At 45.4% G+C, this 100,862-nt stretch carries 106 protein-coding genes and 1 rRNA gene (1 of these 107 only partly in view); 40 read left to right on the forward strand and 67 right to left on the reverse strand.

Going from position 1 to position 100,862, the window contains the following annotated elements; translation table 11 throughout:
- The 7 genes from D1Z90_RS05790 to hpf form a co-directional block, all read left to right on the forward strand.
- A protein-coding gene (locus D1Z90_RS05790; protein WP_119909802.1) for an XrtA system polysaccharide chain length determinant crosses the window boundary here: on the forward strand, positions 1-541 show its final stretch. The gene continues 1,070 nt to the left of window position 1, outside the view; the window shows 541 of its 1,611 coding nt (coding positions 1,071-1,611); its start codon lies off the left edge, out of view; it ends in the stop codon at positions 539-541.
- Positions 538-1,536, forward strand: coding sequence for an XrtA-associated tyrosine autokinase (locus D1Z90_RS05795; protein ID WP_119909803.1), 999 nt, complete (start codon positions 538-540; stop codon positions 1,534-1,536). Before D1Z90_RS05790 ends, D1Z90_RS05795 begins: the two co-directional genes overlap by 4 nt.
- Positions 1,523-3,091, forward strand: a complete 1,569-nt coding sequence (locus D1Z90_RS05800; protein WP_158587063.1) for a TIGR03016 family PEP-CTERM system-associated outer membrane protein — start codon at positions 1,523-1,525, stop codon at positions 3,089-3,091. The genes D1Z90_RS05795 and D1Z90_RS05800 overlap by 14 nt, the downstream gene beginning before the upstream one ends.
- Positions 3,092-3,101: 10 nt before the next feature.
- Entirely contained in the window at positions 3,102-4,127 is a 1,026-nt protein-coding gene (locus D1Z90_RS05805) for an XrtA/PEP-CTERM system-associated ATPase (protein WP_119909805.1), read from the forward strand.
- A 140-nt stretch (positions 4,128-4,267) separates the two neighbouring features.
- Complete coding sequence (locus D1Z90_RS05810) at positions 4,268-5,272, forward strand: LacI family DNA-binding transcriptional regulator (protein ID WP_119909806.1); 1,005 nt, start codon at positions 4,268-4,270, stop codon at positions 5,270-5,272.
- A 65-nt stretch (positions 5,273-5,337) separates the two neighbouring features.
- Complete coding sequence (locus D1Z90_RS05815; RefSeq protein ID WP_119909807.1) at positions 5,338-5,706, forward strand: hypothetical protein; 369 nt, start codon at positions 5,338-5,340, stop codon at positions 5,704-5,706.
- Positions 5,707-5,882: 176 nt separating this feature from the next.
- Entirely contained in the window at positions 5,883-6,239 is a 357-nt protein-coding gene (gene hpf / locus D1Z90_RS05820; RefSeq protein WP_119909808.1) for a ribosome hibernation-promoting factor, HPF/YfiA family, read from the forward strand.
- A gap of 78 nt (positions 6,240-6,317) precedes the next feature.
- On the opposite strand, the gene prsR is transcribed toward hpf, so the two are convergent.
- The 6 genes from prsR to D1Z90_RS05845 are packed head-to-tail and all read right to left on the reverse strand — an operon-like array spanning position 6,318 to position 12,761.
- On the reverse strand, positions 6,318-7,688 hold the full coding sequence (gene prsR, locus D1Z90_RS05825) for a PEP-CTERM-box response regulator transcription factor (protein WP_119909809.1): 1,371 nt from the start codon (positions 7,686-7,688) through the stop codon (positions 6,318-6,320).
- Positions 7,685-9,736: an XrtA/PEP-CTERM system histidine kinase PrsK gene (prsK, locus tag D1Z90_RS05830; RefSeq protein WP_119909810.1), complete on the reverse strand. Its 2,052-nt coding sequence runs from the start codon at positions 9,734-9,736 to the stop codon at positions 7,685-7,687. Before prsK ends, prsR begins: the two co-directional genes overlap by 4 nt.
- Positions 9,737-10,771, reverse strand: a complete 1,035-nt coding sequence (locus D1Z90_RS05835) for a nucleotidyltransferase family protein (protein WP_119909811.1) — start codon at positions 10,769-10,771, stop codon at positions 9,737-9,739.
- Positions 10,764-11,681 carry an HprK-related kinase A gene (locus D1Z90_RS05840; protein WP_158587064.1) on the reverse strand — a complete coding sequence of 306 codons (918 nt, stop codon included), beginning with the start codon at positions 11,679-11,681 and terminating at the stop codon, positions 10,764-10,766. Before D1Z90_RS05840 ends, D1Z90_RS05835 begins: the two co-directional genes overlap by 8 nt.
- A 31-nt stretch (positions 11,682-11,712) precedes the next feature.
- Positions 11,713-11,982: a hypothetical protein gene (locus D1Z90_RS21265; RefSeq protein ID WP_158587065.1), complete on the reverse strand. Its 270-nt coding sequence runs from the start codon at positions 11,980-11,982 to the stop codon at positions 11,713-11,715.
- An 11-nt stretch (positions 11,983-11,993) separates the two neighbouring features.
- The gene (locus tag D1Z90_RS05845) at positions 11,994-12,761 is read right to left on the reverse strand and encodes a hypothetical protein (RefSeq protein ID WP_119909813.1); all 768 of its coding nucleotides are present in this window, start codon (positions 12,759-12,761) and stop codon (positions 11,994-11,996) included.
- A 321-nt stretch (positions 12,762-13,082) separates the two neighbouring features.
- Here D1Z90_RS05845 and rraA point away from each other — a divergent pair, with 321 nt between their 5' ends.
- Complete coding sequence (gene rraA / locus D1Z90_RS05850; RefSeq protein WP_119909814.1) at positions 13,083-13,568, forward strand: ribonuclease E activity regulator RraA; 486 nt, start codon at positions 13,083-13,085, stop codon at positions 13,566-13,568.
- Positions 13,569-13,643: 75 nt separating this feature from the next.
- On the opposite strand, the gene zapB is transcribed toward rraA, so the two are convergent.
- On the reverse strand, positions 13,644-13,895 hold the full coding sequence (gene zapB / locus D1Z90_RS05855; RefSeq protein WP_119909815.1) for a cell division protein ZapB: 252 nt from the start codon (positions 13,893-13,895) through the stop codon (positions 13,644-13,646).
- 158 nt (positions 13,896-14,053) lie between these two features.
- Here zapB and D1Z90_RS05860 point away from each other — a divergent pair, with 158 nt between their 5' ends.
- Positions 14,054-14,278, forward strand: a complete 225-nt coding sequence (locus D1Z90_RS05860) for a DUF1653 domain-containing protein (RefSeq protein ID WP_119909816.1) — start codon at positions 14,054-14,056, stop codon at positions 14,276-14,278.
- A gap of 51 nt (positions 14,279-14,329) precedes the next feature.
- Here D1Z90_RS05860 and cysE read toward each other — a convergent pair whose 3' ends face one another.
- The 3 genes from cysE to D1Z90_RS05875 are packed head-to-tail and all read right to left on the reverse strand — an operon-like array spanning position 14,330 to position 16,544.
- Positions 14,330-15,109, reverse strand: coding sequence for a serine O-acetyltransferase (gene cysE / locus D1Z90_RS05865; protein ID WP_119909817.1), 780 nt, complete (start codon positions 15,107-15,109; stop codon positions 14,330-14,332).
- A 34-nt stretch (positions 15,110-15,143) separates the two neighbouring features.
- Complete coding sequence (locus D1Z90_RS05870; RefSeq protein WP_119909818.1) at positions 15,144-16,055, reverse strand: cation diffusion facilitator family transporter; 912 nt, start codon at positions 16,053-16,055, stop codon at positions 15,144-15,146.
- Between the two features lie 54 nt (positions 16,056-16,109).
- Positions 16,110-16,544, reverse strand: coding sequence for a Spy/CpxP family protein refolding chaperone (locus D1Z90_RS05875; protein WP_119909819.1), 435 nt, complete (start codon positions 16,542-16,544; stop codon positions 16,110-16,112).
- 130 nt (positions 16,545-16,674) lie between these two features.
- Between D1Z90_RS05875 and D1Z90_RS05880 the strand changes: the two genes are divergently transcribed.
- Positions 16,675-17,367: a response regulator gene (locus D1Z90_RS05880; protein WP_119909906.1), complete on the forward strand. Its 693-nt coding sequence runs from the start codon at positions 16,675-16,677 to the stop codon at positions 17,365-17,367.
- A gap of 3 nt (positions 17,368-17,370) precedes the next feature.
- Positions 17,371-18,711: an ATP-binding protein gene (locus D1Z90_RS05885; RefSeq protein WP_119909820.1), complete on the forward strand. Its 1,341-nt coding sequence runs from the start codon at positions 17,371-17,373 to the stop codon at positions 18,709-18,711.
- A gap of 54 nt (positions 18,712-18,765) precedes the next feature.
- Here D1Z90_RS05885 and D1Z90_RS05890 read toward each other — a convergent pair whose 3' ends face one another.
- Positions 18,766-19,023, reverse strand: coding sequence for a hypothetical protein (locus D1Z90_RS05890; protein WP_119909821.1), 258 nt, complete (start codon positions 19,021-19,023; stop codon positions 18,766-18,768).
- Between the two features lie 96 nt (positions 19,024-19,119).
- Here D1Z90_RS05890 and trmL point away from each other — a divergent pair, with 96 nt between their 5' ends.
- Positions 19,120-19,584 carry a tRNA (uridine(34)/cytosine(34)/5-carboxymethylaminomethyluridine(34)-2'-O)-methyltransferase TrmL gene (gene trmL / locus D1Z90_RS05895; RefSeq protein ID WP_119909822.1) on the forward strand — a complete coding sequence of 155 codons (465 nt, stop codon included), beginning with the start codon at positions 19,120-19,122 and terminating at the stop codon, positions 19,582-19,584.
- Between the two features lie 84 nt (positions 19,585-19,668).
- Here the strand turns inward: trmL and D1Z90_RS05900 are convergent, their stop codons facing one another.
- Together D1Z90_RS05900 and dinF are read right to left on the reverse strand one after the other, a co-directional pair.
- The gene (locus D1Z90_RS05900) at positions 19,669-20,382 is read right to left on the reverse strand and encodes a hypothetical protein (protein WP_119909823.1); all 714 of its coding nucleotides are present in this window, start codon (positions 20,380-20,382) and stop codon (positions 19,669-19,671) included.
- Between the two features lie 72 nt (positions 20,383-20,454).
- Entirely contained in the window at positions 20,455-21,813 is a 1,359-nt protein-coding gene (gene dinF, locus D1Z90_RS05905; protein WP_119909824.1) for an MATE family efflux transporter DinF, read from the reverse strand.
- Positions 21,814-22,081: 268 nt separating this feature from the next.
- Here dinF and D1Z90_RS05910 point away from each other — a divergent pair, with 268 nt between their 5' ends.
- Together D1Z90_RS05910 and D1Z90_RS05915 are read left to right on the forward strand one after the other, a co-directional pair.
- Entirely contained in the window at positions 22,082-23,071 is a 990-nt protein-coding gene (locus D1Z90_RS05910) for a DUF6929 family protein (RefSeq protein WP_119909825.1), read from the forward strand.
- A gap of 151 nt (positions 23,072-23,222) precedes the next feature.
- On the forward strand, positions 23,223-24,407 hold the full coding sequence (locus D1Z90_RS05915; RefSeq protein ID WP_119909826.1) for an NnrS family protein: 1,185 nt from the start codon (positions 23,223-23,225) through the stop codon (positions 24,405-24,407).
- Between the two features lie 48 nt (positions 24,408-24,455).
- Here D1Z90_RS05915 and D1Z90_RS05920 read toward each other — a convergent pair whose 3' ends face one another.
- Genes D1Z90_RS05920 through D1Z90_RS05940 form a run of 5 tightly spaced genes read right to left on the reverse strand, consistent with a single transcriptional unit; the run spans position 24,456 to position 28,188 of the window.
- Positions 24,456-25,109 (reverse strand): SCO family protein, encoded by a 654-nt coding sequence (locus D1Z90_RS05920; RefSeq protein WP_119909827.1) that lies wholly within the window; start codon positions 25,107-25,109, stop codon positions 24,456-24,458.
- On the reverse strand, positions 25,106-26,008 hold the full coding sequence (gene cyoE / locus D1Z90_RS05925) for a heme o synthase (RefSeq protein WP_119909828.1): 903 nt from the start codon (positions 26,006-26,008) through the stop codon (positions 25,106-25,108). Before cyoE ends, D1Z90_RS05920 begins: the two co-directional genes overlap by 4 nt.
- Complete coding sequence (locus tag D1Z90_RS05930) at positions 26,008-27,000, reverse strand: COX15/CtaA family protein (protein ID WP_119909829.1); 993 nt, start codon at positions 26,998-27,000, stop codon at positions 26,008-26,010. Before D1Z90_RS05930 ends, cyoE begins: the two co-directional genes overlap by 1 nt.
- A gap of 13 nt (positions 27,001-27,013) precedes the next feature.
- On the reverse strand, positions 27,014-27,472 hold the full coding sequence (locus tag D1Z90_RS05935) for a DNA polymerase III subunit psi (protein WP_158587066.1): 459 nt from the start codon (positions 27,470-27,472) through the stop codon (positions 27,014-27,016).
- The gene (locus D1Z90_RS05940) at positions 27,451-28,188 is read right to left on the reverse strand and encodes an SURF1 family protein (protein WP_158587067.1); all 738 of its coding nucleotides are present in this window, start codon (positions 28,186-28,188) and stop codon (positions 27,451-27,453) included. Before D1Z90_RS05940 ends, D1Z90_RS05935 begins: the two co-directional genes overlap by 22 nt.
- A gap of 21 nt (positions 28,189-28,209) precedes the next feature.
- Here D1Z90_RS05940 and D1Z90_RS05945 point away from each other — a divergent pair, with 21 nt between their 5' ends.
- Positions 28,210-28,431 (forward strand): DUF2909 family protein, encoded by a 222-nt coding sequence (locus tag D1Z90_RS05945; protein WP_119909832.1) that lies wholly within the window; start codon positions 28,210-28,212, stop codon positions 28,429-28,431.
- 2 nt (positions 28,432-28,433) lie between these two features.
- Here D1Z90_RS05945 and D1Z90_RS05950 read toward each other — a convergent pair whose 3' ends face one another.
- The 5 genes from D1Z90_RS05950 to D1Z90_RS05970 form a co-directional block, all read right to left on the reverse strand.
- Complete coding sequence (locus D1Z90_RS05950) at positions 28,434-29,297, reverse strand: cytochrome c oxidase subunit 3 (RefSeq protein WP_119909833.1); 864 nt, start codon at positions 29,295-29,297, stop codon at positions 28,434-28,436.
- Between the two features lie 15 nt (positions 29,298-29,312).
- Positions 29,313-29,843: a cytochrome c oxidase assembly protein gene (locus D1Z90_RS05955; RefSeq protein ID WP_119909834.1), complete on the reverse strand. Its 531-nt coding sequence runs from the start codon at positions 29,841-29,843 to the stop codon at positions 29,313-29,315.
- A 1-nt stretch (position 29,844) separates the two neighbouring features.
- Complete coding sequence (gene ctaD / locus D1Z90_RS05960; protein WP_198419060.1) at positions 29,845-31,446, reverse strand: cytochrome c oxidase subunit I; 1,602 nt, start codon at positions 31,444-31,446, stop codon at positions 29,845-29,847.
- An 8-nt stretch (positions 31,447-31,454) separates the two neighbouring features.
- Positions 31,455-32,525 (reverse strand): cytochrome c oxidase subunit II, encoded by a 1,071-nt coding sequence (gene coxB / locus D1Z90_RS05965; protein WP_119909908.1) that lies wholly within the window; start codon positions 32,523-32,525, stop codon positions 31,455-31,457.
- 276 nt (positions 32,526-32,801) lie between these two features.
- Entirely contained in the window at positions 32,802-33,902 is a 1,101-nt protein-coding gene (locus D1Z90_RS05970; protein WP_119909835.1) for a glycoside hydrolase family 183 protein, read from the reverse strand.
- Positions 33,903-33,980: 78 nt separating this feature from the next.
- On the opposite strand from D1Z90_RS05970, the gene coaD reads away from it, so the two are divergent.
- On the forward strand, positions 33,981-34,466 hold the full coding sequence (gene coaD, locus D1Z90_RS05975; protein ID WP_119909836.1) for a pantetheine-phosphate adenylyltransferase: 486 nt from the start codon (positions 33,981-33,983) through the stop codon (positions 34,464-34,466).
- Between the two features lie 18 nt (positions 34,467-34,484).
- Here the strand turns inward: coaD and mutM are convergent, their stop codons facing one another.
- The 5 genes from mutM to radC form a co-directional block, all read right to left on the reverse strand.
- Positions 34,485-35,297 carry a bifunctional DNA-formamidopyrimidine glycosylase/DNA-(apurinic or apyrimidinic site) lyase gene (mutM, locus tag D1Z90_RS05980; RefSeq protein ID WP_119909837.1) on the reverse strand — a complete coding sequence of 271 codons (813 nt, stop codon included), beginning with the start codon at positions 35,295-35,297 and terminating at the stop codon, positions 34,485-34,487.
- 8 nt (positions 35,298-35,305) lie between these two features.
- Positions 35,306-35,776 carry a hypothetical protein gene (locus tag D1Z90_RS05985; protein WP_119909838.1) on the reverse strand — a complete coding sequence of 157 codons (471 nt, stop codon included), beginning with the start codon at positions 35,774-35,776 and terminating at the stop codon, positions 35,306-35,308.
- Positions 35,777-35,901: 125 nt separating this feature from the next.
- Complete coding sequence (rpmG, locus tag D1Z90_RS05990; RefSeq protein WP_119909839.1) at positions 35,902-36,072, reverse strand: 50S ribosomal protein L33; 171 nt, start codon at positions 36,070-36,072, stop codon at positions 35,902-35,904.
- An 11-nt stretch (positions 36,073-36,083) separates the two neighbouring features.
- Positions 36,084-36,320, reverse strand: a complete 237-nt coding sequence (gene rpmB, locus D1Z90_RS05995) for a 50S ribosomal protein L28 (RefSeq protein WP_119909840.1) — start codon at positions 36,318-36,320, stop codon at positions 36,084-36,086.
- Positions 36,321-36,464: 144 nt separating this feature from the next.
- Entirely contained in the window at positions 36,465-37,139 is a 675-nt protein-coding gene (gene radC, locus D1Z90_RS06000; RefSeq protein ID WP_119909841.1) for a RadC family protein, read from the reverse strand.
- A 127-nt stretch (positions 37,140-37,266) separates the two neighbouring features.
- Here radC and coaBC point away from each other — a divergent pair, with 127 nt between their 5' ends.
- The 4 genes from coaBC to mscS all read left to right on the forward strand — a co-directional run bounded on the left by coaBC (position 37,267) and on the right by mscS (position 40,549).
- Positions 37,267-38,463: a bifunctional phosphopantothenoylcysteine decarboxylase/phosphopantothenate--cysteine ligase CoaBC gene (gene coaBC, locus D1Z90_RS06005; protein ID WP_119909842.1), complete on the forward strand. Its 1,197-nt coding sequence runs from the start codon at positions 37,267-37,269 to the stop codon at positions 38,461-38,463.
- Between the two features lie 17 nt (positions 38,464-38,480).
- A complete protein-coding gene (dut, locus tag D1Z90_RS06010) occupies positions 38,481-38,936 on the forward strand; it encodes a dUTP diphosphatase (RefSeq protein WP_119909843.1) in 456 nt (151 codons plus the stop codon).
- A gap of 23 nt (positions 38,937-38,959) precedes the next feature.
- Positions 38,960-39,553 carry a nucleoid occlusion factor SlmA gene (slmA, locus tag D1Z90_RS06015; RefSeq protein WP_119909844.1) on the forward strand — a complete coding sequence of 198 codons (594 nt, stop codon included), beginning with the start codon at positions 38,960-38,962 and terminating at the stop codon, positions 39,551-39,553.
- Positions 39,554-39,718: 165 nt separating this feature from the next.
- Positions 39,719-40,549 (forward strand): small-conductance mechanosensitive channel MscS, encoded by an 831-nt coding sequence (gene mscS, locus D1Z90_RS06020; RefSeq protein WP_119909845.1) that lies wholly within the window; start codon positions 39,719-39,721, stop codon positions 40,547-40,549.
- 37 nt (positions 40,550-40,586) lie between these two features.
- Here mscS and D1Z90_RS06025 read toward each other — a convergent pair whose 3' ends face one another.
- The 9 genes from D1Z90_RS06025 to ilvG all read right to left on the reverse strand — a co-directional run bounded on the left by D1Z90_RS06025 (position 40,587) and on the right by ilvG (position 51,113).
- Complete coding sequence (locus D1Z90_RS06025; protein WP_119909846.1) at positions 40,587-41,771, reverse strand: AGE family epimerase/isomerase; 1,185 nt, start codon at positions 41,769-41,771, stop codon at positions 40,587-40,589.
- 12 nt (positions 41,772-41,783) lie between these two features.
- A complete protein-coding gene (locus D1Z90_RS06030; RefSeq protein WP_119909847.1) occupies positions 41,784-42,767 on the reverse strand; it encodes a carbohydrate kinase family protein in 984 nt (327 codons plus the stop codon).
- A gap of 443 nt (positions 42,768-43,210) precedes the next feature.
- On the reverse strand, positions 43,211-44,053 hold the full coding sequence (glpG, locus tag D1Z90_RS06035; RefSeq protein ID WP_119909848.1) for a rhomboid family intramembrane serine protease GlpG: 843 nt from the start codon (positions 44,051-44,053) through the stop codon (positions 43,211-43,213).
- 41 nt (positions 44,054-44,094) lie between these two features.
- Complete coding sequence (glpE, locus tag D1Z90_RS06040; protein WP_119909849.1) at positions 44,095-44,403, reverse strand: thiosulfate sulfurtransferase GlpE; 309 nt, start codon at positions 44,401-44,403, stop codon at positions 44,095-44,097.
- A 16-nt stretch (positions 44,404-44,419) separates the two neighbouring features.
- Positions 44,420-45,487 carry a potassium channel family protein gene (locus D1Z90_RS06045; RefSeq protein ID WP_119909850.1) on the reverse strand — a complete coding sequence of 356 codons (1,068 nt, stop codon included), beginning with the start codon at positions 45,485-45,487 and terminating at the stop codon, positions 44,420-44,422.
- 2 nt (positions 45,488-45,489) lie between these two features.
- Entirely contained in the window at positions 45,490-47,028 is a 1,539-nt protein-coding gene (gene ilvA, locus D1Z90_RS06050; protein WP_119909851.1) for a threonine ammonia-lyase, biosynthetic, read from the reverse strand.
- A gap of 136 nt (positions 47,029-47,164) precedes the next feature.
- On the reverse strand, positions 47,165-49,012 hold the full coding sequence (gene ilvD, locus D1Z90_RS06055) for a dihydroxy-acid dehydratase (RefSeq protein WP_119909852.1): 1,848 nt from the start codon (positions 49,010-49,012) through the stop codon (positions 47,165-47,167).
- 197 nt (positions 49,013-49,209) lie between these two features.
- Positions 49,210-49,467, reverse strand: a complete 258-nt coding sequence (gene ilvM, locus D1Z90_RS06060) for an acetolactate synthase 2 small subunit (protein WP_119909853.1) — start codon at positions 49,465-49,467, stop codon at positions 49,210-49,212.
- Positions 49,464-51,113, reverse strand: a complete 1,650-nt coding sequence (ilvG, locus tag D1Z90_RS06065; RefSeq protein ID WP_119909854.1) for an acetolactate synthase 2 catalytic subunit — start codon at positions 51,111-51,113, stop codon at positions 49,464-49,466. The genes ilvM and ilvG overlap by 4 nt, the downstream gene beginning before the upstream one ends.
- 558 nt (positions 51,114-51,671) lie before the next feature.
- Between ilvG and D1Z90_RS06070 the strand changes: the two genes are divergently transcribed.
- Complete coding sequence (locus D1Z90_RS06070) at positions 51,672-53,183, forward strand: YifB family Mg chelatase-like AAA ATPase (protein ID WP_119909855.1); 1,512 nt, start codon at positions 51,672-51,674, stop codon at positions 53,181-53,183.
- 7 nt (positions 53,184-53,190) lie between these two features.
- Here the strand turns inward: D1Z90_RS06070 and D1Z90_RS06075 are convergent, their stop codons facing one another.
- Both D1Z90_RS06075 and D1Z90_RS06080 read right to left on the reverse strand, forming a co-directional pair.
- Positions 53,191-54,123 (reverse strand): ChbG/HpnK family deacetylase, encoded by a 933-nt coding sequence (locus tag D1Z90_RS06075; RefSeq protein ID WP_119909856.1) that lies wholly within the window; start codon positions 54,121-54,123, stop codon positions 53,191-53,193.
- Positions 54,124-54,307: 184 nt separating this feature from the next.
- The gene (locus D1Z90_RS06080; RefSeq protein WP_119909857.1) at positions 54,308-55,261 is read right to left on the reverse strand and encodes an alpha/beta hydrolase-fold protein; all 954 of its coding nucleotides are present in this window, start codon (positions 55,259-55,261) and stop codon (positions 54,308-54,310) included.
- Between the two features lie 260 nt (positions 55,262-55,521).
- Here D1Z90_RS06080 and D1Z90_RS06085 point away from each other — a divergent pair, with 260 nt between their 5' ends.
- Positions 55,522-56,025 carry a glycine cleavage system transcriptional repressor gene (locus tag D1Z90_RS06085; RefSeq protein ID WP_119909858.1) on the forward strand — a complete coding sequence of 168 codons (504 nt, stop codon included), beginning with the start codon at positions 55,522-55,524 and terminating at the stop codon, positions 56,023-56,025.
- 90 nt (positions 56,026-56,115) lie between these two features.
- Here D1Z90_RS06085 and D1Z90_RS06090 read toward each other — a convergent pair whose 3' ends face one another.
- Positions 56,116-56,568 carry an Hsp20 family protein gene (locus D1Z90_RS06090; RefSeq protein ID WP_119909859.1) on the reverse strand — a complete coding sequence of 151 codons (453 nt, stop codon included), beginning with the start codon at positions 56,566-56,568 and terminating at the stop codon, positions 56,116-56,118.
- Positions 56,569-56,734: 166 nt separating this feature from the next.
- Here D1Z90_RS06090 and D1Z90_RS06095 point away from each other — a divergent pair, with 166 nt between their 5' ends.
- Entirely contained in the window at positions 56,735-57,676 is a 942-nt protein-coding gene (locus D1Z90_RS06095; protein ID WP_119909860.1) for a hypothetical protein, read from the forward strand.
- Between the two features lie 23 nt (positions 57,677-57,699).
- Here the strand turns inward: D1Z90_RS06095 and D1Z90_RS06100 are convergent, their stop codons facing one another.
- The 14 genes from D1Z90_RS06100 to D1Z90_RS06165 form a co-directional block, all read right to left on the reverse strand.
- A complete protein-coding gene (locus D1Z90_RS06100) occupies positions 57,700-59,169 on the reverse strand; it encodes a nucleoside hydrolase (RefSeq protein ID WP_119909861.1) in 1,470 nt (489 codons plus the stop codon).
- The gene (locus D1Z90_RS06105; RefSeq protein WP_158587068.1) at positions 59,166-60,605 is read right to left on the reverse strand and encodes a sensor domain-containing diguanylate cyclase; all 1,440 of its coding nucleotides are present in this window, start codon (positions 60,603-60,605) and stop codon (positions 59,166-59,168) included. The genes D1Z90_RS06100 and D1Z90_RS06105 overlap by 4 nt, the downstream gene beginning before the upstream one ends.
- A 60-nt stretch (positions 60,606-60,665) precedes the next feature.
- Positions 60,666-61,181, reverse strand: a complete 516-nt coding sequence (locus D1Z90_RS06110; RefSeq protein WP_119909863.1) for a hypothetical protein — start codon at positions 61,179-61,181, stop codon at positions 60,666-60,668.
- 211 nt (positions 61,182-61,392) lie between these two features.
- The gene (locus tag D1Z90_RS06115) at positions 61,393-62,583 is read right to left on the reverse strand and encodes a potassium/proton antiporter (RefSeq protein ID WP_119909864.1); all 1,191 of its coding nucleotides are present in this window, start codon (positions 62,581-62,583) and stop codon (positions 61,393-61,395) included.
- 131 nt (positions 62,584-62,714) lie between these two features.
- Positions 62,715-64,016, reverse strand: a complete 1,302-nt coding sequence (locus tag D1Z90_RS06120; RefSeq protein ID WP_119909865.1) for a peptidoglycan DD-metalloendopeptidase family protein — start codon at positions 64,014-64,016, stop codon at positions 62,715-62,717.
- Positions 64,017-64,217: 201 nt separating this feature from the next.
- Complete coding sequence (locus tag D1Z90_RS06125; protein WP_119909866.1) at positions 64,218-64,601, reverse strand: hypothetical protein; 384 nt, start codon at positions 64,599-64,601, stop codon at positions 64,218-64,220.
- A 59-nt stretch (positions 64,602-64,660) separates the two neighbouring features.
- Positions 64,661-66,232, reverse strand: a complete 1,572-nt coding sequence (locus D1Z90_RS06130) for a GGDEF domain-containing protein (protein WP_158587069.1) — start codon at positions 66,230-66,232, stop codon at positions 64,661-64,663.
- Positions 66,229-67,680 carry a tetratricopeptide repeat protein gene (locus D1Z90_RS06135; protein ID WP_119909868.1) on the reverse strand — a complete coding sequence of 484 codons (1,452 nt, stop codon included), beginning with the start codon at positions 67,678-67,680 and terminating at the stop codon, positions 66,229-66,231. Before D1Z90_RS06135 ends, D1Z90_RS06130 begins: the two co-directional genes overlap by 4 nt.
- A 193-nt stretch (positions 67,681-67,873) precedes the next feature.
- Positions 67,874-68,578 carry an ABC transporter ATP-binding protein gene (locus D1Z90_RS06140; RefSeq protein WP_119909869.1) on the reverse strand — a complete coding sequence of 235 codons (705 nt, stop codon included), beginning with the start codon at positions 68,576-68,578 and terminating at the stop codon, positions 67,874-67,876.
- On the reverse strand, positions 68,578-69,342 hold the full coding sequence (gene livG / locus D1Z90_RS06145; RefSeq protein ID WP_119909870.1) for a high-affinity branched-chain amino acid ABC transporter ATP-binding protein LivG: 765 nt from the start codon (positions 69,340-69,342) through the stop codon (positions 68,578-68,580). Before livG ends, D1Z90_RS06140 begins: the two co-directional genes overlap by 1 nt.
- On the reverse strand, positions 69,335-70,603 hold the full coding sequence (locus D1Z90_RS06150; protein WP_119909871.1) for a high-affinity branched-chain amino acid ABC transporter permease LivM: 1,269 nt from the start codon (positions 70,601-70,603) through the stop codon (positions 69,335-69,337). The genes livG and D1Z90_RS06150 overlap by 8 nt, the downstream gene beginning before the upstream one ends.
- The gene (gene livH, locus D1Z90_RS06155) at positions 70,600-71,526 is read right to left on the reverse strand and encodes a high-affinity branched-chain amino acid ABC transporter permease LivH (protein ID WP_119909872.1); all 927 of its coding nucleotides are present in this window, start codon (positions 71,524-71,526) and stop codon (positions 70,600-70,602) included. Before livH ends, D1Z90_RS06150 begins: the two co-directional genes overlap by 4 nt.
- 69 nt (positions 71,527-71,595) lie before the next feature.
- Positions 71,596-72,711, reverse strand: a complete 1,116-nt coding sequence (locus tag D1Z90_RS06160) for a branched-chain amino acid ABC transporter substrate-binding protein (RefSeq protein WP_119909909.1) — start codon at positions 72,709-72,711, stop codon at positions 71,596-71,598.
- A 151-nt stretch (positions 72,712-72,862) separates the two neighbouring features.
- Positions 72,863-73,090, reverse strand: coding sequence for a hypothetical protein (locus D1Z90_RS06165; RefSeq protein ID WP_119909873.1), 228 nt, complete (start codon positions 73,088-73,090; stop codon positions 72,863-72,865).
- A 13-nt stretch (positions 73,091-73,103) separates the two neighbouring features.
- Here D1Z90_RS06165 and rfaD point away from each other — a divergent pair, with 13 nt between their 5' ends.
- Genes rfaD through D1Z90_RS06185 form a run of 4 tightly spaced genes read left to right on the forward strand, consistent with a single transcriptional unit; the run spans position 73,104 to position 77,354 of the window.
- The gene (gene rfaD / locus D1Z90_RS06170) at positions 73,104-74,045 is read left to right on the forward strand and encodes an ADP-glyceromanno-heptose 6-epimerase (protein ID WP_119909874.1); all 942 of its coding nucleotides are present in this window, start codon (positions 73,104-73,106) and stop codon (positions 74,043-74,045) included.
- Positions 74,045-75,007 (forward strand): lauroyl-Kdo(2)-lipid IV(A) myristoyltransferase, encoded by a 963-nt coding sequence (gene lpxM / locus D1Z90_RS06175; RefSeq protein ID WP_119909875.1) that lies wholly within the window; start codon positions 74,045-74,047, stop codon positions 75,005-75,007. Before rfaD ends, lpxM begins: the two co-directional genes overlap by 1 nt.
- 2 nt (positions 75,008-75,009) lie before the next feature.
- Positions 75,010-76,260 carry an O-antigen ligase family protein gene (locus D1Z90_RS06180; protein ID WP_119909876.1) on the forward strand — a complete coding sequence of 417 codons (1,251 nt, stop codon included), beginning with the start codon at positions 75,010-75,012 and terminating at the stop codon, positions 76,258-76,260.
- Between the two features lie 11 nt (positions 76,261-76,271).
- Entirely contained in the window at positions 76,272-77,354 is a 1,083-nt protein-coding gene (locus tag D1Z90_RS06185; protein ID WP_119909877.1) for a glycosyltransferase family 4 protein, read from the forward strand.
- Between the two features lie 2 nt (positions 77,355-77,356).
- On the opposite strand, the gene D1Z90_RS06190 is transcribed toward D1Z90_RS06185, so the two are convergent.
- Positions 77,357-78,520: a glycosyltransferase gene (locus D1Z90_RS06190; RefSeq protein ID WP_119909878.1), complete on the reverse strand. Its 1,164-nt coding sequence runs from the start codon at positions 78,518-78,520 to the stop codon at positions 77,357-77,359.
- Between the two features lie 154 nt (positions 78,521-78,674).
- On the opposite strand from D1Z90_RS06190, the gene D1Z90_RS06195 reads away from it, so the two are divergent.
- The 5 genes from D1Z90_RS06195 to D1Z90_RS06215 all read left to right on the forward strand — a co-directional run bounded on the left by D1Z90_RS06195 (position 78,675) and on the right by D1Z90_RS06215 (position 83,433).
- Positions 78,675-79,052 (forward strand): HAD family hydrolase, encoded by a 378-nt coding sequence (locus D1Z90_RS06195; protein ID WP_119909879.1) that lies wholly within the window; start codon positions 78,675-78,677, stop codon positions 79,050-79,052.
- Positions 79,046-80,629 (forward strand): phosphotransferase family protein, encoded by a 1,584-nt coding sequence (locus D1Z90_RS06200; protein WP_119909880.1) that lies wholly within the window; start codon positions 79,046-79,048, stop codon positions 80,627-80,629. Before D1Z90_RS06195 ends, D1Z90_RS06200 begins: the two co-directional genes overlap by 7 nt.
- Positions 80,626-81,360, forward strand: a complete 735-nt coding sequence (locus D1Z90_RS06205; protein WP_119909881.1) for a glycosyltransferase family 2 protein — start codon at positions 80,626-80,628, stop codon at positions 81,358-81,360. The genes D1Z90_RS06200 and D1Z90_RS06205 overlap by 4 nt, the downstream gene beginning before the upstream one ends.
- Positions 81,361-81,398: 38 nt before the next feature.
- On the forward strand, positions 81,399-82,409 hold the full coding sequence (locus D1Z90_RS06210) for a WavE lipopolysaccharide synthesis family protein (protein ID WP_119909882.1): 1,011 nt from the start codon (positions 81,399-81,401) through the stop codon (positions 82,407-82,409).
- A gap of 67 nt (positions 82,410-82,476) precedes the next feature.
- Complete coding sequence (locus D1Z90_RS06215; RefSeq protein ID WP_119909883.1) at positions 82,477-83,433, forward strand: WavE lipopolysaccharide synthesis family protein; 957 nt, start codon at positions 82,477-82,479, stop codon at positions 83,431-83,433.
- A 13-nt stretch (positions 83,434-83,446) separates the two neighbouring features.
- Here the strand turns inward: D1Z90_RS06215 and D1Z90_RS06220 are convergent, their stop codons facing one another.
- Complete coding sequence (locus tag D1Z90_RS06220; RefSeq protein WP_119909884.1) at positions 83,447-84,217, reverse strand: glycosyltransferase family 2 protein; 771 nt, start codon at positions 84,215-84,217, stop codon at positions 83,447-83,449.
- Between the two features lies 1 nt (position 84,218).
- Positions 84,219-85,223 carry a CDP-glycerol glycerophosphotransferase family protein gene (locus D1Z90_RS06225; RefSeq protein ID WP_232525207.1) on the reverse strand — a complete coding sequence of 335 codons (1,005 nt, stop codon included), beginning with the start codon at positions 85,221-85,223 and terminating at the stop codon, positions 84,219-84,221.
- Positions 85,224-85,436: 213 nt separating this feature from the next.
- On the opposite strand from D1Z90_RS06225, the gene waaA reads away from it, so the two are divergent.
- A complete protein-coding gene (gene waaA, locus D1Z90_RS06230) occupies positions 85,437-86,717 on the forward strand; it encodes a lipid IV(A) 3-deoxy-D-manno-octulosonic acid transferase (protein WP_119909910.1) in 1,281 nt (426 codons plus the stop codon).
- On the opposite strand, the gene D1Z90_RS06235 is transcribed toward waaA, so the two are convergent.
- Complete coding sequence (locus tag D1Z90_RS06235; RefSeq protein WP_119909886.1) at positions 86,699-87,433, reverse strand: 3-deoxy-D-manno-octulosonic acid kinase; 735 nt, start codon at positions 87,431-87,433, stop codon at positions 86,699-86,701. The genes waaA and D1Z90_RS06235 overlap by 19 nt on opposite strands.
- A 108-nt stretch (positions 87,434-87,541) precedes the next feature.
- Between D1Z90_RS06235 and D1Z90_RS06240 the strand changes: the two genes are divergently transcribed.
- Both D1Z90_RS06240 and D1Z90_RS06245 read left to right on the forward strand, forming a co-directional pair.
- Positions 87,542-88,582: a glycosyltransferase family 9 protein gene (locus D1Z90_RS06240; RefSeq protein WP_119909887.1), complete on the forward strand. Its 1,041-nt coding sequence runs from the start codon at positions 87,542-87,544 to the stop codon at positions 88,580-88,582.
- Positions 88,583-89,845: 1,263 nt separating this feature from the next.
- Positions 89,846-90,055, forward strand: a complete 210-nt coding sequence (locus D1Z90_RS06245) for a cold-shock protein (RefSeq protein WP_119909888.1) — start codon at positions 89,846-89,848, stop codon at positions 90,053-90,055.
- Between the two features lie 42 nt (positions 90,056-90,097).
- Here D1Z90_RS06245 and D1Z90_RS06250 read toward each other — a convergent pair whose 3' ends face one another.
- A complete protein-coding gene (locus D1Z90_RS06250) occupies positions 90,098-90,538 on the reverse strand; it encodes a bifunctional diaminohydroxyphosphoribosylaminopyrimidine deaminase/5-amino-6-(5-phosphoribosylamino)uracil reductase RibD (protein WP_119909889.1) in 441 nt (146 codons plus the stop codon).
- Positions 90,528-91,334 carry an NAD-dependent epimerase/dehydratase family protein gene (locus tag D1Z90_RS06255; protein WP_119909890.1) on the reverse strand — a complete coding sequence of 269 codons (807 nt, stop codon included), beginning with the start codon at positions 91,332-91,334 and terminating at the stop codon, positions 90,528-90,530. The genes D1Z90_RS06250 and D1Z90_RS06255 overlap by 11 nt, the downstream gene beginning before the upstream one ends.
- Before the next feature lie 96 nt (positions 91,335-91,430).
- Between D1Z90_RS06255 and D1Z90_RS06260 the strand changes: the two genes are divergently transcribed.
- Entirely contained in the window at positions 91,431-92,519 is a 1,089-nt protein-coding gene (locus tag D1Z90_RS06260) for a hypothetical protein (protein WP_119909891.1), read from the forward strand.
- On the opposite strand, the gene D1Z90_RS06265 is transcribed toward D1Z90_RS06260, so the two are convergent.
- The 4 genes from D1Z90_RS06265 to D1Z90_RS06275 all read right to left on the reverse strand — a co-directional run bounded on the left by D1Z90_RS06265 (position 92,516) and on the right by D1Z90_RS06275 (position 94,727).
- On the reverse strand, positions 92,516-92,935 hold the full coding sequence (locus D1Z90_RS06265) for an acyl-CoA thioesterase (protein WP_119909892.1): 420 nt from the start codon (positions 92,933-92,935) through the stop codon (positions 92,516-92,518). The two genes, D1Z90_RS06260 and D1Z90_RS06265, sit on opposite strands and share 4 nt — an antisense overlap.
- Positions 92,904-93,035: a hypothetical protein gene (locus tag D1Z90_RS21930; protein WP_269777029.1), complete on the reverse strand. Its 132-nt coding sequence runs from the start codon at positions 93,033-93,035 to the stop codon at positions 92,904-92,906. Before D1Z90_RS21930 ends, D1Z90_RS06265 begins: the two co-directional genes overlap by 32 nt.
- 69 nt (positions 93,036-93,104) lie before the next feature.
- Positions 93,105-93,728 carry a YecA/YgfB family protein gene (locus D1Z90_RS06270; protein WP_119909893.1) on the reverse strand — a complete coding sequence of 208 codons (624 nt, stop codon included), beginning with the start codon at positions 93,726-93,728 and terminating at the stop codon, positions 93,105-93,107.
- Positions 93,729-93,863: 135 nt separating this feature from the next.
- Positions 93,864-94,727: a LysR family transcriptional regulator gene (locus D1Z90_RS06275; protein WP_119909894.1), complete on the reverse strand. Its 864-nt coding sequence runs from the start codon at positions 94,725-94,727 to the stop codon at positions 93,864-93,866.
- Positions 94,728-94,859: 132 nt separating this feature from the next.
- Here D1Z90_RS06275 and D1Z90_RS06280 point away from each other — a divergent pair, with 132 nt between their 5' ends.
- Positions 94,860-95,471 (forward strand): glutathione S-transferase family protein, encoded by a 612-nt coding sequence (locus tag D1Z90_RS06280; RefSeq protein WP_119909895.1) that lies wholly within the window; start codon positions 94,860-94,862, stop codon positions 95,469-95,471.
- Between the two features lie 40 nt (positions 95,472-95,511).
- On the opposite strand, the gene D1Z90_RS06285 is transcribed toward D1Z90_RS06280, so the two are convergent.
- Positions 95,512-96,081 (reverse strand): hypothetical protein, encoded by a 570-nt coding sequence (locus tag D1Z90_RS06285; protein ID WP_119909896.1) that lies wholly within the window; start codon positions 96,079-96,081, stop codon positions 95,512-95,514.
- Positions 96,082-96,690: 609 nt separating this feature from the next.
- Here D1Z90_RS06285 and D1Z90_RS06290 point away from each other — a divergent pair.
- Positions 96,691-98,415, forward strand: coding sequence for a DEAD/DEAH box helicase (locus D1Z90_RS06290; RefSeq protein WP_119909897.1), 1,725 nt, complete (start codon positions 96,691-96,693; stop codon positions 98,413-98,415).
- Between the two features lie 260 nt (positions 98,416-98,675).
- On the forward strand, positions 98,676-99,020 hold the full coding sequence (locus tag D1Z90_RS06295; RefSeq protein ID WP_119909898.1) for a DUF3802 family protein: 345 nt from the start codon (positions 98,676-98,678) through the stop codon (positions 99,018-99,020).
- Positions 99,021-99,048: 28 nt separating this feature from the next.
- Here the strand turns inward: D1Z90_RS06295 and D1Z90_RS06300 are convergent, their stop codons facing one another.
- Positions 99,049-99,960 (reverse strand): aldo/keto reductase, encoded by a 912-nt coding sequence (locus D1Z90_RS06300; RefSeq protein ID WP_119909899.1) that lies wholly within the window; start codon positions 99,958-99,960, stop codon positions 99,049-99,051.
- Positions 99,961-100,108: 148 nt separating this feature from the next.
- Between D1Z90_RS06300 and D1Z90_RS06305 the strand changes: the two genes are divergently transcribed.
- Positions 100,109-100,564, forward strand: a complete 456-nt coding sequence (locus D1Z90_RS06305) for a hypothetical protein (RefSeq protein WP_119909900.1) — start codon at positions 100,109-100,111, stop codon at positions 100,562-100,564.
- 75 nt (positions 100,565-100,639) lie between these two features.
- On the opposite strand, the gene rrf is transcribed toward D1Z90_RS06305, so the two are convergent.
- Positions 100,640-100,755: ribosomal RNA gene (gene rrf, locus D1Z90_RS06310) — 5S ribosomal RNA — on the reverse strand.
- Between the last annotated feature and the right edge of the window lie 107 nt (positions 100,756-100,862).

Here is a 100,862-nt window from a genome sequence, read left to right on the forward strand (position 1 = left end):
CGATAAACTGCAACAAAAAGTCCATTTAGTGCCACAGATTGAAGCTGAGCTGGCTGCACTTACTCGAGGCTATGGCATCACAAAGAGTCAATACAACCAATTACTAGAGCGGCGTGAAGCCGCGATCATGTCGCAAAAAGCAGGTCAGTCTGTGGACGGCGTCGAATTTAAAATTATCGAGCCACCTCGCGTACCCAGAGAGCCAGTGGGCCCTCATCGCGTTATCTATTTAACCGTGGTGACGATCGTCGGCTTAGGCGTCGGCCTTTTTGTGGCCTTTGCTTTAAGCCAACTCAACCCTATCGTTACCGGTAGCAGAGAGCTATCGAGCATCACTAATTTACCTGTACTGGGTTCTATTTCTCACGCCAACGCTGACCAAGTGATCAAAACACGGCGCAAACATAACATTGCCTTCAGCGCGATAATCGCGGCACTGTTTATTACCTATGCAGGTCTGATTGTCAGTCAGAGCTCACAGTTGCCATTGCTGCAAAAAATGAAAAATTTGGTGGCGATGAATTCGACGGAGACGCTATGAGTATTATCGAAAAAGCCCTGGCTAAAAAGCAGCAACAACCGACTCAATCGTTACCTGAACGAGCGACGGAGAAGCTTGCAGAAAAAGGTTCGCAGACCACAATAGGAACGACTAATAAAGCATCACAAAAAGGTGATGCGATACCAGTCCAAAATTCAACGAATACTACAACACCCTCCCCTGAGGCTAGCAAGTCTTCCCTCGAAAAAGACGTTCCTTCGCCTGAGAAAATTGTTAAAAATGATTTCCCTGATAGCACGAATGACAAGGTTCTCAAATTAAATATTGAAGGCCTAAAACAACGCGGTTTCTTAGTTGACCCCAACGAGCGCAGTCAACTGCATGAAGAGTTTCGATTCGTTAAAAGGCGTATTCTCAAAACAGCCTTTGGCCCGCTCAATGACACGCTTGAGCACTCTAACTTGATTCTAGTAACCAGTTCGAGAACAAATGAAGGGAAAACCTACAATGCGATCAACTTAGCACTCAGCATCGCAATGGAACAAGACAAGACGGTATTATTAATCGACGCAGATGTACTGAAGCCCTCTATATGCAAAGAGTTAGAAGTTGAAGCTGAAGTCGGCTTAGTGGATTACCTCTTAGGCCAGACCAGTGATCTTCAAGGGATAATTTACAACACTAATGTTCCAAACTTACGTATTATTCCCGCAGGTGCACGCCACCACCTGACCAGTGAGTTGTTAGCCAGTACCAAAATGGCAGAGATGACTAAAGAGTTAGCAAACCGCTACAGTGACCGGATCATCTTATTTGACGCCCCCCCATTATTAGGCATCAATGAAACACAAGCCTTAACCAGCCTAGTTGGCCAACAAATCCTCGTTGTCGAAGAAAATAAAACCCAATTGAGTAGCTTAGAAAATGCCATCAGCCTACTAAATAAAGACAGAGCAATAGGCTTAGTGTTGAATAAAACAGTACAGCACAGAAATCTATACGGCCAATATGGATATCAGTATGTCGAATATTAGGCAAGTCGCTTTCTTTTTTGTCACAATGTCATCCGCTCAAGCTTTTTCTGCCCAGTGGGATGCTTCAGCCTCCGTCATCACTATGATTGAATACAGTGATAATGTTGAGCAAACCGAGCGAGGAGAAGAAGACCTTATATTATCTCTGACGCCAGGTTTTGGCCTGACCGGTAAAGGTAAACGAGCAGACTTAAATTTGCGTTATGATGTTCGAGGACAGCACTACGTAGGCAATACAAAAGACCACGAGTTTTTTCATAACTTTCTTGGCCGCTTCGATTACAGAGCTATCCCTAATAGACTCAATTTCAATGCTGAAGTAGTCGTAGAGCAAGAGTTGGAAGACCTCAGTCGTGGTCTGATCCCCGATTACGTCACAGGCTCTGATAACTTAATCACTGTTGGCCGATATCGCCTAGGCATGGATTACCTGCAACCTTTGGCGAATTACGGCCAACTGAGTTTTCTAGCCGGTGTATTTCTTACCGACGAAAGCGGCGGCAACCAAGATACTAAAGGTTACGATTTTCAGATAGCAGGGCAAGACGGCAGTGAGTTTAAACAAGGTTTGTGGAATTTTAGCTACAGCCAAGGCTATCAAAAACCGAATGACGCCGAATATAGTTTTACCCAACTGGCAGATGCCACTTTAGGCTATGGCCTCAATCAACACCTTGCTCTGATGATGAACTTCTTTTGGGAAGAAAACGACATTCAAGAATCTGTCCGCCAAGAAAACTTAGACAGCGCCTCTTGGGGCCCGGGTTTACGTTTCTCTCCCAGCGACAGAACCAGCTTTGAAATCAATTATAACTTCAGCTTAAAAGAGACCAACGAAGATTATTGGGGCGGTAAGCTGAGTTGGGTACCCACGAGTCGAACTTCACTGAAAGCAAGCTACGGCAAACGTTTCTTTGGTGACGCTTATGATGTGCAATTCAATCATCGCATAAAACGTTTGAGCAATACCCTCACCTACCAAGAGTCCATCGAGTCATACAGTACCGAAGTGTATAACGCTTCCACCAATAATACAGGCTCATTAATTTGTCCTGCTGGGCCAGTGCTCGATTTAACCCAATGTGAATTCTCTAATGAAGTAAACCCAGACGTCGCACCTGACAAACAGGTAATTACTTTTTACACGCCTCCTCCTGCCGTGGGTGACGAGCTTTATTTGAGTAAAGCCGCCAACTGGAGCTCAACCCTAAGAACAGGAAAAAGCACCTACACTCTCAACCTGTTCTATACCCAGCGATTGTACTTTACCGAAGTCAAAGATGAAGACGACTACGGCTTAAACTTTAATTGGGGCATTAAGATTGGCAGAAAAACGGGCTTACAACTGGGCGCGCAATGGCGTGAGCTAGAAGAGAGCTTAAATGACTCGGGTTTTGTGAGTGATGAAACGGAACAAAGGTACAACATCAATCTAAACCATAAACTCAGCGCCCGATCTTTCATGGTACTGGGATACCTTTACACCGAACGCGATGGCAGTACCTCAGACTACGATGAAAACCGCCTGCAACTCAGCTATCAAGTAGTTTATTAGGACGTAATTTATGTATCAAGATTTTTTTGGCCTTAGTGCGAAGCCCTTTCAATTGACACCAGATCCCAATTTTTTTTATGCCAGTAAAGAACATAAACGGGCCATGGCTTACCTGCAATATGGCTTAGAACAAGGCGAAGGTTTTATCGTAGTTTCGGGTGCAATTGGTACCGGAAAATCGACCATTGCGAAGCATTTAATAGCCGATTTAAATACCCAACAAGTCTCGGCGATACAGTTAGTAACCACTTGCCTAGCGCCACTGGATCTACTGCAATTAATCGCCAGTGGTTTTGGCATTGTCACTGACAACCTGCTTGATAAAGCCAGTCTATTGCAACAAATTGAACGCTTTCTAAATCATAACTTTGATCAAGGTCGGCGAACATTATTACTGGTTGATGAAGCGCAAAACTTGCCGCCAGAATCGATTGAAGAACTGCGCATGCTGTCGAATATTCAACGAGACAATCAGCCTTTACTGCAGAGCTTTTTATTGGGCCAAGAAGAGCTAAGAGATACGCTCAAAGGCAGCAACATGGAGCAATTTCGTCAACGAATCATCGCCTCTTGCCACTTACCGCCTTTAACGGAGCCGGAATGTCAGCAATACATTCAACACCGCTTAAACCACGTTGGCTGGCAAAATAACCCCTCGTTTGAAGCCGCTAGCTTTGCGCTAATTCACCAAACTACCCGAGGTATCCCACGTTTAATCAACTTATTTTGCGACCGTTTAATGTTATTTTGCTATTTAGAAGAAAACAGCCACATCAGTTGTGAGGACGTCGACACGGTAAGCCAAGAGTTTATTCAAGAGCAAGAGTACGCGACCTTGCCGCCCAAGGCCGAAACTGTCGCGACGCAGAGCTTAAACCACGATAACAACGACGACGCGGCCGTTTTTCGGCATCACCTTGAAGAAGTTCTGCAATACCTCGACAAAACCATGATGGAAAAGCTAAAACTGCTCAAATACCTCGATAAAGTGCTAAAAGACAAAAATAACCAAGCGAAATTCGCCAACAAGACCTAGCACTTTAAGCTTAATCGAGATCGGGATCGCTCTGCGTCATTTTGGCCATAGAGCCTACTCACGATTTCAGATATTTACCCTTGCAAGCCCACAAGCAGTTTATAAACTGGTCAATAGGTATCCTTTTTCTGTCACATTTCATGGCTTCTATTTCTGATGTAGCAAAACTGGCGGGGGTTTCAAAATCCACCGTATCACGTGTACTCAACCCTGGTAGCAGTGTTTCAAATCAAACCCGAGAGCGGGTAGAAAAAGTCATTAAAGAGTTAAATTTCAAGCCAAATAACTTTGCTCAGGGGCTTAAAAAAAATCGCTCTGGCATGATAGGCTTGGTATTGGTTGATATCTCTAGCCCCTTTTACGCCGCTTTGCTTGGAGGGGTGCAGAGCCGCATTCAAGATAAACAGCAAGAGTTGATCCCAATTAGCAGTTTTGGAATTCAGAACAAAGAAATAGAAACCATCAACACGCTTTCGGCGTACCAGTGCGATGGTTTATTAGTTTACCTAGAAAATGCGCTAACCCCGCAGCTATTACAGCAGCTGCACCCTAACTTGCCGCCTATTGTAACGCTTGGTCAAGCTGAACCTTTGCTCAGCAACAACTCGGTCCAGGTCGATCACGAACTTGGCGGCTATCTAGCAGCCAAACACTTGCTTGAAAATGGTCATACACGCATCCTATTTCTGGCAGGGTTGCCTCGCTACCCCGACGCGAGTAAACGCCAACGCGGTTTTTTACGGGCAATGCAAGAGTACGATGTCAACGCCACTGATTACCGTATTCAAACAGGACCATTTAGCGAACACTTTGGCTATGAAACGACATGCGAATTATGCCAACAAGGTCATAATTTCACCGCTATTTGTGCTGGAGACGACGATATTGCAGCTGGCGTGTTACTGGCTTTGCGTCAATTTAACATCAAGGTACCTGCACAAATTTCCGTCATTGGCTACGATGACAGCTTTCACGCTAAGCACACTTTCCCAGCGCTAACCACTATACGCCAACCCACGTTTGACCTAGGCGAAACAGCCATGGAGCAATTACAAAATATGATTTTAATGCCGTCAAAAATCGCCAAAGAAATTTTATTGAAACCCGAGCTAGTGATCCGCGATAGCGTAACAAATATTAAATAAAGACTAGCCAAGGCATAAATTACCTGTTAAGAATATTAATGTAGTATTTACGAGGAGTAGACAATTTGAAACAATGGCTGTTAATTACTGGCACCCTCTCAACTTTACTGTTATCGGCCTGCTCACAGGTATCTAGCAGCAACAACACTCAAGTCTATATATCCGATGGTTATGTGCAATGCGAAGCTAAAGCACAGTCTATCGCAATAACTCAGTCACAATTAGAGCAAGCTGGCGTAAAAGTGCTAAAATCTGAATGTGCACAAATTTCTGAACAAGCCACAATAGCAATGTGCGGGGCCGGCGGCCCGGGTATTCATGTCCTTACAGTCAACCGATATGACGTTACCAAAGCAGAGCAGCTCGGGTTTGCAGAAGTCACAGAGCTCGACCAGCAAGGCTTACAATTTAATCGCATTTCTTGTGAGGAGTAATTCTCACCCTTAACCATATTGACCCTGGATTTAGTGATATAGATAAATACCTACAGCCCTAATAGTAACTCTGTATAGGTAATTTAAATCAAACAGCTACACTAAAAACATCCAGTAAACAAAACGTTACATGACTTAAAGTCTTGTACAAACATAATGATGGAGAGGAACTTCATATGAAAATAAATGTCACTGGCCACAACACAAAAATTACTGAGAACATAGTTACTCACTTAGAAGAGAAATTTGCCAAAGTAGCCTCACACTTCCCTAGTCTTATCTCACTTAAGGTTATTTTATCTGAGCAACACAACGAGCATCATATCGAAGTCAGTACCACCTATGAGGGCGCACAAATTTCTGCTCGTGGTACCGATGAAATGCTTTATCCGGCTATTGCCAATGCTGAGAAAAAACTGCATTCAGCGTTAAGTCACAGAAAAGGCCAACTAAAAGCAGACAGACATAACAAGCCTGAGGCAACCACGCCAGAGATTGCGCACGAAATCATTCAAGAGATGAAGCTAAATTAAGCTCCACTTCAATGATAAAAGCCGGCATCTGCCGGCTTTTTTTATGCTTATTAAAACCTAAACCTTACAGGCCTATGACTAACTCGCTGTCACTTCTCGGTTTATCACTATCTGGTATTTTTCCACCAACGAATACAGCGTAGGTCGAGTAACCCCCAGCAGTTCTGCAGCTTTCGACATATTATAATTGGTAAAACTAAAGGCCTGCTTAATCACCTTCACCTCTGCCTCTTCTCTTGCCTGGCGCAAATTAAACACGGCCAGCGGTGCTTCTTGTGCCATTAAATTCAAATCAGCAGCGGTGATATTACTGCCTTCCGCCATGATCACGGCGGACTTTAGTTTATTTTGCAGCTCTCGAATGTTACCCGGCCAAGAGTATGCCGTTAACGCTTGTAGCGCGCTTTCATCAAACCCTTTTACTTGGCAGCCTAAGTCTTGATTAAAATTAATCAAAAATGCCCGCGCCAGTAAAATCACGTCGCAGCCACGCTCTCGTAATGGCGGGATATTGATCGTCATCTCACTGACACGATAGTACAAATCTTCCCGAAAACTTTGTTGCTGGGACATGAATAAAATATCTTTGTTGGTTGCGCAGACGACTCTTACATCAACCTCTATTTCATGTCTTCCCCCCACAGGCTCCACAACTCGCTCTTGCAAAAAACGCAGCAATTTAGCTTGCAACGGCAAGGGCATGTCACCAATCTCATCGAGGAACAAAGTGCCACCTTGGGCGCACTCTATTTTTCCTTTGGTTTTTTTATGAGCGCCAGTAAACGCACCGCGCTCATAGCCAAACAACTCACTCTCTAATAAATTTTCCGGAATTGAAGCACAGTTAATCGCCACAAAAGGGCCTGAACGGCGATCACTGCATTCATGAATAGTATGAGCAAACACTTCTTTACCCGTGCCACTTTCACCTAATAAAAGCGCCGTCAGTTCAGTGTTGGCTATCTTTTCTACCACTCGGCATATCTTTTGAATTTCTGGACTGTCGCCAATCACTCGACCTAGGTGTAGAGTTAATTTGTCGTAGGCTTGTTGTTGTTGTTCAAGCTGACTCAGCCAATAAGCTCGCTTTAAAATAATGCTTAGCTCTTCTGGCTCTATCGGCTTTTGATAATAGTCATAAGCGCCATGAGCGATCGCATTAATTGCATCTTGTTTGTTGTCGCTACCAGTAATCACGATGATTTTAGTGTGCGGTTGCAGGGCTAAAATTTCAGACAGCGTCGCTAAGCCTTCGGATGAGTTAGACGGGTCCGGAGGTAAACCAAGATCGAGAGTCACCACCTTAGGTTCATATCGCCTTAGCTGTTTAATGGCAGAGGCTCTGTCATCGGCAAAAATCAGCTGGTAATCATCTAAGCTCCACTTTAGCTGCTTTTGCATTCCTGGATCATCTTCAACCACTAACAGTGGTAACTTTGCATCACTCATTGCGCCTCCTGCTCGGTGATTGCGTCATCCTGCTCCGGTAAGCACAATGGCAAATATAAGGTAAACGTACTGCCTTTATCTAGCTGACTAGAAACCGTTAAACGCCCCCCCAGTACGGTTACAAACTGTTTCGCTTCATATACGCCGATGCCCATGCCTGCGCTGCCTTTAGTGGTATCAAATGGGGTAAACAAACGTTGCTCAATAAAGGCTTGATCCATACCGCAACCATCATCCTCAACGCACACTTGCGCGTGTTGATGGCACCGCTTTAAGCTCAACCTGACGTTGCCACTGGCAATGGTGGCTTCTTGAGCGTTTTGCACCAAATGACACAAAATATCCTTGAGCTGCTCTTGTTGAGCGTGCACTTCTGCGTCTGCGTCTATCACTAGCTCTGGCACAGGTTGGCGTCCAGCGCATAATTCCACTACTTGTTTGAGTAACTCAGCTAAAGCTATCTTTTGCTGAGACGCTGGCTCCGCTTGACTTCGCTTAAAGTGCTCTACCACTTTTTTGATCCGTCCAACCGCGTTTTCTATGGTCACTAAGCTGTCGTCAATAAACTCAGGATTATGCTTATGTTTTAGAGCATTACTTGTTATTAATGATAGCTGGGCTTGGGTATTTTTCAGGTCATGAACCAAAAAAGCTGACATTTGATTAAAAGCTTGAAACTGTTTCGCTTCTGCCAGCTCGCCGTGAGTTTGCTGTAGCATCAGATAATGGGCTAATTGCTTTGCTATCACCTTAATATAGTCTCGGTCTTCCCAGTTGATGTCGCTGAGTGCGTGGGAGGGGCCCGTAATGATCATTCCCGTTAATTGCTGACGGTAATACAAAGGAATTATCAGATTTATAGTGCTTTGACGCAGCACTTCGGGCGGCATCACCAATTCTGGGTAAGACTGCGGGTGATCTCGGTAGCCAGGTAAACTAATCAACCAATCTTTTTGATTAAAGTATGCACTTAAGTGCGTTAAGGCCTGATCAGATAACGCCACACGCATTTGAATGTTAGCGGTAAGCATAGTGAGGGGGCCTTTAACTTGGTATAAGCAGCCTGTGTCACACTTTAATCGGGTTAACATTACAAGCAACGCGTGTTCGGCTGGATTGTTTTCTGGTTCTTGCTCCATTAAGTGCTGAGTTAAATTTAACCATTCGTCACGATATTCATACCGATTGGCAAAAAAGTGCTTAGCGATAAACACCTTAGTCTTTTGCCGAAAAGACTCTGACATAAAGGTCGCCGCCAACATCACAACTGCTAAAGCCAAAAATACCCACTGCAGTAGTTGTCCCCAATGGCCTCCCACGTATTTAATGTAATACGCCACCGCAGCCATAAGAATAAGGTATAAACCTGCTAGCATCAGAAGGCTACTGTGAAACACTATGTCTCTAGAAACATAAATGCGCACCGACCAATGGGTTGTGCGCTTGGTTGCCATCATCAACAAAGGCAACGCCAAGGCGTGGATAACCCCGCGCGCTTGCCACAAGTCAGCATCAACTTGGCTTAATAATGCCGCTTGACCGTAAAAGAAAAAGTCATAACCAAAAATCAATCCCAGATACAGTGCCAACGGCTTAACTTTCCAGCGATTTTCATCTGATAAATTACGGTAGACTCGCTCTAAGTTTACTAGCACTAAAACGGCCAACAAAATATTGAGGTAATAACAACTACTTTGCCATTCACTGGCAAAAAATTGATATAACAAGCAAATACTTAACCAGACCAGCACCGCGAAAGAGCAAGATTTAGAGCGCCAAAGCTGTTGCCAAACCCCTTCTTGTGGCTGGGTTAAACACGATAGAAATACCAGCCATAACAAAGCCCTCAAGCCATCTAACATGATGAAATCAGACAGTACTCCCCATTCGACTTCAAAATAGACCAATACCTGTAGCGCCCAAACTACGCCCAATATCGCAACAGTTAGCAGTAAACGGGCTAACTTAGACGTCGCCCCTGTCGCCAGCACCAAAGCGGCAAAAAAGAGGTAACTCAGCCCAGCAACAAGGTAACTAATAAATGCCATTTAAGTTTCCTTTTGTTGTAACCGAATACGAGCCTTACGTATTAAGTGTGGCAGCAGCAGGCGCCAGGGCATCCGAAGATAGTGACCATACAGGTAGTAAGCATTCTGCGCATGATTATCAATAAGAGAAAGTCGATATTTTGTGGGGATTAATGCTTGTTGCCACAACTTCTGCTGCCAATTAAGTCGAGAGCCGCCCATTTGAAAACTTCGTAAGGCAATCTGTTTGACCGTCTCCACTTGCTCTAAAACGCCAAGCTGCAGTGCTCTTGCCCGCAAGTTCTCATCCGTAACTTGCTGACACAATAAGTGCACATCGCGTAAATCTCGCCAGCCTTTTATGCTTTCCCCACTTAGTAGTAAATGTAAGCAAGCGTGGATGCAAAGATCTTCCAAGCAAGGTACCTTAAAACCTGTGATTGGACTTTTTGTCGCTCTTTGAAGAACATTGTCGATGTTTAGCTGCCAACGACAAGTTTTAGGCAACCAATGGTGATGTAAGTCGAGGACCGCTCCCGATTGACGATGAATAAATGGTGGCAACTCATGCATCCAACGACGGTAATAACTCTGATCGTAATCAGATTTTCCTCGATTATCCCAACCATGTAACCAAAGAGCACGCTCAGCAGATGCCAACTCTTGCTCTGGCAATAAGATATCAATATCAGACATCACCCTTCCAACTGCATTATCTGTTTGCAACACCTGATAAGCAGCGCCTTTTAAAAGTACCGGGTGAAAGGGTGACAAGGCTTGTTGTAGGCTCTCCAGAGCAGCGTGCATAGAACTCAACTGTTGAGTCGCCAAGGTATTGGCCCATTGCATACGTGTCTGAGCGACGCTAGGGACTTGAGTGCATAGCTTCAGCTGCTCATGCCATACAGCTAATAGCTGTGCTTGCTCAGCTCGTTCAAGTAATTCATTCCATAGTCTTGGCCGCAAATTGGCCACCGCTAACTGTTGATCAGAAATGGGGGCAGGCTGAACGCTTAGACTGTACAAGTAACTCCATAGCCCTGATTCCTCAGCCATGTTGCAACTCCAACTGATTCAACGCTTCGTTAAAATCATGATAATCCAACACCCAATGTTGTGCGTTATCAACCAATGTTGTTAAGCAATCAAAGCCGGCTTGCCCTAGTAATGCAAAATTAAAGCTATTTTCAACTAATTGCATCAATGATTGTGCCTTTGATAAAGCACGACAGTTAAAACCGGGTTGCTGAAGGTAATGAGGATAAACAATTTGCTTAATAGGGTACGTTTTACGAGTGTCGGCATGGACAGCCTTAGGCAGGGCTAATAGCTGGATATCACCTTTACTTGTACCACTAAACTGAGCACTAAACTGAGCTGAAATTTGTTGCTTAGCTACAACTTGCTTCAAGACATCAATGGAGCTATTTTTTAAGCTAATAGGCCTCGGAAAAGCTTGTACCCGCTGATTATCTAAATCAATCAGGGCAAACTCGTCAGAAAGAAGTTGCCAACCATGGCAGCATAACAATGCGCATAATGTACTTTTTCCTGAACCTGGTGGCGCAGGGATGACAACAGCTTGCCCATCTTTTAAAACAACAGCAGCATGGATCGTGAGATAGTGATGACATTTGGCAGCAACACAATAATTCAGTCCCCATTCCCATAGAATCGCACTGTGATGGCGAGGCATAGCTAAGAAAGGAGCTTGCTGAGATTGATAAAACCTTACTTGAGGTGACAACCATTGTCGCCACCAAGACTCAGCTTTTAACTCTATATCGAAATGCACGACTTGAGAATCAAGGCAAAAACTTAGGTCTTTATAAAAGAGGGAGAGATATTGAGCTAAGTCATGACTTTGACTACGAAGCCTAATGATGAAGGGAGGTAAATAAAGATATATACCTTCTTGACGTAAACATTGTAAAAGAGAGTTTGAATGTTCTTTAACGAGTAGCATCCTTGCTTGTGTCATACTTCGATGTCGTTCCTTAGCCAGATGACAGAGTTGAAGTTGGTCTGATAATGTTCGCTTGTAACCACTGTTGCCATAACTGCTCAGCGAGAGACTCATCAATCAGTAAGTCCAAAAAGTCATCTAAGGCGAAAGCATCCTCTTGAGCTAATCGTTCAAAGTATCGTAACCATTGCGAAGACACTAAATGCACGCAGTTATCGAAAGGATTAAACAACACCAGTTCATGCTGCCAAATACGCCAGTTAATTCCTTCAGATAGACAATATGTCTGTTGCTTTTCCATCGTCATTAAGCTTAAACATACAAGCTGTCTAAGAAAACCTTGATAGAGCCGCCGGAAAAGTTAGGTAAATGATACTCGTCATCTCGTCCTTCTAGCATTGCAGTGATCAGCTCACACGCAAAATTGTAATCGATTGGGTATTCTAGGCTGCTATCATGTAACGCATGCACCGTATTAAAATAGGTAGCAATAGCAATAAATTCATCAGATCCAGGGTGGCGCCATAATACTTCCATAACGGATAGCTCAGACAATGCTGAGCTTTGAAAGCAAGGAATGCTGCCTAATAAAGTGATCTCAGTCACCGCGTTAGGTGCTTTCACGCCTTGTAACGTGCCTTTAAACCAATTTTTAGCATTTTTAGTTAATTTGCCGTTTTTATTAATGCCTTTAAAGGTACCCCCATCAATTCTGGGTATGCCTTGCTCTGCTCCGCTAAGATATTTGTGTTGATTAAAGCTAACACCAGACCAGCTCGCGATACTGGCACCACTGTATTGCGGCCAGCCCAAATTCCAATGACCACCAGAGTTTGGTAAAACATGGGTTTTGTAATAGCCAGGACTCCGACCAGAAGCGATACAAGAAGTGTTGAATTGCTGAGCAGAGGGAGTGATGGACTGGGCAGCACTAGCGGTATAACACGTACCAGTACCTCCCATGGCTGAACGACTAAAAAAACTTGCCATCAGAGGTAAGCCTGCGCCAATTTTTGTGGTATTAACCAGAAATTTGCGTCTACTATCCACTTTGGCTTGCTTACGTTGATGCGGTTCCATTTGCCACCTACCCATATCAGTTAGACGAACTAGACGAGAGTTCAATGCGCTCTCATTTAACAAGTATAGACAGCATTTCTCCAATCGTTTTGGCAATTTCAATACACAAGCAAATGAGCTGCACTCGATCTCATTGGCTAGACAGCTAGCCTCTCTAACCAGTATGGATTTGATAAAAAACAAACTTGTTCGCTATATGCCAATAAATACGATTGAAATGAGCGCCATTGGGTTTATACTGAAACGGAATCTTCGGATGCAAAACAAGCAACTAGGCGTTTTTGTACTGCCGTCAATCCGTTACAAATAAGGTGTGATCGAATGGAATACAATACTTCAGAGTTATGCGATACCTATGCAGATACCATTGATGTAGTTGAACCAATGTTCGCGAACTTTGGCGGCAGAAGCTCGTTTGGCGGTGAGATAACCACCATCAAGTGCTTCGAGTCTAATGGCTTAATCCGACAAACATTACAAGAATCAGGTTTAGGCAAAGTATTGCTGATTGACGGGGGGGGCTCTTTACGTCGAGCACTATTAGACGCCGACTTAGTTGAGCTTGCTACTGAAAATGATTGGGAAGGCATCGTAGTATACGGCGTAGTCCGTGACGTTGATGCTCTTGAAGAGTTTGAAATTGGCATTCAAGCTTTGGCTTCTATCCCGGTCGGTGCCGATGACTCGGAAATTGGTGAAGTCGATGTCCCGGTCAACTTTGGCGGCGTTAGCTTCTTACCAGAAGACCACCTTTATGCTGACAGCACTGGCATTATTTTGTCGCCAGAGCCGCTCGATATTGAATAGCGCCTAAGGCCACAATAGACATAAAAAAGCCCAGTTTTTAAACTGGGCTTTTTTGTCACAATGGCAGCGGTATTATTAAACCGTTTCTTCCATTTCGTCCATCTTACCTAACAGGGTACGCAGACGTTCTTGCCATAACTGATGCTCACCTTGCAACTGGTCATTCTGTTGCTGCAATTGCGCATTGGTTTCTGTTAAACCAGAATTGGTCTGCGCAAGCTCACTGTTACTTTGCTTAAGCTCGTCAATTTCCATTTGTAAAATTGAGATAGTATCAACTGCGCTTTGTACTTTAGCTTCTAATTTTTCTAATACTTCAAAAGACATATTATAAACCCTTAAGAATCACACCTGTCCGCTTTATCAGTCCGAGCATAAGCCTTAATTTAGTCCTATTCAAGGGCTCGCCCACTGTAACGGCATAAAAAAGTAATAGAATAATGCTAAGCCATCATATAATGGCATTTTAGTGCTAGGAGGATGCTATGAAGCCACCATTCACGCCGGGTAAATACCAACATTACAAAGGCAATTTTTATCAGGTAATTGACCTCGCTTGTCACAGTGAAAGCGAGCAATGGCATGTGGTCTACCGCCCCTTGTATGGTAGCGGTGATTTATGGGTGCGCCCTTACGATATGTTCTTTGAAGCCGTTATCACACCTCAAGGCAAGCTGCCAAGATTCACATTGATAACACCCAGTGAGTAAAAAGCCCAACAGCCCACTGGTATCATTAGGCTGTTATGCATAGAAGCTGGCTTAAAGGTTTTGGCTCATGTCTAACGAAGGTTTATCGCAGCTTGGTGTGCCAACAATTTTAGCCGGTACGCCCGTCACTGTAGTATGTGGCGGTACTGGCTTAAGCACGACGCTACCCGCGCCAACTTTGGCACCTTTGCCCACTTCAATATTACCCAATACCTTAGCGCCTGCGCCTATCATGACGCCTTCACGGATTTTCGGATGACGATCACCGCCATCTTTACCCGTTCCGCCTAAGGTTACAGACTGTAATATTGACACGTCATTTTCAATCACCGCGGTTTCACCCACAACGATACCCGTCGCATGGTCAAACATGATGCCTTTGCCAATTTTTGCAGCAGGGTGAACATCAACCCCAAACACCACTGCAATTTGACTTTGAATGTATCGAGCCAGCGCTTTGCGATCCTGATGCCATAACCAATGTGCCACCCGATATCCTTGAATAGCGTGGAAACCTTTTAGGTAAAGCAATGGGGTAGAAAAAAGCTGAACCGCAGGATCTCGATCTTGCACTGCAACAATGTCTGCTTCGACGCATTCAAGAATACTCTCGTCAGCGGCAAGTGCCTCTTCAATAATTTCCCGCACTAAGATAGCCGGCATGGTGGCACTGTCTAAGCGGTTCGCAAGTTGAAAGCTCAACGAAGCTTGCAAGGTATCATGATTTAAAATAGTGGAATAAAAAAAGCTTGCCAGCATGGGCTCTTCTTGCGTCATGACCTTGGCTTCTTCACGAATGCGCTGCCAAGTAGTTAAATTTGTATCGTCCATGTTTTTACCTTGCTATCGTCAGCATTACGGCAAATTACGCCGAAGCCGGTTTAGATATGCGACTGCTTGATTTGACCACCGAGACTGGGTCAAGGTGAATAATAATATCCGAATTGATAAAGGCAGCAGCCAATTTTCCCTCTACTTTATCACCAAGCTCGTGGGCTTGAAACAGGCTAAGGTTATCATCTAACTCTAAATGCAACTGCATAAACTTAGTACTGCCGGATTGTCTCGTACGCAGGTCATGTACGCCTGTAATGCCTGGTTGCTGAAAAACAATTTCTATAATTTTTGCTTCTTCTTCTGCCGACAAGGTTTTATCCATCAAAGAGTCAACCGACTCTTTGCCAATTTGCCAAGCACCATAGAAAATATAAAAGCCAACACCCACTGCAAAAATGCCATCCGCGCTGTGAATACCTTGCGCGGCTAATACGAGAGCAAGCACCACGGCCGCGTTCATAAACAAGTCTGACTTGTAATGCAATGAGTCAGCCTTGATAGCCACGCTGCCGGTACGTTTAACCACATAGGTCTGAAAAGCGACTAAGGCCAAAGTGGCGACAATGGATAACACCATCACCCATATCCCCACACCTGCCGCTTGCACCTCATTGCCTTTGATAATGCGCTGAACCCCACCAAGAATCAGTAGGCAAGCACTGCCCGAGATAAACGCAGCTTGAGCCAGGCCAGCCAAACTCTCTGCTTTACCGTGGCCAAACTTATGGTCTTCATCGGCAGGGGTTAACGCCACCTTAATAGCGTACAAGTTGATTAACGATGCAGCTACGTCCATCAAGGAGTCGGTTAAAGAAGCTAAAACACTGGTGGAGTCGGTCCAAAACCAGGCAAATAACTTGCTGATAATAAGAAAGGTTGCGGTACCTGCAGCAGCCCAACCTGCTACAGTGACCAATTTTGAATATTGTTTATCTTGCACGGTCGCCTATTAAACCTTCCATTGCTGGCGTAATAGGCAAATTATACCCGTTTTTTAACGCTTACCGCCACGCCCTTTTGGCTGTTGCATTAACTCAATGAATTGTTGTTGTTGCTCCGCCGTTAGTACGTGATAAATCTTATGCTGCACTTGCAGCATTTTGAGTTGCTTCTTGGCCATATCTTGTTGCTGCGAGGCGATCAGTTGCTGCGCCTTTGCGCTATCAAAACTCTCTGCTTGTAACAAAGCAAGCCGATCCTGCTGAGCTTCTTCACGATTGGCGCGGCGGTCTTCGCGCTGCATACCTTGGCGTGCATCTTTCATGATATCTTTGATTTGCTGCTTCTGTACTTCCGACAAGTCCAATGCTTGCATTACTTGTTTCATACCACCACCTCGCGGCATGGTATTTTGCTCGCTCGGCGATGCCTGTGCCGCAGAAAAAGGTAATACTAAAGATAACGCGGCGACTTTTAAAAACTGTTTCATAATGCTCTCCTGTGAGTTAAAGAAAGTCTATCAGCTGCTTTGCAAAGCAAAGAACTTTTTATGTAAAAATAGGTAAAGCAACAAGGCAGGCCAAAAAGCACAAGGTATGCTGGCTAAAAAAGAGGTTATTATGCACCAACTACTATTAATTGATGACGACAAAGAGCTTGCGGCTTTATTAAAAGAATTCTTATCGTTAGAAGGATTTAACGTAGAGTTGGCACATGACGGAGAAGCCGGTTTAGCAAAAGCGAAAGATAAACCTTACGACTTGGTTTTATTAGATGTAATGATGCCAAAGCTTAACGGGTTAGATACCTTGAAACAGTTGCGCCAATACAGTGAGCAACCCGTATTGATGCTTACCGCCAAAGGCGAAGAAATTGATCGCGTCTTGGGGCTAGAAATGGGCGCTGATGATTACCTAGCAAAACCATTCAGCGACCGTGAACTGGTCGCCAGAATCAAAGCCATTTTACGACGAACCAGTCAAAAAGCGCCAGAACAACAAACGAGTCAGTTGGAACATTTAGACATTCAACTCAACACAGGTACACAAACCACCACTTGCCAAGGCCAACCTGTCGAGTTGACGGGCACGGAATTTTTACTGCTGCAAGAATTCATCAAAAAGCCCGGCCAAGTGATTTCAAAAGCGGAACTGAGCGAGCAAGTACTGGGGAAAAAACTCATGCCGTTCGATAGAAGCATTGATATGCACCTCAGTAATTTACGTAAAAAGTTACCCGCACGCTTAGACCAACAAGATAGGGTAAAAACCTTGCGCGGTCGGGGATATATTTGGCTTGAAAGCGACCATTAACATATGAACCTTATTAATAGCTTATTTTTTAAAATATTTGCCGGGTTTTGGTTACTTATTTTAATTTTGGTGGCCATTTTGGTGACATTACCTAAATTAGAACAAAGCCAACCACAACTGCTCGATTTATACGGCATAGAGCTACTTGATAAAACCAGTCATGCATTGTTCTCACAAATTACGCGCCACCCTGAACGCAGTCTAAAAGAAGCCATAGATAAGTTTCGCCACCCTAGTCGATTTAAACTTTATGCCATGCACCCAGACGGTCGTTTTTTAAATGATCATGTGCCCAAACCCATTCGCCGATTTGTTATTGACAGTGAAAATATATCCAAACCTATGATGTGGAAAAGTCATAAAGGCATTGTGGTTGGGCCCATTTCTTTTTATTACAACCAAGAGCCATTATTACTTTACGCCTATAAAAACTTAAACCACGAGACTAACCGTTTGGTTTTACGCTGGTTATTGGATAACCCTGGATTATTAATACTCATTACCCTGCTGGTGAGCACCCCGGTCTGTTTATTATTAGCATGGCATTTAACCTCGCCATTACGGCAATTGCAAAAGGCGTCCGATCAAATAGCCAAAGGGCAATTGGATACACAAATTCCGCAGCAGCAACGAAAAGATGAAATTGGTGAATTAGCCAATGGCATGGACCATATGGTGCTGTCATTAAAGAACATGTTGGCAGGCCAACAACGTCTATTGAGCGATATTTCCCATGAACTGCGTTCGCCACTCACCCGACTACGGCTAGCATTGGCTATCAGTAAAAAAACCCAAGGTGAATCGGCAGAGCTAGCGCGCATTGACGTAGAAGCCGATCGTTTAGAACAAATGATCGCCGACCTGCTTGGCCTGGCACGCAATCAGTTTCAACCCCAAGACATTCAAACCGTGCAACTTGATAGTTTGTTGGAAGAGTTGTTAGCCGACGCCCACTTTGAAGCCGAACAAAAAGGCAAACAATTTATTTATACCGAGCCACCGGCAATAGAATTAAGGGCTTACCCAGGACTGATTTCTAGCGCCATTGAAAACGTCATCCGCAATGCTATTAAGTATGCATCAAGTACTATTAAATTCGATTGCCAGCTTACCCATAAGCAAATCGTGTTCGTCATCGAAGATGATGGCCCTGGGATCCCCGACCATGAAATAGCCCATATATTCAGGCCTTTTTATCGCGTATCTGAAGCCAGAGACAGAGAATCTGGTGGCACGGGATTGGGACTGGCAATTTGTGATAACGCCATGCACAAACACGGTGGTTCGGTGGAGGCGCATAACGGTGAACCCGGTTTAGTCGTCACTCTTACGCTGCCAGTTTAGCGACCTGCTCATTCTGGCCAGCTCATCGTTACCTCTCTATTTAATGAGCGCTCGTCACTGTGCGGGAGGGTTAGTAATGCTGGGGTCATCAGTGAGCTCTGAGGCTTCGTTGGCAGGGGTTTGTAAAATGCCTTGCTCGGTCATTTCTGGGAACATTTTTTCTGCTTTTCGGCGCGCTTCTACACGGGCTTTCTTTTCTTCATAAAGTTGGGTGTCAAGGCGGTCAAAATAGATGTTAATCAGAAAATTCAAACTGATCGGAAATACGCTTAATAAAATAACCGCTGGCGCTACCCATTTAAAATTTTTCATGTCAGACCTAAAAGCTATTCAAACGCGGTTATGATACCGCAATTTAACCGCAAATTTGTTATGCTTTTGCACTTTGTTATGACCTGAGTGAAAACCATGCTAGAAGTCGCTTTGTACGAACCCGAAATCCCACCTAACACGGGTAATATCATTCGCTTATGTGCCAATACAGGCTGTAAATTGCACCTTATTGAGCCACTGGGTTTTGACTTGGATGAAAAAAAGCTTCGCCGAGCGGGGCTGGATTATCATCAAATGACCCATGTCACGCGCCATAAAGACTTTGCTGCCTTCATGGAATACGTAGGAGAGCGCCCACTATACGCTTGCACCACAAAAACCACCAATTACCACAGTGATTGTGAATTTAAAGACGGCGACATTCTACTATTTGGCCCTGAAACACGCGGCTTACCTAACGATTTACTCGACAGCTTACCGAGCGCACAAAAACTGCGTATACCAATGCACCCAGATAGCCGTTCAATGAACCTGTCTAATGCGGTATCGGTATTTGTGTATGAAGCTTGGCGTCAATTAGGCTACCCTGGCGCAGTGTAAAGCTAACAACCAACCTGACTTAAGTGCTCTATCAGCACTCAGTCAGGGGCACCGCCCGCTTCATTTTAGATCACAGCGACAGGGCTAGTTAACGTCTAAACTCTCGTTGAGACTGTATACGCCCAGTTGATTGGCAGCTTTGGCGGCAAGGTAACAATGATAACGGTTATTTAGAAAACCTTTTTCATTCTTAAATTGATCTTTTTCAATGGCTTGATAAAACTCTAAACGACACGCGGTAAAGTCCTTCGCCAGCACTTCTTTGTTGGCTAAATAGCGAGAGATAGCTTCTGTCTTTTGCTGCCGCATGGCCACGGTGGCGGCATGGCACACGTCTTTATTAAAGCTAATGCCGCCACGGCACGCTTGACGTTGATATTGATCCATTTCAACGCTTTTAAAATTGAGTTTTAAACGGGCGATCTCTTTCGCGAGCACCGCCTCTTTTAACTCATTTAATGCCTGACATTTAGGACTCAGATCAGACCAGCTACAAGCGTCAGCTTGCTGCAGAAAATCACGGTAAGGCAATTTAGAAAACTCGGCAATGAAAGCTTTATACTGGGTCTGCTGCTTAGCAATCACTTGTTGCTTGATGCTATAAGCATGCTTGACCGCATACTGATCCACCGCCACTTTTGCCGCATAGCATTCGTTATCGTTCGTTTCCGTTGTCAAACGGCAACTCAGTAGTTTTGCTTTCGCATCTTCAATATGCGTTTGGTAAAACGCTAAATCATTTTCAGAACAAGCACTCAATAACAAACAAATGGCACTCAAGAAAATCGGTGGTTTCATGGTTGAGCCAACAACAGTTGAAATATCAAATTAAAATCAAGCTTATTTTAGTAAACATAAGCTCAAATGCAATCAACTGATATGATTAGATTCCATAAATTTACATTTCTTTTTTAATTGCCAATATATGTACCCCAAACAAACTCCTCGCCCTAACATAAACGCATTCATGGCTAACCATAAACTGTGGTTACCGTAATCAGAAAATAACCACCAGCAAGGAAAGAAAAACACCAAGGTGGCAACAAGCATACTATTTCGCATTTGTTTTGCCCGTGTAGCGCCAATAAAAATGCCATCTAGAATAAAGCACCAAATAGACGTTAACGGAATCAATATTAACCAGATTAAATACTGATTGGCTAATTCTCTTACACTCTCAATATTCGTTATCAAAGCAATGATGGCTTCACCAAAGATGGCAAAAATACTTGTCATGATAACGGCAAGAATAAAAGCTAATACAAATGTGACGTTAATCCAGCGGTTTAATTGCTTTTGCTTTCCTTGGCCAATTGATTTTCCCACTAATGCTTCAATGGCATACGCAAATCCATCTAGTCCAAACGCAATAAACATAAGAAAATTCAGTAATACGGCATTGGCTGCCACAATGTCTTGCCCTAAACGGGCACCGTAAAACGTCATAAAGGCAAAACAAGCTTGCACACACAAAGTGCGAATAAAAATATCCCGGTTAAGGGCAAAAAAAATGGCTAACTCAGATTTATTCCACGCTAACAATAGATACTTTTTAACATCGCCCACATGCCAGTAGGGTTGCAATAACACACTGACAAAGTACAACCCGAGGGCTAAACCTACGTAGTCAGCGATTAATGATGCTGCTGCAGCGCCTTTAACTTGCCAACCAAAGCCAAAGACAAACAGTATATCCAGTAAAATGTTTACTATGTTGGTAATGATTAATAACCACATTGGTGCTTTGGCATTTTGCATGCCCAATAGCCAACCTAAAATAACGAGGTTAGCCAGCGCCGCAGGCGCTGCCCATATTCGAATGAGAAAATACTGACTGGCATATTCTTGCACTAGGCCTGTCACACCCGAGAAATATAAGCCCACGCTTAAGATCGGCTGCTGCAATAAAATTAACAGCCCTGCCAAGCCAAATGCGGTGAGTAAAGATTGGCTCAATAAACGTTTAAGATGGTGGCCACTGTGCTTACCACGAGCTTGCGCAACAAGGCCGGTTGTGGACATACGTAAAAACGCCATCATCCAAAACGCCAACGTTATACACATGGCTCCTACCGCAACCCCTGCCAAATAATAAGATTCTGATAAATGCCCCAATACCGCGGTATCAACCAAGCCTAATAAAGGCACGGTAACATTCGACAAAATCATCGGCAGCGCTAAGGCAATGACAGACTGGTAATACCGTTTATTACGCCACCAAGGTTTCATTTGTTTTCATTGCATCCATAAAAAATCGAGTGAAATCTTACACTTTGCTTAAAAAGTGAAAGAAGTATGAGATAATGTAATAAATATGTCACATTAGAATTGGGAATATTTTCCCAATCAATGTCGGTAGATCACATTATTAAAACACAAAAATTGCGACTTGTTAGGACTTGGTTAGATTGCTCCGACGTTTAAGTAAAACGCTTAAAACGCATTTGGTGACTCCCTTGGCTTAGGCCATCACCAGTTTTAAATATATGGAGATATTATGTATAACAAGATCGTAGCAGCACTTTTCGCGTTCGGATCAATCAACATGGCCCACGCTGATGACCAATCAGACCTATACCTACAACTTGGTCACCCAGTACTTGAAACCGAGTTATCATCTGCTTCAGGCTTAGTGGCAGATGGCAACAAGCTGTATGCAGTAGGCGATGACTCACCTTGGTTGTTCACTCTCAACAAACAACTCAATATCAAAGACAAATACGTAATCAAAGAGTACCCTTTACGTGAAGATGGCAAGCGCATTCAAAAGTCTGTAAAACCTGACTATGAAGCCATGGCAATGGTTGAGTACGAACTGGAAGATTGGTTCCTTGTATTAGGCTCAGGCAGTAAAGCCGAGGTACGTGAGTGGGCATACATGATCTCTAAAGATCAAAGCCAGTCTATCGAGTCTGACTTATCTGCTCTGTACGCGCAGCTATACGCAGCAGGCGGTTTCTACGGTGACCAAGAGCTAAACATCGAAGGCTTAGCAATCGCAAAAGACAAAGCATTCATCTTTAACCGTGGTAACTCTGGCGGTAACCTTATCTTTATCTTAGATAAAGCAGAGCTAGTTGCATACGTTACAAACCAAATTCAACAAGTATCTAAAATCGATACTTACAAGGTTACCTTGCCTACGGTACAAGGTTTTGAAGCAGGCCTGTCAGGTGGTGAGTTTTGGACAGATGCTGAAAGCTTAGTGTATACCGCGTCTGTTGAAGCAACGGGTGACGCTTACAACGACGGTGAAATCCTAGGTAGCTTCATAGGCCTACTACCACTTGAAGCGTTTGAAGAAGGCACTGATATCGACTTGACTCAAGGCGCAGTGCCTCTGCTTGATTACTACGGTAAGCCTATCATCACTAAGGTTGAGTCTGTTGCTATCACCAAGAGCGACGATGATGACATTAAAGGTGTGCTAGTAAGCGATAACGATAACGGAACCAGTGAATTCTTCAAATTCAGACTGTTCAAGTAATCGTCAAAAAATCTTAGCGGATTTTATCCAGCCATGACGCCATGGCTGGATCCCTTTCTTCTCCCTCTTGACCTCTGTCAATAAGATAACTTCGTTCCCGATTTAAAACTGGCTATGATATAGCTAACCCCTCGAAAAGAAAGTGAGCCAGATGCTCAATATTGTTGATAAAGCGCAAGAGGAAAAAATCTTGCCGGTGTTTCGTTTAGGTTTTCGTCCCTTTTTTTTACTGGCAGCAATTTATGCCATCTTGTCTATCCCTACCTGGCTTTGGCTGCGAAGTCATGGCTCGGCTGAAATCTTAGCGGTGCCCGCCTTATGGTGGCACGCACACGAACTATTATTTGGTTTTGCCTTAGCGGTGGTGATGGGCTTTGTGCTTACCGCAGTACAAAACTGGACCGGTCAAGCAGGCACCAAAGGCATACGGCTCGGCTTGTTAGCTGGGCTCTGGCTATTGCCTCGGGTATTATTTTGGACCGCCGCGCCGTTGTGGTTAATCGCCACTATAGAGTGTGCTTTTATTGGGGCTTGCGCCTGGGAAACCGGTATAAGAGTGGTGCGAAGCAAAGGCTGGCGTAACCTCTTTTTTGTGCCATTGTTCCTTGCCGCTATGGTGCTCAATTTACTCAGCTATCAGAGCCTATCAAGCGAACCCTGGCTATACAGTGGTCATATTTGGCAAGCCATGTTGTGGTGGTTCGTATTATTGCTCTCCATCATGGGGGCCAGAGTAATTCCATTTTTTACCGCCAAGCGCCTTGGCTTCACCAAGCCAGAACCCATAAAGTGGTTAGAGTATGCTGCTAATGCGCCCCTGCTGGCATTACTCGTTTTAAGCTTTATACCTGCTTGGTATCTGCAATTTTCGACTCCGCTATACCTAATGGCGGGGTTGTTGCTACTGGCTCGCATGATGAGATGGCGTGGTTACCTTGGGTACAAAGAACCTTTGCTTTGGTCACTGCACTTGTCTTTTGCGTTTATACCTCTAGGGCTGCTAGTGTTAGCCAGTGGTTGGTTTGCCGGATTATGGATGGTGCACTTGCACCTGATTGCGATAGGTGCGGTAGGCGGTTTAATCCTGGCCATGATCAGCCGAGTGACCCTTGGCCATACCGGCTATAACATCTATCAAGGACCAAACATGGCGCTGGCCTTTGCGGTCATTGCCTTAGCTGCTCTGGTACGCACGTTTGCGGTATTGTTGTGGCCGCAGTGGCAACAAGAACTGCTCTGGCTAGCTGCGGGGCTATGGTGTTTAGCCTTTGCCGTGTATTTATGCTTGTTCGGTGCTAAGCTTTGTCAGCCTAGGGTGGACGGCCACCCTGGATAAACCTACGTGATCTCTGGCGCCGACGCAAAATGGCGGCGCCACATTGACTTACCCTTTAGAAATCACCGCTAAATCTTTCACCAATTGCTGCATATCCACACTCGGCACCGTACCTTTCTCACGCTCTGGGCGGAACGCTTGCTCAAACTCTGGGCGGAACACCCCTTGCAACTTACCTTCGGGATTAATCAGCGCAATTGAGGCGCTATGGTCTACCAAGTAATACCCCTCAGTGCCTTGCTCCACGATGCTATACACCATGCCAAGCTGGCGGGTAAATGGGAACAGGGTCGTATGTTCGGCGGTTAAACCAATAAAGTCAGGATTAAAATAATGCGTATACTCGGTGAGTTTACCCGCTTGGTCTCGATTGGGGTCGACCGAAACAAACAGTACTTGGACCGGTTCTTTAGCAGGGTTTGCAGCTAACTGCGGAGCAATACGGTTAAGGTCAGACAAAGTGGTCGGGCAAACATCGGGACAGAAGGTGTAGCCTATGAACACTAAACTCCACTTACCTAAAAGGTCCTTGTTGTTAAAGCTACCACCACCTCGTTGCAGTTCAAAAGGCTCGATCACCTTGGGGGGATCATATACCGTTGCTTTTACCTCAGCTTGAGTCGGCATAAATTGCTGCGCCGCCCAAACACCTGCAATCAGGGCCAATAAACCGATAAAAATCCATGAAGCTTTATTTTTCATAACATCCAATGATCAAGCAGTAATGCAATAAACAAGATCATGAGATGAATGATGGAAAATTTAAAGGTTTTTATTGCACTATTGGGTTGCGGGGCAAATTTTAAGTAAATGGCATGGCGAATAAACCACAGATTGAGTGCTGTCACCACCACCCCATACAACCAGCTCGACATGCCAGTCAGTAGTGGTAATAAACACACAACAAATAACAACAGGGTATAAAGTAAAATACAGGTTTTGGTGAAGCCAATACCGTGGGTAACCGGTAGCATAGGAATATCCGCTTTGGCGTAATCGTCTTTGCGGTGAATCGCCAAGGCCCAAAAATGCGGCGGCGTCCAAGTAAAAATAATCATCACTAGCAGCAACCCATTAGGATCCACGCTGCCTGTCATTGCAGTCCATCCCAGCATTGGCGGCATTGCACCGGCAATGCCACCGATCACGATATTCTGCGGTGTTGCCCGCTTTAAAAACACCGTGTACACCACGGCGTAACCTAACATGCTTAAAAAGGTGAGAACGGTCGTTAACAAGTTCGCCGCAAGTAATAGACAAACAAAACCGAGTACGGCCAAAACCGCAGCAAACTGACCGGCTTTCGTCACAGAAAGCCGACCTTTAGGTAAAGGACGGCCTTGAGTTCGCGCCATTTTATCATCGATATTACGATCTAAAATTTGATTAATTGCAGCGGCTGAAGCGCATACCAGGCCAATACCTAGTAATGAAAAGATGGCTTTTATGGGCGGCAACCAAGATGACTCAGCCAAGCACATGCCAACCAGCGCGGTCAGCATCAACATATAAATCACTTTCGGCTTAGTCAATTGATAATAACTGCGCCAATTGACCGCGGGCAAGTGCTCGGAATGTGGGGTGGATATCACTTTAGCCATTATCGTGCTCCTTGTGATGAAGGCGGTTGCCAAATACGGTACGCCAAACAAGTCAGGGCCAGCAATAAAATCGCCGCCACCAAGTTATGAGCCACCGCAACCGCGATGGGTAAATGAAACCACACGTTGCTGACCCCAAGGCCAACTTGGACCAGTAGAATAACCAGTAAACTCTGCGCCAAGCGACGTGACGTTAAATCACGGCTGAACTTCCAGCAGTAAAGCGCGATACCCAATACGCACAATGCAGTTACACCGGCCCATAAGCGATGGCTGACATGAATGGTTAATCTCGCGCTGTAATCTAAAACACCGTATTGATAAGACTCCGCACTCGGCATGCTGAAGCCTTTGGCAAAATTGATCTGATTAAGCCAGTCCCCTTCACAAATAGGTAAACTGCTGCACACCACGGCCGCATAATTGGATGATGTCCAACCACCTAAGGCAATTTGCGCCAATACCACCAAGCCCACCATGATTAAATATGGCTTTAATGCGCGCTGGTCATAAAGTGCTGCAGTGATCCACGTGGCTAAATTCAAGTTCAGTAATAACAGTAAAACCAAGATAAAAAAGCCACCCAGTAAATGCGCCATGACAACCAATGGCATTAAGTTTAACGTCACCGTCCACATGCCAAGCAGCGCTTGCATCACGACCAGAGCAGATAGCCCGGTACAAAGCCAACGTTGGCGACGAAAGTACAACGCTTGAAACCACAACACGGCAATCAATAAGCCTAAGCCAGCAGCTAAATATCGGTGGACCATTTCATTCCAGGCTTTGCCTACTTCCAGTGGCGTATCGGGGAATTTAGCTTCGGCAATAGCAATCTCGGCGGCGGTTTGCGGCACCAAATTAAAGCCGTAACAGCCCGGCCAATCTGGGCAGCCTAAACCAGCTTCGGTTAAGCGCGTGTAAGCCCCCATACCTACCACAATAAAACCCAACAATAATGCCAATAAGGCAAGGGCTCGAAATTTAGCCATGTCGATACCTCCCTTAGCTGACACCTGACATTTTTATTAACTTGCGCAAGTCGTATTGCATGGCTTTGGCCATTTTTGCTTGCTCAGTAGTAGACTGAGGCAAGGGGTAGCGCAGCAACACTTGGCCTTGTGGGTTGACGATGTAACAGTAATTCGAGGCATCAGTGAAAGAGCGCTCCAATAAAGGAAACTGCTTCGCTTCTATCGCCGCGACTTTTACTTGCTCACGCCCAAGCGAACGAATCAATTGCGTCATCAAGCGTGATACTTGTTGTGGATGTGAAGCATGCTCTTGATACAGCAGTACCCAATGTTGATTATCGGGCAATTGCAAAGCCACTTCCGTTTGCAAGAACTCGCCCTTGTTTAAGCTGCCACTTTGATACCATTGCTGCGATAGCAACAACTTAGCAACCGCAATGGGTAATATAAATACCGCTAAGATTAGAATTAATGTACGACTTTTTTGCATCCTTGCTCTCCTCGCGGCAGCCTTTGCTGTCGAATAAAAACGCTCGCAACTATGGCTAAAACGAATGCCATGGTGAACCACTGCCATGCATAAGCCGTGTGCTTCGCAGCTGGCATAGTGAGCCACTGCCATTGCCTCACAAACCCAACGTCGGTGTCTGGATCTAATCGCAAAACAGGCGCCATCAAATGTAAATGCTGTTGCGCAAACATTTGCTGCAACTGCGCCATTGGCAGGTATTGCAAGCGTTGTGGAAATACCTGAGCCAAAGGTTGCTTCGCTAATTGAAAGCCTGCCTCTGGCCACTTTAAGCGCCCCGTAAATGACCGCTCATCCAGCCAGTGTTGTAATTCCGCTAGCGATGGCAGTTGTTGCCGTGATTCACCTTGTGCCACCCAACCTAAATTGACCAAAATAGCATTGCTGCCTTGCACCAATGGCACCACCACGTGGTACCCTACTTGACCCTGCCATACCTTGTTATCTAGCAGCATGGCGTGCTCTATATCCAATGCTCCGGTCAGCGCCACAGTTTGATACTGCGCATTAAGCTTTTCCAGCTGGGTAACTTGTGACCATTGCTGCAAAGTGGTATCCGCTTGCGCTAGCTGGCTAGCAATGTGTTGCTTTTGTGCGGCTCGATCAAGTTGCCATAGCCCCGCCTTGACCATTATCAAAATCAGCGCCAAATTTATAATGACAAAAACCCAAGTCATTCGCCTCATAAGGACCTTATTATGCTAATCAAACTTCTGGTCATCGGTGCTACCTTACTGGTTATCATTAGCCTCGCAGCCAGTTTGCCGCAATTTCTCAGGGCCCGTGAAAATAATAAAATGACGCAACTCTTGGGCCGTAGGTTACTCTTTTCGGCGTTGATCCTAGTGTTAGTCATCGTGGCCATTGCAACAGGCTTAATCCAACCTAACCCTTCACCTTGGCTATCTTCCCAGCAGTGAGGTTATAAAATGTAGACAAAGACAAACAAGCACAGCCAAACCACGTCTACAAAGTGCCAATACCAACTGCCTGCCTGAAAACCAAAATGCTGCGCCGGGGTAAAGTGCCCCTTTAAAATGCGACAAAACAAAACAAACAAAATGATGGTGCCTAAGGTGACGTGCAAACCATGAAAACCAGTAAGCAAAAAGAAAGTGTTCCCATATACCCCTGATGACAACGTTAGGCCCATGTCTTGGTATGCATGGATATACTCTTGTACCTGCAAGCCCAAAAATATAATGCCCAGCAACACTGTGAATCCCAAGCCTATGGTCAATGGTCCACGCTGGCCCTTTTCCAAACTCACGTGTGCCCAGTGCAAAGTGATCGACGAAATCAGCAAAATGACCGTATTAATTAGCGGTAAACCGGTCCAAGGCATCGCAGTAGTCGAAGTGCCACCTGGCGTCGAGATTAATGGCCAGTGGGCTTGAAATGTAGGCCACAAGACTTCGTGAGTCATCACATTATTGCCTGCCCCACCGAGCCAAGGTATGGCTATCATACGGGCATAGAACAAGGCCCCAAAAAAAGCCAAAAAGAACATTATTTCCGAGAAAATAAACCAACTCATGCCTTGGCGAAATGAACGGTCCATTTGCGCGCTATAAAGCCCAGACATCGACTCTGTGATGACGTTGCCAAACCAACCAAACAACATAAAAATAATCACCACACAACCGGCAAAAAAGATCCAACTGGCTTGTGCGTTATCGCTGCTTATCCACGTCGCGGCGCCGTAACCAATTAAAAATAGGCCTATCGCGCCAACAATGGGCCATACGCTTTGCGCCGGAACGTAATATTTATCTGTTTGTGCCATCTTGCCACTCCAAGGTTATCCCGCCGAGTCACTCGCTGAGATGTCATATAAGGTGTAAGACAAAGTCAGGGTTTTCACTTCTGCTGGCAGCGCATTGTCCACAAAAAAGCGCAGCGGCAACTCGGCTCGCTCACCTGCTTGTAAGGGCTGTTGATTAAAGCAAAAACACTCTGTTTTATTTAAATATGCCGCAGCTTGACCTGGCGATACCGAAGGCACAGCTTGGCCAACTTGCGCGGAGCCAGCTTGGTTATGGGCAATAAAGTTGACCTGGTGTATTTCGCCTGGGTGCACCTTCATAGTTTGCACCTCTGGTTTAAATTGCCATTGCATACCCGGGCTCAGATATGTAATAAACTCGACCGTCACGGTGCGGTTACGGTCTACATAATCAGCAGGTTTAACGCTCGCGCTGGTCGCTGTTTTGCCGTTGAGTCCAGTGATTTCACAAAACACCTGATACAAAGGCACCAGCGCAAAGCCAAAACCAAACATGGCCACCACCACTGCGCTTAAAGTCCATACCAGAGGTTTTGTTTGCGCCATATTATTTAATCTCTGGCGGTGTTAAATGCGTGTGATACGGTGCCGGAGAAGGCATTTCCCACTCTAAGCCTTCCGCCCCTTCCCAAGGCTTGTCAGGGGCTTTCTCGCCTTTACCCCGCATGCATTTGATCACTACCACTAAAAAAATAAGTTGTGACAGACCAAACGCAAAACCGCCGATACTGACGATGGCATTGACGTTAGCAAATTGCAGCGCATAGTCTGGGATCCGCCGAGGCATGCCGGCCAAACCAAGAAAATGCATCGGGAAAAACAGCACGTTAACCGAAATGAGCGAGCACCAAAAATGCAGCTTGGCCAAGCCTTCATCAAACATTACCCCCGTCCACTTAGGCAACCAATAATAGCTGGCCGCCATGATGGAAAATATCGCGCCGCTGACCAGTACATAATGAAAGTGAGCGACAACAAAGTAGGTGTCGTGATATTGAAAATCTACCGGCGTAATGGCTAGCATTAAGCCTGAAAAGCCACCAATGGTGAACAGCACTATGAACGCTATAGCAAACAACATGGGAACTTCAAACGTCAGTGAACCACGCCACATGGTGGCAACCCAGTTGAACACCTTAACCCCAGTTGGCACCGAAATAAGCATGGTGCAATACATAAAAAACAATTCAGCGGCAACCGGCATGCCCGTGGTAAACATATGATGCGCCCATACCAAAAAGCTCAAACCGGCTATCGAGGCAGTGGCATAAACCATAGAGGCATAACCAAATAAAGGCTTGCGAGAAAAGGCCGGAACAATGGCCGAGATAATGCCAAAAGAGGGCAAAATCATGATGTACACTTCAGGGTGACCAAAGAACCAAAAGATATGTTGGAACATTACGGGGTCACCGCCACCGGCTGCATCAAAAAAGCTGGTACCGAAGTACTTATCGGTCAAAACCATGGTAACCGCACCGGCCAAAACAGGCATCACGGCAATCAGCAAAAATGCGGTGATAAGCCAAGTCCAAACAAACAAGGGCAACTTCATCATCGTCATTCCCGGCGCCCTAAGGTTGACGATGGTCACAATCACATTAATGGCGCCCATGATAGAGCTGATGCCCATCAGGTGTACCGCAAAAACAAACACCGCTGTACTGTCAGGGCTATATTTAGTAGAAAGCGGCGCGTAGAAGGTCCAACCGAAATTGGGACCGCCACCTTCCATAAATAAGCTCATCAACATCATGGTGAAAGCAAAAGGTAAAATCCAAAAGCTCCAGTTATTCATCCTCGGAAGCGCCATATCCGGCGCACCTATCATCACGGGTAACATCCAGTTGGCCAATCCCACAAAAGCTGGCATAACCGCGCCAAAAACCATGATTAAGCCATGAACCGTGGTCATTTGGTTGAAGAAGTTAGGCTCGATCAGCTGCAAGCCGGGTTGAAATAACTCAGCCCGGATCACCATGGCCATCGCCCCACCGGTTAAAAACATGGCGAAGCTAAACAGCAAGTACAGACTGCCGATGTCTTTGTGGTTCGTAGTCAGTACCCAACGAGCCATAAAACCGCTGGGTTTGTGGTCATGGTGCGGCCCATGCTCTGTCATATCTGGATTGGCAATACTCGACTCCATCGTCATGGTTACAAGTCCTTCTGGTCCATCACAGCTTTGACTTGGGCAGGTTGCACCAAGTCACCGGTATCATTGCCCCAAGCATTGCGCTCATAGGTAATGACGGCTGATAACTCTTTTAATTTAAGTTGCTTCGCAAACGCTTGCATGGCAGTCCCCGGCGCGCCGTGAACCACTACGTCAATGTGTTTCAAGACATCTTCAGTGGCTATTTTGTTGCCTTTTAATGCCGGAAATACCCCAGCTAAGCCTTCGCCATTCGCTTGGTGACACGCGGCGCAGCTTTTCAGGTAGACCTTCTCCCCAAGCGTCATCATCTCATCCATGGTCATATTCATAGATAATAGCGCTTGCTCGGCAGCTTTTTCTTCGGCAATTTTTTGCTGCTGCGAAGCCAGCCAGGTATTAAACTCTTGTTCCGGCTTTGCAATCACCACAATCGGCATAAAACCATGGTCTTTGCCGCACAACTCAGCACACTGCCCTCGATAAATGCCTGGCTCATTAATCCGCGTCCAAGCTTCGTTGATAAAGCCCGGGTTGGCGTCTTTTTTCACCGCAAAAGCCGGCACCCACCAAGAGTGAATTACATCTTCAGAAGTGACTAAAAACCGAACCTTTTTGCCGACCGGTAATACCAAGGGGTAGTCCACTTCCAACAAATAGTTATCGCGTTTGTTACGCTCATTATTGATTTGATCTTGGCGAGTCGCCAATAAGCTATAAAACTCAACATCTTGCCCAAAGTATTTGTAATGCCATTTCCACTGCGAGCCTGTAACTTGAATGGTGATATCTGCATCACTGGGGTCTTCCATTGCGATTAAGGTCTTGGTAGCCGGAATCGCCATTGCGATTAATATCACAAAGGGAATGGCCGTCCAGAGTATTTCCACTTTAGTATTTTCATGAAACTGAGCGGCTTTTGCGCCTTTGTCTTTCCGGTGATGAATGATGGCCCAAAACATCACGGCAAAAACCAAAATGCCTATCACACAGCAGATATAAAAAATGGTCATGTGCAAGTCGTACACTTGCTGACTGATGTCGGTGACGCCTTGAGTTAAGTTAACAGGCATACTTTTGGCGACAGCTGGGCTGGCGCCCCACGGTAGTAAAGTGATTAGAAAAGCAAAACTCGGTGGTTTCAGCTGGCTCACATGACTTCTCCTCTGTCATTGCCAACAGCAGCCGCCTAGCGATGGCGCCTCCTGATAATATATGCCCAGAAACTACAACCAAACACAACACAGACTTTTGAGACTGTTTCGTTGCTTAATATTTCGGCTCTTATCAGAAGTAAAGCAGTTAATTACGTTTTGTAAAATTTTTGTTAAAAACCCTTAAGCATAGAGCTAACGTTCTGAATTAAATATTAAAGAGATCTTGGCTAGGCTCGCGTCCATCAACACACTGGTTTCAGTCGTAAGCAATAAGGTTTGGTCATCTTGCCACACGATGGCTTCCCATTGTGCATATTGCGGCAATACAAAGCGTTTACCCGCTGTTATGTCAATATTGCCGCCAACCACAGGGAACACCCAAAGAAAACCATGACCAAACACCCTTTGCTTGCTGTAGCCTAATAAGGCTAAGTAGCCTGTTTCTGGGCGATAATCGGCTGCTGTGACTAACCCTTGTACATTAACGGTGTCCGCCACAGACAAGGCTTGCTGGGCTTGAGTGGGATCAATAATGTAAAGTTGGCTTTGCTCATCAGCCCAATTTTTGCTGAAGAGCCAAAGTTCGTGTTCAACTTTGGTGATCGCTTCGCAGTCATAATTGTGCTCATAAGCTTGATATTTACCTTGCTTGGCTTGATAACTAAACCGTAAGGTGTCGCCAGAAACATAGTCTTGAGATCCGGCTTCATCTATTTGCTGCCAAGGCACACGGTAAATTTGAAAGTCATCACGGTGGCCGCTGTTATTGCCACAATCAGCCACATAGAGGTATTCATCATCTTGTGCGAGCGATTCCCAATCTTGATTGCTGGCACCACGGATCTTATGGCGTTTTTTGATTTGAGTGGCGCCTTGAGTTAACTGGTAAATATAAGGCTGATCGCCACTGTCATTAATGGTCCAAAGCAGTCCATCACGACGAGCTAACCCGGAAGTTTCACTGATACCGGCAGGCAAGGTTTGCACCACTTCATAGCTTATTTCGGCTTCCCCTAATGCCACCGCAGGTGCAGCTGTCTTGTTATCTCTGTCCGAAGTAGCTTGTGGTGTGTGGTCGTTGCTTGGCTCAACGCTTTGGCTTGCTGATGAAACTTCATCAGTATCAACTGTATGCTCAGGAACGGCTTGCACTTTTGCTTGCGTTGGCGCATGTTCTACTTCTTCAACCTGAGGCTGGGCACAACCCAATAAGATAACGACGGGTATGACTTGCATCACCAATCTTTGATGCGATTGCAACCATTTGCTGGGCCAACGCTTACACACTGTCATTGCTATTCCTTTTATCATCAACGCATTGCAGTATACTAAGCGGTGTTGATTGACTAAAGATGAAGATGGAACCAAAAAATGGCCGTGACCGTAATTTACCCTGGCACCTTTGACCCCGTAACGAATGGCCATATGGAATTGATCCAGCGGGCTGCAAAAATGTTTGACCGAGTGATCATTAGCATCGCGGCTAGCCCAAGCAAACAACCCAAGTTTAGCCTTGCGCAACGCGTGGCATTGCTCGAGCAAGCTTGCCAACATTTAGATAACATCAAGATAGTGGGCTTTTCAGGGTTACTGGCGCAGTTTGCTAAAGAGCAAGACGCCCAAGTATTACTGAGAGGAGTAAGAGGCAGTAATGACTTTGACTACGAACTGCAACTGGCCAACATGAATCGCAAGCTCAACCCAGACCTGGAAACCGTGATATTAACGCCAAGTCCAGAAAACAGCGCAATATCCTCTACCTTAGTAAAAGAAATTGCCCTGCACGGCGGCGATATTACTGACTTAGTGCCCCAAGGCGTAATGGAAGCCTTTACAGCCCTTACCCAAGCGCAATAAAGTACTGCGCAGTGGCCACTATTTCTGACATTGGCTGCAGTAGACTGTAGCCCGTTGCCCTAGCTTAATTTCAGAGAGGGTATGACCACAGCCATGGCAAGCTGCACCGCCACGGCCATAAACAGCAAGTTGCTGCACAAAGTAGCCAGGCTTGCCATCACTGTTGGTAAAATCTTTGAGCGTCGTACCACCTTGCTCTATGGCTTCGGCCAACACTTGTTTTATATTTATGGTTAAACGCTCATATCTGGCCATCGAAATATTGCCCGCTGCACGTTTAGGGTGAATGCCGCTGCGGTATAAGCTTTCATTTGCATAGATATTACCGACCCCTACCACGTTTTTATTATCCATGATAAACAGCTTCACCGCACTTTTACGGCCACGCGAGCGCTGATATAACCTAGTAGCATCAAAAGCCTCTGTTAAAGGCTCAGGACCAAGCTCAGCGAGCAAAGGGTGCAGCTCAGGCTCACCTTTTACCCACAAGCACGCACCAAAGCGTCGTGGGTCATTTAATCTAAGACACTGGCCAGAGTCTAAGACAATATCAATATGATCATGCTTTACCACCGGCGTCGCCGCATCCAGTACCCGTAAATGACCTGACATGCCCAAATGCAACACAATAGTGCCCACTTGCGTACGTAACAGTAAATACTTAGCACGGCGTTCAACGCGTTCAATCGTCTGGCCGCATGCTTGTTGAATGCTATCAGGCACCGGCCAACGCAATTGGCTTTGGCGCACAATGACTTGCTTGATGGTATGCAGCTCTAAATGGGGGCGAATGCCTAAACGGCTGACTTCAACTTCTGGTAATTCGGGCATCGTTTACTCTATTTGGGTAATAATTTATGCAATTGCTCTTCTTCTAAGCGCAGCAACTGTCCTTGCCAGTTTGTCATAACAAGGCCCGAGTCCAACTGGTACAAAGTCAACGTCAGCGGTTCGGCAACACCGGCCAGCCATACTTGATATTGCTGGCTGTATTGACTCACCGGGAGCTCACCGTCTGCTAATTGCAATTTGGCTAACTCGTGATGACTCCAGGCTTGCATCATTTGCGCAAGCTGCTCTGGGCCTAAACCAATATCAGGGCGACTACGCCAACTGTGACCGATGCGCTCAACCACGTAGTCTGGGCCTTGAAAAGTAAGCACCATGGCTTGTTTGGGCAATAACGTCAGTTTAGCGCTACTAATGCGTTCATTGTTTAACGTTTGCTTGTGGCTAAAGTTAAAAATAAAGATCATCGCTAACACGGCGAAAATCAGTACGTTGTTCCAGCCTTTACGGGTCAGTTTCATTCAGGTTTATTCTTCGAAAAAGATCTCGAAGATCATCATAAAACAATTTACAGAGGATTGCTGCGGGCTTGATAACAGGCATAAAAAAACCCAGCCGAAGCTGGGTTTTTGGAAGTAAAATCAAATTACTTGATTTTGCCTTCTTTGTACATTACGTGCTTGCGAACTACAGGATCAAACTTTTTGATCTCGAACTTCTCAGGCATGTTACGCTTGTTCTTGTCAGTTGTGTAGAAGTGACCAGTACCAGCGCTTGAGTTCAAGCGAATTTTTTCGCGACCGCCTTTAGATGCCATCTTTTAGTCTCCTAAACCTTTTCACCACGAGCACGGATGTCAGCTAGTACTGAATCGATACCCTTCTTATCGATGATACGCATACCCTTAGTAGAGGTGCGTAGTTTTACAAAGCGGTTTTCGCTTTCAACCCAGAAACGGTGCGTTTGTAGGTTAGGTAGAAAACGGCGTCTTGTTCTGTTTTTTGCATGCGATACGTTGTTACCTACAGCTGGACGCTTACCGGTAACTTGACATACTCTAGACATGTCATTCTTCTCCAAATATAACTTTTTGCTCGAGCAATTATTAGTGCCTCGTGTGGCCGTCGCCCGAGGCACTACGAGGGCGCATTTTATACAGCAAAGCCAAGGCAAGATCAACAAATTGTTCAAAATCGCTGGAAATTACAGCTAAATCCACCCTCTTTCAGCAAAAGAGGTGCATTCCCCGTCACCCACGATAAAATGATCCAACACTCGAATATCCACTAAAGCTAACGCCGCGATCACCTTCTCGGTGATCTGACGATCAGCACAACTTGGCTCTGCAATGCCAGACGGGTGATTATGCACTAAAATGAGCGCCGCGGCGTGAAATTTTAACGCTTGCTCTAAAATAACTCGCGGATAAACCGCCGCGCCATCCAAGGTACCGTGAAATAGCTCTGCAAATTGAATCACGCGGTGCTGACTATCGAGCAGTAAAATGGCAAAGATTTCATTGGTTTGATCGCGTAGTTGCGCCAGTAAAAATTGCGCAGTGGCTTCTGGGCTAGTGAGCACATCGGTTCGCTGTAACTTTTCTGCCAGGTGTCGCCGAGACATTTCCACAGAAGCTTGCAGTTGCACAAACTTTGCGACACCTACCCCCTTAGCGTCACAAAAACTGTCAACATCGGCATTAAGCAAAGCTCGCAGTGAGCCAAAGTGCTGTAATAATGCTTGTGCCAACTGCACAGCATCTAGCCCAGCGCAGCCCGTACGCAAGAAAATGGCCAGCAACTCTGCATCTGATAATGCTCTGGCACCTTGCTGCAGTAACTTTTCTCTTGGTCGTTGGTGGGCAGGCCAATGTTTAATCGACATCACGGCTCCTCGCAGTAAACTAACAAAAAAGTCATTAATTAAAAGCTAGTCGATTGTCATGATCTAGAAAGCGTAAATTAAGATTAACTTGTGCTATCGTTGCGTTTTATTTTTTCTTGGGTAACCCATGAGCCTGCACAATAAAAACATTTTATTAGGCATCAGCGGTGGCATTGCCGCGTACAAGTGTGCTGAACTGACCCGTCGTTTAAAAGATCACGGCGCCAATGTCCGAGTCGTGATGACCAAAGGTGGCAAAGCCTTCATTACTCCGCTGACGATGCAAGCGGTATCAGGCAACCCAGTCTCTGACAGCTTACTTGACCCTGCCGCAGAAGCAGGCATGGGCCATATTGAGCTGGCCAAATGGGCAGATTTAGTGCTGGTGGCGCCAGCCAGTGCTAACACCTTGGCCAGACTAAGTGCAGGCATGGCGGACGATTTGCTGGGCACATTATGCTTGGCTACGCCGGCTCCTATCGCTCTCGCCCCGGCCATGAATCAGCAAATGTATCTCGCGCCGGCCACGCAAGAAAACTTAACCCGCTTAGCGCAACGTGGCGTGCATATCTGGGGACCCGCTGCAGGCGAACAAGCCTGTGGTGATGTGGGCCCAGGACGTATGCTTGAACCTAACGACTTGGTCGAGCGTTGCTTGCAACATTTTCAAGCCGGCAGTGCCCTTGCTGGGCTCAAACTATTGATTACCGCCGGCCCTACGCGAGAAGCGTTAGACCCGGTGCGTTACCTGTCGAACCACAGCTCAGGAAAAATGGGTTACGCCATTGCTGAAGCGGCGCTGGCAGCGGGAGCTGAAGTCACTTTAATAACAGGACCAGTAAATATTACCGCGCCAAGTCAGGCTCAAACCATTGCGGTTTGCAGTGCGCTTGAAATGCATCACGCGGCCATGAGCCAAGCGCCAGAACATGATATTTTCATCGCCTGCGCGGCAGTGGCGGATTATCGACCAGAGACGGTGGCAGATAACAAAATCAAAAAAAATGATGACGGCTTAGTCGTAAAAATGATCAAAAACCCTGATATTTTGGCCGATATCGCCAATAGTGATCCGCGCCCATTTTGTGTGGGGTTTGCTGCCGAAACGCAAGATGTGGCGCATTACGCCAAAGGTAAGTTAAACCGAAAAAACCTCGACCTGATTGCCGCCAATGACGTGGCCAAAGCCGGCCAAGGTTTTAATACCGATAACAACGCGTTAACCGTGTTTTCGAAAACGCAGCAATTTGACATTGCTTTCGCCAGTAAAGCAGACGTTGCCAAGCAACTGCTTAACATTATTCATCAGCAATATAACAAGTAAAAAGAAAGACCTATTCAATGAAAAAGATCGAACTAAAAATTCTCGACCCACGTATTGGCAATGAGCTGCCATTACCCACCTACGCAACCCCAGGCTCAGCGGGGCTGGATTTGAGGGCTTGCATTGATCAAGACCTCGAGCTTAAACCTGGTGAAACTCAGCTGATCCCGACAGGTATTGCTATCTACATTAACGACCCTAGCTTGGCTGCTACCATTTTGCCGCGCTCAGGTTTAGGCCACAAACATGGCATCGTGTTGGGCAATTTGGTCGGCCTGATTGATTCAGATTACCAGGGGCAACTCATGGTGTCTTGTTGGAACCGTGGCGACACAACATTCACCATTACGCAAGGTGAACGTATCGCACAGTTAGTTTTTGTGCCTGTAGTGCAAGCAGAATTTGAATTAGTTGAAGAGTTTGCCAGCAGCGAGCGTGGCGAAGGTGGTTTTGGCCATTCAGGCAGCCACTAAGCTCTTTGGTATAAGGAAACGCCATGCCAGCGAACAGTAAAGTAAATCGTAAAGAACAAATCTTACAATGTTTGGCGCAAATGCTAGAAACCGCGCCAGGGCAACGCATTACAACCGCTAAACTTGCCAAGCAAGTGGGTGTATCGGAAGCAGCGCTATATCGCCACTTCCCCAGTAAAGCGCGTATGTTTGAGGGGTTAATCGAGTTTATAGAAGAATCTTTACTCTCACGTATTAACCTGATTTTGGAAGAAGAGAAGGATACTTTTAACCGTATTCATCACATCTTGCATTTAATTTTAAGTTTTACCGAACGCAACCCTGGCATCACTCGGATTTTAACCGGTGATGCATTATTGGGTGAAAATGATCGTTTACGCAGTCGTATTCAAGGTTTATTCGAAAAGCTAGAAACGCAGATAAAACAGGTACTCAGAGAAAAGAAACTGCGTGAAGGCCAAGGTTTTAATTTGGATGAAGGCGCACTGGCGAATCTACTTTTGGCCTTTGCTGAAGGTAAAGTGAATCAATTTGTTCGTACCGAATTCAAGCAAAAGCCGACCGCCGACTTTGACGCCCAGTGGAGCTTTATTCGCAATCAACTGCTGCATAGCTAATTCTCCTCGCTTTACTTCATAACCCTTATGAAATGAACAATAGGCAACGAAACAAGTTGCCTATTGTTTCTACACACTTTTCAGCTAGTATATGGGCAAATCACGAATCCCTCATATTAAGCTAATATGAATCACTACCACTTTGACCTTACTAAGGGCTAATTTATGGATGAAATAATACAAGAGTCAGGCACTTGGCTACAAAACAACCAAGCATTACTGATTGAATACGCAGTCAACATTGGCGCAGCTGTGCTTATTTTGTTTTTCGGCTTTATCGCCGCCGGCATGATCTCCAATGGTTTTGGTAAAGTCTTAAAGGCAAAAAACCTTGACAAAACCATCGTCGATTTCGTTTCAGGTCTAGTGCGTTACGGCGTTTTGGCCTTTGTAATTATTGCAGCTTTGGGCCGTGTGGGCGTACAAACTGCGTCATTTGTCGCGGTTATTGGTGCAGCCGGTTTAGCCATTGGCTTAGCGCTACAAGGCTCATTGTCTAACTTTGCCTCTGGCGTATTGTTAATACTATTTCGCCCATTCAAAGCCGGTGACTACGTTGAAATTGCGGGTGCCGCGGGCAGTGTTGACTCGATTCAAATCTTCTCGACCGTGCTTACTACGCCAGACAACAAAGTAGTCGTTGCACCCAACGCAGCAGTGCTTGGTGGTAACATCATCAACTACTCTAAGATGCCCACTCGCCGTATCGACATGGTCGTGGGCGTGAGTTACAACGCGGATTTAAAACAAACTCAAGAAGTATTAACACGCATTGTTAAAGCTGACGAGCGTGTACTGAAAGACCCTGCTCCAACCATCGAAGTGGTGGCGCTGGCCGACTCTTCAGTCAACTTCGTGGTCCGCCCATGGGTGAAAACGGCCGATTACTGGGACGTTTATTTTGCCCTGCACAAAGCCATTAAAATTGGTTTGGATGAGGCAAGCATTGAGATCCCATTTCCACAAATGGATGTACACGTCAACAAAGTGGCGTAAAGGTAAAGAAGATACAGCCCAACTAGGGCTGTATTAGTTAGGCTATCGCATTCAGTACTTCAAAGCAGGCACCTATGGTGTGATAGTCTATTTTTGCCCCTGGGCTAGCAATCAGCTGGTCGGCAACTTGATTATCTCGGGTCAATACGCGCCACCATGGTTGATGTTTTTCACCACAAAAGTGCTGCCAACTGTACTGCCATAGTTGATCATAGTGCTGCCAGTATTGTTCATTGCCTGTTACCTTCGCCAACATAGCCGCAGCCGCCAATGATTCGGCTTGTACCCAGAAATACTTATCGTCATCACAGACTTTTCCATCCGGGTCAAAACCATACACCAAACCGCCATATTGCTCGTCCCAAGCAAACTGCCAAGCTTGTTGAAACAAGTGTTCGGCACTGGTGACCAACCAATCTAACTGGCTGTGTTTATTTATCTGTAACAGTAGCTTGGCCCATTCGGTCAAGTGACCAGGCTGAAAACCCCACGGTTTATATAAGTTTTTCGGATCGTTTTTGTTGTATTCCCAGTCCACTTGCCAATTTTGGTTGTAATGCTCCCAAATCAAGCCATTGGTGGTGGCTGTTTGGCGACGACAGATGTTGTCAGCAATCGTAATCGCGCGTTGTAAAAACTGACTATCTTGGCTTGCCTCATACGCAGCAATCATAGCTTCACAAGCGTGCATATTCGCATTTTGACCACGATAACTGTCTAGAGATAGCCAATCTGGGCTGGCTTGATCGGCATACAAGCCATGTTCCGGCTGCCAAAAGCGCTGCTCCATAATATCAAACGCCTGATACAGCCCTTCTTTAGCGCCTGCTAACCCAGATTTAAGACACCCTGCGTACATCAGCACCACAAAGGCTAGGCCATAACAATAATTGTCTTGCTCTATTGGGTGTTGTCCATCCATGACCCAATTAAAGCCTTGACGAGTAGCATCAAAATGTTGCTCTGCCACATATTTCATACCATGCTCGGCTAAGGCGAGCCACTCTGGCCGTTGATAATGCCTGCCCGCAGTAGCGAATACCCAGGTTAAGCGGGTGGAGCTCACAAGCTGCTTTTTACCTGCGTCTTGGTGCTGACCGTTGGGAAATAATGATTGAAAAAACCCACCTTGGTTATCAATGGCATACGTTTGGTAGAACTCGGTCAACTGTTGAATATGAGAATCAATAAATTGCGGGTCGCGAAAAGGCACCGTGGTCATATACACTCCTGATTAAGCTTGTCTAAGATTGCTAGGCATGTCAGCAACGGTAGGCAATGCGGTCCAAGCACCTTGAGTGCTCACCGCATAGCCGCCGCAAGTTACTGCAGTGAGCATAGCTTGTTGTAACTGTTCTGGTTCGTTAAGAGTTAACTGTAAAGCGTGACGAGAAGTAATAGCTTGCGCCAATAGCCCGTATAACCAACCGCCCATAAACGCGTCTCCTGCTCCTGTAGTATCAACCACATTGACTTTAGGCGTGGCTTGCTGAAGCTGCAACTGCTTAGAGAAAAGTTGTACCGGATTGCCCCCGTCTGTAACCAGGATGATACTTGGTCCCAGCTTTAACAAATCCTGAATAAACTCGGTAGAGCTGCGCTCGGCCGCTAAATACTCAACTTCTTCAAGACTTAACTTAATGATGTCGCAGTGAGAAATACAGTCCATCACACGACTTACAAGGGCACTGGTGTCGGCCCATAAAGGCAATCGAAGATTGACGTCAAAACTGTTGATGTAGCCACATTTTCGAGCTTGGTGTAGCCCTGTTAAGGTCGTCTCAAAAATACGCTCATCGGTTAAGGTGTTTGAGCAAATATGAAAAATGCCCTCGCCATTGAATAATTCAGAGGTGAAGTAATCAGCAGAAAAATGTAGGTCAGCACTGTTATTTCGAGAAAATGAAAATGAACGCTCACCGTGCTCGTCTAGGCTGACAAATGCCATTGGCGTAGGGTGGTCAGCATCCGTCAGCAAATGTTGCGTATCAACTTTAAACTGCTGTAAACACTTACGTAAAAAAATACCCGCGTCATCTTCACCCACAGCACCTACAAATTTGGCATCCTGCCCTAAACGTGCCAATGCAACCGCTACGTTAGCAGGGGCACCACCGGGAAATTGCCCTTTCACAGGAATTTCCAACTCACCAAATGCTTGGGTTTGCAGCGGGATCCAATCAATCAACACTTCGCCAAACGCGATCAAACTTGCCATAACAACTCCAGCCAAAATAGGAATGCCAAAGATACTAGCACTCCAGCATTTAAATTAAGTGAAATAATTCACGATAAACAAATTTAAAAACATAAATAACCACACAAATCAATTTTCATCGTCATTGAAAGATAATCACTCTGAATATGGCGATGAATCATGCTTACCTGCATTTATCCTAACGGTAAACTCGCCATCAAAAAGCGCAGCCTTTTACATTCTTTAAGGATAATAGTATTTGACTCAGAGGGACGAAATGAATGGAGGTTAGACCGACGGGGCTACGCAGTGGAATAAAGAAGCGTTGAGCCTAATTGACTGCTCTTGAAGCGCGGTTAAGCCGAGCGCCAAAGAGTTCAAACGGCTTTTTCCAACGTGTGATGACACAAGTATCAAAAGCTAGGTAAACAGCCAACCAGCAACGCACTGGTTGGCAATATGACTTAAGCAGAGCGTTTAGGGTGATCTAAAAACGCGAGCAATAAGCCCACGGCTAGGCCGAATAAATGGACTAAATTGGCCATTGAGGGACCAATGACGTCCATAAAACCTAATGCCAACCAAAACAGCATAAAGCCCATGAGTGGGTTTGGTAGTCCTAAGCCTTGTTCAGGATCGCGTTTACCCGCTAACCAGACGTAACCGGCCAAAGCATACACTACGCCAGATAAGCCACCGAAGTTAGGCCCCACCATAATGAATTGCACCGTATTAGGCAAAATCGAAGCGATGATAAACAAAGTTAACAGCTTGTTTGAGCCTTTGCGATCTTCTATCAGTCCACCCAAGTGCCACCACCACAGTAAGTTAAACACTATGTGCAGCACGCTAAAATGCAGCAAGGTGGGACTAAAAAATCGCCACACTTGCATGGATTGCATATCAGCAAAACTTGGGAAAAAGCTCAAAGCTTCATAAATTGGGCGAAAGAAGCCCATGTTCATCAGTAAATATAAGCCTAAGCAAGCCGCAAATACCACCAAGGTTAATGGGCCGGCATGAAATAAAAAGTTACGAACAATTAACCAACCGCCGCCTTGGTAATTCAGATCGCCGCGGTCAGTTTTTCCTAAATCCCAACTGGCTTGGTGGTATTTAGGATCATTAGGGTGCTGCACAAAGTGTCGTAAAACAGTCAGCGCCTGCTCGGCATCGTCGTCATTAACCACAAACACTCGAGCAGCATCTTCCTCACGTTCCATAGTGCACGCAATGCCTTGGGTTTGCATATAATCCAAGTAAGCTTGGGCAGCTCGGACGTTTTCTAATACCGCTAATTCGCGCAATCTTGTCTCCTAATTTTCTTATCCGCGATACCTATATCACGCTAGGCTTCAATTTGACGACGCCACAACTCCATGCCGCCATCCATGCTATAAACCGCATCATAGCCTTGGTTTAATAAGTACTGCGCAGCGCCTTGGCTAGAATTACCGTGGTAACACACCACAACAACTGGGGTGTCAAAATCCACTTGGTCCATAAACTGTACCAGGCTGTCATTGGTAAGGTGAAACGCACCTTCAATATGGCCTGCTTCGAATGACTGCGGATCACGGATATCCGCAATCTTAGCTTCACCTTTAGCAAGCAACTCTGCGGTATCCACTACCGAAATGTGTTCAAATTGGTCCATCAATACTTCCTTTTAATTACTTCACAGCCAAGCTAGGCCAATCAACTTCCGTAGCCAATAAGCGAACATCGGCGATGTAATGAATATATTGCCCGGCGCTAACTTGAAAATCGCTCGCGGGGTTTAACTGCATGCCGTTACCATTTTTATAACTGGCAATCCCCACCACCGTACACCTGTATTGTTGTCGAAAACCTTGTGCAAGTGATTCAAAATTTCCGCCTGTATAACTTTCTGGCACGACCATGCTATAAAGCGTGGCACCTTTAGTCACTGAAAATAATTGCTCAGCTACTTGACTGGAGCCCGGGTCTTGCATGCTTCTTACCAACATTTCAGCTTGATGAGAACTGCTACATTCAACGTTGTCACAATGTAATTTCAGTAACTTAGATTTACTTTGATCAATAAAGTAAGCTGAAATATTCGCATTTTTATCCGCCACGGCACCCAGGGCTAGCGCGGTAGTGAGCGTTTCGTCATCATGCTCCCCGTCAATGATGATCCTAGCGGCTTTGTTAGCTGCGACTCGCGCTAACTCTGTCGGCTCAGTAAATGAGCGCATCTTGGCAAATTCAATGCCAAATTTGTCCGCAAACGGATGCTGCATATCACGCGTCACACACAGTATTATTTTCCGCTGCAGACGCTTTTTATCGGCCAGAATATACTGAATGACTTGCTCTGTTTTATCTGCATTCCAACCAAATACCAAGACATGGTCTTGATAATCACTGTAATCACCTAAGCCGTTCATACCTTTCCTTAAAATAGCCAAGGCTAATTGGCTGAATTTACCGATTAAGGCGCCAAAAACCAATAATCCAGTAGGAATTTGATATAACGCCACCACATATTTACCTGCACTTGTCACAGGACTAAAATCACCAAACCCTACGGTAGAAACCACCACCATGGAATAATAAATAAAGGTGTCTGGGTGAATTAATTCGGTTTCACCACACAGCCACAATAGCACCCAACTAGTAGATACTTGCAGCAGTAAAATTCCAAATAAGCCAAACCAACTTAGATCTTCAGTCAGCCGCTGCACTACGTGAACCAGACGTTGAAAAATTGGCATGTTTACCCCTTATGCGCCAGAAATAATTGATACGCAGGGTTGTCAGTTTCTTCTTTTGCAGCAAACCCTAGCCTATCAAGGTACTGATTAAATTCCTGTTTTTCACCTGCTGGCAACTCAAAACCGGCCAGTACACGGCCGTACGCGGCGCCATGGTTACGGTAATGAAATAGCGTAATATTCCAACGGGTGCCCAAGGTTTGTAAGAACTTACTCAATGCACCTGGTTGCTCTGGAAACTCAAAGCTAAATAGGCACTCTTGCAATACTTTATGCGGCCGTCCACCCACCATATAGCGTACGTGCAATTTAGCCATTTCGTTATCTGAGATGTCTTGCACCGGATAGCCGTCATTCATCAAAGCGTCGGTTAATTGATGAAGCTCATCAAACCCGCCAGGAATGCGCACTCCGACAAAAATATTGGCTTGCGAATCGTTGGCATAACGATAATTAAACTCGGTAATAGATCGGCCACCTAACATGTTGATAAAGTTTAAGAAAGCGCCCTTTTTTTCCGGGATAGTCACCGCTAACACGCCTTCTTTTTGCTCGCCTAATTCACAGCGCTCAGACACATACCTTAAACTGTGAAAGTTGACGTTGGCACCACTTAAAATAGCGGCTAAGCATTGTCCCTGTAACTCATGTTGCTGAGAATAGGCTTTCAAACCTGCCAGTGCCAACGCACCAGACGGCTCCGAAATCGCTCTGGTATCTTCAAAGATATCTTTTACCGCGGCACAAATTTCGTCGGTACTAACCGTTATCACTTCATCGAGGTATTGCTGGCACAAACGAAATGTTTCTGTGCCTATGGTTTTCACTGCCACGCCATCTGCAAATAAACCGACTTTTTCCAGCGCAGTAGGTTGACCCGTTTCCAGTGCAATTTTTAAACATGCAGAATCTGCGGACTCAACCCCGATGACTTTGGTCTCTGGCATCAACTGCTTAACGTATACCGCCACACCCGCAGCCAAGCCGCCGCCGCCAACCGGCACAAAGATATGGCTCAACTGGCTTTCTTGCTGTAACAATTCTTTGGCGACCGTACCTTGCCCGGCAATCACTTCGGCATCATCAAACGGCGGGATCAACGTATAACCGTGTTCAGTCGCCAGCATTTTGGCGTGCTGACTGGCCTCATCAAAGCTATTACCCACCAGCACAACATTCGAGCCTAATGCTCTGACCGAGGTCACCTTAATGTCTGGTGTAGTGGTTGGCATGACGATGGTTGCTTTGATGTCCATTTTAGCCGCCGACATCGCGACACCTTGAGCATGATTACCCGCCGAAGCGGCGACCACACCACGTGCTTTTTGTTCAGCACTTAAACTTGCCAGTTTGTTATACGCGCCGCGCAACTTAAATGAGTGCACCGCTTGCTCATCTTCTCGTTTTAACAGCACTTGGTTGCCTAAGCGTTGCCCGAGTTTTTTCATCGGCTGTAGACGAGTGACAACTGCAGCGTCATAAATGGGAGCCAGTAAAATTTTCTTTAGGTATTCCGCCGCCGATAATTCAGCTTGCGCCATGTTGCACCTCAATCTGATTATTCACGTTTCAAGCCTGGGCGTTAACCCAAAACAAAAACTAAAAAAGGCCACAAAGGGCCTTTTTGAATCATATCATTGATCCCTGATAAAGGGATCACAGCTGATACTGAGTCGATTATTCGAATTTCGATTTATCACGCACCGCACCTTTGTCAGCAGACAGTGCCATTGAACCGTAAATTTTCAGCGACAACGGAACGTTACGCTCACGGCTCAGTGGTTTCCAAGCATCTTTGCCTTTTGCTTCCATCTTAACGCGACGGGCGGCAAGCTCTGCTTCAGGCACGTCTAACTTAATGGCACGAGTTGGAATATCAATGTCGATAATGTCGCCATTTTCAACCAAAGCAATTTCACCACCTGAAGCCGCTTCAGGAGAAACGTGACCGATAGATAAACCAGAAGTGCCACCAGAGAAGCGACCATCGGTGATCAATGCACACTTAGCGCCTAACCCCATCGACTTCAAGTAAGTCGTTGGGTACAGCATTTCTTGCATACCAGGGCCACCTTTAGGGCCTTCGTAACGAATAACCACTACTTCACCGGCTAATACTTCACCGCCTAAGATGCCTTTAACCGCTGTGTCTTGGCTTTCAAAAACGCGCGCAGGACCGCGGAAAGAGAAGTTATCTTCTGTTACACCAGCCGTTTTAACAATACAGCCATCTGCTGCAACGTTACCTGTTAATACCGCCAGGCCACCTTCTAAGCTAAAGGCGTTTTCAATCGAACGGATACAACCGTTTGCACGATCATCATCAAGGGTATCCCAACGACAAGCTTGGCTAAACGCCACCGTGGTACGAATGCCCGCAGGGCCCGCACGGTAGAATTTTTTCACGTCTTCGTCGTTTGTCACGGTAATATCGTACTGAGCTAACTGCTCCGCCATAGTAATACCTAACACAGTTTGCTGGTTGGTATTTAATAAACCGGCGCGGTCTAGCTCACCCAGAATACCCATCACACCACCGGCGCGGTGAACGTCTTCCATGTGGTAAAGCGGCGTTGATGGCGCGACTTTACAAAGCTGTGGAATGCGACGAGACATTTCGTCCATGTCAGACATATCAAAGTCAATCTCGCCTTCTTGTACTGCAGCAAGTAAGTGTAATACGGTGTTAGTAGAGCCGCCCATAGCAATGTCTAACGCCATCGCATTTTCAAATGATGCACGACAAGCAATGGCACGAGGCAACACAGACTCATCATCTTGCTCGTAGTAACGCTTAGTTAATTCTACAATGCGCTTACCCGCAGTAAGGAATAACTGCTCACGATCGGCGTGAGTCGCCAGCATAGAGCCGTTACCAGGCAAAGAAAGACCTAACGCTTCAGTCAAACAGTTCATTGAGTTAGCGGTAAACATGCCAGAACAAGAGCCACACGTTGGGCACGCGCTACGTTCAATTTGCTCACTTTCTTCATCCGATACCGTTGGATCGGCACCTTTAATCATGGCGTCAACCAAGTCTAGCTTGATAATGTCTTCTGAAAGCTTGGTTTTACCCGCTTCCATTGGGCCACCAGAAACGAAGATCACAGGAATGTTTAAACGCATCGACGCCATCAACATTCCCGGAGTAATTTTGTCACAGTTAGAAATACATACGATGGCATCTGCACAGTGGGCATTGACCATGTATTCAACTGAGTCGGCAATAAGCTCGCGTGATGGCAAGCTGTACAACATACCGTCATGCCCCATCGCGATGCCATCGTCTACTGCGATAGTGTTAAATTCTTTGGCAATACCGCCTGCTTCCTCAATCGCACCCGCTACCAATTGCCCCATATCTTTCAGGTGAACGTGGCCAGGTACAAACTGAGTAAAAGAGTTGGCTACGGCAATAATTGGCTTGCCAAAATCGTTATCTTTTACACCAGTGGCGCGCCATAAGGCACGGGCACCCGCCATATTACGTCCGTGGGTAGACGTTGCACTGCGATACTTAGGCATAGTATTACTCTCATTAATAAATATATTGACTGCATAACCAAGGTTGTACTTGGCTATTTTAATGTATTAAGCGTGGCGACAAAGACGCTTCTTAATGGCATATAACCATAATCGAAGCGCCGCGGTTTGTCTTTAACTAATCTTATGACCGAGCCGGTTCATTGACCGATAAGATTCGTCGCGCCGCTAAAATGGGTTTAAGCGAGCTTTTGCTCTGTGGTGACTTGGCTTAACCCCGTCACGCTGTTCACGTCGACCAACTTTGCTAACTGCGTGGTAAGTAGAGGCAAAGCACGCGTGCTGGCTACGGTGACTTGTAAGTGTACTTGTGCGTTCGCTTCGTCTAATTGGGTCTGTAGAGTTTGCACGCTAAAACCACGATGGCGAATGACTCGAAGCACTCGCTCCAGCACTTCTGGCGTGTGACGAGTGGTAATTTCTAGGTGGTGTATCATGATTCGCAATCCTCCATCATTTTGTCATTGGCAGCGCCTGGCGGAACCAATGGCCAAACATTTTCTTCTTCACTGATGGCAACATGCAATAAATACGCGCCTTCACTGTTTAACATCCGTTGTAATGCAGGCTCAACTTGCTCTTTTACTACTATGGTTTCGCCTGGAATATCAAATGACTTCGCCAAATTCACAAAGTCTGGGTTGTCGGTCAAAATAGTTTCACTATAACGTCCTTCAAAGAACAGCTTCTGCCACTGTCTTACCATGCCTAAACGTTGGTTATCGATGAGTAAGATTTTCACCGGTAGTTTGCGACGCTTAATGGTGCCAAGCTCTTGCACATTCATCATAAAAGAGCCATCACCCGATACCGCAACCACAATATCTTCAGGTCGAGCAACCTGCGCGCCCACTGCTGCCGGCACGCCAAAACCCATAGTGCCAAGACCTGAGCTAGACAAGTGATCTTTTGGGCTATCAAATTCAATATGTTGGGCTACCCACATTTGGTGCTGGCCCACGTCGCAGGTCACCACAGTGTGCTTAGGCGCTAAATCTGAAAGCTGCTTTAACAACAATGGCGCGTAAATTGCTTCACCAGGGTGGTCATAGCGCCAACCGAAGTCTTGTTTCATTTGCGTACAATGTGCTTGCCAAGGCGCAATAGACAAGGTTTGTGCTAATTGTGGCAATACTTGCTTAAGGTCAGCAGAAATGGCAACGTCAGGTTGACGTAATTTACCCAGTTCAGCCGCGTCGATGTCCAAGTGAATCACTTTGGCATTGACCGCAAATTCGTCTAGCTTACCGGTGACACGGTCATCAAACCGCGCTCCTGCAACAACCAATAAGTCAGCTTCTTGCACAGCAAAGTTTGCTGCTTTGGTGCCGTGCATGCCCACCATGCCAAGAAAACCTGTTTGTTCTGGAGCTATAGTGCCAATGCCTTTTAACGTGGTCATACTTGGCATCTCAGTGACGGCTAAAAAGTCACGTAGTTGGCTTTCTGCATCCGCCAAAGTAACGCCACCACCAACATATAGAAGGGGTTTTTCTGCTGCAGCCAATAAAGCTTTCGCCGCGGCAATTTCATCTGCTTGCGGCGCTTCAGGTTTAGCAACCATGTGCTTAATGCACTCATGTTCAATTTCGGCTAATTGAATATCTTTAGGAATATCCACTAGCACAGGACCAGGGCGACCAGAGCGAGCCACTTCAAACGCTTGTGTGATAACAGAACCAAGCTCTTCGGCATTTTGCACCATAAAGCTGTGCTTGGTACAAGAGAGGGACATACCCAATACGTCTACTTCTTGGAAAGCATCTGTGCCAATTAATGGTGTCGCTACTTGTCCTGTAATAGCAACAATTGGCACCGAGTCAAGCAAAGCATCTGCAAGGCCAGTGATCAAGTTAGTGGCACCAGGACCAGACGTAGCGATACATACGCCAACGCCACCGGTTGAGCGAGCATAACCAATCGCAGCCATTGCTGCGCCTTGTTCATGACGACACAATAAGTGGTCAACACCACAATCATATAAAGCGTCGTATACCGGCATAATGGCACCACCCGGGTAACCAAAAACTTGTTCAACTCCTTGTTGCTGTAAGGCCTTTACAACAAAATGGGCACCATTCATAGTTATCACTTCCTAGTAAAAAAAAACCCCCGGCTGATTAAGCAACGGGGGTTTAGCTTGTTTGAGTCGACGACCGTTTGCCAGCTAAAAGCCCCTGTATGATGGCCATAAGACCACCAGCAGGACGGGAATAATTCGGCAAATCGTTGTCAGCATTCGGACTCAACAAATAAAAACTTCAAAAACTGCACACATAACTACCATAAAGCCGTTATGTGAGCAAGTTCAACAACCTTACATTGTGCTAGTAAAGCCGACATAAACAGAAACATCATCTATACAAAACCCATCAAAACCGGATTAAATTAGATTTATATACTATTTATTCTGATTTATGCCGGATTAAAAAACAGTGAACACATCATTTGCAAGATCTCTTACCGGTTAAAAAAACAGCGCCAAAAACATCATTTTTTTATTTCCCCTCCACTTAAGCCTTCTACCTAAGCCAACAGGGGGCTGCTGATTAAAAACAAAGCGCCTCGCCGCATTCGTTAAATTGATAAATTCGGGCAGTTTTCCGCCACTCGTTAATAATAAACTTATCAAGGAGAAAATATGTCACTGGCCATTTTACACTGTCGCAGTCTGCTGGGCGTCCAAGCCAGCGAAGTCCAAGTAGAAATTCATATCGGCAGAGGTTTGCCCGCATTTAACCTCGTCGGATTAGCTGAAGCCAGCGTAAAAGAAGCCAAAGAGCGCGTGCGCAGCGCCATTCAAAATGCCCATTTTGAATTCCCATGCCAACGCTTAACCGTTAACCTTGCGCCCGCTGACGTGCCGAAACACGGGGGCCATTTCGATTTGGCGATTGCCATCGGCATTCTGGCGGCGTCAGGCCAAATCCCTGCAAAACGCCTGGCACAATTTGAATTCTACGGCGAACTGGCATTATCTGGAGAGTTGCGCCCTTGCCGAGGGATGCTGCCGATGACGATGGCTTCGGCAAAAGGTCAGCGCCAAGTCATAGCACCGCAGGACAATCAACAGGATATTGCCAGGGTCAGTGGCCAACACTTACTGGCGCACTCGCTATTAGAAGTTTGCCAGTTTTTACAAAACCAAACGAAGCTGCCAATTGCACAGTCGGATAACTCTGCTGCAGCATCAAAACCCAGCCCAGAACTGAGCGATATCATGGGCCAACACCAAGGTAAACGAGCATTAGAAATTGCAGCGTGTGGCGGCCATCATTTTTTACTGCTAGGGCCACCTGGTACTGGTAAAAGTATGCTGGCAAGTCGCATGATAGGCATAATGCCGCCCCTCAATGAGCAACAAGCACTAGAAACCGCCTGTGTTTATTCACTAACAGAACAGGTTATACCTTGGCAACAGCGTCCTTTTCGTCAACCGCACCATAGCGCATCAGCGGCCGCTCTCGTGGGAGGGGGTGGAAAGCCAAAACCCGGGGAAATTAGCCTAAGCCACAATGGCGTATTATTTTTGGACGAGCTGCCCGAGTTTTCTCGCGCGGTACTCGATAACCTCAGAGAGCCGATGGAGAACCGCAGTGTGACCATCGCCAGAGCCAATGCAAGATTGCAGTTTCCCGCAAACTTTCAACTCATAGCGGCGATGAACCCCAGCCCTTGCGGACATGCTCAAGGGCCACAGCGACGTAGCACGCCAGAGCAAATACAGCGTTATCTACATAAGCTTTCAGGCCCCTTGTTAGACAGGTTTGACTTAACCGTCATGTTGCCACAACTGCCTGCAGGCAGCCTCAGCCAAGGCCATCGAACATCGCAACCCAATGAGCCCAGCAATCAACAAATTCAAGCCAAGGTAATTCAGTGCCAACAAATACAGCAGCAACGTCAAGGAAGCCTCAATGCCCATTTATCAGCTGCCAGTATTAAGCAAATGGCACCACTGCAACGCCAAGATGCCGAGTTTTTAGAGCAAGCTATTTGCAAACTGGGATTATCTATTCGTGCATGGCATAGCATCATTAAAGTGGCGCGAACCATCGCCGATATGGCACACAGCCCGCAAATACAACGCGAACACCTCACCGAAGCGCTAAACTACCGCGCCATGGACAGGTTATTAAGCAGCTTACAGTAGCTATACGCTAGCTTGAATGGTTTTTCAGTGCCAAAATTTGTTGGAACGAAATCAAGCGAATACCTTGTTGTTTAATATAAGCTTTAAGTCCCTTATCCAACATGGCCTGATAGTCTGCCACCCTTATACGCCAATCCATATCTGGGCAAATGCGTTTAAGTTCATCGTCTTCAATGGAAGGATGCAACATAAAAAAGCTCACCCCGTTTGGCAGTTGCTGCAAGCATTGTTTCACAGCTTCAACCCGGTTGCTGTCATCTTGATAAGGCAAGGAACACCAGTGATCAAATAATGGCTCAGCGGCTTGCTCCATTTGCGCAGTGGTTGCAGCTACACTGGCATGCTCTGGACACAGCGGCGTCTCAGTGAGGGCCATTTCGGTATGGTTAATAAACCTCGGAGTTCGGTTTAAGTAATCACTGTGCATGGCAAGCATAGGTAATTGATACTTCTGCGCGACTTGATAAAAAACAGGCAAGGTTTTAGCCGACATCATGCTTAGCATATGAGAATCAAGGTGACTCACCGTAATGCCCGCTGCCAATGCTGCCTCTACTTGAGCGCATGCTTCAGCAAATACTGCTTGCGGTTTTGCCTGTTGCCAACAGTCGTATTCGCTGGCATGAAAAAAGCCCAGTGAGTCTACCAACCCTGTATTAGCTAGACCTGCCGTTAGCGGTCGCCAACGATAGTGCTGCCACTCAGAAGTCAGCGTCAGGTGAACCCCCATATCAGCGTCAGCTTGTTCACGACACAGCTCAGCCGCTTTTAAAAACCAAGGGCATGGCACCATGGTTGACCCAGACAAAGCAATGCCAAAATCTTTTAAGTCTTGGTAGGCTGCTACACTTCCTTGATTCATACCAATATCATCGCAGTGAAATATCACCACTTTTTCATCAGACTCGAAACCTAACCGGTTAATCAGATCATTTGTCATTTAACACTCGATTACATCTGTAGTTAGAAAAACAAAGTTGAGAACACCCGCACACTGAATTTACCACTCACTGTTATGCTATGTCATTGTTTACACAATGGTAGAAGGTAACCACGGCTATGTGAGCTAACACTGACTTTTCTATTGTACCTGTATTACTCAGGTTGAAATCCCGTCGATGCCCTTAGCGCCAAGTTTGGGTAAAATAGGGCAGCAAGGCTTGCTCAAACCGGTTTGGCCAAAGCGCTTTGGTTGTGCCGGGGTAACGATGGAATTGATGCTCAAAGTTGGCCAAGGTTAACTGCTGATGAAATTGATCAATGGCGCTGCCTTGATGGCTAGGATCAGATTCTGCATTTTCTAACCAGAGCGAGAGCGGCGAGCCCAGTCGATAAAACAAGTCGATTTTCTGCGGCCAATTGGCAATGCCTTGCATCCATAACTGCTGCAGCGCCAGATCCGCTTCTGAACCATCAAAGTTTGGATACTGGCCATACTCTTCACCACTGATTGGCGCCACCGATGCGCCATAAGCCATGCGATAAGGCTGCGGCCAAGCGGTAAGTTGGGTTTTAAAATCCGTACTTTGCAACATGGTTGGTCCTGCCGAAAACGCAACACCAAACACATTTGCGTATTGCAAGCTGATGTTTAACGCCCCCAAACCACCCATGCCAAAACCCGCCACCCCGCGTCGTCGCTCAGTAATAGTAAGGTTATAGTGTTGCTCAATCCAAAACGGCAGGTCAAACACAGTATAATCTTGCCACAAGCCGGTTAATTCAGAGTTAAGATAAAAACTGCCGCCCAGCTTATTGAGGCTAGGCACCGCCACTATCATATAATATGCTTCTGGGTGAGCTTTGAAGTACTCGTCGAGCATTGGCTGTAAACTGTTCATGACGTATTTATCTTGGTTGAAGTCTAGCAGCCAATACACGACCGAAAGCTCCCTACCCTTTTGTTTTGGTGGAATATAAACACTCACTTCCTGTTTAGTCGGCGTGCCTAAACCGTTACTTTTTAATGCTGCCACTTGGGTCGACAACTGTTCAACCTGACCCGCCGCAACGGCTAACTTACTGGCCAACAGTACACTGATGAGCACACCACTGATAATGCCTAAAGCGATTTTCATATTCGCATCCTTTCCTAACCGCAACTATGCTTGCTGTATTAACTAGGTGTAGCCTAATTGCGTCTCGATGTGGATAGGGTTTGACGCAATTGACGATATTGACGGGCTACATAAATATGACTCATTAAAATCTCAACTTTCATCAAGATTTAATATTCAAATTGTTTTAGATCAGAACTTTAGCAAATTGTTTTAGATAGGCTGGTAGGGTGGCGATGATTTCATTGGCACGACCAAGCACCTAAATTATAGGGGGATATATGAATACACAATTTATGGCGACCATCGCAGGCAGTGATCGACCTAACTTATTAAAAATACTCGCCGAAAAAACCCACAATTTAGGTGGTAAATGGTTAGACAGTAAAATCAGCCGACTCGAAGGACAATTGGTAGGCATCATAAAAATTGATATGCCAGAAGAAAATATGTCTGCCCTTAAGGCTGAGTTTAATGCCATTGCCGATTTTCATGTCAGCACCTCTGCTATCAACTTGGTCACAGTGACCGAGTGTGAACAAGTTGAAGTGCGAATAGAAGCTAAAGACAAACCTGGTCTAATCAGTGACATTACCAACTTACTGGATCAAAAAGGAGTCACTATTGAGCACATGGAAAACCACCGCTTAAGCGTGGCAGAAATGGGCACCATAGTATTTTATGCCGATATGAATTTATTAGTACCGGTAGATTTGGGTACTGAATTACTGCTCGATGAATTAAAAAATATTAATCAAGATTTAAGAGTTGAAGCCGTGGCATAAAAGCCGTTGGTAAGAGTTCAAGCAATGTTCTTCTTGGGATAATCAATTTTTCATAGCAGCACTCAATTAATTGAGTGCTGCTTTTCATACTTATGCGGCTTGCTCTTGGCTCAGGGTTTTCTGGCCATTAATCGCAATGCTGCGCGGTTTCAACGCTTCAGGTATGCGTTTTTCTAAACGAATATTCAGCAAACCTTGGTCAAAATCTGCGGCAACCACTTCAACGTGTTCAGCTAAGGTAAACTTGCGCTCAAAGTTACGGTGTGCAATGCCTTGATGCAGAAACGTTCGCTGCTCACTGGCTTCAGGTTTACGCCCAGTCACTTTTAAAACTGCGTTTTCAATTTCAATGTTTAACTCTGACTCGTTAAAGCCTGCCAACGCCAGCGTGATGGCGTACTGATTTTCAGCCAATACTTCAATATTATATGGCGGGTAGCCCGAGCTACTATCAGATTGGCGCAGCGCACTATTGAGTATACGCCCAAAGCCATCAAAGCCTACACTATTGCGGTAAAGAGGGGTTAGATCAATCGTGTTCATTTGTATTCTCCTAAAGAAGCAATCATCTAAATTGACTCACTCTCTTTGAGACATGAGCCTTCACTCTTATTCGTAGGGTGCCTTTTTGGCTTTTCAAATTTTTTTTTGAATTTTTTTTAAAATGCCATGGTATCCTGCCCACCTCGCTCACTATCAGGAAGCCAAAATGTCTCTATTTCCCGACCTCGCCGCCTTTGCTAAGGCCCACCCAGCTTGCCACGGCAACATTCTGGCATTGGCTTATGACATCAGTGAACAAAGCCATCAAGAAGTGGCTTTTTTTAATCAGCAGCTAAATCAACATAAACTTGCGCCTGCGAAATGGAGCATTACTTTAGCGCCACAAGCCACAGCGCAATGGCAGCTGCAAATCAGTGCCCAAGAAGCAAACCAATTTGTCCTTAACAACAGCATGAGCTTAGCGGCCAGTGCATTATCCGTAGTGCTAGAGCTGCAACACCTGCAAGACTGCGCAGAACAAAATAAGATTGTTAAAACTAAATTAGGAAGGCAAGAAACCAGTTTAGACAAGTGGTTTAGCGATAAACAAAACGCCGATGAATTTGCGACAACGCTGGCGCTGGACACCAGTTTGCTTGGTTACTTTCATCAAGTTTCACAAATTCTATTTGGCCACTGCAGCCTACCGGAAACGAGTTTAGTTGAACGCCGAGCATTGATAACGGATGCAGATTTTAACGCTGGCAGCATGTTTTGCTTATGGTTGCAATATCATCAAAATGAGCAGCGCAAACCGGTTTCTACAGAGGCTGCGTTACATCGCTTGGTCAATGCGGGTTATCTATTAGGTGTGATTCAAAAAAGCCAGAGTAAAAACAAAAATGCGCTGCATTATGCCGCCCACCGGGTCAGCTGCTTAGCCAGTGGAGCACAAGCTGCTGACCAAGTAGCTTATGAGGAAGCGAGTTTACAGCAATCCGTGAGCGATGCTAGCCAATGGATAGAAGCTGCGCTGAGAGACTCAAGCTTAGCTGATTCAGTAGGAAGCGAGAGTGAACTCAGCGATGACGCCGATAAACTCGAACAAGAAACGGCACCTTGCCGAGCGCAGCTTAAATCAGGCCCATTGCAACAGCTGGCGTTTTAACCACGCCAACTTGCCCATAGTCTTTACACTATGCCCCTTGCGGCGCCAACTTGGCGCCCTTCTTCCATTTCCCACTGAATGCCGTATTTGTCTATCCAGTAAAAAAAACTAATAGGAAAACCGTCAAGCTTGACCGGGTGATAATCCTTATCCGGATTAATCATGGTGACGCCCTCTTGATCTTTTAAGTACCTAAAGACCGCATTACAATTTGAAACTTCCAACGCAATATGACGAGGTCCACCTAGATCATAGGTCTTAGGTTGCTTGGGTAATTGCTCGGTACCATGAGGAGCGTGATAGCGCATTAGCTCTAAGAAAATGCCAGCTTCAGGGTGTTTAACAAATAATACATCAACGTTAACTTGGTCTTGGGGTAAACCCGCATCTACGGCAAAAGCCGCCATGGTTACGCCACGGTAATCCATCGCCGAACCATCATGATCAATGGCACGCTCAAAACCCAATACTCGTTGGTAGAAGTCAGCAGCAATATCCACGTCTTCCACAATCACGTTAATGTGTGAAAGGCCCAGTACAAATGGCGCAATTTCATGGCGACACAAGCGCTCCATGCAGGTGGATTGCACTGCAGGTGTCGATTCTACACAATACTTTGCGTTCGTTTTTGATTGCACTTGAGCATTACAGATTAAGTAGGCTTTATCTTCTCCTTTAGAGGTATCGCTGGGGCCAAATTGCACTTCATACGGCCACTCTTTGACGCTGAACCACTCAGGGTTAATCACGTAAGCGGCGGCTACCATATCAAACGGGTTAAAACCATTAGCGCCAAAAACCAATTCCCACTCCGCTAACCAGCCTAAGGAATGGCTTGCTAAGTAACGTCCTAAACGATTAGCTAACTCTAGACGAGCAATATCATGAGGTTTAACCCAAACGTCTTTACACGCTGCAAATGGCACCATGGTGAATGCTACCTGGTGCTTTGCCAAGACTTCAAAAGCCAACGTATCAGCTTCAAAATTTAAATCACGAAAAGGTTTTGGTTGATGATGGCCGGAAATAAAATGCTCTTGCTGGCTTTGTCGTCCAGCCACAATCACTAACTCGGTTATATTCGCCACCAAATCAGGCCGCAATAACGCCAGCATGGCAATATTGGTCAATGCACCAATGGCTAACACCGTCATGGGCCCTTCTTCTAAAGCCGCGGCAAGCGCATTAACGGCCGCAACCTGGGTGCTGGTTATTGGCGCATCGTTACTTAGTGGTTCAGGAGAACCAGCAAACACCTGCAACGATGTGGCACCAAAGCGAGTTACAAACTGCTGCGCCTTAGCTGTCGACTCTGCAATATCTTGAGTATTACCAAGGGTGGAAGAGATGCCAGATATCAACACTTCAGGACTACGAAATAGCACCCCAAGGGCATACCCATCATCGACGTCGCAATAGCTTAAAGGACTGGCTTTATCGCCTATGGTAATGTCGGTATCAATCCATAATCGTTTTTGACTGCTGTTGGTCATGACGTTTCCTTGTACGAGTTATATTGGCTAAAGATGACTTGGTTACGGCCATTATTCTTCGCTTGATATAAAGCCTTGTCGGCCATTTCAAACAGCTGCGAAAAAGCAATGCGTTTCGAAAACTGGCGCAGATCTACCGCCAGAGCGCCCACTGATAATGTCACAAATTGATGTTGTTGATTGCCTTTGTGCGGAATTTGCTGCTCGAGCATTGCCCGCCTGACCCGTTCAGCAAGACGCTGTACGTCAGTTGCAGCTGCGACGCGAACTAAAATCACAAACTCTTCGCCACCAATACGAAATGCGCCATCGGTCTCGCGCAAGGGCTGACGTATGGCTTGTGCAACGGAAGTTAATACTATGTCCCCCTGACCGTGGCCATATATATCGTTGTAAGCTTTAAAGTGGTCTACATCACAGATGATTAAGCCAAAATAATCGGGCTGCTGACGGCTGGTTTTTATAAAGGCCTCTACACTTTGAGAATACTTCAAGCGCGAGCCCAAGCCCGTTAACGGATCGACCTCAGACTGCTGCTTAAGCAGCTGCAATTGCAACTTGCTGCGGGTAATTAAGGCGGAGAAATCTCGTGCTAAGACGCCAATTTCGTCTTCTCGCTTCAATTCTGCGATGGCTTCTAATTCTATTTCATTGATATCTTGCGCCATGTGCTGAGTCAGCCGTTTCAGCGGTAATACAATCCAACGAGTACTGATAATAATGATCAAGCTCGACAACATTAAGGCAACAAAAGCTTCGCCATAAATACTTTGTAATACTTCTGCACGTAAGGAATACAACTCTGATGCATCAAACACAGCCCAAACCGCACCACCATTTTTATTCCGTAACGGCAAACGGGTATGTAAACTGCGCGTTTTTGAGTCGAGGAAATAACCGTCGAGGGCTATTTCAGGTTGCTTCCAAGGGAGCTTAAAATTCAAACTCAACTCAAAGCTATTGATTAAACTAAGGTAATTCTGCTCGGCCTTGTTTAATAGAAAATCGACTTTTTTAGCATTGGAATGCTGCTTGACCGCTTTAAGACGATCCACCTTTGCCAATGCATCCATCAATACTGCTTCGGTAACCTGGGTTTGCCACACCTTGCCAGAACGCGCTTCATTATCAGCTAATGACTGCTCACGAAAGTACCTCAGTCCATAAGGCTTGGTGCTGTAATCCGAGTAACCACTGACATCAAAAAATCGCAATGAGTTAATATTATTAAACTTGTCCACCGCTGAGGGCATTAACATGGTTGCGTAGCTGTTGCCAGACACCGCGGTGGAAATATCTCCTACCACATCGTTCATGGCCAGATTGGCCAAAGCCGCGGCATGGGCCACCCGAGAACTCCACTCACTGTGGTAACGCGCCCAACTCAAACCGAGAATAATCACCAAAACCAACAACAGGTGCGAAACAAACAGCACCTGATTTAGCTTCAGACGGTTAATCAGCGAGAGCATCATTGGCCGCAAACGGGCTCTGAATTACTGCTTTTCATAGACGCCAAGGACTGGCTCGGTACATGTGCCATTAATACAGATATCTTTGTACGCGTCATGGCATTGATGACAAAAACTGGCTTCCAGAGAGGGGTGCATACTGCTAATGTCTTCACCCTTGCGATTGTAAGAACCATAAATGGGTAAACCCGATAAATGCTCTGTCACCCAAATAATGCCTTGCACTTCAGATATAGCAACCACTGTGGGGCCGTCGGTATAAGGGCCATGAGTTTTGTATTGTTCTAATTTTTCGGGGTTGACGCGGATAGTCAAAGGCGAGCCTAAGCCGTTGTTAATCCAATCGTAAGCTTTCACTGATTCTTGAATGAAGAGCGAAGTGTCTGGCGGCAATACAGTATCAGCGGGCAAGTTTTGAGATTCTTTCACTACTGGCCAGGACTCCCACCCAACGGGGTAACTAGCGACTGATTCAGCTAAAATACTGGGTGAAACAAGTGCTAATACAGCAATGCCAACTTTAATGGGGTTAAACCACATGACTCCTCCTTGAAACCTCACAATAATGATTGCCGACCTTGGTTTAGCAATCACTTTTTTATTATGCGCGAGGCTAGCCGCTAAAGATGGACAGATGATGCATTTACCATCAAATAAATATAAAACAATTCATATATTAGACCTTAAGCTCATTGGCCATACAAATAATAAGCCTACTGCCTCATCGTGTTATCACTCTGATGACTAGATCTTATTTATCAACGAGATCCAGCTTCTTTGCTAAGGGTTCAATCAAGCTACCTTGCACACAGACCGAAAATAGCACCACAAAAAAGACCATGTGTACCATATTCATCGAACCTTCTACGCCCGCCGTGGCAGGAATTAACGCAAAAACTATCGGTGTAGCCCCTTTTAAACCTATGCTGGAAATAAACAATCGCTTGCGCCAACTTGCGCGCCAAAACGGCAAATAACATAGCTGCACCGCCAGCGGCCTTGCCACGACACAAAGTAACACCGCTGGGAATAAAGAAACCCAGAATACTTCTGCCAGAGATTGCGGAAATATTTGCAAACCCAAAATGACAAACATTAGGCTTTGTGCCAGCCAAGACAGGCTATTGTAAAAGTGTTTGTTCACTTCTCGGCCACGTGAAATGCTGTTGCCTATCACCACGCCACCAATGTATAAGGCGATCAGCACATTACCGCCGAGTAATTCCGTGCTTTGCATGATCATCATAAAGCACGCCAGCACATAAACGGGAATTAAGCCGTATTCTTCCAGCTTAATGCTATTAAGCGCCACGACGCTTAGCCAAGCCAGTAGGCCACCCATTGCGATACCCACCACAATTTGTTGCGACAAAATGGTGGCAATGCTCCAAGCATCCGTTTGCCCAGCCCCTTGGCTCATGATGATATCCGTTAACAGAATAACCATCAGCAAGGCTACGGGATCGTTGGTGGCCGATTCAAATTCTAAAATGGTATCGGTGTTTTCTTTTAGCTTCAGCTTCTTAGACTCTAAAATCGAAAACACAGCAGCAGCATCAGTCGAAGACACCACCGCAGCAAAGAGTAAACACCAGAGCAAATCGATAGCAAAGAGGTAATGCATCAGCAGCGCGAAGATAATGGAGGTAAACAATACGCCAAAGCTAGAGAGCACGCCGCCTTCACGCCACGCAAGACGAATGCTTTGAGTCGAAGTATTTAGGCCACCCACAAATACAATCATGTTCAGCGCAATACTGCCGACTAAGGAAGTTAAGCCTAGGTTGTCGTAGGTAAAATCAAACTCACCGTTGCCAAAAGCTAAACCGACTCCCATGAAAATCAGTAATGAAGGGATCCCTAACGTTTTTGAAGGTTGATGTAACAAGATGCCCACCGCTACCAATATAGCCAAGCCCAGCATGCCTATTTCTAATGTCACATTCGCCTCTCTAAGTGCTAGTTATATCGCTTTATGCTAAACCATCTCTTTGATAAAGCTACTATAAAAAAGGCAACCTTGAATTAACTTGGTTGCCTTTTATAGAAAATGTGAAGGACTCGCCCTTGAAATTAAATGCCCATCTCTTGTTTCATCGATTTCACCGACTGCTTGAATGAAGCCATTTGGCTTTTGGGTACTGAGGCAGAGTAAGGCAATTTCACCTTCAACGGGTTAACTTGACGGCCATTAATGTGGAATTCGTAATGTAAATGTGCGCCTGTGGAACGCCCAGTATTACCAGTTTTAGCGACTTTCTCACCCATTGAAACCCGTTGGCCTTTGCGCACCAGGATTTTGCTTAAGTGTAGGTAGCGAGTGGTGTATTTACGGCCGTGTTTGATAACCAGGTACTTACCCGCAAGCGGGTGATTCGCCACTCGCTCTACTACACCGTCACCAATTGAATATACCGAAGTACCAATAGGCGTGGCCCAGTCAGTACCATAATGAGGCCTCACTTTACCCGTCACAGGGTGCTTACGATTTAAATTGAAGTGAGAGCTAATACGGTAGCGACCATTAATTGGAGATTTACGGTAAGCCTTGGTCAAGCCTTGGCCTTTTTCATCGTAATAACTACCATCTTGGTTGATAAACGCGCTGTAGGTATTATTGCGACTTTTAATCACTACCCCCAAGACCTCTTCCTGGTAAACATCATCACCGTTAATGCGCTGCTCGTTAACCACCATGTAAAACTTGTCACCCGCTCGCAAGTTTTTAAACTTAAGTCTGTTTTCCAGTAACTTAGTAATATGAGCAACGCTACTGCGCTTTACTCCACCTTTGCGTGCGCTGGCTTCAAACGAGCCGCGGATCTCACCGCTAACCGCTCGCTGTGACCACTTACCAGGGTTAGTGTAAAGGTCTGCCACATAGTTGCCATCTTCTAACTTAAAGGTCAGTTGGTTGGCAATGTCGATGTTTAAAATCAGTTGCGTGAGTTTGTTATCGTCATCTAGCGTGGCTTTAATAGACTGGCCTGGTTGCACGTTACCTAACTGTAAGTGCTCTTCATCTGCAACCAATAGCTCCATTAAGGTTCGAGGCGGAATATGTAAGCGATCGAAAATATGACTAACGGTATCGCCCCGTTTAATTTCAATAAAATGCTCAGTGACCCCCGACATGTCTTGCCCCATAGCGGCATGCGCACGCACCACATCAGCGGGGTCTTGGGTTGGTTGGCCGACGTATTGGTTAGATTTTGCTTTATCAAGGTCAAGGGTTAATGGCTTTACTATTTTGCTGTCAGGTCCAGCAGCAGTAGAGGTTCCTGAGTCATCGGCAGGCCAAAACAAAACCAATAAGGAAGTAATGCACACCACCGCAATAGCGGTTAGGTGGAATTTAGGTAAACGTCGAATCATGAGCGCCAAAGTAAAACGTTATAATATAACAAAACAAAGCAGTGTATAAGAAAAAGTCATTAGAATATAGCCACCGCCCGCTAGGAACAAGGGATTGTGCTCATTTAACCATACAACGGGTAAGGTTTGAGCACAAAAGTGCGTACACAGCGCTTTAGCATCGGAAATATGCTGTCAACGTCACACGCTATTAGCGCCAAACTAGACGCCAGGACGAGCGCCAAACTGACCTTGGTTTTTGCGGATGGCGAAAAACATAATAAACGCCATGGCTGTGCCAAGTGGTACCGCCATCAAACACGTCGCACAGGCGATGTAGCCCAATACTTTACCCCACGACGTGCGCAACAATAAACCGATGCCAGCAGCCACATACAATACTCCCAACACGACAAATAAGCGGGCAACGTACATCACCTCAGACAAAGGCGTACCTTGTTCAAGCGCCGGGGGGGTTAGCCAGCCAAACATAATCGCACTGCTTTGCAAGGCCAGAAAGCCTCCTACCAACACCCACACGGTGGCTATTATCTGCAATGCTCGCCACCATGGCTTGCTGTATTGCTCTGTTGGGAAAAATTTCATCTTGATATCTATATGGGCTTTAAAGGATAACGGGAAAGGTAACACATTACGGCAAGAATTTATTGATATTGCACCTGATTTCTACCGCTATGCTTGGCGCTGTATAAGGCTCGGTCAGCGCGGTTAAGCAAATCCGAAACCGTATCTTGGTCGGCCTTGGAAGCTGCACCTGCACTGATGGTGATATTCCTCCCTGGCACTAAATCAGCCCAGTCATAATTTTGAACTGCCAGTCTTAAGCGCTCTGCAGTCTCGAGGGCTTGAGCTTTATCACTCACCGCGAGTAAAACCACAAACTCCTCGCCGCCATAGCGCGCCACGGCATCATCTTGGCGAATATTATGAGAAAAAATGCTGGCTAAACACTGGAGCACCTGATCACCTATTTGGTGGCTATAATTATCATTCACGCCTTTGAAGTGGTCTACGTCAATTAATAATAGAGCATAGCTTTTCTGCTTTTCTGCCAACGTAATATCAAGCCAGCGGCGATTGTGTATACGAGTCAGAGGGTCGATGTAAACGTCGCGCTCAAGTCGGTTTACCATGGCTTTTTGGCTTTGTGTTTTCGTTTTAAGCGCCAGGTTTTCGAGTTTCGTTTTCTCCGTTTCTAATTCAGGCTCCCAGCGTTTAAAGCGGCGGAAGCAATTCTGCCCGAGTTCACTAATAGGCACCTTTTTGAGCAACTCGACCTCGATTGCATGGGCCTTTTTTTCACATTCAAGTGCCGATTGAAAATCGCCTTTATTGCCAAAAGCTAAACTCAGAGCATCATAGATTTCGCTTTCTAAAATAGGCAAATTAGCTTGCTGGACTTGCTCCAAACTGGCCTGCAATTGCTCAATCGCAGGGTCATGTTTGCCTGACAAAGTGCTCACCACGCACTTTTCAAATTGAACCTTGTTAGACACCCAGACGTACCCGGCCAACTGACTATGATGCTGCGCTTTGACCAATAAATTAGCGGCAATATCTAACTTACTTTGCGCACGGCAAATTCGGGCATGATAAAGATAGAACTCGGCCCGATAACCGGCGTCTACGACTCCCGCTTTGACCGCCTCTTGCTCGGTGCGGTCTAATAACTCACTGGCTTCTGGGTATTGTTCAAGAAAAATCAAACAGGCGGCTTGGCACAAATTTAACCTAAGCTTTAAAGGCGCAGAAGTAATGCCTTCACGGTGGCTTTGGGCTTTATTATAAAAACGCATCGCCCGCTTATGATCATTCACTACTTCAAGCAATACCGCGATACCAATTAAGGCTTCGACAAAAGCATCTTCATCACCAACACTCGCGCCAACAGAGCCAACCTCTAGCCAAGCTAACATCGATTCTTGATAACGGGTATCTTCCTCGTAGCAACGCGCCAAAAATTGTTGCGCAATAAGATAATCATGCTTATTTTTACTGCGAGATAATAAGCTTGTCAGCTTCTCCAAGGTTTTTATTGCAGGGCTTAAATCGCGTAACTTAAAGTGCAATTTTGCCAGTAGTCGCAAACCCAGCTCGTGTTCATGCTGCTCTTGCGCATCATGCAAAAAACTCTGAGTTAGTTGCAGCGCTTGCTCCAACTCCCCTTGATTAAGCGCATGGTGGGCTTGAGTTAATAAATCGATATCATAACTCAACGCTGTACCTCCCATTGCTGTAATTCATCAAACAAACATAATTCAGCTTTAACGCTACACCCTTCAATACCTTGTAACCACCAAGGGTAACTGCTGAGTAAGTCTTGAATATGTCGTAATAATTTTTGATGTTTGTCAGGGGCAACTTGCACCGTTAGCAATAATTGGTTTTGTTGCCATTGCGTAATTCGATCATCTGGCTGCAATAAAGCATACAAAACATGCAATCCAAAATGCGTAGCGCTTGGCTCACTGAACGTAACCCTGACAATCGCCCAATCCACTTGATCGCGGCGTAATTGCACTAAGTGCAGCCAGGATTGTGGTAACCTAAACTGCGGTAAATGCTCTATTTGAGCGACGTGGTCGGTAATATTTAACCGTCGAATCAGACGCTGTGAGCGCGCATCGAGCTGGCCGCGGGAAGATAAGTATTGGTCGCGGCCTTTAGAAGCCGATTGCTCGCGCAGTAAATTGACCGAATAATTACGGTATCGTTGATAATGATTGAGGGCATCAAGGTAGACGCCTAACCGCTCACAGATATTGGCACGCTCGAGGCAAATTTGCGACAACAATTCACCTTCATCAAATTCCAGCGCCATGGTTTCTGCTTGCTGCAAATACTGGTTGGCAGCTTCTAACTCGCCGGTCTCTTTGGCGACTTTAGATAATGAAATGGAAGCGTGCGCCGACATCCATTTGAGCTCGTGTTCAGTGGCGATATTGAGAGCAAGGTTTACTTCACTCTTGGCCGCTTCAACATCTCCTGAATATAACAGTGCCAAACCTCGAAAATCATGGATCTCAGCGTGCCAAGTTTGGTCAGTACAATCTTGCAGAAGTTTGGAACCACGATCTAAGTAAGGCAACATGTCGGTAAATCGTTGCTGCAAAAATAAGGTCCAAGATAATAAGATGGCAGCCTTACCACCTAACCATTCAAACTGACAATACACTGCCAGTTCCAAGGCAAACTTCAGCGCAGACTCCGCATCATGCAGTGAATCTGTGATTCGCCAAACATTACCTAACCCGACGAGCGCTTCTATTTGAAACTTAAACTGGTTACTCAGGATTGACTTTTCCAGGCATTGATTCCAGTAATGTTGGGCAGAGCGATACCTCGCAAGGCCCCAATTGAGGGAAGCGTATCTGTGGTACAACTCTGGACAGAATTCGAATTCAAGCTCGATGGTGAGCAGCGACTCAACGCGGCGGCAGACTTTTAGTCCCGCGTGATAATCCATGGTATGCCAGTAAACTTCAGCCATTTTGAGTAACGCTTGAACATAACCATGGTCGTGATTCGTTGAGCGTACTTGATTGACTATTTGGGTGACTTTTTCGAGGGCGTCAACCGGCCGCTCAGTGATGATATTATCCACTGCAGCCAATGCTTGGGCTAAATCAGCATCTTCAAATCGATACGTACGCTTTATCTCCATTCAAATAGTCAACCAAATAATAATTGAGGAGCCATAATATCAAAAATCAAAATCTACAGTTGATTTCAAAGCAACAAAAACTTAGAAACATGAGTCTTTCCACCAATTACACCCTCTGACACAAGCCTAAAAACTCGTAGTACCAAGTATAATGTACCGACTAAAAAAGCAGAATGACACCCATTTCTCTTCATCAACCACCCAAATACGCCTTTCTGACTGCTTCGTTGGTCAATAAGTTACTGCCGCTGTCTTCTAATACAATACGACCATTTTCGAGCACATAACCGCGGTCAGCCAAGCGCAAAGCTTGATTGGCATTTTGCTCGACCAAAAAGACGGTAATGCCTTTACTTCGCAGCGTTTCAATAATGTCAAAAATCTGCTGAATAATGATAGGGGCTAACCCGAGTGAAGGCTCATCTAAAAACAACAGCCGAGGTTTACTCATTAAGGCCCTGCCCATCGCCAACATTTGTTGCTCGCCGCCAGACATGGTGCCCGCACGTTGCAATTTTCGCTCTAACAAGCGTGGAAACAAATCATAAACTTCTTGTTCTAAACGCTCAAACTCAGCTTTGTCTTGCAAGAAAAAACCGCCCATATGCAGGTTTTCTTCAACCGTTAAGCGCGAGAAGATCCGCCTGCCTTCCGGTACAATGGCAATGTCTTGGCGCATAATGGTAGATGTAGCCTGGTGGTGGATGGGCTGACCTTCAAAGAGAATTTCACCACTGCTGGCTTTAGGCTCACCGCACACCGTCATCAATAAGGTCGTTTTACCGGCTCCATTTGCGCCAATTAAGCTAACAATTTCACCTTCGCCAACCTGTATATTAACGTCATGTAACGCTTGAATTTGACCATAATGGGCATTGACGTTTTTCAGCTCTAACATTAAAACTCTCCCAAATAGGCTTTGATCACTTCAGGGTTAGACTGAATTTGCTCTGGGGTGCCGTCTGCCAATGGACAACCTTGGTTAACCACATAAATGCGATCAGAAATGCCCATCACTAGCTTCATATCGTGCTCGATGAGCAAGACCGAAACTTGGTGTTTATCTCTCAGCTCCACAATCAATTCATCAAGCTCCGCAGTTTCAGCCGGGTTCAAACCTGCGGCTGGCTCGTCCAACATCAATAAGTTAGGCTGCGTCATCATGCAGCGTGCTATTTCCAATCGCCTTTGCTGACCATACGCCAAATTGCCGGCTTCTCGATTGGCAAACTCACTGAGACCAATGCGTTCAAGCCATGCCGACGCCCTTTCTACACCTTGCTGCTCAGCTTGGCGAAAGCTTGCCGTTTTAAACAAGCCCGCAAGAAAGCCAGTGTTGAGGTGGCGGTGTTGCGCCACCAGCAAGTTTTCAATCACCGTCATATCTTTAAACAAACGAACGTGCTGAAACGTACGCACCATGCCTTTGCGCGAAATAATATGGCCAGGCAACTGCTGTAACGGTTCACCGCGATATATGATCTGGCCTGCGGTGGGCTTATAAAACCCTGTTAAGCAATTAAATACGGTCGTTTTACCCGCACCATTGGGACCAATGATCGAAATAATTTCTTTTTCGTACACATCAAGGGCAACATTGTTGACGGCTAACAATCCACCAAAGCGCATGGTCAAACCGGAGACATGTAATAGCTTATCCATTGCGCATCTCCATTTTCGGGCGAGTCATTGGCAATAGTCCCTGCGGCCGCCAAATCATCATAAATACCATCATTAAACCAAACATCAGCATTCGGTATTCATTAAACTCTCGCGCCATCTCTGGCAGAATGGTCATAATAATGGCCGCTAAAATCACCCCAACCTGCGAACCCATACCGCCTAATACGACGATGGCTAAAATGATGGCAGATTCGATAAACGTAAAGGACTCCGGACTGATAAAACCTTGCCGAGCGGCAAAAAAACTGCCGGCAAAACCTGCAAACGCAGCGCCTATGGTAAATGCGGATAACTTAATGACGGTGGGGTTTAACCCTAATGAGCGACACGCAATCTCGTCCTCACGCAGCGCTTCCCACGCTCTCCCCAAAGGCATTCGCAGCAATCGGTTGATCACAAAGATGGTGAACACAACAAGCATAACCGCCGCCAAATAGACAAAAATCACCTTGTAAGTAGAGCTGTAATCAATGCCAAAGAATTCATGAAATAAGCCATTGCCTTCCTCTTTAACACGACGGCCAAACTCTAACCCGAACAGCGTGGGTTTGGGGATCTGACTAATGCCATTTGGCCCACCGGTGAGCTCCGTCATGTTGTTGAGCAAGATACGAATAATCTCCCCAAAGCCCAAGGTGACGATGGCAAGGTAATCGCCTCGCAACCGTAACACAGGAAAGCCTAATAAAAAGCCAAACAGTGCTGCCAGGCCGCCTGCAATAGGTAATGCAGTCCAAAAGCCGACACCAAAATAGCTGTTTAAAATGGCATAAGAGTATGCCCCTACGGCGTAAAACCCAACGTAACCGAGATCAAGTAACCCCGCTAACCCCACCACCACATTTAACCCCAAGCCGAGCATGACGTAGATTAAGGTTAAAGTGGCAAGGTCAACCGCGCCACGCGACGCAAAAAATGGCCAAATTAATAAACCGGCTAGTACCGCCACGGTTACAAAGCGGTATAAGGTCGGCTTTTGCTCTGGTGCAGGTAGTTTAAAACCCACGCCACGGCTTTTAGTTTTAATGCCTTGGGTGAGCTGAGAAATAGGCGCTTTAAATAACTGGGTAAAAAACACCAAGGTGACACCGGCGACTACCCAAGCGACGTGTTTACTGTCATTGAGCACTATGGTGAGGCCTTCAGGTTGATTTTCCAGTTGCAGACCAAGCAACCAACTGGAAAGTATCAGCATGACCACAGACGCAATTAAGGCGTCGATTAAGCTTGATTTACTCATACTTTTTCAACCTCTGGTTTACCTAAAATACCCGTCGGCATAAACAGTAAAACAAAACACAATAAGCCAAACGACACCACGTCTTTATATTCGGTACTGAAATAACCCGCCGTGATCGCTTCTGCAATACCCAGCAGTAACCCCCCTAACACCGCACCGGGAATGCTGCCAATGCCTCCGAGCACCGCCGCAGTAAAAGCTTTAAGGCCGGCCATAAAACCAAGGTATGGGTTGATAACACCGTAATACATGCCCAGTAATACCCCCGCCACAGCAGCAAGCGCAGCGCCGATAACAAAGGTAATTGAAATGACTTTATTGGTATTGATGCCGAGTAAGTTCGCCATGCCAATATCTTCAGCACAAGCGCGACATGCTCGTCCCATTCGTGACTTTGAAATAAACAGGGTCAGCGCAGTCATCGACAAAAAAGTCACGACAAATATCACCACCTGCATATAAGAGAGGGTGATGTTAAACCCATCCGCTGGGCCTATGGTCCACCCCCCAGTGATCAAACTCGGCATCGCTATATCGCGAGAACCTTGCGCCAAGCGCACAAAGTTTTGCAAGAATATCGACATGCCAATGGCAGAAATGAGCGGGATTAATCGATTGCCGCCACGCAATGGCCGGTAAGCAACCCGCTCGATACTCCAGCCATAAGCACTGGTAATGATAATGCTCAAGCTGAACGCGGCAATAAGCAGCAAAGGTAAACTGTCAATGCCGACCATCGCCAAGCCCGCTAACACAAAAAACGCGGCGTAACTGCCCAGCATATAAACTTCACCGTGGGCAAAGTTAATCATGCCGATGATGCCGTACACCATGGTGTAACCAATGGCGATAAGCGCATAAGTACTGCCAATGGTGACGCCGTTGAGAATTTGCTGAAGGAAATAATAAAACTGCTCAGACATAATATTACCAACCTGTCGCGGGTGGACGCTTTAGATCAAAAAAAGCCGGGCAAGCCCGGCATCAGTCATTTAATTTTGGCTTGAAGTGCCGTCTTTATGCCAAGTAAAGACGCCAAACTCAAAGCCCTTGAGATCGCCTTTTTTATCCCACGCCAGCTCACCCATTACGGTGTTAGTTGGCGTGGCTCTAAGATATTCGGCTAAATCCATCGGATCAGTCTTACCGGCTTTCAACCCTTGAGAAATGGCTTGAACAGCGGCATAACCTGTCCATACAAAGGGTCCTGTAGCGTCTCCACCTTTGGCGACGATGTGGTCGACTACAGCTTTGTTCTCTGGCAGTAAGTCGTACTTCTTCGGTAAAGTAACCAACAAACCTTCCGAGGCTTCGCCAGCAATAGCCGAAATGTCCTTGTTACCCACGCCTTCTGGTCCCATAAACTGCGCGGTTAATCCTTTTTCTTTTGATTGGCGCAACAACAAACCCAGTTCAGGGTGGTAACCGCCGTAATAAACAAAGTCGACATTCAGCTTTTTCAGTTTTGCAATCAATGCCGAGAAGTCTTTATCACCCGCGGTGACACCTTCAAATGCCACTACAGGAATCTTGGCTGCTTCAAGACCCGCTTTCACAGATGAGGCAATGCCCTCACCGTATTGTTGTTTGTCGTGGATCACCGCCACTTTTTTCGGCTTTACATGATCGATAATATAGTTAGAGGCAGTAGGGCCCTGGTCACTGTCTAAACCTATGGTGCGAAAAATCAGTTCATAACCTCTCGCAGTAATGTCTGGGCTAGTCGACGCAGCAGTGATCATTAAGATGCCCTCGTCTTCATAAATATCAGATGCCGGCTGAGTCGCACTTGAACACAAATGGCCGAGAACAAACTGAGCCCCATCGTTGACGATTTTATTGGCTACCGCCACCGCTTGCTTGGGGTCGCACGCGTCATCATATATCACGCCTTCAAGCTGTTTGCCGTTAATACCACCAGCGGCATTTATCATCTCAATTGCGGCATTACCGCCGGTAAATTGCATATCACCGTATTGCGCGACTGGCCCGGTGACTGGCCCAGCCATGGCAATTTTAATGGTATCTGCAGCTTGGGCTAATGTTGATGCGCCAAATAAAGTCATTGCCGCTGCTACGCTAGCCGCCGTTTTTGTCCACTTGTTCATTTCGCCTTCTCCGTGTTCTTGGCTGTAAAGAGCGCTAGTAAAGCCGCCTTTCGCAAATTGAGTTAACTTTCTTGTAACACTCAAAATATTAGATGAACAAGGTGGATTACGTGAAGTTTGTGACGGATCAGGTTCGCAGTCTTGGCATAACTCATGGTAAATAAACATAAAAACCAACAAAACCTCTACTGCTGAGATAAAAGTAAACCACCAGAGCCAACAGATAAAAACCTAAGCAGCATAAAACACTAAGTTCTAATTCAGTGAGAGATTGCTCATGCTGTGAGGTTACGCCTTTTTGGCCTAAAACTGATTTAACCTGCCGTTTATGGTCAATAATGTTATTATGGCGACGGCCCGTATATTTAACTTCCTTCATAAGAGTAACTTACATGATCATAGTCACAGGTGGCGCAGGCTTTATTGGCAGCAATCTTGTTAAGGCATTAAACGACTCAGGTTATCGTGATATCTTAGTCGTAGACGACCTCACCGATGGTACAAAATTTGTCAATTTAGTCGACTTAGATATTGCCGACTACATGGACAAAGAAGAGTTCATTGGCTTAATTTTGTCCGGCGAGAATTTAGGCCCAATAGACGCAATTTTCCATCAAGGCGCTTGCTCTTCGACTACAGAGTGGGACGGCAAAATGATGATGGAAAATAACTATGATTACTCAAAAGATCTACTGCATTACTGCTTAGACCGTCAAATCCCATTCTTATACGCTTCATCAGCAGCCACTTATGGCGGAGGCGGCGTATTTAAAGAGTCTCGTGAATACGAGAAGCCGCTAAACGTTTATGGTTTCTCTAAGTTTCAATTTGATCAATACGTACGAAATATTTTACCAGAAGCTGAATCGCAAATTGTTGGCTTTCGTTACTTCAACGTTTATGGCCCACGAGAGCAACACAAAGGCAGCATGGCCAGCGTGGCTTTTCACCTTAACAACCAAGTTAAAGCGGGCGAAAATCCCAAATTATTTAAAGGTACCGAAGGCTATGAAGACGGCGGCCAAAGCCGAGATTTCATCTATGTTGGTGACGTGATTAACGCCAACTTATGGTTTTTAGAGCACCCCGATCAGTCTGGTATTTTCAATCTAGGCACGGGTGAAGCTGAGCCATTTCGCGCCATTGCTGAAGCCGTTATCAAACATCATGGCAAAGGGGAAATTGAATACATTGATTTTCCCGAACATTTAGTCGGCCGCTACCAAAACTTTACCCAAGCAGACTTGACTAAGCTAAGAGCCACAGGGTTTGATTTACCCTTTAAAAATGTAGCTACCGGCGTTGCCGAATATTTAGAGATTATTAACCAGTAATGAGTCAGCAAGATCCACATTTTGATCCCAAAGCGTACAACCCAAGCTTTGAATGGAGCTTTTTACACCCTAAATATTGGGGCACTTGGCTGTATGTCAGCGCGGCGGCTTTGGTCAGCTTACTGCCCAATACCTGCCGCCGTTGGATTGCAACGGTGCTCGCGCGTGGAGCCTTAAAGTTAAACAGTAAAGCCAACCAAAGGGCGCGCACTAACCTTGAGATGTGCTTCCCAAATAATACACAAGAGCAAAGGGAGGCAATGCTACTGCAAAGTTACATTACCGCGGGTACTTTTTTGCTGGGCTTTCCTTCATTAAGTATTCGGCGCAAAAAATGGCTTGAGAAAAACTCTGTCATTCGCGGCGAAGAACACCTTTTTCGACTGAAAGAACAAGGTCACTCGGTCATTCTTTTAGTGCCTCATACTTGGGCAATTGACGTGCCAGCGGTGCTATTAGCTTCCCGTGGCATCCACGTTTCTGCCATGGCAAAGAAACAAAAAGACCAAGTCGCAGATTGGTTTATACATCGTCAACGCGTGCAATACGGTGGTCGAGTATATGAGCGAAAAGGTGGCGTAAAACCTTTTATTCGTTCCATCAAAGATGGCTACTTGGGCTACTACCTACCGGATGAAGATTTAGGGCCTGATAGCAGTGTATTTGTCGACTTTTTTGCCACAACTAAGGCAACAATCAGTGGTTTAGGTAAATTATCAAAAGTCAGCCGGGCAAAAATAGTGCCTTTATTTTCAATGTACAACGTCACAACCGGTAAATACGAGATAGATATTCAACCAGAACTGGACCCGTTCCCACTAGAGAGCGAGGAGCAGGATGCTCGATTAATGAACCAATGCATAGAAAACTATGTCAATCAGCATCCTGAACAATATATGTGGATTTTGCGCTTATTAAAAACCCGCCCTGACGGTGAGCCAAACCCATATCATAAAAAGTGACTATGAATAGAATTAAACAACTCTCTGATTATGACTATACTACTGCTCTAGTCTGTCTGTTTCCGATTTTGTCTCTGGCTTATGGCAAGGGGTATAACCTCGCGGCTTTACTGCTCTTTTTATTCTCTCTAATATCCATAAATAGTTCTAAGGCTTGTTGGAAAATCCAGCAAACTCGCCTTATTTGCTACTGTTATTTAGCATACTTTTTTATCTTTACTTTCTTTATGTTTCTCCATGGTGAGAAAGCAAGTTATATTGATCAAACAAGTAGAATAGTAATGGTTATACCAATACTGCTGCTCATTATTCATCGAGGCGTGAAGTTTCAGTACCTTGCGGCAGCGTTTGCTTTGGGAGCCATCATCGCAGGCTTAGTAGCAACTTATCAAGTATACATAGTGGGGATGGAAAGGGCATTTAGTCGAGGAGTTGGGCTCTGGGGGAAAGGTTACATGCCGATTCAATCCGGCAATGCCGCAATCGTTCTTAGTATGATTAGCTTGTGCTTTTTCATTTACTTTTGCCAAGTAAAAAAGTGGTCTTATATTACTTTAACTCTTTTAGGCACAGTACTTGGACTATTTGCAAGTTTACAATCCGGTTCACGTGGCGGCTGGGTATTTTTACCCTTTGCATTATTCTACCTTGCCATTCAAAATCGAAAACTGTTTAGTGCAAGAGTGACTCTCGTGTTAACACTATTCATTTTGGCTCTTATTACTGTCACAGCGTCTACTGATAACGCTGTCAGTTCACGCTTCGAACAAGCCTTCCAAGATATTGAAAAGCATGAAAACAACGACACTAACACATCGATAGGCTTAAGGTTGGAGCTGTGGAAAAGTGCAACATACTCAATCTCGGAAAACCCTATATTAGGGAATAGCCTTGCAACAAGGTTAGAACAAAGACAACAACAAATTCGCGACGGCAATATTGATTTCAACCCTAACTATGCGGACTGGCATGCTCACAACGAATATTTGGAAGCTTTAAGTTTGAGAGGTGGGATAGGTTTGTTAGCCCTATTGAGTATTTTTTTCATCCCGGCATACATTTTAAATGCAAACAAATCGGAAAGTAATTTACAACTACAAACAATTAACCAAGCAGGTATGACTTGTTTGATTATGTTTTCAGGCTTCGGTTTAAGCCAAGTTTATTTCAACCACAACTCGGGTATGATTTTTTACTCTTTCATTATCTCTTGCTTTATCGCCATTAGCATTAAACTGAAACACAATAATTAAAGGTTTACTTCGTGAGAATATTAATTGCTAGCTCTTACCGCCATGCTTGGAACAGCGTAAGACCAGAAGCTGAAGTATTTATTGAAATGGTCAAACAAGGTCACACCGTTACCCTGATGACTCAGGATAATTGTGAATATTTACCTCGATTTAATGAGCATGGCGTTAAAACCATTGCTTGTTACCCTACGAAAAAAATCTGCCCAACGACGATTAAAGCCATGCGCAAAGAGTTGGTTGAGGGCGACTACGATATTTTTTATGCCTTCAATTCAAAAACGATTCCAAACGCTTTGCTTGCCAGTATTGGTCACCGTACCAAAGTCGTCTTGTATCGAGGTACAACGGGTGGTTTATACCGTCACGATCCCACCGCTTACCTGACCCACTTAAGCCCTCGGGTAGATGGCATTATCTGCGTGTCTGACGCAGTCACCCAAGATGTGAGAAAGCGGGTATGGAAAAACAAAGATAATGTCGTCACTATCTACAAAGGCCATCAACTTGATTGGTATTTAGTCCCACCGACGGATCGAGCCGAATTTAACCTCACAGAACAAGACACTATTGCCATGTGTGCAGCCCATGTAAGGCCCAGTAAAGGCATCGACGTACTCATTACTGCCACCCACCATATCGATAACCCAAACTTTCATTTGATTCTTGCGGGCAGCGGCTTTGAGCCTTACTTTGAAGCAATGAAAGCCAGCCCAATGGCAGAGCGTATTCACTATATAGGGCATCGCAGTGATGTGCCTTCGTTAATGGCAATGGCCGACTTTCAAGTCCAGCCATCGAAAAGCGGTGAAGGTTTGCCAAGAACGATTATTGAAGCCATGGCTAACGGTACGCCATCAATTGTCACGACTACTGGCGGCTCACCTGAATTGGTTGAAGACGGCAAAACGGGATATATTGTGCCTACAAACGACCCTGTCGCTTTTGGCCAAGCAATGAACAAGCTCATTGCAGATAAAAGTAAGGTTCATGCATTCAGTCAAGCTGCGAAGATAAAGCTGGACACCGAGTTCAATGCCAGTGAAACGGTGAAAAAGCATATCGCTTTTTTTGAGCATCTATTATCCGAGCAATAAAATCACTGCCTGGCTGACTTTGTCACCATCGCTAGTTGCTGCTGAGTAATACAATGAAAATCAAGCTGTTTGACGACATCATCACTCGGCTTGATCGGTTGCTTATCAAACTGTCTGATTTTTTCTGCTAACAATCTTATGTCGCCTTTCGGCACGACCCCTTGCAGCAGTTCTCCAGTAAGAATTTCAGTAATCGGGCCACAATCAGTTGCTACGACAGGCACTTGTAGTGCCAGCGCCTCATTCACAACCAATACAAACCCCTCAAAGTCTGAGCTCAAAATAAAGAAATGTGAGCGCTTCATCCATTTAAAGGGGTTTTTGTCGAAGCCAACTAAGAACACTTGCTGATCCAACCCTAATTCTTTAATCAGCTGCTCAAGTTCTTTGCGCTGGTGCCCTTCCCCTAGGATGACAAGCTTTTTATCTATGTCGGCTATTTTATATGCCTTGATAAGAACATCAAAACGCTTCTGTTTTGTTAAGCGACCGACTGACACCACGTAATCATCTTCAAATGGCACAGTCTCTTGCGCTAAACGAGATAATTTTTCACCGTCACAAGGGTTGTGGATGACAGCTAATTTATCAATCGTCACCCCCAAAGACCGGGCTTTAGTTGCGATATCCTTACGAATAAACTCAGAAACACAAAATATTTTCTTGCCAGAAAAAAGCCGTTTAAACAAAAAACGGAAATATCGAGAAGAAGGCTTTTTCGCTAGTGCATGGGGTAAGTGCAAACTGTAAACCACATTATCTTGTGAAACACTGGCCAAACGATTCATAGAACGAATACCATTGACAAAGATGGCATCAAATTTTGGTTTCCCCTCTAAGAACTTGGTAAAGGCCTTCCCGTAAACATAGCTTGCCCATAAAAACTCACTATTTGGCAACAGCTTTCTTAAGATTAGTTTGTAAAAGCAGTAGTACAGCGCAAGCCAAGGTCTTGAAATAAAAAATGATTTCATATCTAGAGTATGAAAATGACAATCAAAGTCTACAGGTAAGTCAATACCTTTCTCTAAGCATAATAATGAGACATCATTCCCTGCTTCAACGTGGTACCTTGCAGTATCTAGGGTAATTTTTTGCACCCCACCACCTTTTAGGTTGTGAGTCACAAATAAAATGCGTTTTACATTACTACCTTCAGAAACCATATTGCAAAAGCCTTTAATTACAGCGTTCAGAATTGCTCAATTGCGAGATGCTAAATGACTCACAACGAGATAAGTTCAGTATTCAACTCTCTTGTTATTAAACCTATAATAACAAAGAACCTACTCCAAACGTAAAAGGAAAAACTAGCCTAGTATGAAAAAGCTTATTGTCGACTTAGACGGCACGATCACGCTCGGTGATACCAATGATTATGCAAATGTCAGCCCTAACCTTGCAGTGATTAAAAAATTGCAGCAGTACCATCAAGAAGGCTTCAGCATTGTAATCCATACAGCGCGAAACATGCGCACTTACAAAGGCAATGTAGGTGAAATTAATATCCATACTCTGCCCACCATTACTGCTTGGTTAGATAAGCATGGTGTTCCTTATGATGAAGTAATTGTTGGCAAGCCTTGGTGTGGCCATGAAGGATTTTATATCGATGATCGCTCCATACGTCCGTCTGAATTTGCCTCATTGAACTTAGCAGAGATAAACGCGTTATTGGAGAAGGAGAAAGCATGCTGATAATAATGTCAGCAGCGTACATCGATAAAGAGCTCGCCTCGGAGTTTGGCGATATTCCTCCCACATTTTTACCGCTAGGTAATAAGCGATTATTTCAACATCAAATTGCTGCAAGCCCAAAGCAAAAACGAGTGTATTTATCTTTGCCAGATGACTTTACGCCGAACCCCGCCGATCTAGATTGGTTACTGCAGCATAATGTTGCAATTTTAAGGGTGCCCGTTGGGCTGCCTCTTGGAGCTTCACTGGTATCAAGTTTAAATTTGATAGAAGACAACATACAAGGTCCCGTTAGTATCTTATTTGGCGACACCTTAATCACTGATATCCCCAGCGATAAAAACGTTGTAGCCGTGTCCGAAATAGAAGATAACTACAACTGGTCAGTCATCAGCCAAGAAAAAGACAAGCTGATTGAACCAAACCATCAACGTAGCTCTGCAGATAACCAAAATGTTGTGGCTGGTTACTTCAACTTTAGCCAGCCGAAACAGTTAATTCGTTCCCTTACTCATCAACATTGGGACTTTGTTAAAGGCCTCAATGATTACCATCAACAAGTAGGAATGTGCAGCGCTCGGGTGAACAATTGGCTAGACTTTGGCCATGTGAATACTTACTACCACTCAAAAGCTAAGTTCACGACACAGCGGGCGTTTAATGAATTAGACATTAACCCCCCCGTAGTGACAAAATCAGGCAATCAGAAGAACAAAATTGAAGCAGAGGCTAATTGGTTTAAGCATTTACCAGGCGATTTAAAAGTGTTTACACCACAGTTTTTAGGCTCATACGTAAACCAAGAAAAAGCCAGCTATCAATTAGAGTATTTGCATCTTACCGCCCTGAATGAACTTTATGTATTTGCACAGTTACCTGATATGGTGTGGCAACGCATATTAAACGCTTGCTTCGCTTTCATTGACAAAAGCTCAGAACACCAAGCCCTAGCGGATGATAAACAAGCGTCTCTTGGAGGGTTGTTCCAACAAAAAACCCTCCAACGTGTAACATTGTTTTGCAAAAACAATCAGCTTGATGCAGATAAAATATGGCAAATCAACCAAACAACGCTGGTCTCTATCAATCAATTATGTAAGTTGAGTGAACAATACTTGCCAGCTCCAAAAGCCGCCAGCCTAATGCATGGAGACTTTTGTTTTAGCAACATTTTGTATGACTTTCGTACCAATAATATCAAAACCATCGACCCGAGAGGGATAGATCACAACGGCAATATGGCCAGGTTTGGTGATATACAATATGACCTCGCTAAGTTAAGTCACTCTGTGCTTGGTATGTATGACTGGATCATCGCGGGCTATTTTAGCTTAACTTACCAACCTTATCAGATAAGCTTTGAATTACATCACCAAAGCCATAATGACGCAGTTCAAAATATCTTTTTACGTGCTGTAAAACAAAGGTACCGACTCAACGCAGCCAATATATATGCTATGCAGATACAGTTATTTTTATCGATGTTACCTCTGCACAGCGATCAACCTGAGCGACAGCAAGCGCTATTGGCTAACGCATTTCGTTTATTTGAGCTATTACAACAGGAAGTCTCATGATAGTTATTCCCATGGCAGGCCTCAGCTCCCGATTTTTTAAAGCTGGTTATGAAAAACCCAAATATATGTTGCTCGCGCATGGGGAAACGCTGTTTGCCCATGCTGTGAAAAGCTTCTCTCGTTACTTTAAAACAGAAACATTTGTGTTCATCATTCGAGATGTTTACGCTACCGCAGAGTTTGTAGAAGAGCAGGTTAAACTGTTAGGCATCGCTCATGCAGATATCTTTACGCTCAGTGAGGCGACTCGTGGGCAAGCCGAGACCGTGTACTTAGGGTTAAAAGATCGCGCAGCTCCTGATAGTGAGCTTACTATTTTTAACATTGATACTTTCCGACCCAATTATCGCAAGCCTACATTTAACGGTACAGTAGATGGTTATTTAGAAGTTTTTAAAGGCAGCGGTGATAACTGGTCTTTTGCTAAGCCACTAAACACTGACTCAACACTGGTGCAAGAAACTGCAGAAAAACAAGCTATTTCAGACTTATGCAGCACAGGGTTATATTACTTCTCACGCTATGCTGATTTTGAATCCGCTTATTTGAAACAACTGGCGGAACCCACTGAAAACTGGGCTAAAGGTGAGTTGTATATCGCGCCTATGTACAATACATTGATTGCGATGAACAAGCAGGTACACTACCAACTTATTGATAAGCAAGAAGTCTACTTTTGTGGTGTTCCTCAAGAATACGATGACTTTCTTGCAAATGGATATACTAAGTAACCAGATTATTCCAAAACGTTTTTGACTCTAGGCCACATATGAATTTTCAAGATATTACAGTTGTTGTTCAAGGGCCTGTTCAGGCTTATGATGAGCGTTCAATAGATGAAGGTATTACGCATCACTGCCTAAAGTCTGTGAGACAGTACTTGCCTGGCGCCCACATCATATTATCTACTTGGCATGAACAGGACCTGTCAGGCCTTGATTATGACGAGCTAGTTTTAAATGACGATCCCGGCCGAAATATTCGTCATTATACCAAAAACAACAAGCCGAGAATTCTAAACAACAATCGCCAAATCGTATCAACCATCAATGGTTTAAAATCGGTAAAAACGCCTTATGCGATTAAGCTAAGAACGGATAACTACCTTACCTCAAGCAATTTCTTGGCGTTATTAGAGCAATATACCGAACGGGCAGAGCAAGATAAGGTGTTTGATCAGAAAGTAGTCATCACCAATACCTTTAGTCGAAAGCTTGCTAAAGGCCTACCGGTTGCGTACCACCTAAGCGACTTTTTTTATTTTGGCTTAACCCGTGATCTTGTGAAGCTTTGGGATATATCGCTATTGGAAGATTACAATTTGCAGCAGCAAGGCCTTCCTAACCCTCACTATCCTTATTTTCCCATCGACTGTACTCAGCTATTTTGGCACTTAGGTCTAAAAAATTTCGACTATGATACAAAATTAAAGCATTTGCATGATCTTAGTGATAATAAACAATTAGCCCAAGACAAGTTCATCGCCAGTAATTTAGTTATTGCTAGTCCAGAAGAGCTCGGCCTCGGGCTATGTAAAAAGTTTTTAGGAAAAGCGCGGGTGAACCGTGTAACAGGTGTCGCGAGCTTTTATCAACAAGAAGATCTACGATGGCTTATTAATCAATACTGCCAAGGTCGATACCACATAAATAAACAGAATGAGATGAAGCGAAAGCTTCAAAGGTGGCTACTTATCCGCCCTGTGGGAATCGAGACTAAATTGAAACTTATCAAGCGACTTCTGGCATTCAATGAGTTGCACTGCAGTTCAAAATCATGATGAATTATCAAACTCATCGATGTTCATACTTGAATCCACTTTATTATCAATAATATAAGGTGAATACTTGCAATCCTTTACCAACATTAGTGTCGTCGTCCAAGGCCCTGTTCAGAATACAGCCACACGTACCCACCATGAGGAAGGAATTACAATAAAGTGCCTTAATAGCATTCGTCAATTCTTGCCCGGCGCTACAATTATCCTATCGACCTGGCAGGGACAAAATATTTCGGGGTTAGACGTTGATAAGGTGTTGCTGAATGACGACCCTGGGCCTGATGATGAGCGCTTTTTACCACTTAACTATCATCGCCAGCTTGTGTCTACACGAGCTGGCCTCGCGCAAGTGGAAACGCGTTACGCATTAAAATTACGCAGTGATAATTTTCTTACCGGTAATCAATTTGTCGACCTGCAGCAAGCATTTTTGAAAGGCCAAGATGAAGCAAAATTGTTTGAACAAAGAGTGGTTGTGAATGCTAACCTCTCTCGGCGAACCTCTCATGGCCGACGCGTAATAATGAGCCCGAGTGATTTTTTCTACTACGGTTTAACGCAAGATTTGAAAAAGATTTGGCAACAGCCAAACTTCTGCCAGCAAAGTTTCGCCACTGATTACCAACAATTAAGGTTACAAGCCAATGAGGTTAATAAACTGGAAGCCGAACAGGTTTACTGCCAAATATGGCTCAAGCACCTAGATCCTAATGCGCCTCTGCTGGCAAACCGGTTCGATAAAGCCAAGCAATACCTTAGTTACTGGGAACGTTTCTTGGCTAATAACCTGATTATTGCCGATCCAGAAACCATGGGGCTGGGCTTAAGAAGAGTATCTGAACGAAAGCAAAAACGCGCCAATGAATATAGCCATGATGACTGGCTAGCCTTGTACAAAACTTATTGCGACGAAGATTTCACCATTCCCTTTAGCCTGCAACAAGCATGGCTCACCACCCGCAGGCTAATAAAGCTGCCAATAAGTGGCAGCTATTTCAAATTAAGACATCCACGCTCTTGCTAGGAAACAATTCGTGTTAAGGCTTTCGGTTTTGTAATAACCATAACCCCATGTGCTTATTATAGTTGGCTTGGGCGTAACTCATTGCCACAATAAACCCGATAGCACCATCCAAAAAGCCTCGACGAATAAAGTAGATAAGAATAAAAGTCCACCCACCGCCTAATACAATGAGCGGGAACGGTCGCGCTTTTTTCCCCTTTCGATGATATTTCTGTGCGCCGAGCCAAGCGTATTTAGCTGTTTTTTCAAGGCCATGGCCGTAATGACGTTGCGTATAATGCAGCAGCAACCCCGCTAGTTTGCCCTTTTTACCTTCTGCCGGCACGACGGTTTCATGCACCTCATCCAAGGTATAACGGGCACCTTCGCGTTGAAATAAACGCAGTACCGAGCGTGCGCTGCGACCATACTTCAAGGTTTTACCGTAAATCGTCACCCCCCAAGGCAAACGATAGGAAGTACATTCAATATCTGTTTGGCAAAGCAGTTGCGTCATGCTCTGCTGCATCACTTCATCAAGGGCTTCATCCGCATCTATCGACAATACCCAGTCACACGTTGCTTGCTCCAGCGCACGCTGCTTTTGCTTACCAAAGCCGGGCCAGTCAGTAATAGTCACTTTGTCGGTATAACGCTGACAAATAGCCACGGTATCGTCGGTTGAACCGCTGTCTAATACTATAATTTCATCGGCAACGTGGGCGACAGACTGTAAACACTTCTCAACTCTGTCCGCTTCATTTTTGGTTATTAAAATCACCGACAAACTGTGTTGTTTCTTCATATTAGAGCTTCCAGTAAGCTAACTTTTTACGCATTTTTAAGTGGCGAACAATATTACTTGGCTTGGCTTTTAAGTGCGAAGTCCCCTTTGCCAGTAACTCATCAGTAGCAGCGAGCACTCGCTCGCTTGAGTGCCCATCCGTATAAGGATGAATATGCTCGGTATATTGCTTAATGGCATTGATTAACTCCGGCGGCTGCATCAGCACATGGGTCAATGCTTGATGTACCTTGGACTCATCCGTAATGTTATAGAGATGCGGTCCTGGCATTTTGTTGTTAAAGGTCACCACAGGCTTATGCTGCATTAAAAACATTAAAACAATCGACGACGTATCACACAACATGGCGTCAGCCGCGGTCAATAAAGGTAAAACATTGTCGGTTTCGATAAACTGACAATGTTCGCTTTCAAGTGACCGATACATAGCGACTACTTCGGGGTCCATTTTGGGATGAAACTGAATCAGCCAACGCCACTCCCCAGAAGTGGTCAAACGCTTTACGGTATCAAATAATTGACGAGCGCAAGAGATATGCTTTGAAAAAGTAGAGCACATTAAAATTGTTTTGCGGCCATCTGTACTGTCAAATGGATTGCCTGACTGAGTTTGAAATAAAGGGTCTAAGGCTGCCCACCCCGTTTCTTTCACTTCAAAATGGCCATGCTGCTGGGCTAATTCTTGAAAACGCGCGGTGCTACTTGGGCCCTGAGTGCAGTAAAGATCAAAGCAATCGCGGATCGCAAAGTGGCCCTTGTTGCCTTCACTTTTACGTTTACCGGTGTCAAAACCATGAAACAGCGCCACTTTTAGGCCAGGAATAAAGCTGGGCACCACATTACCAGGTACAAACACCGCATCAGGCTGCCATTCAATCACTTGGTTAACACTTTGCCAGCACAGTTCGTCGCCTCGTAAGTGTTTAGGGTCAACCTCTGAGCCTTCTAAAAACCAATAAACCGCATCACCTCGCGCTTTGATTACCTGCTGCAAGGGTCGTAGCATCGCATACGCATAATTCTGGGCAATATAAAATAAATAACGCTTGGGACAAACTGGCACAAGATGCTCTCAGTTGACGGTAATAATCAACATGATAGCAAAAAGCCTAAGCAGAGATAAAACACTATGCTTAACACTCGTAATCACTTGATAGCAAAAATGTGGGCCGTTACCATAACTCAGCCTCAGCTAAATCATCACTTACCACGGAGCATTATGATTTATCGCCTTGTTTATACCTTGATCATGCTACTGGTTTGTCCCTTTTTATTGTTTGGCTTATACAAGCGCAAACCTGGAAAACCCGCCTTTGGCTCGCGTTGGAAAGAACACTTTGGTTTTACGCCAGCACTACTGCAAAATGATAAGCCAGTGATCTGGGTACACGCTGTATCTGTCGGAGAAAGTATTGCCGTCACACCGGTACTCAAAAGTTTGCAACAAAGCTATCCGCAATATCAAATCGTGGTGACCACCACCACCAGCACAGGCGCAGAACAAATAGCCAAGCTTACAGGGGTTACTCACAGGTACATGCCCATTGATTTTAGTTGGTGCGTCAGACGTTTTTTAAACGTTATCAAACCGCAAGTTATGATCATTATGGAAACCGAGCTCTGGCCAAACACCCTCGCCAGCGTTGCAGCAAAAGCGATTCCTATCATTTTGCTCAATGGTCGTTTGTCCGCTCGTTCGGCGCGGCGTTACGGCAAGTTCAAAGGCGCTTTTGCACAACTTGGCGGTAAATTAAGTCATCTACTCACCGTACATCAGGATGATGCATCACGGTTCATAGCGCTTGGGGTGCCAGCAAATAAAGTGACCGTTACCGGCTCGATTAAATATGATATTCAACTGCCTAAAGAAACCCTGCGCCAAGGCGCTGAGCTAAGGCAACAACTGGGACATCAGCGCCCGGTGTTCATTGCAGCCAGCACTCATCAAGGGGAAGATGAACAAGTTCTTAGCGCATTTAAAGCCGTGCAGAAAAGCATTAAAGAAGCATTGTTGATTCTAGTGCCACGTCACCCAGAACGGTTTCAAACAGTTTTTGAACTGTGTCAAAGCCAAGGGTTTAACGTACAAAAGCGCACCGAACCTCAAACCATCACCTCGGATCTTGAAGTTTACCTCGGTGACACAATGGGCGAAATGTTGACATTAATGGCAGCGGCAGACGTTACCGTTATGGGCGGCAGTTTACTCGGCGATAAAGTCGGCGGACATAACTTATTAGAGCCGGCGGCACTCGCAAAACCCAGTATCATTGGCCCCAGTTACTTCAACTTCAGCGACATTACCGAGCAATTGCAACAAGCAGGCGCAACACACGTTTGTGCAAACAGTCAGCAACTGGCGCAGCAATTAATCGCTTTGCTTAAAGACAAGGATCAGCAGCAGGTAATGGGTAAGCACGCCTTGAATGTGGTGAACCGCAACAAAGGCGCGGTTGACAAAAGCATCACGCTTATCGGCAATTACCTGACCCCATCATGATAACCTTTTAACAAGGCTTGCCAGTTCTCATCATTAAAATGGATTTGGCGCTTACCACGCTCTTTAATAAATGAGCGTTGTAAGCGAGCAAGATTACCGCCTTGCCAATTGTGCCCTCGCTTTTGGTAACATTTGTCAAAATCAATCAACCAAACCTGCTGCGCTTGATCAATTAAAATATTATGGGCATTTAAGTCCGTATGGCATACCTCAAGCAGGTGCATTTTTTTGATCATTTGGCCGATACTCGCCCATAGGTCGCCGGTTATCGCGCTTTGTTGCAACAACCCAACCAAGTCTTTAGCCCCAGCGACTTTCTCTACCAAAATATCGGCGTGATAAGTCAATCCTGTTCTTTGCGTACGCGCCGCAATACCCCGAGGTACATTGACCCCTCCAGCAGATAACAATTGCAACAACCTGAGCTCTGCCACGCTGCGGCTGTTTTGCCATCCTGTAAACCAATAACTGTCAGCGACAAGTTTGCCAAATAAACCGCCGCGACGATAATGGCGCAGCGCCATGGCCAGTTTCTCACCTTGCACAAACCAAGTGGTTCCGCGCCCTTGGGCCGAGCCTATCACCTTGTTTTGACCTGACCAAAACTCGCTTTCAAAGCATAACAAGGGTGCCTCAGTCAGAAATTCAGAGTGATACAGAATTTGCTCTGCACCATTATCAAGCAAGGTAAAAGGGTCTTGCGGCTTCTGCGTCATAGGCTTCTCTTGGTGAAATATAACATTGTCACTATTTTACAATTACCTAAGGCCGCTGCATAATTCAAATTAGTTTTTTGCCCCGCATTCAATTCTAGGTAAAGATTTATGGCTTTGTTTACTCACGCGCCACATTCCCTGTGCATTCTGCGTCTTTCTGCGATTGGTGATGTTTGCCACGCCATCGCGAGTGTGCAAGCCATTCAGCAACACTGGCCAGATACCCGCATCACCTGGATTTGTGGAAAGATTGAAGCCCAACTGATTGGCGACCTACCTGGCATTGAGGTGGTCATTTTTGATAAAAAGACGGGTTTTAAGGGCATGCGAGCCTTATGGAAAACGCTTAAACAGCAACGCTTCGACGCCTTACTGCAAATGCAGTTAGCCCTACGGGCCAGCGCGTTGTCTTTCGGCATCAAAGCAAAATACCGCGTCGGCTTTAGCAAAAGTCGCAGCAAAGAAGGCCAGTGGCTGTTTACTAACCGTCACCTGCCTGAATCAGATTCAGTGCACGTACTCGATAACTTTGCCGACTTTGTGAAGTACTTAGGCGTGCCATTTGATAAGCCCCATTGGCACATTCCGTTAAGTGAATCAGATCAAGCTTTTGCCAAGCAAGCCATTAAACAACGCCCTTGCCTTGTCATTTCTCCCGCTGCCAGCAAAGACGAGCGCAACTGGCTTATCGAACGTTATGCCGCTGCTGCAGATTATTTCGTCAGCAAGGGAGGCCAGGTTATTTTATGTGGCTCACCCGCACCGCGAGAAATTGCCCTGGGCCAAGCCATTGAGCAAGCTTGTAGCCAACCGATAGATAACCTTATTGGGCAAACCAGCCTGAAGCAATTAACGGCAGTGATTGCCGCTGCGGATGTTGTACTGGCTCCAGATTCAGGCCCGGCACACTTAGCCACCACACAAGGCACTCCTGTCATTGGCTTATATGGCCACAGTAATCCCAAGCGCACCGGCCCGTATAATGATTTAGATAAAGTGGTCAGCGTTTACGAACAACACGTAGAAGCGCAGCACGGTAAACCCATCACAGAGCTACCATGGGCAACGCGGGTCAAAGGGGAGCATATAATGCAAGACATTAGTCTTGAGGCCGTCATCTCCAAATTAGGACAATTTGTAACTGACTAGCATTGAACTTTTCAATTGAGCTCAATGCCCGCTTATTTTTCTCAAGCGATAAAGAAATGGGGCGATACATTGCTGTATCGCCCCATGGCCTTACACATCTTCCGTTAATGTTTTGTGCTCCCTGCGCTCCCTGACTGATCTACTCCAGACCGATTCCACTTCTCTTCCTGAGGGGTCCTGTCGTCCTAACAATAAATCATCCTGATTTATTCTGCTCAATCCTTAGAGGTGTCCTTTTGCATCATGCAGTTACGCCTTCCTAACGCAACCAGCGTCCATTCTTAGTCCTTCATCCTTATTAATTGACATCCTATTCAATTCTGCTCAACTCCATGGAGGTGTCCATGTTCATCCTGAGGGCTAATATCCCATTTCACCCATTCATCCAATGAATTCATCCTAAATGGCTTCCTGCAGATAAACCATCCTCGTTTATCGTTTCGATCCCTGAAAAGTCCTGTGCGTCCTGCGATAAGTCCTCATGACTTATGCTTTCGTTCCATGAAAGGTCCTGAGCGTCCTGCGATAAGTCTTCGTGACTTATGCTTTCGTTCCGTGAAAGGTCCTGAGCGTCCTGCGATAAGTCCTCATGACTTATGCTTTCGTTCCGTGAAAAGGCTTGGCCGGGTATCCTGCTCAAAAGCGTGTAGCGCTTATGCTTCAATCCGTGAAGTGTTTTGCTGTGTTCTTGTTACGTACTTTACCTATTTCTATATGGGAAACTACCTACTGCGATCACAAATCGAACGCAAAACAATATCAAAACAAGATATAAAACAATGGGATCATCTACTTATTGAGGTTTATCATATTATCTCTGAGAATCAAATTTGCTTTTTCATCGCTCTAAATAGCGATAATCTCAGCCTCTTAATGGCGAATGTCTTACAGTTAAAAATAGGGGAGTTAATCGATTTTTAACGCCATCAACAAGACCGTGAACGCCATCACGCTTTATGAGACCTAGACCATGGCCGCAGGTACAGCGCAAGAGTAGGTTAATACATCGGACGATTTTTATGACACTTACAATAAGCTTTTAATTTAACTCAGGTAAAAAATTGTGCCATGTAAATCCATGGTATAAGCTTAATTTGCTTTGTTTATGCAATCACGCAGATATTTTATCTCAGCTTACGAAACTGCTTTGCCCTCTATAGCAAACCCCAGTTATCAGTGAATAAACATCGCACTCGAAAGACTGCCAGCTTGCTGGTGATAATACATGCCTACCAAGGCGCTAGTTAAGTAAAGAGAGTAACAATGTCAGATCAAGTTAAAGGTACAGTTAAGTGGTTCAATGATGAGAAAGGTTTTGGTTTCATTGAGCGTGAAGATGGTAAAGATGTGTTTGTTCACTTCAGTGTGATCAATGGCAATGGCCGCAAAACATTGCAAGAAGGCCAACAAGTCACTATGGAAGTAGTGCAAGGCCAGAAAGGCCCACAAGCTGAGAATGTTACCGTAATTTAATACGGTTGCCGAAGCCATGCCAAATGGCTTCGGCCTCTTTGCCTACTCATTCGTTATCAAGTAAGGCCCCAGCACCGTATTCAGCTTTGCTTTCAAAATGCCTGTTTCTACTTTTACTCCGGCTTCCTCTAATACCGCAATACCTCGCCCTTGGTTTCTACTGTGTGGGTCAATCAAGCCAACATAGACGTGTTCGATCCCTTGTTCAACAATTGTGTGGGCACAAGACGGCGTTCGGCCAACAAAAGAACACGGCTCTAAGGTTACAAATAAACTCACGCCAGATACATCTCCAGCCAATTGGGCAAGGACAGACGCCTCGGCATGATGCTGCCCAGGTGGCAGGGTAAAACCCGAAGCGATAATTTGTCCTTCTCTGACCGCAACGCAGCCCACTGGGGGATTGGGACGACAAGCAGGTAAGGCGCGTTGTCCTTCATTCATTGCGGCAGTCATAAACTGCAGTTTTTGTTCAGGAGTCATGTGTTAACCACTTTGTTATATCAGGGTAGGTGAATTGATAGTTAAGGTCCGCCATTAGCTTATCACTGTTGACTCGACACAGGGGCAAGCTGTTGTCTGTACTAAACTGTGGCGCGGGTAAATCCGCTTGGCGGGCCGCTAAAGTATAAAAGTCTTGTCGCGTAGCTTGAGTGGCTGAACTCACGTTGTAAGTTTTGGGCTCTGTTTGTTGCGCCAGCACCGCAAGTATGACGCCAATACAATCTTGTTGGTGAATCAAGTTTACCGGGGTCAAGCCTGCATCTAATTGCTTTCCTGCCAAAAAACGTCCGGGTATTCGCGCCGGCCCCACTAAGCCAGAAAAGCGCAAGGTACAAGTAGGGCGCACTGACTGAATGACTTGCTCTGCGTAAACCAAAGCTGACTCAAGCACTAAAGGAGACGTTTCGGTCAGTGGAGTATTGTGTTTTTGATACACGCCAGTACTGCTGATAAATATCAAGCGTTGAACGTGGCTCTCTCTTAACCCGTGACATAAGCTGTCTATTTGCAGGCGATAACGGTCAGGGTGCTGACTTTTGCTTCGCGGCGGTAACATCACAATCATGCTAGTGACTTGTTCACAAAACCCTTGCCACTGCCCTTCTATGCCGACTTCGGTAATATCCAGCGCATAAGCATGCAACCCCTGTTGACGTAATTCGGCTAACGCGTTGGGATCGCGCCGTGATACCTTCACCCCATAGCCCGCATTTTGCAATGCAAGTGCCAGTGGTTGTCCCAACCAGCCGCAGCCCAAAATGGCAATTTGCTGCATGTCTTATCTTCCTTAACTAATACTGGTAGCAATTTGCTAACCCGATTAAAGTATCATGTTAGGCATATCGCTTGGCTTCAATAATAAGGCCCAACCATGGCACACTCTCATATTCTTTTTTCGATTACTCACCATGGCTTTGGTCACGCGGCGATTGCTGCCGCAGTGATGGCGCAAATACAAAAAACGGCGCCCGCCATCAAGATTACCATCATGTCTAACGTTCCAAAAGACTACTTTGACCAACGATTGAATGATCACTTTGACTACTTGGCTGTTGGCTCTGACTTTGGCATGCAAATGCTCTCCCCCATTAAGGTAGATGTCACCGCAAGCCATCAACAATACCTTGAGATGGCGGCACAATGGTCAGATTTAGTCGCTCATGAGCAAACCCACTTAAAGCGGATCAAACCCGATTTAGTGGTCAGCAATATATCGCCAGTCAGCTTGGCCGCAGCAGCAACACTGGGTATTCTTTGTGTCAGTTTAGCCCCATTCAATTGGCGTCAAATTTATCAGCGTTATTGCGCCTCTTTGCCTGACGCAGAAAAAGTATTAGCCATACTTGAGCAAGCCTATCAAGCGGTAGAATGCATACTAAAAACCACGCCTCACGTAGCGGATCCGCTGAATGCGTCGAAAGAAGTCGCCGTAGGGCCTATTTGTCAGCTGGGTCAACCGCAAGCAGATATATTGCAACAGCGTCTGCGCAACAGCAGTAACAGAGTATTTCATCGTGTAGGGCTGATTGCATTGGGCGGGTTAACAGAGCCTCTTAACTTAAACGCGTGGCCAAACTTACCCGGGTGGCTGTGGTTGGTCGATCAAACACCGCCCAGCGAACGCTGCGACATGCTGCACTTTACAGCAGCCGAAATGCGTTTTTTAGATTTAGTGTTCAGCGTCGATTTAGCGCTGACCAAACCAGGTTATGGTACCTACACAGAATTAGCCTGCGCCGGCACTAATGCGGTAACGCTAGCTCGGCCAGATTGGCCGGAAACGCCGTTTCTCAACGCGTTTTTACAACAGCATGTTAATTGTGTGGAAATCTCGCCACAAGGTCTATATAACGGCGAGCTAGCACTGGCGATCGAGCAGGTCTCAACACCGCATCAGAAACCGCGCGCGCAGGCAAACGGTGCAGCTAACGCGGCTAAGCATATTTTGGCGTTACTTTAGGACGCTGTCGTGGCGGGTAATGGAAAGACTTGGTCGACTTGCTCATGGATATAAGGTCTACCACGTTGGTTAAGCGCAGTGCCTATAACCAACGCCTGCAACGCAATTTTACCATCACTGACTCGCACTACGGTTTGGCGAAAAGCAAAACGGGTTTTACTTGGCCGCTCTGGTACAACTTCAACATAGAACTCATCGCCGCTGCGCAAAGAGGCTTTATAATCCATTTCCGCACGTACCACCACTAAGTGAATGCCTGCCTCCGCCAACTCTGCAAAATTTACCCCTTTCTGGTGTAAAAACTCATGTCGTGCGTGTTCAAGGTAATTAAAATAAACACCGTTATTGACGATACCTTGCATATCACATTCGTAATCACGTACTTTAAAGTTCAGTTGAAAGCTGCTGTTGCTCATCTTGTTCCTTTTGACGTTGGCTGCGAAAGCGCAGGTAACGTAAGGTTAACCTTCGCTTTACGCGTTTATTCACTTTTTGTTTGCGTTGATTAAACTTCACTGCATTCCTTAGTGGTGAGGCCTATGGCTTGGCCTGATAATACTGACATGGCCTTGGCTCACCCCGTGATTATTTTGCGCTGGCATCCGCCTTCAATTCGTTAATGGCTTCAGCAGCGGCAATTTTACGCCCAAAAGTCGCGAAGTACTGCAAACTCTGCGGTAGATCTTGATACACCTTACCCACCGTTGGGATCTGACTTTTATCGGTGTCTTTGAGCATGTTAGGCAGTTGCGGGTGCCCCGACAACACCATTGCACCAAGCAAGGTTTGTGAAACTAAATTTTTGGAATCTGAATCTAGCTTGGCGAGTCGATCTTGCCACAAATCAGATAACCAGTGATAGCCTTGCAAAAAACCAGCACAAAACGCCATTAGCTCCACGTTTGCATTGTCATCTTTGCATTCACACACGTCTGGAAATTGAAAACCTTGCTCACTCTGAACGCTGTCTACCGCAGCTTTAAAATACGTCATAATTTGTTGCAAGAACTCGTCTCGAGCACCTGCGTCAATCTCAGAGCTAATCTTCTGTTCAACAAACAGCATTGGCCACCAATCTTCGGTAGCAATAAGAGCAGGCGCGCTAAGAATGGCAAAGGTAAAACCTTGCGCCTGGGTTGGCCCCATCACTTTACCGGTTAATGAAGGGTGATTGATGGCGGTTATCAAGTTAGCCGTAGAGTAAGCCATGGGAAATCCTTGTAAATTTAAATTGCCCCTGATGATAATGCATCACACCCAAGCGCCAAGCGCCACACCATGAGTCTGTGAAGAGGATCGCTGGGAAAGCGCTGAGGGCGACAAACATGGTCTATTTTAAGCCATTTAAGGGCATATAGTACGGTCGTCAAACGCCGCTTGTAGGTGATTAACAAGCGACGTATCCAGCCAACTAAGGTTGGCAGAACCTGGTTGCAGCACAATATCAATACTCGGTAGCGCTTCTAGTTGTGGGCAATCCAAAATTGCCAAGTCGTCAGGAACACTACTGCGGGCTAACACGGTGACAGCCAATCCTTGGCGTGCCAAACCAAATAAAGCAGATGCTTGTGAACTGGTTGCAACTAGGTGAAACCTTTGCTGAGCTTTGTTTAAAATCGCGATGCTGCTTTGATGAAACTGGCAATCGTCTTCAAATAGCGCCAGTGGCCAAGACCAGCTCGGATCTCGTTGCCCTATCTGTTGTTGCAGTGTTTGTTTAGCCACCCACACACCATAGTCACGAAGTAATAAGTGACCTTCGTGGCTAGCGGGTTTTCGCGTAACAACAGCTAAATCTAACTGACCGTCATCCAACATGGCTAATAACTGATAGCTAGGCAAACAACAAAGTTTGAATTGTAATTTGGTGTGTTGGCTAAGAATGGATACCACTAAGGGCAAAATGGTTTCAGCGTAGTCTGCGGGGCAGCCAAGGCGAACCACATCGGGCTGGCAATGTTGTAATTCAAGCAAGGCAGCGTCATGCAGCTGCACAATATTTTGGGCATGACTTAGTAGCCGCAACCCTGTAGGGGTTAATTTAAGTTGCCTCCCATGCTGCCGATAAAGCGGTTGGCCGACTTCACCTTGTAGTTTCTTCATTTGCATACTGATGGCAGATTGGGTTTTAAACCGCAACGCTGCAGTACGCGTGAAACTGCCTGTTTGCGCGAACGTAATAAACGTTTTAAGACTTTCCAAGTCCATCTGTATCAAACTCCTAAGCCATCACAGATTGCCAGCTATCAAAAATTATCATGCCTTGCATTCATATTATTGGCTAGTTTCAGCAACGCCTTGGCTGCACAATGAAATGCCTCTCACTCACAAGGAATACCTATGCGTTTGCACGACTACCTACCCTCAGGCAATGGCTATAAGATTCGACTACTGCAGAGTTTCTTAAGGCAACCTTTTCAGTTGTTAGAATACGATATTATACGAGGAGAAACGCGTACATCCGCTTTTTTGGCGTTAAACCCAAATGGCAAGGTTCCAGTGCTTGAAATCAGCCCCACTAAGGCATTATGTGAATCAAACGCTATTTTGTATTACCTGGCACAAACTACTCCATACTGGCCAGTAGACACTTGGCATCAAGCACAGGCGATGCAGTGGTTAAATTTCGAACAATACAGTCATGAGCCTAACATTGCGACGCTACGCTTCTGGCGCAAGCTACCAAGCCTTACCCAGTGGCAACAAGATAACATTCACCAGAAGCAAACGGCCGGTTATGCCGCCCTTGCGGTCTTAGAACAGCACCTTGGTAGCCAAGACTTCTTAGTTGCTAATACTTTATCCATTGCTGATATCGCCTTGTACGCATACACCCATGTGGCGTCAGAAGGAGGCTTTGACCTGAACCGCTTTCCTGCAGTTAAAGCCTGGCTACAACGAATTGCCGACCACCCCCACTATATCGATATCCACAGTCGCGAAATCGCCTAATAATCGGGGTCGAATGTGCCTTACCATTCGACCCTGCTCGTTAGTCGTTGCGGGCTAAGTTTTTCTCCATCGTTAAAGGACTGTCTTTTAGGGTGAAACTTGCCACAAAGAAAAACGTCACCAAACCAACATAAGCGGCCAGCAATTCAAAAAAGTTATTTTGATAGCTTAGAAACTTGGCGATGCCAAAAAACACAGCAATTAACCAACCCGCTAAGGAGACAGCCACCGAAAACCGAAACAAAGTCGCTTCATTTAAAGATTTGACAAAGGGACGCTGCTCAGATAATCCTCTGATACAAGGCAAAACACGCTTAGCAATGTAGTAACCATTAATTGTGACTATGGTGACTATTAACATTTTTGCCCACACTTTTTGGTTCATAACGTAATCAGGATCTTGTTGATAGCCTAGGATTAAAAAGCCAATTCCAGAACCCCATAACGCCAACAGTGCCCAGTTAATCGTATGATGAGCTAGCTTAATCACTTCAAATAAATCGTCACTAAAATTACGAAACCGCCGTGAAATCAGGTATTCAGTCATGATCATGGCACCAATTGCGGCGGCTAATGCGATGACATGGGTATATAAAAGTAAAGTCTTCATGTTTGCTCCTTGCATAGTAATCAATGGCATCCTGCCAACACAGCCAAGCCAGCTGTGAGCAAGCATGAGAACCGAAATCAGATCAAAAACACAAATGACTTTTTATTTATATTTCTTATTTATGACAAACTCAGCAAAATCCCACACGAAAAGCAGTGCTATTTCGATATAAACAGTCAAATCAACACGATAGAAAGCAAAGAAATAATCAATTGAACGCAAAGTGAAAGCGTTGCGGGCGAAACCCTGTCGTATTTATAGGGTAAAGAGTGGGCTTCGCCTTGTTCAGGTCGCAGATCTAGGGGCTTAGAAAGATATTAACGATAATTCATCGCATTTCACTGGCAAAAATAAATGCAATGGCTATGAAAACATGCAAGTCAGCGGATTTAAATTACACTTAAAGCCAACAAGAGGCGTATTGGCAAAGTGTGAAGGAAGGTTTAAACACTGAAATTCACTGGGTTTGCAGACTAAACCTAAAATGAGCTGGAATAAACGTCACATTTAAAACTTTTTTGTGACGAAGCGCATAAATAACGAGCATTTCTTGACATTTTGGCATAGAATATCGCGCCGTTTCATCATCCACACAAACTTAGAGGTTACATGTCCACAGAAACTCCATTATTTAGTGATTTACACCTACCTGAACCAGTACTAAAAGCACTGGTAGAATTAGGTTATGAAACACCTTCTCCAATTCAGGCTCAGTGTATCCCACTATTACTGGATGGCAAGGACGTGTTAGGTATGGCACAAACAGGTACCGGTAAAACTGCAGCGTTTGCCTTGCCTTTGTTAGCCAATATTGATCTAAAACTGAACAAGCCACAAGTACTGGTATTGGCACCAACTCGTGAATTAGCAATTCAGGTAGCAGAAGCATTCCAAGCTTACTCTCGCCACCTGCCTAACTTCCACGTATTACCAATTTATGGCGGTCAAAACTATGGCTTGCAGTTCAAGTCATTAAAGCGTGGCCCTCAGGTAGTTGTTGGCACCCCAGGTCGAATCATGGACCATTTAAGCCGTGGTACCCTGGATTTATCGGGGCTACGAGCCATGGTATTAGATGAAGCCGACGAAATGCTTCGTATGGGCTTTATCGAAGACGTTGAAACTATCATGGCTGAAACGCCAGAAGAGCGTCAAACGGCTTTGTTCTCGGCAACCATGCCAGATCAAATAAAGCGCATCACTAAGCGTTACATGCGCCAGCCTACTGAAATCAAGATAAAAGCAAAAACGTCAACCGTAGAGAACATTGAGCAAAAAGCATGGATTGTTCGTGGTGCCAATAAGCTAGATGCACTTACACGCATGTTAGAAACTGAAGAGTTTGACGGCGTGATCATTTTCGCTCGTACCAAAACAGCCACGGTAGAACTGGCTGAAAAATTGGAAGCACGTGGTTATCGTAGCTCCGCATTGAATGGTGACATGAACCAAGCCCTGCGTGAACGCACTGTCTCTCGTTTGAAATCAGGCAGCTTGGATATCTTAGTTGCAACTGACGTGGCAGCTCGTGGTTTAGACGTTGAACGTATTAGCTTAGTGGTTAACTATGATATCCCAACGGATACCGAATCATACGTTCACCGTATCGGCCGAACAGGTCGTGCAGGCCGCCAAGGTAAAGCTATCTTGTTTGTGGCGCCACGTGAGCGTCGTTTACTTAAGGCCATTGAACGCGCCACTCGTCAACCTATCACTATGATGGACCTGCCAACGCGCAGCGAAGTGACGCAAAAACGTATTGAGTCATTCCAAACAGAAGTTCAAAAGGTACTAGAAGCTGAAAAACTGGAGTTCTACCTAGAGTTAGTCGGACAACTGACAAATGAACTTGAAATCAGCCAAGAAGACATGACTGCAGCCTTGTTATACATGGCTCAAAAAGACAAGCCTTTCCAATTACCGGAAGAGCCTGTTCGTGAGCGTTTCTCTGACCGTGACGGTCGCCGGGAACGCGGAGATCGTGCAGAGCGAGGAGACCGCGCACCAAGAGAACGTGGTGATCGCCGTAAACCCGAAGGACCTTTGGATACCTATCGTATCGAAGTAGGTCGTGAACACGGTGTGCAAGTTAAAAATATCGTTGGTGCGATAGCTAATGAAGGCAATATGAACAGCCGATTCATTGGCGATATCGTGCTACACAACGACTACTCTACCGTGCAGCTACCACAAAATATGCCTGCAGATTTACTCAAGCACTTCCAAAAAGTGTACATTTGCCAACAGCAAATTCGCATGCAAAAGGTCGATGAAGCGGGCACTTACAAGCCTCGTCGTCGCAGCCCTAAAAAGCGCGACCATCGCAAAGGCTAATAAAAGATAAAAACCGGCTAACAAGCCGGTTTTTTTCATCCCCCACCAAATTTCCCACCAAAAAATACCAGCAGCTCAAAACAACACCACAGTAAAAAATAAAATCACCACATTAATTTATCAACAAGCCGTCAATATCTATAATTTAGTAAAACTGCTTAACCAAAATGTGATTATGGCTAAAACAAATCTTTTCCGACTACGTCATCATCAAACGACAACTAGTTAATGGCGAATAAGTGAACACATAGGAAGCAGACATGGTTATTGACCAAACCGGTTACATTGAACTCATTCAGTACCTCACCGACAACCTTAATATCTTTGAGAAAAGATCGACGCAACAACGCGGCGACACTTTGGCAGAACTGGTATCAGAGCAAATTTCAGAAAATATCATGCGAGTATGTTTGCAACATGAACATCTCGATAGCCATCACAGGTTCGAAGTAGTCAGGGAAACGGACGCAATCGTGCATGACTTAGAAGAAGTCTTATCAAACGTTTGGGAAAGTGTGCCTACAGAAGAACAAGCAGAGTTTATAAACGAGTTTATCGGTTTACTTAAAAACCTTTTTGATACCGCCTTGTGTGCTTATGACTAGCATGTTGCCAGTCATAAGCAATGACTGACTAAGGTACAGAGTGCCCTGTCGATGCCTGCCAAATGCTGAACCATTGTTGTCGATCAAGCTGTAACGCTTCTGTTGCAACGGTAGAACGTGTTCGCTCTATCCGCCCCGAGCCAATAATTGGCAATACTTGTGCTGGTAAAGCTAAAATCCAAGCGTAAATCACCTGGTCTATATTAGCCGCGCCAATCTCCGCTGCGACTTTAATTAATACTTCACGTAAACGCTGCGCTTGTTCTGACTCCCCAGTGAAAATTTCTCCTCCGGCTAGACAAGACCAAGCCATTGCCGACACTTTATGTTGTTGACAGTAATCCAATGAACCATCATGCAAGGCGGATATATTAACGGGAGAAATTTCGATTTGATTCGTGAGTAGCGGCATCTCGCAGGCAGACTGTAATAATTCAAACTGTGAGTTAGTGAAGTTAGAAACGCCAAAATGCTTCACCTTACCTTGCTGCTGCAATAGGCTAAATGCCGCAGCGACTTGCTCCGCATCCATCAAAGGGTCTGGTCGATGAATCAGTAACATGTCTAAAGATTCGACCTCAAGATTCAGCAAGGATTGCTCAGCAGAAGCGATGATATGCTCTTTAGACGTATCATAATGGTTAACATAACGTTCCGGTCGCGTATCAAACGCCGGCTTGATACCACACTTTGATACTATCTCGATCTTATCGCGTAAACCAGGTTGCAACTTGATTGCTGCCCCGAACGCTTTTTCACATTCACCATCGCTGTATATATCAGCATGATCCATGGTTGTTACACCCAGCTCTACATTTTGCTCGATAAATGCTAACAAATCTTGTGGGCTTTTTTGCCACGACATGGCACGCCAAAAACCGGCGATAAAACGTGAAAACTCTGGACCTTGGGGTGAAAGCTTGACTCTAGAAACTGTCATATAGATACCTTATCGAGAAAAATTCAACAATGTTACTTAAGTACATAAGCCATCGTAATCAACCTAATGAACAAGCACTTGATTAACATCAACTGACACGCACCTCAATCATAGGATCAGGGACTAAAATATAAAGAGGAGGTGTGATATGAGATTCAAACCCATCCACGAGTTCCTACTGTATGTGGAGCAGTGTCACGCTGCATTTGCCAGCTTGTATAGAAGAATAGCAGAGCAACAGCAAAGTGATCGTAACATATTGTTATTGCAGTTCATGCAGCAAAAAGAGCGTTTAGCTGTCGAGGAGATTGATAAATATATCGAAACGGCTGATCCGCAATTACTCTCTACCTGGTTGAAAAGTACGTTTGATGAAAACATTCCCAATGAGTGTGCTCAAATGGAACTAAAACCCAATATCAGCATAGAAGAAGTCATTGCTTTAGCCATGAAACTGGAAAATCGACTGATTAACTTAATGGCGCAATTAGCGGCGCAAAGTACCACGTCAGAGATACATGAAGCATTAGATGGTTTGGTAATGCATGAGCAACAGCAACAAAAGCAATTTATTCACAATGTAAATCGATTGGTGGATATTTAATGATAGAGAGGTGTTTACTTTTCTTCAGGCATAAAAAAAGGCCATCCGTCAGGATGGCCTTCTCTCTAATTCAAAGCTTGGCGGTGACCTACTCTCACATGGGGAAACCCCACACTACCATCGGCGCTACTGCGTTTCACTTCTGAGTTCGGCATGGGATCAGGTGGGGCCACAGCGCTATGGCCGCCAAGCATAAACTTTAATTCGGAAAGCCGCTATCAGTTCTCAAACTTCTCGTTCACAAGCACTTCGTAATTCTTTGGCTTCAACACCGCTTAGGTGTTGTATGGTTAAGCCT

Origin of the sequence: Motilimonas pumila (assembly GCF_003596335.1) — a bacterium.
Lineage (GTDB): Bacteria > Pseudomonadota > Gammaproteobacteria > Enterobacterales > CBDFNC01 > Motilimonas > Motilimonas pumila.

Coding starts and splice junctions, on each gene's coding strand:
- cysE (WP_119909817.1), bottom strand. CDS start 15,109: ATGGACGATACAAATTTAACTACTTGGCAGCGCATTCGTGAAGAAGCC.
- waaA (WP_119909910.1), top strand. CDS start 85,437: ATGATTTATCGCCTTGTTTATACCTTGATCATGCTACTGGTTTGTCCC.
- D1Z90_RS05915 (WP_119909826.1), top strand. CDS start 23,223: ATGCTCAATATTGTTGATAAAGCGCAAGAGGAAAAAATCTTGCCGGTG.
- D1Z90_RS21265 (WP_158587065.1), bottom strand. CDS start 11,982: ATGGAAAAGCAACAGACATATTGTCTATCTGAAGGAATTAACTGGCGT.
- zapB (WP_119909815.1), bottom strand. CDS start 13,895: ATGTCTTTTGAAGTATTAGAAAAATTAGAAGCTAAAGTACAAAGCGCA.
- D1Z90_RS05970 (WP_119909835.1), bottom strand. CDS start 33,902: ATGACAGTGTGTAAGCGTTGGCCCAGCAAATGGTTGCAATCGCATCAA.
- D1Z90_RS06080 (WP_119909857.1), bottom strand. CDS start 55,261: ATGAAAATCGCTTTAGGCATTATCAGTGGTGTGCTCATCAGTGTACTG.
- D1Z90_RS05950 (WP_119909833.1), bottom strand. CDS start 29,297: ATGGCACAAACAGATAAATATTACGTTCCGGCGCAAAGCGTATGGCCC.
- D1Z90_RS05890 (WP_119909821.1), bottom strand. CDS start 19,023: ATGAAAAATTTTAAATGGGTAGCGCCAGCGGTTATTTTATTAAGCGTA.
- D1Z90_RS06265 (WP_119909892.1), bottom strand. CDS start 92,935: ATGAGCAACAGCAGCTTTCAACTGAACTTTAAAGTACGTGATTACGAA.
- D1Z90_RS06250 (WP_119909889.1), bottom strand. CDS start 90,538: ATGACTCCTGAACAAAAACTGCAGTTTATGACTGCCGCAATGAATGAA.
- D1Z90_RS06235 (WP_119909886.1), bottom strand. CDS start 87,433: ATGACGCAGAAGCCGCAAGACCCTTTTACCTTGCTTGATAATGGTGCA.
- D1Z90_RS06280 (WP_119909895.1), top strand. CDS start 94,860: ATGCGTTTGCACGACTACCTACCCTCAGGCAATGGCTATAAGATTCGA.
- D1Z90_RS06225 (WP_232525207.1), bottom strand. CDS start 85,223: ATGCTACGACCCTTGCAGCAGGTAATCAAAGCGCGAGGTGATGCGGTT.
- rfaD (WP_119909874.1), top strand. CDS start 73,104: ATGATCATAGTCACAGGTGGCGCAGGCTTTATTGGCAGCAATCTTGTT.
- livG (WP_119909870.1), bottom strand. CDS start 69,342: ATGGATAAGCTATTACATGTCTCCGGTTTGACCATGCGCTTTGGTGGA.
- D1Z90_RS06125 (WP_119909866.1), bottom strand. CDS start 64,601: ATGAAATTTTTCCCAACAGAGCAATACAGCAAGCCATGGTGGCGAGCA.
- D1Z90_RS06025 (WP_119909846.1), bottom strand. CDS start 41,771: ATGACCACGGTGCCTTTTCGCGACCCGCAATTTATTGATTCTCATATT.
- D1Z90_RS05945 (WP_119909832.1), top strand. CDS start 28,210: ATGCTAATCAAACTTCTGGTCATCGGTGCTACCTTACTGGTTATCATT.
- ilvA (WP_119909851.1), bottom strand. CDS start 47,028: ATGGCGCAAGCTGAATTATCGGCGGCGGAATACCTAAAGAAAATTTTA.
- D1Z90_RS05800 (WP_158587063.1), top strand. CDS start 1,523: ATGTCGAATATTAGGCAAGTCGCTTTCTTTTTTGTCACAATGTCATCC.
- D1Z90_RS06165 (WP_119909873.1), bottom strand. CDS start 73,090: ATGAAGGAAGTTAAATATACGGGCCGTCGCCATAATAACATTATTGAC.
- D1Z90_RS06180 (WP_119909876.1), top strand. CDS start 75,010: ATGAATAGAATTAAACAACTCTCTGATTATGACTATACTACTGCTCTA.
- D1Z90_RS06220 (WP_119909884.1), bottom strand. CDS start 84,217: ATGAAGAAACAACACAGTTTGTCGGTGATTTTAATAACCAAAAATGAA.
- D1Z90_RS06135 (WP_119909868.1), bottom strand. CDS start 67,680: ATGGAGATAAAGCGTACGTATCGATTTGAAGATGCTGATTTAGCCCAA.
- D1Z90_RS06210 (WP_119909882.1), top strand. CDS start 81,399: ATGAATTTTCAAGATATTACAGTTGTTGTTCAAGGGCCTGTTCAGGCT.
- D1Z90_RS06045 (WP_119909850.1), bottom strand. CDS start 45,487: ATGCCAATTTTTCAACGTCTGGTTCACGTAGTGCAGCGGCTGACTGAA.
- rpmG (WP_119909839.1), bottom strand. CDS start 36,072: ATGGCATCTAAAGGCGGTCGCGAAAAAATTCGCTTGAACTCAAGCGCT.
- ilvM (WP_119909853.1), bottom strand. CDS start 49,467: ATGATACACCACCTAGAAATTACCACTCGTCACACGCCAGAAGTGCTG.
- D1Z90_RS06285 (WP_119909896.1), bottom strand. CDS start 96,081: ATGAAGACTTTACTTTTATATACCCATGTCATCGCATTAGCCGCCGCA.
- prsK (WP_119909810.1), bottom strand. CDS start 9,736: ATGGCATTTATTAGTTACCTTGTTGCTGGGCTGAGTTACCTCTTTTTT.
- mutM (WP_119909837.1), bottom strand. CDS start 35,297: ATGCCCGAATTACCAGAAGTTGAAGTCAGCCGTTTAGGCATTCGCCCC.
- D1Z90_RS06195 (WP_119909879.1), top strand. CDS start 78,675: ATGAAAAAGCTTATTGTCGACTTAGACGGCACGATCACGCTCGGTGAT.
- livH (WP_119909872.1), bottom strand. CDS start 71,526: ATGTCTGAGCAGTTTTATTATTTCCTTCAGCAAATTCTCAACGGCGTC.
- D1Z90_RS05880 (WP_119909906.1), top strand. CDS start 16,675: ATGCACCAACTACTATTAATTGATGACGACAAAGAGCTTGCGGCTTTA.
- D1Z90_RS05885 (WP_119909820.1), top strand. CDS start 17,371: ATGAACCTTATTAATAGCTTATTTTTTAAAATATTTGCCGGGTTTTGG.
- rpmB (WP_119909840.1), bottom strand. CDS start 36,320: ATGTCTAGAGTATGTCAAGTTACCGGTAAGCGTCCAGCTGTAGGTAAC.
- D1Z90_RS05875 (WP_119909819.1), bottom strand. CDS start 16,544: ATGAAACAGTTTTTAAAAGTCGCCGCGTTATCTTTAGTATTACCTTTT.
- D1Z90_RS06205 (WP_119909881.1), top strand. CDS start 80,626: ATGATAGTTATTCCCATGGCAGGCCTCAGCTCCCGATTTTTTAAAGCT.
- D1Z90_RS05940 (WP_158587067.1), bottom strand. CDS start 28,188: ATGACTTGGGTTTTTGTCATTATAAATTTGGCGCTGATTTTGATAATG.
- D1Z90_RS06100 (WP_119909861.1), bottom strand. CDS start 59,169: ATGACCAACAGCAGTCAAAAACGATTATGGATTGATACCGACATTACC.
- D1Z90_RS05845 (WP_119909813.1), bottom strand. CDS start 12,761: ATGGAACCGCATCAACGTAAGCAAGCCAAAGTGGATAGTAGACGCAAA.
- D1Z90_RS05810 (WP_119909806.1), top strand. CDS start 4,268: ATGGCTTCTATTTCTGATGTAGCAAAACTGGCGGGGGTTTCAAAATCC.
- D1Z90_RS06090 (WP_119909859.1), bottom strand. CDS start 56,568: ATGAACACGATTGATCTAACCCCTCTTTACCGCAATAGTGTAGGCTTT.
- D1Z90_RS06160 (WP_119909909.1), bottom strand. CDS start 72,711: ATGAACAAGTGGACAAAAACGGCGGCTAGCGTAGCAGCGGCAATGACT.
- D1Z90_RS06290 (WP_119909897.1), top strand. CDS start 96,691: ATGTCCACAGAAACTCCATTATTTAGTGATTTACACCTACCTGAACCA.
- slmA (WP_119909844.1), top strand. CDS start 38,960: ATGCCAGCGAACAGTAAAGTAAATCGTAAAGAACAAATCTTACAATGT.
- D1Z90_RS06300 (WP_119909899.1), bottom strand. CDS start 99,960: ATGACAGTTTCTAGAGTCAAGCTTTCACCCCAAGGTCCAGAGTTTTCA.
- D1Z90_RS05795 (WP_119909803.1), top strand. CDS start 538: ATGAGTATTATCGAAAAAGCCCTGGCTAAAAAGCAGCAACAACCGACT.
- D1Z90_RS06030 (WP_119909847.1), bottom strand. CDS start 42,767: ATGGCAAGTTTGATCGCGTTTGGCGAAGTGTTGATTGATTGGATCCCG.
- D1Z90_RS06245 (WP_119909888.1), top strand. CDS start 89,846: ATGTCAGATCAAGTTAAAGGTACAGTTAAGTGGTTCAATGATGAGAAA.
- D1Z90_RS05840 (WP_158587064.1), bottom strand. CDS start 11,681: ATGCTACTCGTTAAAGAACATTCAAACTCTCTTTTACAATGTTTACGT.
- D1Z90_RS06255 (WP_119909890.1), bottom strand. CDS start 91,334: ATGCAGCAAATTGCCATTTTGGGCTGCGGCTGGTTGGGACAACCACTG.
- D1Z90_RS06275 (WP_119909894.1), bottom strand. CDS start 94,727: ATGGACTTGGAAAGTCTTAAAACGTTTATTACGTTCGCGCAAACAGGC.
- coaD (WP_119909836.1), top strand. CDS start 33,981: ATGGCCGTGACCGTAATTTACCCTGGCACCTTTGACCCCGTAACGAAT.
- D1Z90_RS06070 (WP_119909855.1), top strand. CDS start 51,672: ATGTCACTGGCCATTTTACACTGTCGCAGTCTGCTGGGCGTCCAAGCC.
- D1Z90_RS06260 (WP_119909891.1), top strand. CDS start 91,431: ATGGCACACTCTCATATTCTTTTTTCGATTACTCACCATGGCTTTGGT.
- cyoE (WP_119909828.1), bottom strand. CDS start 26,008: ATGGCTAAAGTGATATCCACCCCACATTCCGAGCACTTGCCCGCGGTC.
- D1Z90_RS05835 (WP_119909811.1), bottom strand. CDS start 10,771: ATGGCTGAGGAATCAGGGCTATGGAGTTACTTGTACAGTCTAAGCGTT.
- D1Z90_RS06240 (WP_119909887.1), top strand. CDS start 87,542: ATGGCTTTGTTTACTCACGCGCCACATTCCCTGTGCATTCTGCGTCTT.
- D1Z90_RS05955 (WP_119909834.1), bottom strand. CDS start 29,843: ATGGCGCAAACAAAACCTCTGGTATGGACTTTAAGCGCAGTGGTGGTG.
- D1Z90_RS06120 (WP_119909865.1), bottom strand. CDS start 64,016: ATGATTCGACGTTTACCTAAATTCCACCTAACCGCTATTGCGGTGGTG.
- D1Z90_RS06200 (WP_119909880.1), top strand. CDS start 79,046: ATGCTGATAATAATGTCAGCAGCGTACATCGATAAAGAGCTCGCCTCG.
- lpxM (WP_119909875.1), top strand. CDS start 74,045: ATGAGTCAGCAAGATCCACATTTTGATCCCAAAGCGTACAACCCAAGC.
- D1Z90_RS06270 (WP_119909893.1), bottom strand. CDS start 93,728: ATGGCTTACTCTACGGCTAACTTGATAACCGCCATCAATCACCCTTCA.
- D1Z90_RS05910 (WP_119909825.1), top strand. CDS start 22,082: ATGTATAACAAGATCGTAGCAGCACTTTTCGCGTTCGGATCAATCAAC.
- ilvG (WP_119909854.1), bottom strand. CDS start 51,113: ATGAATGGTGCCCATTTTGTTGTAAAGGCCTTACAGCAACAAGGAGTT.
- D1Z90_RS06085 (WP_119909858.1), top strand. CDS start 55,522: ATGAATACACAATTTATGGCGACCATCGCAGGCAGTGATCGACCTAAC.
- D1Z90_RS06075 (WP_119909856.1), bottom strand. CDS start 54,123: ATGACAAATGATCTGATTAACCGGTTAGGTTTCGAGTCTGATGAAAAA.
- D1Z90_RS06295 (WP_119909898.1), top strand. CDS start 98,676: ATGGTTATTGACCAAACCGGTTACATTGAACTCATTCAGTACCTCACC.
- coaBC (WP_119909842.1), top strand. CDS start 37,267: ATGAGCCTGCACAATAAAAACATTTTATTAGGCATCAGCGGTGGCATT.
- D1Z90_RS05985 (WP_119909838.1), bottom strand. CDS start 35,776: ATGAAACTGACCCGTAAAGGCTGGAACAACGTACTGATTTTCGCCGTG.
- trmL (WP_119909822.1), top strand. CDS start 19,120: ATGCTAGAAGTCGCTTTGTACGAACCCGAAATCCCACCTAACACGGGT.
- D1Z90_RS06190 (WP_119909878.1), bottom strand. CDS start 78,520: ATGGTTTCTGAAGGTAGTAATGTAAAACGCATTTTATTTGTGACTCAC.
- glpE (WP_119909849.1), bottom strand. CDS start 44,403: ATGGACCAATTTGAACACATTTCGGTAGTGGATACCGCAGAGTTGCTT.
- D1Z90_RS06140 (WP_119909869.1), bottom strand. CDS start 68,578: ATGTTAGAGCTGAAAAACGTCAATGCCCATTATGGTCAAATTCAAGCG.
- D1Z90_RS05935 (WP_158587066.1), bottom strand. CDS start 27,472: ATGCAAAAAAGTCGTACATTAATTCTAATCTTAGCGGTATTTATATTA.
- D1Z90_RS06095 (WP_119909860.1), top strand. CDS start 56,735: ATGTCTCTATTTCCCGACCTCGCCGCCTTTGCTAAGGCCCACCCAGCT.
- coxB (WP_119909908.1), bottom strand. CDS start 32,525: ATGCCTGTTAACTTAACTCAAGGCGTCACCGACATCAGTCAGCAAGTG.
- ilvD (WP_119909852.1), bottom strand. CDS start 49,012: ATGCCTAAGTATCGCAGTGCAACGTCTACCCACGGACGTAATATGGCG.
- radC (WP_119909841.1), bottom strand. CDS start 37,139: ATGTCGATTAAACATTGGCCTGCCCACCAACGACCAAGAGAAAAGTTA.
- ctaD (WP_198419060.1), bottom strand. CDS start 31,446: ATGGAGTCGAGTATTGCCAATCCAGATATGACAGAGCATGGGCCGCAC.
- D1Z90_RS05920 (WP_119909827.1), bottom strand. CDS start 25,109: ATGAAAAATAAAGCTTCATGGATTTTTATCGGTTTATTGGCCCTGATT.
- D1Z90_RS06305 (WP_119909900.1), top strand. CDS start 100,109: ATGAGATTCAAACCCATCCACGAGTTCCTACTGTATGTGGAGCAGTGT.
- D1Z90_RS06150 (WP_119909871.1), bottom strand. CDS start 70,603: ATGAGTAAATCAAGCTTAATCGACGCCTTAATTGCGTCTGTGGTCATG.
- D1Z90_RS05860 (WP_119909816.1), top strand. CDS start 14,054: ATGAAGCCACCATTCACGCCGGGTAAATACCAACATTACAAAGGCAAT.
- hpf (WP_119909808.1), top strand. CDS start 5,883: ATGAAAATAAATGTCACTGGCCACAACACAAAAATTACTGAGAACATA.
- mscS (WP_119909845.1), top strand. CDS start 39,719: ATGGATGAAATAATACAAGAGTCAGGCACTTGGCTACAAAACAACCAA.
- D1Z90_RS05805 (WP_119909805.1), top strand. CDS start 3,102: ATGTATCAAGATTTTTTTGGCCTTAGTGCGAAGCCCTTTCAATTGACA.
- D1Z90_RS05900 (WP_119909823.1), bottom strand. CDS start 20,382: ATGAAACCACCGATTTTCTTGAGTGCCATTTGTTTGTTATTGAGTGCT.
- dinF (WP_119909824.1), bottom strand. CDS start 21,813: ATGAAACCTTGGTGGCGTAATAAACGGTATTACCAGTCTGTCATTGCC.
- dut (WP_119909843.1), top strand. CDS start 38,481: ATGAAAAAGATCGAACTAAAAATTCTCGACCCACGTATTGGCAATGAG.
- rraA (WP_119909814.1), top strand. CDS start 13,083: ATGGAATACAATACTTCAGAGTTATGCGATACCTATGCAGATACCATT.
- D1Z90_RS06110 (WP_119909863.1), bottom strand. CDS start 61,181: ATGTGGTTTAACCCCATTAAAGTTGGCATTGCTGTATTAGCACTTGTT.
- D1Z90_RS05930 (WP_119909829.1), bottom strand. CDS start 27,000: ATGGCTAAATTTCGAGCCCTTGCCTTATTGGCATTATTGTTGGGTTTT.
- prsR (WP_119909809.1), bottom strand. CDS start 7,688: ATGAGTGATGCAAAGTTACCACTGTTAGTGGTTGAAGATGATCCAGGA.